The sequence below is a fragment of the Streptomyces sp. NPDC041122 genome (assembly GCF_055592445.1).
In genome coordinates this window covers 1-113,897 of sequence record NZ_JBVIYQ010000003.1, presented here as the reverse complement: position 1 = coordinate 113,897, position 113,897 = coordinate 1, and the positions used below count along the sequence as shown (strand labels likewise).

The following is a 113,897-nucleotide window of genomic DNA, read 5'->3' as shown; positions in this document are numbered from 1 at the left end:
CGCCGTCGGAGTCCGTGTCGGACTCCTCGGGTTCACCGTCCTCCGTACCGTCGAGGTCGAGGGCGTCGAGGTCGACCGCCCCGTCGTCGTCCGGGTCGCGGCCCAGCATCTCGTCGGTGAGCAGGATCTCCCCGTACGAGCTGCGGGCGGCCGCGGCAGCGTCCGAGACATAGATACGAGGGTCCTCCTCACCGTCCACGCGGACGACGCCGAACCACGCGTCTTCCTGTTCGATGAAGACGAGCACTGTGTCGTCGTCGTAGTCAGCCGTGGCTTCACGGGCCAGATCGGCCAGATCCGCCAGGGTCTCCACATCGTCGAGCTCCGTGTCGCTCGCTTCCCACCCGTCTTCGGTGCGCGCGAGCAGTGCGGCGAAGTACACCGTGACTCTCCCACTGGTCATAGGCAGTGCCGGTTGGCGGTTTGGGGTCCCCCCGGCGAGGTCGGGGAGCGGGGAGCACTGCGTTCGAGCCCCGCCCATTCGGAATCGTGGCAGAAACGGCGCCGTCAGGAGAGGTCTTCCGCTCGCTGTGTTCCGCGTCGCGTTGTCCGGGAGGCCTCGCCGAAGGCTCCGACGGAGCTCCGGCAGGGGCCCGCGGGCGGGAGCCGGCCGCCGGTGACTACCAGCGGAACGTACGCATGCGCATCTGCTGACGCATGCGTGCCGCCCGGGCGCGGCGCGGCTTCACGCGGTCGCGGAGCTCGATGGCCTCGGTGCGTTCTCGCAGGAACTGGGCGCGGCGCCTGCGGCGCTCGGCGTCGTTCTCGTCGTCCGGTTTGCGCTCCGCCATGGGCCACACCACCTCAGTTCGTACGTCCCCACCTTCCCTCGGACGGCGGTGTTGATGCCAGCGAGAGGCGTGGGGTCCGGGCCCGGTTACTGTTGATGTCATGCGGATCCACGTCGTCGACCACCCGCTGGTGGCGCACAAACTCACCACGCTGCGCGACAAGCGCACCGACTCCCCGACCTTCCGGCGCCTCGCCGACGAGCTGGTCACCCTGCTCGCGTACGAGGCCACCAGGGACGTGCGCACCGAGCAGGTCGACATCGACACCCCGGTCTCGCGGACCACGGGCGTCAAGCTCTCCCACCCGCGGCCGCTGGTCGTGCCGATCCTGCGCGCCGGTCTCGGCATGCTCGACGGCATGGTGCGGCTGCTGCCGACCGCCGAGGTGGGCTTCCTCGGCATGGTGCGCAACGAGGAGACGCTGCAGGCGTCCACCTACGCGACGCGCATGCCGGACGACCTCTCCGGCCGCCAGGTGTACGTGCTGGACCCGATGCTGGCCACGGGCGGCACGCTGGTCGCCGCGATCCAGGAGCTCATCAAGCGCGGCGCGGACGACGTGACCGCCGTGGTGCTGCTCGCCGCCCCCGAGGGCGTCGAGATCATGGAGCGGGAGCTGGCGGGGACGCCGGTGACGGTCGTGACGGCCTCGGTCGACGAGCGCCTCAACGAGCAGGGCTACATCGTGCCCGGGCTCGGGGACGCGGGCGACCGGATGTACGGCGCGGCGGAGTGACGCGGCAGGCGTTCTAGCAGTTCTTCTTGCCTGAGGGCACGGACGTCGGCTCGGGCTTGGCCAGTGCGGCCAGGGCCTTGTCGGCGTCCTCCTTTTTGGCCAGGTTCTTGAACCGGTCGCCGATGATCAGGTCGACATCGCCGGTCTTGCGGACGTCGGACGTGAGCTCGGCGCCCGCGAGCTGGGTGCCGAGGACGGGGAGCGAGGTGTCGGCGGCTGTCTTGGCGCCGACCAGCAGCCCGGTGCCCTTGACCTTCTTGTCGAACTCCTTGGTGGCGTTGCCGACCTTGCCGATGGCGAAGCCGCGCTTCTTGAGTTCGTCGGCGGTGGTCTTGGCCAGGCCGCCGCGGGGCGTGGCGTTGAAGACGTTGACGGTGATCTGCTTCGGCTTCGGCAGCGGCTTGCCCTTCGCCGCGGCGGCGGGGTCGCCGGCGGTGTCGTGGCCGCCGCCGTCCGGGTCACGGTCGCAGTCGCCGGCCGCGGAGCTCGCCGCCGACGCCTTGTGGCCCCCCGTGAAGACATCGATGAGCTGCAGCGTGCCCCAGCCGATGAGGCCGAGGGCGGCGGCGGACGCGATGACCGCGAGTACGAGCCTGCGGTGGCCGTTGGGGCGGCGCATCCGTGGGTATTTGTCCCCCGTGATGCGGTATTCGCCGCCCATGCCGGGGGGAGTGAGCATGCTCATGGGCGCAGCGTAGTGCGGTGCGAGAGCGATGCCTACTAAATGATCATTACTTGAGGGGCAGTCCAACCCGAAAGGGCGAATGCGGGGTCGGGGGCCGCCTCGGCGGGGCTCCATCGGGGCGGTCGGACCCTGGTCGGGGTCGGCCCGAATCGAGTACGTCAGCCCGGCTCGGGTGCGTCAGCCCGAATCGGGTGCGTCAGCCCAGCTCGAGTACGCGCGCGTGGAGCACCTGGCGCTGCTGGAGCGCGGCGCGGACCGCGCGGTGCAGGCCGTCCTCCAGATAGAGGTCGCCCTGCCACTTCACGACGTGCGCGAAGAGGTCGCCGTAGAACGTGGAGTCCTCGGCGAGCAGGGTCTCGAGGTCCAGCTGGCCCTTGGTCGTCACGAGCTGATCGAGGCGGACCGGGCGCGGTGCGACGTCCGCCCACTGGCGGGTGCTTTCCCGGCCGTGGTCGGGGTACGGCCGGCCGTTTCCGATGCGCTTGAAGATCACACGGAAAGCCTACCGGGCAAGGCTCTCCGGGCGCAGCCATGGTGACGGAGTGCGAGCCTGGGAAATGACGCCGTAAAGCGGGGCAAACCGGAAACGCGCCGGCCGGGAACAGCCGGGAACAGGGGCCGAAGTGAGCGATAGCCAGCCGATGCCGTCCACTTCGAGCCGGGCGAATCCCCCGAACGAGGCCGCACCGGCGGCGGAGCCGGGCGCGGCAGGCCCGGGTGGCGGGGCGGGCGGAAGCAGGGGCGACGGGACAGGTGGCGGGGCGGAGGGAAGCGGTCTGCCGCGGGAGGCCGCGGAGATCGCCGCCGGGTACGCCTTCGCCGGGCCGGCCCTCGACCTGGGCGCACTGCTCTGGGACGGACGGTGTCTGCCCGACGCGCCGGTCCGCATCCCGCTGCCCATGCTCAACCGGCACGGGCTCGTCGCCGGCGCCACCGGCACGGGCAAGACCAAGACGCTGCAGCTCATCGCCGAACAGCTCGCCGCGCAGGGCGTCCCCGTCTTCCTCGCGGACATCAAGGGCGACGTGTCGGGGATCTCGGCGCCCGGCGCAGCGAACGACAAGGTCACCGAGCGGGCCCGGGACGTCGGACAGGAGTGGGCGGCGACCGGGTTCCCGTGCGAGTTCTACGCGCTCGGCGGCATCGGTACGGGGATTCCGGTACGGGCCACGGTCACCAGCTTCGGTCCCGTGCTCCTCTCGAAGGTGCTGCAGCTCAACCAGACCCAGGAGCAGTCGCTCGGACTGGTCTTCCACTACGCCGACCGGAAAGGGCTGGAACTGGTCGACCTGAAGGACCTGCGGGCGGTCGTCACCTTCCTCACCTCCGACGAGGGCAAGCCGGAGCTGAAGGGCATCGGGGGGCTGTCGTCCGTGACCGCGGGCGTCATCCTGCGGGCGCTCACCACGTTCGAGGCGCAGGGCATGGCGGACTTCTTCGGGGAGCCGGAGTTCGACACGAGTGAGTTCCTGCGGCTCGCGCCGGACGGGCAGGGGCAGGGGGAGGGACAGGGACAGGGGGAGGGGCGGGGGCTGGTGTCGGTCCTGGAGCTGGCCGGCGTCCAGGACAAGCCGCGGCTCTTCTCGACGTTCCTGATGTGGCTGCTCGCGGATCTCTACCACGACCTGCCGGAGGTGGGCGATGTGGAGAAGCCGAAGCTCGTCTTCTTCTTCGACGAGGCGCATCTGCTCTTCAACGGGGCGTCGAAGGCGTTCCTGGAGTCGATCACGCAGACGGTCCGGCTGATCCGCTCGAAGGGGGTCGGCGTCTTCTTCGTGACGCAGACGCCGAAGGACGTGCCCGCGGATGTGCTGGGGCAGCTCGGCAACCGGGTCCAGCACGCGCTGCGGGCGTTCACGCCGGACGACCAGAAGGCGCTGAAGGCGACGGTACGGACGTTTCCCGACTCGGCGTACGACCTGGAGGAGGTCCTCACCGGGCTCGGCACGGGCGAGGCCGTGGTGACCGTGCTCAGCGAACGGGGCGCGCCGACGCCGGTCGCGGCGACGCGGCTGCGGGCGCCCGAGTCGCTGATGGGGCCGGTGGAGGCGGGGGCGCTGGAGGGGGCGGTGCGGTCGTCGCCGCTGTACGCGCGGTACGCGGAGGTGGTGGACCGCGAGTCGGCGTACGAGAGGCTGGCGGCGAGGGAGACGGGGACGGCGGGGGAGAAGGCGGGTGAGGCGGGGACGGGGACGGCGAAGCCGCGGGGGCCGGAAAGGTCGCCCGGCCCGGGGTCCGTCGTGGAGCAGGTGGTGGGGAGCGGGATGTTCAAGTCGCTGATACGGTCCATGGGGACGCAGATCGGGCGGGAGATCTCGCGGTCGGTCTTCGGGACGGCCCGGCGCCGCCGCTGACCCCGGCGGGGCGCCCTGAGCGGGCTGCCTGGTGCGGGGCTGCCTGGTGCGGGACTGCGCCGGGCCGTCCGTCGGGTCAGGCGTCCTCGGGTCGCTGCTCGGGTTCGGTGGGGTCGGTCCCGCGGGGCGTCTTCTCCGGTGAGGTGACCGGTTGCGGGGGTGTCGACTGCGGGGGTGCCGACGGCGGCGGTGTCGACTGCGGCGGTGCCGTACGGACGGCCTCCGCGCGCAGGAGCGCTTGCAGGGCCGCGTGGGGGTCGATGGGCATGAAGGTGTCCTTGATCTGCGCGCTGGGACGGCTGACGGGGGACGGGGCGGGGGCGGCCGGTGAGGGCCTGCTCCCTGTCCCAGTCCTGGTCCCTGTCAGCAGCGCAGGACCACCGAACGGGGGGTCGGGACGCGGGGGTGCGGAAGGGCGGGGCGCGGGGCCGGGCCGGCGGCGGGGTGCCGGGGCGGCGCCGGATCGGGGGTGCGGGGGGTGGGGACGCGGGTGGCGTGGCCGGTCGGGAGGCGCAGCGCCGTGTCGGTGGCGTCCTCCTGGATCTCGCTGCCGCCGGATTCCGTGGAGACGGCGGCCGGCGGGGGCGGGCCCGCCGCGGCGGTGGGGGCGGCGGTCAGGGCGCCGAGCAGGAGCGCGAGGAGCGTGAGCAGCACCCGGGGCCACGTGAGGTGGCGGCGGTACGGGGGCGGGGCGCTCATGGAGGGCATGTCCCCCGTACGAACGGTTCGTCGACCACCGCACGCCGAGATCCGCCCTCATGGGCTAGGGGCCGACCCGCCCCCGTCCGGCCTTGGCCTCCGCCTTCAGCTGCTGTTTGTGCGCCCGGACCTTGAGGAGGGACTCCGGACCCGTGATGTCCGCGACGGACCGGTACGCCTCGGTGGCGCCGTAGTCCCCGGCGGCCTCGCGCCAGCCCTGGGGGCGGACGCCCAGCTGCTTGCCGAGGAGGGCGAGGAAGATCTGGGACTTCTGCTTGCCGAAGCCGGGCAGGTCGTTGAGGCGCCCGAGGAGTTCCTCGCCGGTGGCGGCGTCCTGCCACAGCGCCGTCGGGTCACCGTCGTAGTGGTCCATCAGGTACTGGCAGAGCTGCTGGATCCGCCGGGCCATCGAGCCCGGGTACCGGTGCACCGCCGGCTTCGTGGAGAGCAGCGCGGCGAAGTCCTCGGGGTCGTACGCCGCGATCTCCCGCGCGTCGAGATCGTCCGCGCCCAGCCGCGTGGCGATCGTGTACGGGCCCGCGAACGCCCACTCCATGGGGACCTGCTGGTCGAGGAGCATGCCGACCAGCGCGGCCAGCGGGCTGCGGCCGAGGAGCTCGTCGGCCGCCTCGTCCTGTGCGAGGTGAAGGGTCACGTCCATGCGCCGATGATCCCCCGTGGACGGCCCCGCCGCCCGTCGCACGGCCCGTCGCGCCGCCCGCCGGGCCGGAGGCGAACGGTGAACGGCCGCGGGGCGCGGAAATCCGGGTGCGTCCCGCCCGGCCTGCGCGTTAGCCTCGGACACATGTCTACGCCCCGCATCTCCTAGCCAGGACACACGCCTCCACGTCACCCGTGTGTCCATTCGCTATTGCGGAGCGTTACCTCATGATCACCGTACGAGGTGCCGACGTGCGCGTCGGTGCCCGCCTCCTGCTGTCCGACGTCTCCTTCCACATCGCCCCCGGCGACCGCGTCGGCCTGGTCGGGCGCAACGGCGCCGGCAAGACCAGCCTCCTGAAGATCCTCGCGGGGCAAGCCACCCCCGCCGCCGGCACCGTCACCCGCACCGGCTCCGTCGGCCACCTCGCCCAGGACCCGGGCGCCGCCGACCCCGCCGTCACCGTCACCGACCGCATCCTGTCCGCCCGCGGCCTGGACGAGGCGGTCGCGGCCCTGCGCACCGCCGAGGCCGCCATGGCGGCGGCGGTGAGCCCGGCCGCGCAGGAGCGGGCCATGGCCGCCTACGCCCGCGCGGACGACCGTTTCCAGGCCCGCGGCGGATACGCGGCCGAGGCCGAGGCCGCCCGCGTGGCCGGCGGACTCGGGCTGCCCGAACGCGCCCTCCACCAGCCCGTGGGCGACCTGTCGGGCGGCCAGCGGCGCCGCGTGGAGCTGGCCAGGATCCTGTTCTCGCGGCACGACACGCTGCTCCTGGACGAGCCGACCAACCACCTCGACGCCGACTCGGTGGCCTGGCTGCGCGGCTACCTGGCGGGGTACCCGGGCGGCCTGGTGCTCATCAGCCATGACACCGCGCTCCTCGCCGACGTGGTCAACCGCGTCCTCCACCTCGACCCGCGCCGCGCGGCCATCGACGTGCACAACACCGGCTGGCACGCCTACCTGGCCCAGCGCGCGGCGGACGAGCGCCGCCGTACCCGGGAGCGCGCCAACGCCGAGCGCAAGGCCGCCTCCCTGCGCGCCCAGGCCGACAGGATGCGCTCCCGCGTCGCCACCGCCACCGCCGCCAAGAACATGGACCGGCGGGCCGGCCGGCTGCTCGCGGACGCGGAGCCGGTCCGGCGCGCCGAGAAGGTCGCCCGCATCCGGCTGCCCGAGCCCGCCCCGTGCGGCCGGACGCCGCTCGGCGCGGTCGGCCTCACCAAGGCGTACGGCTCCCATCGCGTCCTCACGGGCGTCGACCTCGCCGTCGACCGGGGCAGCCGGCTGGTCGTCCTCGGGTTCAACGGAGCGGGGAAGACGACGCTGCTCCGGCTCCTGGCGGGACGTGAACTCCCGGACGACGGCAGGGTGGTTGAGGGGCCGGGGCTGCGGCTCGGGTACTTCGCGCAGGAGCACGACACCCTGACGGCGGACAGGACCGTACGGGAGAACCTCGCGGCCGCGGCCCCGCACCTGACCGACGGCGAGGTGCGCCGGGTGCTCGGCTCGTTCCTGTTCGGCGGGGACGACGCGGACAAGCCCGCTGCCGTGCTCTCGGGCGGCGAGAAGACGCGGCTCGCCCTCGCGGGGCTCGTGCACTCGGGCGCGAACGTCCTGCTCCTGGACGAGCCCACCAACAACCTGGATCCGGCGTCCAGGGACGAGGTGCTCGCGGCCGTGGGGACGTACCCGGGCGCGATCGTGATGGTCACGCACGACGAGGGCGCGATCGACGCGCTGCGCCCGGACCGGGTCCTGCTGCTCCCCGACGGGACGGAGGACCTGTGGAGCGCCGACTACCGGGGGCTGGTCACGCTCGCGTGAGTCCGGGGGAGGGAGGGGGCGGTCAACTCCCCTTTGGATGAGGCGCGTTCGGCCCGGTGGCCCCGCACCCTCCTCCGGCCACCTGATCACCGCCCGTTCACCGCACGATCACCACCCGATCCCCGCCCGGTCGCCGTCGGGGCCGCTCCCGGCGGCGGGGTGGTGACTTGGGCGGGAAGCGGGCGTGCCGCTCCCGCGGCTGTGATTCGATGCTGCGATGAGACGAGACCGTGCCGCCGACGCGGCTGACGGGCACCCCGTCCTCCGGTTGCGGGAACGTTCCGGTCAGCGTGACCTGGAAGCCTGTATCGGGGTGCTGGCCGGCGTCCACAAGGTCGACGGCTACCCCGTCAACTGGCCGGACCGGCCCGCCGAATGGCTGGAAGGCGAGGGCGGACTCGGTGCCTGGGTCGCCGAGCTCGACGGCCGGGTCGTCGGACACGTGGGCCTCGCCCGCCCCGGCCGGGGGGACGAGGCGCCGGCCCTGTGGGGCGAGCGGGCGGGACCGGAGGCGGTCGCGGCCGGCGTCGTCAGCCGCCTCTTCGTCGCGCCGGACGCCCGGGGCCACGGCATCGGCGCCCTGCTGATGGGGCGGGTCGTACGGGAGGCGCGGGCGCGCGGGCTGCACGCGGTCCTGGACGTCGTGTCCTCCGACACCGCGGCCGCCGCGCTCTACGCACGCCTGGGCTGGCAGCTGCTGGCCGTCGTGGAACAGCAATGGCGACCCGGCCAGCGGGTCGCCCTGCACTGCTACGCCGCCCCGCCGGTGGGCGCCCCCTCTCACTGAGGCGCCACGCGCGACGGGCCCGGCCCCCGGCCCTCAGCCCAGCAGCGAGCGGACCGCTGCGCGGTCGACGCTCGTCAGGGCGCGGACCAGCTTCGGGGTGAGGAGGACCAGCACGGCGCCGACACCGGCGACCGCCGCGATCTGGGCGGGCGAGGTGATGTAGTACGCGTGGTGCTGCCCGCCCGACGTGAAGTCGTAGACGCGGTAGCCGGGCCAGCCCACGTACCGGTGGAAGACCCAGGAGTACGTGGGGAAGAGCGCGACCACCCAGCCCGTGACGAAGAACGTCACCGTCAGGACGAAGCTGAGGACGCGCCAGGGGAACATGACCACCTGGAACAGCAGCGCCTTCCAGCCCGCGGCGTCCGCGAGCCGGGCCCTGGTCCTGGCCCAGAACCCCTTCCTCCGCATCCCGTCGGTCTCCGCGCCGAACGCCCCCGCGCCGAACGCTCCCGGGCCGTCGACGGTGAGCCCGAGACCCACCCGGGCCCGGAGCCGTTCCGCACTGCCCAGCCCGCGCGCCCCGGCGAGCGCCAGGGCGAGGACGGGCAGCCCGAACAGGGTGACGAGCAGCCCCGCGCCGAGGCAGAACGTGGTCACGGCGAAGACGAACCCGGCGATGGCGACGGGGAACGAGGTCAGCACGTACCCGATCTCGCGGAAGGTGACCGCGGCGAACGGCGCCCGCAAGAACCCGGGCCTGCGCGGACCGGCCGTCGGACCAGTCACCGGACCGGCTGTCGGACCGGTCGCCGGAGCCGTCTCCGGGGCGGCCGAAGAGGTCGAAGTGGCGTACGGCAGGGTGCTGGTGCTCATGGCGGGCCCTCGAATCGTCGTGGAGCGTGGGGAGCGGGGACGTGTCGTGCTGACGTGCTCCACGCTCCCGTATCCGCGGGCCCGGCGGCATCCGGTGCTCCGGTGTCTACGGGGTGGTGCTAGACCCCCTGTGCCCCTACGGCCCCCTAGGGCGGAGGGAGTCGCCGGTGCGCCAACTCCGCCCGGCGGCGGGCGCCTTGCTCGCGCAACCACCGGACGACGTCATCGGCGACGTCATCGGCGGCGGCGTCGATGGCGACGTCCAGCGGAGTCATGTCGTCGTACCCGACCCAGTCGAGCTCGGCGCCGCGCTCCAACAGATAACGGGCGGTGGCCAGTTGGCCGCCTTGGCAGGCGCCCCAGAAGGCACTGGAGATGTCGACGGGGTCCGGCGGGTGGGGTGGCGGTGTCCCGGCCGGACGGGGGCTCTCGACGAGAGCCGTGACCCGGTCGAGCAGCCCCAGTGTCGCCGCGTCCTGCAACGTGGTGCGGGCCCCGTGCTCCAGCAGCCGCCGCGCCGCGCGCCACTGTCCGAACCCGCGCGCGTCGGCGAGCGGGGTGCCGCCCGCGATGACGCCACCGGTCGCCTCGATGTCCGCGCCGGCCGCGATGAGGGCGTCGAGCGCGGGGACGTCGTCGTTGCTCGCGGCCCAGTGCAGGGGAGTCTCGGAGTGCGCCCCGACGAACGGCGTGCCGGGATCGGCGCCGGCCGCGACCAGGACGGCGATGACCTCCGGGCCCGCGGGGATGTGCCCGGGCCAGTCCGTGGCGATGTGCAGCAGGCTGCGCGTGCCGGCCGCCTCGCCGACCCGTCTGATCCCGGTGGCCGCGAGGGCGGGATGCGTGACGAGCAGCTGCCGCAGACCGGCCACGTCGCCGGAGCGGATCGCCCCGGTCACCGCGACGGCCAGAGGGTCCCTCGCGTCGAGAACTGCCATGCCCGACCTCCTCACGCTTGCCGCGATTGTGTCAGGGCCCACTGACAACGGCCGCCGGCTCCGCGCCGGCCTGCCCGCTCCTGCGGTGCAGGACCGCGCCGATGGCCACCGCGACGGCCACGGCGAGCAAGTGCTCGCGCCCCGCCAGGTCGAGGTCCCTGAGCGAACCGGTCACCGTAGGGACGACCGCGGCGAGGAAGAGGAGAGGCGCGCGGAGCGCCACGGAGGTGTAGGCGAAGAGGCCGACGATCGCGGCGGAGGTACCGGTGTCGACCGCGTGCGCGGCTTCGGCGGGCAGTCCGCCGAGCCGGTCGGGCCCGAGAGCGACCATGAGGCGCGCCCCGAGCGTCCCGGCGAGCGTGACGGTGTACGCCACCGCCAGCGTGCGTATGCGACCGAAGGCGAGCTCGGCCAGCGCGAACGCCAGGAACAGCCGGGGCAGCCCGCCCCAGACGGGCAGGTCCACGGCGGGCACGAACATCGACACGGGCGTCCGCAGCAGGCTCACCCAGAGCGGCTGATCGGCCCGCACCTCACTGACGAGGCGCACCACGTCACCACCGACCGCGGTCTGCTGGAACGTGTGCAGCCCGATTACGGCGAGAGCCCCGAGAACGGCGAGCGAGACCCCCCGGATCCCACGCTCCCGCACCCGTCCCACACACCTGACGACCACGGCCCGCCACTCGTGCACCAGGACCTGTCCACCCCGTCGGGCCAGGCGTGACACCACCGGGACCAACGACACCTGTGACACCAGCAGCCCATCCTCTTCGCGCTCCGTCGCCCGGACGGGCGATTGCGGAGGATACGTGACGTGCGGGGGCGGTGCGGGGGTGCGAGGGCGAGTCAGTCGTCCGTCCCCGGGTGGCCCTGCGGCGGGTCCTCCCGGCGCCTGCGTGGCCGGTGCGCCATCAAGTCCCGTGTGCCGCGGGCCTCGTCCCTGCCCACGATCGGGAGCGGGTGCGCTCCTCGGGGCGGCCCCGAGGGAAAGTGGAACAGCCGGGCGGAGGAGCCGGGCGACGCGGACTGCGGCTCCGCTTCCGCATGGCTCGCGGGCCCCGCCGCGGCGGACTCATGGTCGCTCGCGCGGGCGTGGTCGGCCGCACCCGCGGTCTCCGTCGCGCGGGCGTGTTCGGCCCAGCCCTCGCGGAACCAGCGCAGCTGACTCTGCTGCGTCTCCTCCTCGGTGAGTATCCGGACGCCGTCGACACCGGCTTGCCGGATCTTCGTTCCGAGTTCGATCAGTAACCCGCCGACGAGGAGGGCGAGCTCATCCGTCGCGTCTGTCTCCCCCTCGACGCCATGCCGTCCCGTACCGCGTCGCGCGCCTCCGGACGGCCCCTCCGCTTCGTCAGTCGGCATGTTCGCACTCCCTCTGTGCCCCCGGGGCTGCGTAAGGCCCCCTGCTATTCGACCTGCGGCAGGAACGCCTTCGTGACCCTCACGAAGACCGCCTGCAGCTCTGGAGGCACCCCCATTCTCCGGGCCGCTTCCTCGGGGCTCAGCAGTCGGGGGGCGTCACTCTCACCGCCGCGTGCGGCCACGATCGGCAGATCGTTCTCCGACAGCCGCCCGGACCGGATCAGCATGTCGCGCAGCGGGACGCCGAGCACGGCCGCCAGCCGCCGCATCGTCTCCAGGTCGGGCATGCTCTGCCGCTGGATCAGCCGGCTGACCGCGGCCCGGTGCACGCCCGCGTCGTCCGCGAGCTTGGACTTGCCGCCGCCGCGCGGGCTGTCGATGTCGTAGCCGCGCTCGCGCATCACGCCCTCGATCCATTCGGCGAACTCCTCCAACTCGTCCGCCCGATTCCGGCCACTCTCCCGACTCTGGTCATGGCCGAACCCGGGCCTGTACGCCTGATCGATGCGGGCGCTGGCCCGCTGGCTGGACACCATGTCGTCGCTCTCCCCTCGTCGCAGGGCGAGCGTACCGATCGCGCGCGCACTGAAATATGTGCGCGCTCGCACGTTGTCGTGAAGATCCGGCGCAGGCGCCCCCTGCAACGCAGATTTCCAGCCACCCCTTACTCCTCTCTGCTCACTCGCCCCTCCGATTTTAGTTGCGCGTGCGCACGCAGCGTGGAACTCTGATCACGCATCGACGTTCTCGAACGTATGTTCGCACACCTGCGGAGGGGTTGCGCATGCCAAATCCAACGCTTGTTGCCGCACCTACTCTGAACAGCGCTTTCCCTCCCACGCGAGGTCTCTCCGACGAAGCCCCCGACTGGCGCGGAGACGCCGCCTGCGCGGATCTCCCCCAGCAGTACGTGTTCACCCGGAGCCCCGCCGAGGCGGCGCCGGTATTGCGCGCCTGCAATCAGTGCCCGATCCGACGTGAATGCGAAGCCATCGTCGACCCCTCGCACACCTGGTTCGACGGGGTCAGCGGGGGACGCCTGTGGCGCAACGGCCGCGAGGTCAAGCCGCGCAAGAAGGCCGGGAGGCCGTGATGAACGACCAGGAATGCCCGACGAACGGCACGGCACGCGCGGCGCTCTGGATCGACTCGCTCCGGCGCCGGTACCCCCTGCTCCTGGCCGAGCTCGCGCCCAGCGCGGGCCGCACCCTGCGCGAGGTCCGGGGCGGCGGCCCCGGCCCGGCCACCGGAGCCCCCGTCCGCCTCTACGTATCCGACGCCCTCCGCGACATCGGCGACGGAGTGGTCGAACTGGAGGAGGCCGTACGCGACCGGCTCGGCCTGCGCCGCATTTCCGCGGCGCCGGTGCCGGTCCGCCTGCGCCGCCTCGCGGAACTGCTCGACGCGGTCGCGGGACTGCCCGACCTGGCCGCCCACGTCGAGGCCGAGACCCGCCGCATGTCCCGGCGCTGCGCCCGCGCCCTGGGCGACCCCGAACAGCTGGTGCGGCTCCCGGGCCGCTGCCCGGCCTGCGACTCCGTGTCGCTGCGGGCCTTTCCCGAGCGGGGCGTCGCGATGTGCGTGAACCCTCCCTGCCGGCACGTGCTCGACGAGCCGGACGGGGAGGGGGCGGCGTGACCGCACAGCTGACCGCACCGCTGATCACGGGGGAGCTCGCCGCCACCGAGGCCGACGTCTCGCCCGCCACCATCCGCAAGTGGGTGCAGCTTGGCCACCTCAAGGCGGCCGGGCGGCAGGGCCGGCGGTCCATGTACCGGCTGGAGGACGTGTTCGCCGCGGAGCGCGCTGTACGAAGGGCGCGGGCTCGGACGTAGACCGTAGACGTGGAAGAGAACGAAGAGGGCCCCGCACCAGGGTGGTGCGGGGCCCTTCCCGCGTATGCGTACGGACCCCGACCGGCCGTCCGCCGAACTCAGTTGCGGGAATCGGCACCCGGGATCACACTTGGAGCAGCGGCAGAGCTGCGCCCCCGGTGAGGGGCGGCGGACCTGCCGCTTTGTGTTGCCCCCGCTCGATCGGATCCCTTCTGATCCTTCTGATGACAGGGAGTGTCCATGTGTCCATCCTGACCTTTCCCGACGCGGAACGGCTCGTCGTCGACTTCCTCAAGAACCGGGCGGAACTGGCCGGTTCGGTCGTCGACAACAGACCGCCCGCCGGGTTCGACGGCACCCAGAAGGCCGTCCTCGTCTCCCGCGTCGGTGGCGCGTGGGTGGACGACCGGCATCTCGACCAGCCGCTGATCGACTTCGAGGTCTACGGCCCGGACAAGTCCACCGCGCACGGCATCTCCCTCGCCGCCCGTGCCTGTGTCCTCGAACTGGCCGGCACCTCGTACGGCGGGGCCGTCGTCACCGACGTCACCGAGACGGACGGGCCGCGCTGGCTGCCCGACTACAACCGTCCGGCCGGCAGTCGGTACCTCTCGACGGCGCGGATCTCGATCCGCCCCGAGTGAGCAGATCCCGGACATCCCCGCATTCCCCGCATTCCCCGTCTCCCGTTCCCGGGCCCTGCCGATCCGGCGGGGCCTTCGTCGTACCCGGGACCGACTCCCGGTCGCGGACCAACCGATTCTGAGGAGTACGCATGGCAGGCAACAACGGCAAGGAAATCCGCGTCGCCGGTAGCGGACGCGTCCTGATCGCGCCCATCGACACCGAGCCGCCGGCCACCATCGCCACCGAGTGGGACAAGGCGAAGTGGACCGACCTCGGTTACACCACGACCGACGGCATCAAGTTCAACAAGAAGGACAAGATCGACCCGGTCGACACCTGGCAGTCGGTGAGCCCGGCGCGGTTCATCTACTCCGACCGTGACCTCACGGTGAAGTTCCAGCTGCTGCAGCTGAACAAGGCGACCCTGGCCTTCTTCATGGGCGGCGGCGCGGTCAAGCCGGTGACCACCCCGGCGGCGGGGCTCGCGGACCCCGACCTCAAGGAGTTCACGTACGACCTCGCCAACTCCCCGCTGCCGGACGAGCGGGCGCTGGGGATCGAGTTCGTCGACGGCGCGTCGATCTACCGGTTCGTCGTGCCGCGCGGGCAGGTCACCGAGACCGAGGAGATCGGTCTGACCCGGACCGGTGCGGTGAAGCTGGGCGTGACGTTCACGGCGCTCGCCAAGAACGACAGCGCGCCGCTGGCCAGCTTCCGCATCAAGGAACTGACCTCGTCGTACTCGTGAGCGAGGGCGCGCACGGCGAAGGGTTCCGGGGTGCCGACTGAAGAGCTCCACCCCCAACACCCCCTGTCTGCCGCCTAATTGATTGCGCGAAATCGCCGCTTGCTTTTGCGCGCGACCGCATAGGATCCCGGCGACGCCCGGCCCGCGCCCCCAGCGCGGCCGGGCGTCGCCCTGCCGAAGGAGAGACCCTTGTCCGGCTTCAACGTCAACGCGGCCCGAGCCCAGCGCCTCGAAGCGCTCGGCCGCGCCTGGACCTTCGAGCTCGACGCGGACAGCTTCGAGCTGCCGACCGAGCTGACCCGCACCACCGCGCGCAAGCTGCGCGATCTCGACGACAACGACGTGGACGGACTTCTGGAACTCCTCCTCGGAGAGCAGCAGTTCGCCCGCTTCGAGCGGCACGACGTCACGATGCAGGACATCGCGGCGATCCTGGAGGCGTACGGCAAGGAGACCGGGCTCGGCCTGGGGGAAGGCTGAGCCTCGGCGTGTTCGTCGACGAACACGCCGAGGCTCTGGAGGCCGACCTGCTCCGCTTCTACGGCCTCGACCTCCTGGACTGGCACCGCGGCCGCCTCTCCTCCCGCCGCCTCGCCGTCCTGATCCGGCATCTGCCGCGGGAGGGGGCGGTGGCTCGGGAGAGCGAGGGGGAGGCGGCGGAGTGGTCGGTGGGGGATTACCTGCTGGCCCACGCCGTGGACCAACTGGCGCAGGCGAACTGGATGTTCGCCACGGTCAACCAGGACGAGGACGCGGATCCCCTGGAGCCGCCACAACCCCTCCCGCGCCCGGGTGCGGACCTTCTCCCGGACGATACCGGGGACGAACGGTCCCCGACCCCTGCCGCCCCCAAGCCGACGGCCGTGGAACTGGCGTCCTTCTTCTCCTGATCTTCCCTCCTCCTGTCCTTCCCACCGCGACACCGGGCGGGCGATGATCTGCCGGACAGGGTGGATCAGGGGAGGGGACCTCATGAACGATCCGAAACAGCGGTGGTCATCCTGGCGCAGCCGCGAAATCCTCATCCGGGAGGACGGAGACACCGCGCCCATAGCGTTGGAGATTCGAGGAGTCTTTGGAGCGCAACTCGACGCATACGTCGTCCAGCGCACGGAGAGCACGCACAAAGCGGGGTACGGCTCCACGTTGTGGAACCTGAGCCGCCAGCGGTTCGTGCTGCCTTCGGACTTCAATTCCCTCAGGCTCTTCCGGCATGGCGGCAAGGCCACTTTCACAGGGGTGGGCGGGTGGAAGGTCAGACGGCTGGCCGATGAGGAAGTCGAGCTCGTCGCCGGCGAGATGTCCGGTGAAGGGCCGTGGGTACTACGAGTGACCGATGGCACGAAAAAGCGCCTGCGCATCACGTGGAACAAGGGGCAGTACGCGGGGACCTTGACGCACTTCGGCCCCGCCTTCGGTGCCGGCAAGGAGTTGTCCGCGCCGAACCACACGCACGAGACCATCAGTGTCTCCGGCCCCGGATACCTCCTGTTGAACGCCCAGCACTGGAGTCTCACCACCGACTGAGCACACAAACCCCAATTGGCGGCCTCTCATGCCTGACCCATGGCATGCGGGGCCGTCATCTGTTTGAGGAGTTGATCATGGCAGATGACGACAGTTCCCTGGTAGACAGCACGGTCAAGCGGATCAAGGACATCACGGAACGCGAATACGTCAAGAAAGCCGAACTCACGGCATTCAAAAGCGAGTTCAACGGCGGCGCCTTCGCCTTCAACGCCGCTGGTGGTGGGGTCACTGGGATCAAGCTGGAGCACACCTTCTTTGACCCCATAGGCGACATGATGAAGAAGCGGGAGAAGGCCAAGGAGGCGGCCGAGGCGCGTGCGCGCAACGAGCACCCGGAGCAGCTGAAAAGCGCGGCTGCCAAGGCACAGACGACCGCCGACAAGGCGGTCACCAAGGCCAACGGTGCCAACCGGCGCATCAACGCCCTGTCCCGCGACGTCAATCAGAAGCTCCGGCGCAAGGCCGACAAGTCCGCCGTTTCCCTGGCCAACAACCGGCAGAACAGTCAGCTGTCCGCGCTGCGGAGCACCCAGGTCGCCGCACTGCGCCGCGAGGCCGACCAGGCCAACCTCAGCGTGCAGCAGCTGAACAACCAGATCGCTCGGCTCAATTCCCGCTTCTGACGCGGTGAGCGAGGAGTGGAAGACCTAGGGAGCAGAACCCCATGGCACTGAACCAATCCATCAGCACCGCCGCCACCCAACTCGGCCGCATGCGCAGCGCAGCGAGTCAGGCCGCCACCCAAGTCGGGAAGTTGGGCAAGTCCACCGGGTCCGCCGCGGGCTCCGTCAACCAGCTCGGCAAACCCACCGGTTCCGCCGCCACCGCCGTCGGCAAGCTCGGCAAGTCCACCACGTCCGCCGCCACCGCCGTCGGCAAGCTGCGGACGTCCGCCAACAGCGGCAGCAGCGCGGTGAAGAAGCTGCACTCCGGGCTCCGGACCGCCGACGGGTCCCTCGGGAAGGCGAAGCAGGGGTCCGACAAGTTCAAGAGTTCGCTCGACAAGCTGCGGAGTTCGGCCGACAAGGCCAAGACCGCCCTGCGTGACGTGAAGCGCCAGGCCGACGCCGTCGACAAGTCCGTCGGGAAGGCCGGCAAGAACGCCGACAAGGGCGGCAAGTCCATGGGCAATCTCGGCAAGGGGCTCAAGGGGGCGAGCACCGCGCAGAAGGGGCTCAACCTCGCCATGGCGTCCAGCCCCTTCGGGCTGATCATGACGCTCGCCGCCCCGCTGATCGCCCAGTTCGTGAACATGGACAAGGTCACCGCCGCCCTCAAGCGCGGGATGAACGCCGCCTGGAAGGGCATCAAGTCCGGTACGCGTGCGGCCGTCGACTTCATCAAGCCGCTGGTCAAGGGGCTCGGAAACGTCATCCTCACCCCGATCAAGGGACTCGCGTCCGCGCTGAACGGAGTGTTCGGCGTCCTCGCGGGGATCAAGATCTCCATCCCCAGCTGGGTGCCCAAGTGGGGCGGGAAGTCCTTCGGATTCCCGCGTCTGCACGTACCCGTACCCCACCTCGCCCAGGGCGGCATCGTGCAGGCCCGCAACGGCGGCACGCTCGCGCTCGTCGGCGAGGCGGGCGAGAGCGAAGCGGTCATCCCGCTCTCCCGGCTGGAACGGATGATCGGCAACGGCGGCGCCAACGCCGTCGCCCTGCGCCGCCTCGCCGAGGCCATGGAGCGCCTCGCCGACCGCCCCGTACACGTCGACGTCGACTCGCAGACCATCGCCCGCGCCGTCTTCGCGGGACAGCGCGCCCTCGCCCGCAGGTAGCCGCGGCCGCACCATCCGCGATTCACAACAGAACAGGAGGAGTCCATGGCCAGGAACCTGTGGATCGGAGCCCCGGGCCGGCTCCGCGAAATCCGTCAGGCGGCGAAGAGCTGGGACCGCACCGCCGAGCTCGACGTCACCGAGTTCAAGGCGCTCGAAGGCCGCGTCACCACCTTCGCGCCCACCCGCACCACCCGCCGCCTCAAGCTCTCTTTCGAGTGGCTGGAGCCCGCGGACGCCCAGCACCTCGTGCAGCTCGCCCGCCGCGTCGGCACCGGCCGCGGCCCTCTCGTCGTCCTCGACCCCGCCTCCGTCAACCTGCTCGACCCGTACCAGGCGGCCGGGCAGTCGGAGCTTCCCGGCGGCTGGGACCACTGGTTCACCATGGACGGCGACATCGCGCTCGCCCGCGCCGCCGACGGCATCACCACCGTCGACTGCCGGGACGGGGCCGCCGCCGTCGGCTGGATCCACGGGGTCTGGGCCGGCTGGCCGGTCGAGCCGGGCATGGGAGTCTCCTGGCTGCTGCCGGCCGGCTGGGACCCGGCCACCGCCACCGCCCAGCTGGACTGGAAGGCGGCGGACGGAAAGTACCTCGGCACCAGCCAGGCCACGGGCGCCTCCGTCACCGCCACCGCTCCGGCGGGCGCCGCCTTCGCCACGCCCGTCGGACGGCCCGGGGCCGTCGGCCTGTTCGGGCTCGCGGGCGGCTGCCTCACCCTCGACGAGGAGCCGGTCGCGCACGTCCTCGGTGACGGCTGCCCGGCCATGGTCGTCACCGCGTACACCGACGTCCCGTCGGCCAGGCTGCCGTACCGCAACGTCGGCATCGACCTCGTGGAGGTCCGTGATGCAGCGCTCTGACGAGGCACTCAACCAGGCCCTGACCGCCCCCGAGCGCGTGCCGTCCCACTCCACCCGCCTCGGCGGCAAGGAGGTCGGCCCGCAGGTCCAGTCGTGGAAGGTCGAGCGGGCGTACGCCACGGACCTGCCCGAGGCGATGCGCGCCGTCTCCGGCAGCGCGTCGGCCCAGCTGGAGCTGCTGCTCGGCGGCGCGGAGGGCGCCCCCGCCCCGCAGCTGTACTCGGCGTGGGCGGATCGCCTCACGGGCGACCTCGTACGCCCCGGGCAGTCCGTCGTCCACGCGGCGGGAGCGGCCGGCCGCACCGTGCCCGCCTTCCGCGGCACCGTCCGCTCCCGCACCGCCGCGTCCGGCAGCGACACCGTCACCGTGCAGGCCCTGGACGGCGCCGAGCGGCTGCGCGGCCCGGCCACGCTCCCCAGGCCGTACCACGGCTACTACTACGGCCGCCCGGTCGCCACCGCTACCTGGTGCGTCGACGAGCTGCTGCGCCAGGGCGGCATCCACAGCTGTCCGCCGCCGCGCGCCCCGGCCGTCGACCCGACCGACACGAAGCCGTTCACCGCGCTCTACGCCTCGCTGCACGGCGGCTTCAACGCGACACACGGGCAGCCGGAGCTCGTACCGAGCCCCTCGACGTACGACTGGATCCGTGAGGGCGCGCCCTTCGAAATGGCCCTCATGCCGAAGGAGGCCGGGCTGACCGCCTCCTGGATGCCGCGGTCGCGGTTCGTCGTGCCGGGCAAGGTCTTCCAGGTGGAGTGCTGGGTCAATACGGCGATGGCACGCGGCAACATGATCGAGATGTCGGCCGTGTTCGACCAGAACGGCACGCGGACCGGCTACGTCAAGGTCTCCTTCGACATCGCCACCGGCAAGGTGCACACCACGTCCGGAACCGTGGGTGTCGGCGAGCAGACCCTGAACCCCTGGCCCTTCGACACGCTGGCCTCCTTGCGAGGGGTCTGGCACCTCGGCTTCATGGTGGAGACGTCCTCGACCGGCTCGGTCGTCGCTCCGAGCGTGCAGCCCCGCCTCACTCAGCCCGATGGCAGGAACCTGTGGGGTGCGAAGGTCACCTTCGACAAGGAGATCGCCTGGCAGCCGGTCTCGGAGCTGCAGCAGATCGACCTGAAGACCGACATGGCCGTCGAGTGCCTCCAGGTGACCGACCGGGTGTGGACGGACTCCGCCTCCTACCCGTGGGCGGAGTGGGAGCAGCGGGGGCAGTGGACCAAGGGCGCCGTCCTCGACACTCCCGAACTGCCGCTCTTCGACGTCCCGCGGGTGTCCGGCTCCCAGTGGGACGTGATCACCGAGATCGCGCGGGCCAGCATGTCCACCGCCGAATTCGACGAGCAGGGCGTCTTCCGCTGGCGCGGCCCCTCGCGGTTCACCAAGGTGCCGAGCGCCCCCGACCTCACCGTCACCACGCGCCGGGACATCTCCTCGCTCACCGTCACCGAGGAGATCGACGCGTGCCGCAACTACTGCGAGCAGCCGTACCAGGACTGGAACGGCGTCTACGCGGTGGTCGGTGAACCGATCGAGGACACGGTGATACGGGAGATCAAGCCGAACTCGGCGATCGTCGTGCAGTACGCCATGGCCGAGGACGACACCGAGGTCGGTCCGCCCGTCGTCCTGGACGACACCGTCGTCGGCAAGGGGCACCAGGTGCGCTTCGGCAGCGCCAAGACCGGTGGTGTGTCGGTCAAGGGCGATGTCACGGTGGGATGTTGGCGGGACGGGCCGACGTACTACGTGCGGTTCGCCAACCACAGCGCGTCCAGCGTGTGGACGGTGACGAAGGACGGCAAGCCCTCCGTGCGGCTGCAACCGCTCAAACGCTCGGCCGACCCGAAGCAGCGCATGTACGCGTTGACGAACTCGACCAGTCAGAAGTACTACGGCAAGCAGCAGTACACGGCGTCCTCCGACGAGTGGGTGCAGACGGCCGAGACCGCGGTGGCCCTGACGAAGGCCATGAGCAACGCCGGCCGCTATCCCGTGCCGCTCCTCGGCGACGTCGAGGTCCTGCACGATCCCCGCATCCAGCTCGGCGACGTGGTCCGGGTGGTGGACACCGCGGGCGCCGAACTCGACACGCTCGCCTGGGTGGTGGGCATCCGCACCACGCACGCGGCGGGCAGCACGCCGCAGCAGACCCTCACCCTGCGCGGTACCTCCTTCAACGGCGTGCCCGCCGACGCCGGGCTCGCCCCCGACGCGCCGGTCGACCCCGCCTTCGGCCGGCAGCGGCAGTACCAGCGGCTCACCGCGCAGTACGCGACGCTCGACGCCCTCACGAAGCAGGCGGTCACCTACCGAACGCTCCTCGAGACACCGGGAGCCACGGCATGAACCGGGAGTCCGGCATGAACGAGGAGGAGCCGGCTGCGGACGGCCACGACCCGGCTGCCGACGGCCACCAGCCGCCCGTGGACGGTTATGAGCCGCCGTCGGGGCCCACCCAGATCGACGACCCCCTCGTGGCGGCGGGCGACGAAGGGCCCGATCCGAGCCAGATGCTCCCGCTGCCGGTGGACCGCTGACCCACGGCTCCGGCCGCCCCCAACCACGCTCATACCAGGAGGACTTGTCCCATGGTCGCTCTCACCCCGCTCGGCAGCCTGCCCTACCCGCAGCCCGCCGACAACGCCGACATCCCCGTCCACCTGCAGTCCCTCGCCGAGGCCGTCGACGGCCGCACCGTGCTGCGGTTCGCCGACGCCGCGGCCCGCGACGCGAAGGTGACCGACCCGATTCCGGGCATGATCGCCTGGCTCAACAACCCGGGCCGGCACTACTACTTCACCACCGGCAAACTGTGGGCCCCGCTCTCCCTCGGCCCGGCGCACTGGTCGAGCACGCTGAGCGGTACGACGACATCGACGGCCTACGTCGAGACGCTCACCGGCGCCACCGAGCCCTTCGCCATGACGTTCCTCGCCCCGCCGTACGGTGCCGCGGTCCTCACGGTCGGTGCCCGCTTCAACAACAGCGCGGCCGGCCTCGCGTACTTCTCGGCCTCCGTGAAGCAGGGCACCAGGGTCGTGAGCGCCGCGGCCGACACCCGCGCGGCCGTCGTCGGCGGCACGAACCAGGTCACGGCGAGCATGCAGATCCCCCTCACCGGTCTCACCCCGGGCGCCGCCTACACCGTGACCGGCGCCTACCGCACCACCACGGGCACCCTCACCCTCAGCAACCGCTACCTGACCATCACATCCCTGATCTGACCCGGTCCGACGCACACCGAGGAGGCCCGATGGCCACACCTCTGACCCCCGACGCCCTCGTCCGCGCTCTGCGCGGCGAGGGCGTCCGCATGAGAGAACACGGCAACTGGAGGACGCACAACCGCAATCACAAGGGCGCCTGGGGCCCGGTGCACGGCGTCATGCTGCACCACACCGCCGGCCGCGACAGCCTCGCGCTCTGCCGCCGCGGCACCCCCGACCTGCCCGGCCCGCTGTGCATCGGCCTGATCACCAAGGACGGCACGCTCCACCTCGTCGGGTACGGCCGCACCAACCACGCGGGCAGCGGCTCGATCGCGGTGCTCGACGCGGTCCGCACGTCGAGGCTGCCGCCGTCCCGGCCCGGCCCCGACGCCGTGGACGGCAACGCCCGCTTCTACGGCTTCGAGATCGAGAACCTCGGCAACGGCAGCGACCCCTACCCGGCCGCCCAGCTCGACACGGTGGAGCGCCTCTCGGCGGCCCTGTGCCGGGCCCACGGCTGGTCGGGCGGGAGCGTCATCGGCCATCGGGAGTGGACCCGCCGCAAGATCGACCCGACGTTCTCGATGCCGGTGATGCGCGGCCGCGTGGCGAAGCGGCTCGGCACCGAGGAGCCGGGCGGCGGGGGCACCGACCACGCGCCGTTCCCCGGTGCGGCGTTCTTCGCGATCGGGCGCCGCGACGCGCTCTGCACGGCCGTGGGCCGCCGCCTGGTCAAGGAGGGCTGCGGCCGTTACGAGGTCGGCCCCGGCCCGGTCTGGACCGAGGCCGACCGCGCCTCGTACGCCGCCTGGCAGCACAAGCTCGGCTACCGGGGCGCGGACGCGGACGGGATTCCGGGCCGGACCAGCTGGGACCGCCTGCGCGTCCCACGCCCCTGACCCCGCCCCGTCCCCTTCCCCCTGCCCGGGCGGCCGTCCCGACCATCGAGTCCTGGGGAGGACGATCATGAACGATGCCACGCGCAGAGGCCTGCGCACCGCCGTACAAACGCTGTTCACCCTCATCGCCGCCCTGCCGCTCCTCGCCGCCGACCCGGGCGTCTCCGACGTCCCGGCACTCGCGGGCCTCGTGGCCTTCGTCACGGCCCTGAGCCGGCTGATGGCCGTACCGGCCGTCGAGGCGCTGCTGCCCTCGTGGCTGCGGAGGAAGGGCCGGACCGAGGGGGTGGACGATGGCGGGAGCTGAGACCGGGAGCGTCCCCCTGGAGTTGGAGCGACTGCGCCGCTCCGTAGACGTCGGTTTCGCCACCACCCGGGGCGACCTCGCCCTTCTGCTGCAGCGCGCCGACCAGACCGACAAGACCCTCTCGGAACACGAGGACCGCCTGGACACCCTGGAACGCAGCCGCTGGCCCCTGCCCTCCCTGGCAGCCGTCACCTCCTGCACGGCCCTGGCGGTCACGCTCTGGCAGGCGGGCGGAAAGTAAGCAGGAAAGCAAGCAAGAGGGAGCGGGCTCGCGGGCCCGGCCCCCGAAAACGACGAAGGTCCCGGCCGGCGAACCGGTCGGGACCTTCGTCTGCCCTCTCGGGCGGGTGCGGAGGATACGAGATTCGAACTCGTGAGGGGTTGCCCCCAACACGCTTTCCAAGCGTGCGCCCTAGGCCACTAGGCGAATCCTCCGCCGCAAACAATACAAGACGTTGAGGGGTGCTCGCGAACACGATCCGGAGGTCGCCGTCGTGATCGTCGGGGCTCGTCCTCGGGGAGGAGAGCGGGTGGGACCGGGCGTCGCTTCCGGGGCCGGGGATCCGCTACTGTGGGGGTCAGCCCCTCACGTGGCGCTATCTGACTGAACTCCCCCAGGGCCGGAAGGCAGCAAGGGTAGGTCGGCTCTGGCGGGTGCGTGAGGGGCGCTTTGCGTTGGGGCGGTCCGGGTTGTCGGTGGTCGCCTATAACCTCGTATGCGTGTCGTCTCTCGCGTTGTACCGCCGTTATCGCCCGGAGTCGTTCGCCGAGGTCATCGGGCAGGAGCATGTGACAGACCCGCTGCAGCAGGCGCTGCGGAACAACCGGGTCAATCACGCCTACCTGTTCAGTGGCCCGCGCGGCTGCGGCAAGACGACGAGCGCGCGCATCCTGGCCCGCTGCCTGAACTGTGAGCAAGGTCCCACTCCCACGCCCTGCGGTGAGTGCCAGTCCTGCCGCGACCTGGCGCGGAACGGCCCGGGTTCGATCGACGTCATCGAGATCGACGCCGCGTCGCACGGTGGCGTGGACGACGCGCGCGACCTGCGCGAGAAGGCCTTCTTCGGCCCCGCGTCCAGCCGGTACAAGATCTACATCATCGACGAGGCCCACATGGTCACCTCGGCGGGCTTCAACGCCCTCCTGAAGGTGGTCGAGGAGCCCCCGGAGCACCTCAAGTTCATCTTCGCGACGACCGAGCCCGAGAAGGTCATCGGCACGATCCGTTCGCGTACGCACCACTACCCCTTCCGGCTGGTGCCGCCCGGCACCCTGCGGGACTACCTCGCCCAGGTCTGCGCCCAGGAGGAGATGACCGTCGAGGACGGCGTCTTCCCGCTCGTCGTGCGGGCCGGCGCCGGGTCCGTGCGTGACTCCATGTCCGTCATGGACCAGCTCCTCGCCGGCGCGGCCGACGACGGTGTGACGTATGCCATGGCGACCTCCCTCCTCGGATACACGGACGGCTCGCTCCTCGACTCCGTCATCGAGGCCTTCGCCTCCGGGGACGGCGCCGCCGCCTTCGAGGTCGTCGACCGCGTCATCGAGGGCGGCAACGACCCGCGCCGCTTCGTCGCCGACCTCCTGGAGCGGCTGCGGGACCTCGTGATCCTCGCCGCCGTGCCGGACGCCGCCGAGAAGGGCCTCATCGACGCCCCCGCCGACGTCGTCGAGCGCATGCAGGCACAGGCCTCCGTCTTCGGCGGCGCCGAGCTGAGCCGCGCCGCCGACATCGTCAACGAAGGCCTCACGGAGATGCGCGGCGCCACCTCGCCGCGGCTCCAGCTGGAGCTGATCTGCGCGCGCGTGCTGCTCCCCGCCGCCTACGACGACGCGCGCTCCGTCATGGCCCGCCTCGACCGCCTGGAGCGCGGCGGGAACTTCGTCCCGGGAGGCCAGGGCGCCGGCCCCGCCATGGGGTACGTCCCCGGGCCCGAGGCCCACGCGGGCGTCCAGCAGCCCGGTGTCGGCATGCCCCCGGGAGGCCCGGCACCGGCCCAGCCGCCCGTCCCGCCCGTCCCGTCCGGGCCGCCCGTTCCGCCCGGCGGCGGACCGGCCGCCGCGCGCGCAGCGGTACGGGGGGCCGCCCCCGGAGCGCCGCAGGGTGCCGGTGATGCCGGGGGTGGTGCCGGTAGCGCTGGTGGTGCCGGGGGTGTCGGTGGTGCTGACGGTGGTGGGCAGGCGGCTGCCGCGGCGCCCGAGGCCGCCGCGGCAGCTCAGGCTCCTGAGGCGCCTCAGGCTCCGCCCGCCGCTGCCCCGTCCGCTCCTCCCACCCCGTCCGCCCCTCCCGCTTCAGCCGCTGACTCCAGCGAGCGGCGGCCCGGTGGGTGGCCCACGGCCTCCGCGCCAGGCGGCGGCCCCGCGTCCGCGCCCGCCGCCGCCTCCACGTCGTCCGCCGCCCCGGAGGCGGCCCCCCGGCCGGGCGGCTGGCCCACGGCCGCCCCGCAGCCCACCCCCACCCCCGCCCCGGCTCAGGCCCCGGCCGCCCCGCAGGCGCCCGCCCCGATGGCCGCCCAGGCCCCCGTCGGCGGACCCGACCCGCGCAGCCTGTGGCCGAACATCCTGGAGGCGGTCAAGAACCGTCGCCGCTTCACCTGGATCCTGCTCAGCCAGAACGCCCAGGTGGCCGGGTTCGACGGGACGACCCTGCAGCTCGGCTTCGTCAACGCGGGCGCGCGGGACAACTTCGCGAGCAGCGGCAGCGAGGACGTGCTGCGGGCCGCGCTGTCCGAGCAGTTCGGTGTGCAGTGGAAGGTCGAGGCGATCGTCGACCCGTCCGGCGGTTCCGCGCCCCCGCCGGCCGCGGGGAACTTCGGCGGTGGTTCCGGCGGCGGATTCGGTGGTGGTTACGGGGGTGGCGCTCCGGCAGCCCCGGCCGCGCCGCGCCCCGCCGCGCCCCCGCAGCAGTCGTCGCCGGCCCCGGCGGCACCCGCCCCGCAGTCTCCGCCGCCCGCCCCGGACCCGGGCCCCGCCCCGGCCCCCCGGGCTGCCGCCCCCGCCCCGGAGCACGTGTCCCCCGAGGACGACACCCCCGAGGACGACGACCCCGACCTGGTGGAGTCGGCCCTCTCCGGCCACGACCTCATCGTCCGCGAGCTGGGCGCGACGGTGGTCGACGAGTATCCGAACGAGTAGGGCCCCGAACGAGTAGGGCCCCGGCGGAGTGAGCCACAGGTAGCGCTTCAGGACCCGCCCCTACCTGGCCGGGCGTCGCGGGGCGAACGGGTGGGTGGGTGGGAGTGATCCGCCGCGGAGCGGCGGTGTAGGGGGCCTCAGTAGCGAATCCGCTGCGGCCAAAAGGCGGTCCGGCCCCGCAAGGGCCCCCGCGAGCTGGAGGAACGTACAACCGTCTCAGGCGCCCGCCCTGGCGGCCCGTACAAAGACGCTCCGCCCGGGCGGGCTAGGCTGACCACCGTGAAGGTCCTCGTCATCGGCAGTGGTGCCCGCGAACACGCCCTGTGCCGCTCTCTGTCCCTCGACCCCGACGTCTCCGAGCTGCACTGCGCCCCCGGCAACGCCGGCATCGCAGAAGTGGCCGAGCTGCACCCGGTCGACGCCCTCGACGGCGCCGCCGTGACCGCCCTCGCCCGGGAGCTGGGCGCCGGCCTCGTCGTCGTGGGCCCGGAGGCCCCCCTCGTCGCGGGCGTCGCCGACGCCGTGCGGGAGGCCGGGATCCCCGCGTTCGGGCCCTCCAAGGAGGCCGCGCGTCTCGAAGGTTCCAAGGCCTTCGCCAAGGACGTGATGGCCGGTGCGAGCGTGCCGACCGCGCGGTCGTACGTCTGCACGACCCCCGCCGAGATCGACGAGGCCCTCGACGCCTTCGGCGCGCCGTACGTCGTCAAGGACGACGGTCTCGCCGCCGGCAAGGGCGTCGTCGTCACCGACGACGTCGAGGCGGCCCGCGCGCACGCCCTCGCCTGCGACCGCGTCGTCATCGAGGAGTTCCTGGACGGCCCCGAGGTCTCCCTCTTCGCGGTCACCGACGGCGAGAGCGTCGTCCCGCTCCAGCCCGCCCAGGACTTCAAGCGCGCGCTCGACGGCGACGAGGGCCCGAACACCGGCGGCATGGGCGCCTACTCGCCGCTCCCGTGGGCCGACCCGAAGCTGGTCGACGAGGTCATGCAGAGCGTGCTCCAGCCCACCGTGGACGAGCTGCGGCGCCGGGGCACGCCCTTCGCGGGGCTGCTGTACGCGGGCCTCGCGATCACGAGCCGCGGCGTACGGGTCATCGAGTTCAACGCCCGCTTCGGCGATCCGGAGACCCAGGTCGTCCTCGCCCGCCTGCGGACCCCGCTCGCCGGGCTCCTGATGGCCGCGGCCACCGGCAACCTCGCCGACCTGCCCCCGCTGCGCTGGAGCGACGACGCCGCGGTGACCGTGGTCGTCGCCTCGCACAACTACCCCGGCACGCCGCGCACCGGCGACCCCATCGAGGGGCTCGACGACGTCGCGGCGCAGGATGCCCCGGATGCGTACGTCCTGCACGCCGGGACGAAGCGGGACGGTGACTCCGTCGTCAGCGCGGGCGGCCGGGTGCTGTCCGTGACGGCGACCGGCGCCGGGCTCACCGAGGCCCGCGAACGCGCGTACGCCGCGCTGTCCCGCATCCGCCTCGACGGCTCGCAGCACCGCACGGACATCGCGGCGAAGGCGGCCGCGGAGGCCTGACCGGGCCGGCGGAGAGCCCACCGGGCTGGTGGGAAGCCCACCGGGCTGGTGGGTGAGCCCCTCCGCACGGCCCGTCCGTGTGACTTTCGGCCAACTTCAGGCCCCGGATCTGACACTGGATCCGGGGCCTTTTCGGCATCCACCTTTAGCCAAAGCCATTCCATCGAGTGACCGGTGGCCCATCCGGCTGACGGGGCCGGACGCCCCAACTAGGGTGCGGCGCAAGCGTTCAAGGCCCCCAGAGCCAAACAGACCACCGGCATTGCGATGTCGGTGGCGGGTGCCACAGTGGGGGAGTGAGCAACGCCAACGCCATTGATGTGCGCCGCCGGCCCAGGCCGGCGGCCGAACAGTAAGGCAGCAGGGGGTGCCATCGGTCGTGTCAGGTACGGGTGTGGAGGTGGGCGCGCAGGCCGCGCGCTCCCGGGCCCTCGCCGTGCTGCGCCTGCGCAGCCGGGCGCTGGCCATCGCCCTGCTGCCCGCGGCCGTGGCCGTCGTGCTGCTCGCGGCCGGGGCCACGGGCCACGCCGGCGGCGGGAGTTGGGACGCCGCCCGCTGGGCGGTGACGGCCGTCGCCGTGCTCGTCCTGCTCGGGGCGGCCGGTGTCGCGCTGGTCGTCGCGCGGGCCAGGCCCGCGCTGAGCCCCACCGTCCCGATCGCCGAGGAGTCCGCCCCCGACCTGTACCGCCTGGTGCGCGACCTCGCCGACCGCCTCGACGTGCCCGCGCCCTCGGCCATAGCGCTCACCCCGGACTGCGACAGCTGGCTGGAGGACCGCACCCACCCCGCGCACGGGCCGCCCGCCGTCTCCTCCGCCGCCCCCGCGGGGGCCGGCTCCCCGGCCGCCCCGCCCTCCACCGCTCCCGTCCTCGTCATCGGCTCCCCGTTCCTGTGGTGGATGCGGGTCGGTGAGCTGCGCGCCGTGCTCGCCCCGGTCGTCGCCGGTACGGGGCCCTCGGCGCACCCCGACATAGCCGCCGCCCGGCGCTTCGTGCGCGGGCTCGACGCCGCCGTCGCGGTCGCCGCGGCCCCCGGCCGCGGTGCCATCCCGCGCGTGGTGCTCGGTGGCATCGGCAGGGTCGCCCGGCTCCTCCTGCGGCACTGCCGGGTGCACGCCGCCGAGATGGAGCGCGGCGTCGCCGCGGCCGCCGCCGAGCGCGCCCAGGCCGTGGACTACGGGGTGCGGATCGTCGCCCAGGAGCAGGTCGGCCTCGCGTACGCGGGGTGGGACCGCCTGCTCACCCGGGTCGCGCTGCCCGCCTGGCGCATGGGCCGCTGGCCCTCCCGGCTCGACGCGGGTGTGGTCTCCGCGCTCACCGAGCTCTCCCGCAGGGACCGCCTCGCCGAGGGCTTCACCTCGCGCCTGGGCGAGCGCCCCGCCTGCGACCTCCTGGAGGAGCCCGGTTCGGTGGACGAGGCGGCGTCCCTGCTGGCCGCCCGCCTCTTCCACGGCGGCCCCGCGGAGTCGGGCCCGGACTGGGCGCCGGTGGCCTGGCAGGACTATCCGGACGAGGTCGTCGACCGGAAATGGCGCATGGACGCCGCCCGGCTGCACCGCGTCCTGGACTCCCTGGGCGTCAGCCACTCCGCCGACCCGACGGCCCCCGACCCGGACGGCCCGACCCTCGGCCGCGTCCTGGACCACCTCGCGACGGCTCCCGTGGGCGATACGGAGAGTGACGGGGTGGGGAGTGCCGGCCCGGCGGGCGAGACCCATGCCTCACGGCCGTCCGTCACCGCCGAACCCCTCCCGCCGGGCTCGGACGGGAGCGAGGCCCATGAGGGCGGCGGGACGCGTGAGGGCGACGGTCCCTACGGGGCTGACGCCGACGAGGCCCACCACACCGCTGACACAGCTGACACCGCTGCCGTCCACGCCGAAGGCGCCGCAGCCGAAGGCATCCCGTACGAAGGCACCGCGGACGACTCCGACGATGACGACGACACCGACGACACCGACGAAGAGAGCCGTGGCGGACGGCTCGCCGCCGGCCTGACCGCCGAGCTGGCCCGCGAGGAGGCCGCCGTCCCGCCCCGCCCCGCGCCCACCGGCCAGGGCCCGGACGAGGCCCTCTGGGACGACGGCGCGCTGCCCCTCTTCCCGCTCCAGCCGCCCCGTACCGGCCGTGAGCTGCTGGCCGACCACGTCACGGCGATGGTGTGCTGCGCCGCCGTGGACACCGCCGGAGCCACTCCGGGCCTCGACTGGCTCGACGGCCCCGCCCTGCTGGTCGGCGGCGAGCGCGCGGCCGACCTCGCGCCGCGCGTCCTGAGCCTCGTCGAGGACGGCGACCCCTCCCCGCTGCGGGACTGGCTCACCCGCCTGGGCATCCGCCCCGAGAAGCCGGTCCGCCTCGTCTGACCCCGGGGGTCCCCCGGCGCCGCACCGGCTCCGGACACCCGCCCCCGGGGACCGCCCCGACCCCCACCCCGCCCGGCCCACACCGACGCGCCCCACCCCACGCCCCTCACGCCCCCCACCCCGCGCACGCCCGTATCCGCAGGCCGGGAACGCTCACCCGCCACCCTGTCGCCACCCGCGCGCCACCCTTCCGCCAGGGCGTCCGGAATGTCACTCTCCGTTCACAACAATTCGCGACGAACGGTGACGGCATGCCTGCGTAATGTGATGTGCTGGGAGTCGGCCGCCGGACCAGACGCACCACCGGGCGGCGCAGGCTCGGGGGAGCGAGGGAGGGGCAGAGATGAGGTCGGAGCCGATCCGCCGCTGGGAATCGGGCGCGCTCGCCCACGCCGTGTCGGACCCTTTCGGCCAGGGCCCGCTGCCCTGGCTGCGCGGAGCCGAGCACTACTTCGACGACACCGGGCACGTCGTGCCCTGGTACGTCGACCACGCCCCGGCGCCCGGCGCGAACATCCCGGCGCCCCGCACCGGCGGCCCCCTCAACGCCGACGACGTGCACCGCCAGATCAAGGGGTTCACCTCCACCGGCGCCGCGGCCCCCGGCGAGGCGATCGACTTCCACGTCACGGTCGACCCGCCCCAGCAGTTCAGCGTCGACATCTACCGCATCGGGCACTACGGCGGCGACGGCGCGTCGAAGATCACCACGAGCCCCCGTCTCTCCGGCATCGTCCAGCCGCCCCCGCTCACCGCCGACCGCACCGTCTCCTGCCACCACTGGTGGCTCTCCTGGCGGCTGCAGATCCCCGCCTACTGGAGCATCGGGGCGTACGTGGCGGTCCTCACCACCGCCGACGGATACCGCTCGCACGTCCCCTTCACCGTCCGCGACGACCGCCGCGCCGACCTCCTGCTGCTCCTGCCGGACGTCACCTGGCAGGCGTACAACCTCTACCCCGAGGACGGCCGCACCGGCGCCAGCCTCTACCACGCCTGGGACGAGGAGGGCGGTCTCCTCGGCGAGAGCGAGGCCGCCGTCACGGTCTCCTTCGACCGCCCGTACGCGGGCGCGGGCCTCCCGCTGCACGTGGGCCACGCCTACGACTTCATCCGCTGGGCCGAGCGGTACGGCTACGACCTCGCCTACGCGGACGCCCGCGACCTGCACGCCGGCCGCATCGACCCCACCCGCTACCGCGGCCTGGTCTTCCCCGGCCACGACGAGTACTGGTCGGCGAACATGCGCCGCACCACCGAGCAGGCCCGCGAACACGGCACCTCGCTGGTCTTCCTCTCCGCCAACACCATGTACTGGCAGGTGGAGTTGGGCCCCTCCCCGTCCGGCGTCGCCGACCGGCTGCTCACCTGCCGCAAGCGGCGCGGCCCCGGCCGCCCGGCCCTCTGGCGCGAGCAGGACAAGGCCGAACAGCAGCTGCTCGGCATCCAGTACGCGGGACGCGTCCCCGAGCCGCGCCCCCTCATCGTCCGCAACGCCGACCACTGGCTGTGGGAGGCCACCGGGGCGCACGACGGCGACGAGATCGACGGCCTGGTCGCGGGCGAGGCCGACCGCTACTTCCCGCGGACCGCGCTCCCCGAGCACCAGGGCCGCATCCTCCTCGCCCACTCCCCGTACGAGGACACCGAGGGCGTCACCCGCCACCAGGAGTCCTCCCTCTACCGCGCCCCGTCCGGCGCCCTCGTCTTCGCGTCCGGCACCTTCGCCTGGTCCCCCGCGCTGGACCGCCCCGGCCACATCGACCCCCGTATCCAGCGGGCCACGGCCAACCTCCTCGACCGCATCTGCAAGCGCGACTGACCCCCGTCCGCACCCGGCGCCCGGCGCCTCCCCCGGCCGCGCGCCCGACCACTGGCCAAAACCGCACGTCCCATGCGGGAGAATCGATCCGACTTGGCCAGAACCACGGGAGGGAACCGTGTCCGGATTCGTAGAAAAGCCCGAGCCTCTTGAGGTACCGGGGCTGGTCCACCTCCACACCGGCAAGGTGCGCGAGCTGTACCGGAACGAGGCGGGCGAGCTCGTCATGGTCGCCAGCGACCGCATGTCCGCCTACGACTGGGTGCTCCCCACGGAGATCCCCGACAAGGGGCGCGTCCTCACCCAGCTCTCCCTGTGGTGGTTCGACCAGCTCGCGGACCTCGTGCCCAACCACGTCGTCTCCGCGGAGCTGCCGCAGGGCGCGCCCGCCGACTGGGAGGGCCGCACCCTCATCTGCAAGCCCCTCCAGATGGTCCCGGTCGAGTGCGTGGCCCGCGGCTACCTGACCGGTTCGGGCCTCCTGGAGTACGACGAGTCCCGCACCGTCTGCGGCCTCGCCCTGCCCGAGGGTCTGGTCGACGGCTCGGAGCTGCCCGCGCCGATCTTCACCCCCGCCACGAAGGCCGCCGTCGGCGAGCACGACGAGAACGTGTCGTACGAGGAGGTCGCCCGCCAGGTCGGCGCGGAGACCGCGGCGCAGCTGCGCCAGGCGACCCTCGCCGTCTACGGCCGGGCCAGGGACATCGCGCGCGAGCGGGGCCTGGTCCTCGCGGACACCAAGTTCGAGTTCGGCTTCGAGGGCGAGACGCTGATCCTCGCCGACGAGGTCCTCACCCCGGACTCGTCGCGCTTCTGGCCGGCCGACCAGTGGGAGCCGGGCCGCGCCCAGCCGTCGTTCGACAAGCAGTTCGTACGGAACTGGCTGACCTCGCCGGCCTCGGGCTGGGACCGCAGGAGCGAGCAGCCGCCGCCGCCCCTGCCGCAGGACGTGGTGGACGCCACCCGCGCCAAGTACATCGAGGCCTACGAGCGGCTCACCGGCACGCCCTGGTAGCCACCGGCCCGCAAAGGCGGAGGGGGCACGAGAAAGGCCCCGGTCCACTGGACCGGGGCCTTTCTCATCGGAGCGGACGACCAGGTTCGAACTGGCGACCTCAACCTTGGCAAGGTTGCGCTCTACCAACTGAGCTACGTCCGCGCTGCGCCGAAGCGCGAGGACAACTATACCCAACCTCGCTCGCGGGCGAGACGCACCGCCGCGTGCCGGTTCTCCGCCCCGATCTTGGTGGCCGCCGAGGAGAGGTAGTTGCGGACCGTCCCCTGCGACAGGGCGGCGCGCTCCGCGATCTCCGCGACGGGTGCGCCGTCGGCGGCGAGTTCGAGGACCTCGGCCTCGCGGGCGGTCAGCGGGGAGTCCCCCGCGGAGATCGCGTCGGCGGCCAACTCCGGGTCCACGTAACGGTTTCCGGCGTGCACGGTGCGGATGATCTCGGCGAGCCGCTGGGCGCTCACGGTCTTCGGGACGAAGCCGCGCACCCCGACCGCGAGGGCCCGCTTGAGATGTCCCGGTCTGCCGTGACTCGTCACGATCATGGTCCGGCAGTGCGGCAGTTCGTCCCGCAGGGTTGTGGCGACACTCACACCGTCGGCGCCCGGCATCTGCAGATCGAGCACGGCGACGTCGGGCCGGTGGGCCCGCGCCATGGCCAGCGCCTCAGGACCCGACGCGGCCTCGGCGACGACGACCAGGTCGTCCTCCAGGGCGAGCAGGGCGGCGAGCGCGCCCCGGATGAGGTGCTCGTCGTCGGCGAGCAGCACGCGAAGGCTCACAGCAGGGCTTCTTCCTCGGCAGGGCTTGCGGGTTCGAGGCGGGCGGCGCGGTCGGAGCGCTGCGGCGGCACCTCGGCGCGGAGCCGGAACACGCCGTCGGCGGACGTCCACTCCAGCGTCCCGCCGACCGCGGCGAGGCGTTCCCGGAGTCCCGCGAGGCCGCTGCCGCGGTGCCGGGGCGGATCCCCGGCCGGACCGGCACCGGCCGGCTCCTCGCCCACCCCGTCGTTCTCGACGACCAGCGTCGTGTGCCCGTCGGCGGCGGCGAGGGTGATGTCGCACCGCCGGGCGTCGCCGTGGCGCAGCACGTTGGTGGCCGCCTCGCGCACGACCCAGCCGAGGGCCGACTGGACGGCGGCGGGCAGCCCGGCCGCCGAGCCGGTCACCCGGCAGCGGATCCCGGCCGCCTCCAGGACGCCCTGCGCGCCGGTGAGTTCCACGCCGAGGTCGATCTCGCGGTAGCCGCGCACCACTTCCCGTACCTCCCGCTGCGACTCCTGGGCGATGCGCTGCACCTCGACCATCTGGTCCACCGCCTCGTCCCTGCCGCGCCGGGCGAGCTGCACGGCGAGCTCGCTCTTGAGGGCGATGACGGCGAGGTTGCGTCCCATCACGTCGTGCAGGTCCCGGCCGAACCGCAGCCGCTCCTCGGCGACCGCGAGCCGCGCCTCGACCTCGCGGGCCCGGTCGGCCTCCCACATCACGGAGAGCGTCCAGGCACCGCAGCGCGAGGCGACCAGGGTGAGGAGTCCGCCGAAGACGATGAAGCCGGCGAGCCCGAGGAGCCGGCCGCCGCGCATGCCCGCCGCGGTGAACCCGGTGACGATCAGCACGTCGAGGACGGCGACGCGGATCAGATACGTGCGGATCGGCACGGCGAAGGCCAGCGCCTGGCCGAACGGGATCATCAAGTACATGGCGGTGAGGGAGAGCAGGCCCTCCTTGACGCTGTCGGTGGCCTGCAGGCCGATCGCCACGGCGTAGGCGACGGCCATCAGGGCGACCGCCACCCCCAGGTCGCGGCGCGGCATCTCGCGCCGCTTCAGGAAGTGGTCGAGCGAGCGGCGCATCGAGCGGTTGGCGTGCACGCACTGGGCCGCGCCGAGGGCGATCAGCGTCCAGCCGAGGGCGTGTGCCGTGGGCCCGGGTCGCAGGCTCAGGCCGAGCGGCAGCGAGCTCCAGCTGACGTAGAAGATCCAGGGCAGGGCGTGCCAGCTGGCGAGGCTCTGGAACTCGACCTTCTCGATCTTGCTGCGGCCGTGCCAGTCACGCTGCCAGGCCCGTACGCGGCCGAGTAGCACCCGGTACCTCCCTCAGTGGCGCGGTTCCCAGCGGAACCATCGGCGTACAGCAAACACCGCGAGCAGGGTCCAGGCCACCGCCGTGCCGAGGGCGCCGACCGCGTCCCCGGCGGAGAGGTTCCCGGCCCAGCCGCCCCGGATGAGTTCGATGACGGAGGAGAGCGGGAGCAGCTCGCAGACGGAGGCCAGCTTGTCGGGCATGACCTCGAGCGGGACGAAGAGCCCGGACCCGAGCATCGACACGAAGATCAGCGGCAGGCTCATGACCTGCGCGGACTCGGTCGACCGGCTGAAGCCGGCGGTGACGGCGGCCAGCGCGGAGAACATGACGAGGCCCATGAGGACGCCGAGGACGACGAGATGGGGCGCGCCGGGGGCACCGGTGTCCAGGAGGACGGCGCAGCCCACGGCGAGGACCAGGCTCTGCACGACGCCGATGGAGACCGACGGCAGCGCGGCGCCCGCGAGGATCTCCGGGTCGCGCAGCTCGCCGGTGCGCAGCCGCTTCAGGACGAGCTCCTCGCGCCGCGCGGTGTAGACGGCGGTCAGCGCGGAGTAGACGGCGAAGAGCAGGGAGAAGCCGAGGGCGGCCGGCAGGACGACGGTCCCGACGTCGAGCCCGGTGCCTGCCAGGTCCATGTCCGCGGCGGTCTGCTTCATGGAGACGGGGACGACGAACGGCACGAACAGCGCCGCGAACAGCGTCCCCTTGCTGCGCAGCAGCAGCGTGAGTTCGGCCCGGGCCAGCGCCCGCATCCGCCGCGCCGGGGTGGTCACGGCCGGGGTGGTCGCCGTGAGGGTGCTCATACCGCCATCTCCTTCTCGTCGGGGCGTGTGCCCGGGGCCGCGCCGGCGCTGTCCTCCACGTCGCGGGCGATCCGCAGGAACGCCTCTTCCAGGGAGGCCGCCCGGATGTCGAGCCCGGCCAGTTCGACGCGCGCGTCCCTGGCCCACAGCAGCAGTTCCGTGGCGGTGCGCTGCAGTGTGTCGGTGCGCAGCCGGATCCGGCTGCCGGTGACCTCGTGTCCGCTCACGCCGAGTGCGGCGAGCGGCGGCAGGTCGCCGGGGAGGTACCCCTCGGGCAGTTCGAAGGAGACGTGCGAGGGCTGTGCGGCGACGACGTCGGTGACGCGTCCTTCGGCGGCGATGCGGCCCTCGTGCAGGATCGCGAGCCGGTCGGCGAGCTCCTCGGCCTCTTCGAGGTAGTGCGTGGTGAGCAGGACGGTCGTGCCGTTGTCGCGCAGCTCCCTGACCAACTCCCAGGTCGCGCGGCGGCCTTCGGCGTCGAGTCCGGTGGTGGGTTCGTCGAGGAAGAGCACCTCGGGGCGTCCGATGAGGGCGAGCGCGAGGTCGAGGCGCCGCTTCTCGCCGCCGGAGAGCTGTTTGACGCGGACGCCGGACCGCCTGCCCATCCCGACGGCCTCCAGGGCCTCGGCGGCGGGCCGGGCCCCGCTGGTGCAGCCCGCCCACATCCGTACGGTCTCCGCCACGGTCAACTCGGCCGGAAAGCCGCCGTCTTGGAGCATGACGCCGATGCGCGGGCGCACCGCGGCCCGTTCGGTGTACGGGTCGTGTCCGAGCACCCGCACCCGTCCTGCCGCGGGTGCCGCGAGCCCTTCGAGGAGCTCCACGGTGGACGTCTTGCCGGCTCCGTTGGTGCCGAGCAGCGCGAACAGCTCGCCCTGGGCCACGGAGAAGGTGACTCCTCGTACCGCCTCGAAACCGCCCCCGTACACGCGCCGGAGGTCGGTCACGTCGATCACTTGGTCCGTCATGTCTCCAGCGTCGCCGGGCCGCGGGGCGCTCGGCAGTGCGCGGTGTCACCGGCCCGCATGACAAATGTCAGAACGCCGCAGGCCTACGGATCCACGGGGTACGGGCACATGAAGAAGGCCCCGGTCGAATCGACCGGGGCCTCTCATCTGGAGCGAACGACGAGGTTCGAACTCGCGACCTCAACCTTGGCAAGGTTGCGCTCTACCAACTGAGCTACGTTCGCATTGCCTCCGACCAGCTCTCACTGATCGGCGCGTGCATCAGCTTACCGCAACCGGGAGACCGGTCCGTGAGCGATGCAGAGCGGGTGACAGGAATTGCACACTGCGCCTTCCCCCTGGAAGGGGGATGTTCTACTACTGAACTACACCCGCAAGACTCCGTGAGGTCCGGCCCTGCGGCCTCGCCCCTCGGCGTGCTCCAGACTTTAGCCGACCGGGAGGGGTGCAGCGCAAGTCGGTTGCCGCGAGGGGCGCGGGCGGTGCGGTCCGCGGGGTCAGTTGGCGGCCTCGAAGGCCTCGTAGACCTTCTTCGGGATGCGGCCGCGGGGCGGCACGTTCATCTGGTGCGACCTGGCCCAGGCGCGGACCGCCGAGGGGTCGGGGGAGATCGCCGTGTGCCGGAACGCGATCCCGGACCTGGACTGCTTGCGGGCCGCCTCCAGGTACGGGGCGAGGGCCGTGCGCAGTTTCTTGGCATTGGTTTGACTGAGGTCGATCTCGTACGACGTGCCGTCCAGACCGAACGCGACCGTTTCCGCCGCTTCCCCGCCGTCGATGTCGTCAAAGAGAGTGACCACGACACGTTGCGCCACGAATATCGGTCCCTTCGCGCGGCTCTACCGCCTTGACATGCGGTGATGCCGACTGCACGGATGTTTTGGGCAAAGTATCGACTATTGCCATTTCCTTTGTACAGTGCCCGGCAATGCATTGTGAAGCCTGTCCTAATACCTCCGCGTGTCAGGCTCCAATGACGATGCGTGATCTTTCATGGATTCATCGTGAAGGTTCTCGCCCGGAAACCGGTTCGGATGCCGGAACGTGACCGTCATCTCGTAGGTTGCTACGAATCTACGCGAGTAGAAATTTTGTGCCGGTAGTCTGAAGGAACCTGCTCAGCGCCTCGCAAGCAGCACACGCCAGCACCACACACCGGGAGTGCCAGTGGCACGCGTCGTAGTCGACGTCATGCTCAAGCCGGAGATCCTCGACCCCCAGGGCCAGGCGGTGCAGCGTGCACTGCCGCGCCTCGGTTTCCAGGGCATCTCCGACGTACGTCAGGGAAAGCGCTTCGAACTCGAGGTGGCGGGGCCGGTCGACGCCCCCGCCCTCGCCCGTATCCACGAGTTGGCGGAAACCTTCCTCGCCAACACCGTGATCGAGGACTTCGTCGTAAAGGTCGAAGAAGCGGAGAAGGCCGAGGAGACCGCGAAGTGACTGCTCGAATTGGAGTCGTCACTTTCCCCGGAACCCTCGACGACCGCGACACCCAGCGCGCCGTCCGCGTCGCCGGCGCCGAAGCCGTGCCGCTGTGGCACAAGGACAAGGACCTGAAGCAGGTCGACGCCGTGGTCCTGCCCGGCGGGTTCAGTTACGGCGACTATCTGCGGGCCGGCGCCATCTCGCGTTTCTCCCCGGTGATGGAGTCCGTCATCGAGCAGGCGAAGGCCGGAATGCCGGTGCTCGGCATCTGCAACGGCTTCCAGGTGCTCACCGAGACGCACCTGCTGCCCGGTGCGATGCTGCGCAACAACCACCTGCACTTCATCTGCCGCGAGCAGAAGCTGCGGGTGGAGAACGGATCGACCGCCTGGACCGCCGACTACACGGCCGGTCAGGAGATCCTCATCCCGCTCAAGAACATCGACGGCCAGTACACGGCCGACGAGCGGACGCTGGACATGCTGGAGGCCGAGGGCCGCGTCGCCTTCCGCTACCTCGACGGCAACCCCAACGGCTCGCTCCGTGACATCGCCGGCATCACCAACGAGGCGGGCAACGTCGTCGGCCTCATGCCGCACCCCGAGCACGCGGTCGAGCCGCTGATCGGGACCGGCCGCACCGACGGCCTGGGATTCTTCACCTCGATCCTGAAGAAGCTGGTCAACGCATGACTCTGGACACCGTCAAGCACGCGGCCGAGACGCCCGACGTCAAGCTCCCCTGGGCCGAACTGGGCCTGAAGGAGGACGAGTACGAGCGCGTCCGCGAGATCCTCGGCCGCCGCCCGACCGGCGCCGAGCTCGCGATGTACTCCGTCATGTGGTCCGAGCACTGCTCGTACAAGAGCAGCAAGGTCCACCTGCGCCAGTTCGGCGAGAAGGTCCCCGAGAACGACGCGATGCTCGTCGGCATCGGCGAGAACGCCGGCGTCGTCGACGTCGGCCAGGGCTACGCCGTCACCTTCAAGGTCGAGTCGCACAACCACCCCTCGTACGTCGAGCCCTACCAGGGCGCGGCCACCGGCGTCGGCGGCATCGTCCGCGACATCATCGCGATGGGCGCCCGCCCGGTCGCGGTCGTGGACCCGCTGCGGATGGGCGACGCCCACCACCCCGACACCAAGCGCGTCCTGCCGGGCGTCGTCGCGGGTATCGGCGGCTACGGCAACTGCCTCGGCCTGCCGAACATCGGCGGCGAGCTCGTCTTCGACGCCTGCTACCAGGGCAACCCGCTGGTCAACGCCGGTGCCATCGGCGTCATGCGGCACGAGGACATCCACCTCGCGAAGGCCTCGGGCCCCGGCAACAAGGTCATCCTGTACGGCGCCCGCACGGGCGGCGACGGCATCGGCGGCGCCTCGATCCTCGCGAGCGAGACCTTCGACGACAGCAAGCCCTCGAAGCGTCCCGCCGTCCAGGTCGGCGACCCCTTCCAGGAGAAGCTCCTCATCGAGTGCACCCTGGAGGCCTTCGCCGAGAAGCTCGTCGTCGGCATCCAGGACCTCGGCGCGGCCGGACTCTCCTGCGCCACCAGCGAGTTGGCGTCCAACGGCTCCGGCGGCATGCGCGTCGAGCTGGACGACGTGCCGCTGCGCGACTCCACGCTCACCCCTGAGGAGATCCTCATGAGTGAGTCGCAGGAGCGCATGTGCGCCGTCGTCGAGCCGGAGAAGGTCGAGCGCTTCCTCGCGATCTGCGAGAAGTGGGACGTCATCGCCACCGTCGTCGGCGAGGTCACCGACGGCGACCGCCTGGAGATCTTCTGGCACGGCGAGAAGATCGTCGACGTCGACCCGCGCACGGTCGCGCACGACGGCCCGGTCTACGAGCGCCCGTACGCCCGTCCGTCCTGGCAGGACGCCCTCCAGGCCGACGACGCGAACAAGCTGGCCCGCCCGGCGAACGCCGAGGAGCTGCGCGAGCAGGTCCTGAAGCTGGTCGCCGCGCCGAACCAGGCCGCCAAGTCCTGGGTCACCGACCAGTACGACCGTTTCGTGCAGGGCAACACCGTGCTCGCCCAGCCCGAGGACTCCGGCATGATCCGGATCAACGAGGAGACGGGCCTCGGCGTCGCCATCGCCACCGACGGCAACGGCCGGTTCGCGAAGCTCGACCCGTACAAGGGCGCGCAGCTCGCGCTCGCCGAGTCGTACCGCAACGTCGCCGCGTCCGGCGCCAAGCCGCTCGCGATCTCGGACTGCCTGAACTTCGGTTCGCCCGAGGACCCGGACGTCATGTGGCAGTTCGCCGAGGCCATCCGCGGTCTCGCGGACGGCTGTCTGGAGCTCGGCACCCCGGTCACCGGCGGCAACGTCTCGCTCTACAACCAGACCGGCGAGGCGGCGATCCACCCGACGCCGGTCGTCGCCGTGCTCGGCGTGATCGACGACGTCGCGCGGCGCACGCCGATGGCGTTCAGGGAAGAGGGCCAGCTCCTCTACCTGCTCGGCGACACCCGCGAGGAGTTCGGCGGTTCGGCCTGGTCGCAGGTGATCCACGGACACCTCGGCGGGCTGCCGCCCGAGGTCGACCTGGCGCGCGAGAAGCTGCTCGCCGAGATCCTCATCTCGGCCTCGCGCGACGGCATGATCGACGCCGCGCACGACCTGTCCGACGGCGGTCTGGTGCAGGCCGTCACCGAGTCCTGCCTGCGCGGCGGGAAGGGCGCGCGCCTCGTCGTGCCGGACGGTCTGGACGCGTTCACCTTCCTCTTCTCCGAGTCGGCGGGGCGCGCGGTCGTCGCCGTGCCGCGGAGCGAGGAGCTGCGCTTCACCGACATGTGCGGGGCGCGGGGCCTGCCCGTGCGGCGCATCGGTGTGGTCGACGGCGCCGAGTCCGACGGGAACGCGGTGGTCGACGTGCAGGGCGAGTTCACGCTGCCGCTGAGCGAGCTGCGGGCCGCCCACGAGGAGACGATCCCGGGCCTCTTCGCCTGACCGTCCCGCTCCACGAGCCCCCGCCAGGACCCGGTCCCGGCGGGGGCTTCGTCGTATGCCACTTGATCGGCATTACGTAATTACGTAATATCATCGTCATGAATCTGGAAGAGCGCGTCGCCGAGCTCGAACGGCGCATGGCGGAGCTGGAGGGCGCGGACCCGGCCGCTCCCGCCGTGGGCGAGGGCGATTTCTGGGCCCTCGACGCCCTGAAGGCGCGGCACCCGGTGACCGAGGACGCGGACGGCGCCGTCCTGTTCACCGGCTCGGTGCGGGTGCCGACGGGGCATCGCTACGACTGGCAGTACGGGCAGCTCACCGAGGCCCTGTTCGAGGGCGAGTGGTCGGATGCCGCCGAGTCGTTCGCCGCGCTCGGCCACCCCGTACGGCTGCGGCTGCTGCGGGAGATCCTCGGCGGTCTGCGCACCGCCGCCGAGCTGGCCGCGCTCGACGACGTCGGCACGACCGGCCAGATCTACCACCACCTGCGCCAGTTGACCGCCGCCGGCTGGCTGCACACCACCGAGCGCGGGCGGCACGAGGTCCCGGCAGGCCGGGTGGTCCCGCTGCTCGTGGTGCTCACGGCCGCGCGCCCCGTCACCTGATCACCGTCGTACCAACCGTCGTACCAGGGGGAAGTCATGTCAGAGGGACGCCGCAAGGTCGCCGCCGTGGCCCAGCACGCGCTGTGGGTCGTCTTCTTCGTCCAGATCGTCGTCGGGTTCGTCACGGACCTGCCCTACGGCTACTGGGCGAGCTGGCTGCCCGCGATCGGCGCGATCGCCCTCGGCCTCGTGAACTCCCGCGCCGCCAAGCGCCGCATCGAGCTGGCGCCCCGGACCCCCGTCGAGGTCGACCCCCCGGTCACCGGCCGCTGGTCCGCGCTCAACAGCCCCGCCGACAAGGTGCCGAGCCACGGCACGCACACCCTCGGGCAGAGCTACGCCATCGACATCACGGCCGAGCCCGCGGAGGGGCCCGCCCGGCCCGCCCCCGTCTGGTTCTGGCCCGTCGCCCGGCGCGGTGCGGCGTACCCGGCCTTCGGGGCGCCGCTGTACGCGGTCGCCGACGCCACGGTCGTGCACGCCGAGGACCGCCAGCGCGACCATCTCAGCCGCAGCTCCCTCGCCGGGGTGCTGTACTTCTCGCTGGTCGAGAGCATCGGGCGGACCGTCGGCGGGTCCCGTCGCATCGTCGGCAACCACATCGTGCTCGACCTCGGCGGCGGGACGCACGCCGTGTACGCCCACGTCCGGCAGGGCTCGCTCGCGGTGCGGGCGGGGGAGCGGGTCGTCGCCGGCCAGCAGATCGGCCGCTGCGGCAACTCCGGCAACTCCACCGAACCGCACCTGCACTTCCAGCTGATGGACGGGCCCGACCTGGACACCGCGCGGGGGGTGCCGTTCCGCTGGCGCGGGGTCGGGGTGCCCGCGGGCGGCGAGGTGTTCACCGTCGCCGGGGAAGCCGCAGCGCGAGGGCGGTCCCGAGCAGCATGACCCCGGCGCCGCACAGGAACACGGTGTCGGTCGCGTCGACGTAGGCGCGGACGGCGGCGGCGTGGGCGCTCCCGGTCAGGCCGGGCAGCGCGCCGATGTCGCCGCCGGGTCCGTTCGCCGCGTACAGGCGGAGCAGGACGGTGCCGAACAGGGCGGTGCCGATCGCGTTGCCGAGGGTCTGGAAGAAGCGGATGCCCGTCGTCGCGACGCCCAGCTGGTGGGGCGGCGCGGAGTCCTGGGCGAGCTGGATGAGCTGTCCGATCAGCTGGCCGAACCCGGCCCCGGCCAGCAGGAGTTCGGCGCGGATCAGCCAGAGCGAGGTGTCCGGGCCCACGGTCGCGAGGAGCGCGAAGGCCACGGCGGCGGTCGCCGTGCCGCTGACGGTGAACGTCCGCGCGGACCAGCCGCGCGCGGCGAGCCGGCCCGAGAGGAGGCCGACGGCGGTCATGCCGGCGGCCATCGGCAGCAGATAGAGCCCGGCCGACGAGCTGGAGACGCCCCGAGCGAGCTGCAGATAGACCAGCACGTAATAGATCACGCACATCATGGCGGCGCCGGTCAGGCCCTGGATGGCGAAGCCGCGGCGCAGCTGCGGGATGCGGAACAGCGAGAGCGGCAGCACCGGTTCGGCGGCCCTGGCCTGCCGCCACAGGAACAGCGCGAGGGTGGCCGCGGTCGCGCCGAGCAGGCCCACGACGACGGGCGAGGACCAGGCGTACTCCTTGCCGCCCCAGTCGGTGACCAGGAGCAGCGCCACGGAGAAGGCGGCGGCGAGCGCGGCGCCCGGGTAGTCGACGGCGCGGCGCGCGGCGGGGCGGCGCGGCAGCCGCAGGACGACGGCGGAGGCGGCGAGGACCGCGATGCCGACGGGCAGGTTGACGTAGAAGATCCAGCGCCAGTTCGCGTGGTCGGCGAGGAGGCCGCCGAGCCACGGGCCGAGCGCCATGCCGCCGCCCGCGACGACGCCGCCGAAGCCGCCGCTCTTCGTGGACTTGCCGTCGGGGCCCTTGAGCTGGGCGAGCACCACCATCGTGACGCTCATCAGGCCGCCGCCCCCGACGCCCTGCGCGGCGCGGGCCGCGATGAGCTGGGGCATCGACTGGGCGGTGCCGCAGAGCGCGGAACCGATCAGGAAGACGGTGACGGCGGCGACGAAGATCCGTTCGGCGCCGAGTACGTCGCAGAGCTTGCCGTAGAGCGGGAGCATCGCGGCGCCGGCGAGGGCGTAGGCGCTGACCAGCCAGGGGATCGAGTCGACGCCGTGGACGGGGTCGAGGTCGCGGACGATCGGCACGGTCGCGGCGGAGACGATCTGCAGGTCGAGGACGGCGAGCACGATCGTGGCGAGGCAGACGACGAGGGCGACCTTGCGCCGCCCCTCGGTCAGGAGCGGGGCGGCGGGCGCGTCGGGCGCGGCGGCGGGGGTCACGGTCATGGCGCCACCCTGCCCATAAAAATGTACCGAGTCAATATTTAAGCTCGGACAAAACTTCATCCTGGTACAGTACGGCCATGGCTGAGGAAACCCTGGGGCTGCGCGAGCGCAAGAAGCGGCAGACCGCGATGCGGATCTGGCGGACCGCGCTCGACCTCTTCCTGGAGCGGGGATACGACAAGGTCTCCGTCGCGGAGATCGCCGCCGCCGCCGAGGTCTCGAAGATGACCGTCTTCAACTACTTCGGCACCAAGGAGGACGTGCTCCTCGGCCCCATGGAGGACCACGTCGGGGACCCCGCCGACGCCGTGCGCCACCGTGCGCCCGGCGAGTCCGCGGTCGCGGCGGTCCGCCGCCAGTTCCTGGCCAAGATCGCCGAACGCGACCCCTCCATCGGACTCTCCGGCGACCCGCGCCTGCTCCAGCTGCGCCAGCTCATCAGCGACACCCCGGCATTGGCCCGCCGCGCGATGATCTTCCAGATGCGCAGCACCGGTCTCCTCGCCGACGCGCTCGCCGAGGAGACCGGCGACCGGCTGATGGCGGGCATCGCCGCCCACCAGCTCACCGCGGCACGGGACGCGGTCATCCTGGAGAACCACCGCAGGCTCGTCGCGGGCGACAGCGTCGACGCCATGGCCGAGGACTGCGCGGCGCTGGCGGCCCGCGCCTTCGACCTGGTCGAAAAGGGACTTCAGGGATACCCCGGCAACGCTTAGGGTCGGCCCCATGCCACCGGCCAAAAAGCGCACGCGCGCGTACGACTCCACCAAGATCCGCACCGCCGTGCTCGCCCAGTTCGGCGCCGTACGGGAAGCGGTCGCCGGCCTCACGCCCGAGCAGCTCGCCCGGCCGACCCGGCTCGGCGACTGGACGGTCCGCGAACTGGCCGCGCACCTCGCGATGGTGCTCGGCACCGTCCACCGCTACCTCGCCCTGCCGGAGCCGGCCCGGCACGAAGTCCCGCTCATGGACTGGCCGTTCGCCACGGTCACCGCGGCCGGACAGGTCGACCGGGACACCCGGGAGACCGCCGAGGCCGCCGGCGCCGACCTCGACGCGCTCTTCACCCGCACCCTCGCCGGCATCGAGGAGTCGCTGCCCGGGGCGCCCGACGCGCGCCTGGTGCCGTCCCGCTTCGGCGCCATGACCCTGGCCGACTTCATGGTCACCCGCACGGTCGAACTCATCGTGCACACCGACGACTTGAACGACGCGGTGCCGGGCCTCGACGTCCCGTACGACCCCCGCGCCCTGGCCGCCTGCGCCCGGCTGCTCGCGGACGCCCTCGCCGTGAAGGCGCCCGGCGCCTCGACCGAGGTGCGCGTCCCGCCCTACGCGGTCGTGCAGTGCGTCGAGGGCCCCCGGCACACCCGCGGCACCCCGCCCAACGTCGTCGAGACCGATCCGCTCACCTGGATCCGCCTCGCGACCGGGCGTACGGACTGGGCGACGGCGCGCGAGACGGCGAAGGTGAGCGCGAGCGGGGAACGGGCGGACCTCTCGGGGCTGCTGCCGATCATGGGCTGACCCATGTCCTTCCGGCGAGCCCGAGGGAACCGGATCCCCCACGTGTCCCGTCACATCGTCATGCACACGCAACGTCTGACCCTCACCCTGACCGCGCTGGCCTCCGCCGGACTGCTGCTCACCGCATGCGGCACCGAGTCCGGGGCCGGCTCCGACGGCGACTCCGGCGGCCGTTCCGTGCAGAGCGAGCCGGACCTCACCGGCGTGCGCTGGCACGTCGACAGCCTGACCCTCGGCGGCAAGGAACAGGACGCCCCGGCCGGCGCCTACCTCAAGATCGGCAAGGACGGGAAGGCCGGCGGCAGCTACGGCTGCAACGCGTTCGGCTCCGACGTGTCCGTCAAGGGCGACACCCTCCACTTCGGCACGCCCCGGACGACGAAGCGGGCCTGCATGGACGACGGCCGCATGAACTTCGAGAAGGACCTCGTACGCGCCCTCGGCGAGGGCACGTTCACCGCGAAGGTCGACGACGGCAGGATGACGCTCACCACCCCCGAGGGAGACCGCGTGAACTTCACCGCACGGCCCGAGGAGCCCGACGCCCCGCTCACCGGCACCCGGTGGCAGGTGAGCGCCGTCGACGACGGCGGCACGGCCGCCGCCCTGCCGAAGGAGATGGACGGCAAGGTCCATCTGACCTTCGGCGAGGACGGCAAGGTGCGCGGCAGCCTCGGCTGCAACACCGTCACCGCCAAGGCCGAGGTCGAGAACGGCCGCATCACCTTCGGACCGCCGACGACCACCCGCAAGATGTGCCCCGGCGAGCCGATGAAGACCGAGCGCAGGCTGCTGAAGCTCTTCGACGGCAAGGCGCGGTACGAGGTGAAGCAGGACACCCTGCGGCTGACCGCCGCCGACGGCACGGTGATCAGCGCGAATGCGGCCACCAAGGACGCGAAGAAGTAGCCGCGGGAGGGGGCGCCCCGCCCGCGCCCCGTCTCATCCCTCCGGACCCGTCTCACCCCTTCGGATAGGGCAACAGCTCCCCCTCCGTCCGCTCCCACGCCGTCCTCAGCTCGGCGAGGAGCGCCGGCTCGCCCGCGGCCCGGTCGGCCTGTTCGCGCCGGTCGGCCGTGAGGTCGAACAGCTGGTCCTGGCCGCCCTTGCCGCGGTAGTACTTCCACTTCCCGCGCCGCAGCGCCCGCTCCCCGCGCACCCGCCAGAAGAGCTGACGCTCGGCGAGCTCCTCGCCCCGCAGCAGATACGGGGCGAGGCTCGTGCCGTCCAGCGGGTGCGCGGGATCCGGCCGGGCCCCGGCGATCTCCAGGAGGGTCGCCGTCCAGTCGGGCGTGTAGACCGGTTCGTGGCTGACCTGCCCGCCGTCGATCCGCGCCGGCCACCGCACGAGGGTCGGCACCCGGATGCCGCCCTCCTTCAGCGACCCCTTGTTGCCGGACAGCGGCCAGTTGTACGAGAACCGCTCGCCGCCGTTGTCCGAGGCGAAGAAGACCAGGGTGTCCCGCTCCTGACCGGACCGCTTCAGCGCGCCCAGCACCTGCCCGACCGAGCGGTCCAGGTCCTCGACCATCTCCGTGTACTTCGCCACCGAGCCGCCGTCCTGGTGCCACAGCGCGCCCTCCTGCCCGGCCTTGATCCTGCGGACGATCTCGGCGCTCTCCTCCGTGTCGCCGTCCGCGATCCACGGCCAGTGCGGGGTGGTGAAGTTGAGGTTGAGCAGCCACGGCCGGTCGTGCGCGCGCCGGATGTAGTCACCGGCGCGCTCGGTGAGGATCCGCGTGTAGTACCGCAGGTCTTTGTACTCGGCGTCGCCCTCCCTGACCGCGCCCTGGAAGAGGTCGTACTCCCCGCCGAGCCCCAGCTTCGAGTAGTACTCCAGGGCCCCGCCGAAGTTGCCGAAGAACTCGTCCCAGCCGGACTTCGTGGGGGAGTGGTCGGGCAGGTAACCGCAGTGCCACTTGCCGATCAGGGCGGTCGCGTACCCGGCGTCGCGCAGCAGCGAGGCGAGCGTGGGGTGGTCCGGGTCGAGCCCCACGGAGCGGTCGGCGATCGGCTCGGCGAGCCCGCCCTCCGTCCGCCCGGGGAAGCGGCCGGTGTACAGGCTGAAGCGGGTGGGCGAGCAGGTCGACGAGCCGGCGTAGGCGTCCGTGAACCGCACGCCCTGCCGGGCGAGCCGGTCCAGGTTCGGGGTCCTGATGTGCGGCGCCCCGTACGAGGAGAGGTCGGCCCAGCCGAGGTCGTCGCCGAGGATGAAGAGGATGTTGGGGCGCTTGGCCCGCCGGGGCGCGGCGGCCCGGAACGGCCGCTCCTCCTCGGCGGCGCGCGCCTCGGCGGCGGGCAGCCCGACGGCGGCGGCGGTCGCCGACGCTCCGACGACGCCGCCGAAGGCGCGCCGGGACAGCTGGGATCCGTACGAAGACACAGTGCGCTCCTGAACGGGGCGCGGCGGCACGGCAGGCGGCGGCCCGCACCCGGGGAAAGACGGAAAGACGGAAAGTCGGAAAGGGGGAAAACAGGGGAGAAGGGCGGAAGAGAGGGGAGAAAAGGGGGCGTTCAGGCAGCGCGGCGACAGATGGCGCTCGCGACACGGACCAGGTCGACGTGGCGGCGCTCCACGAGCGGGACCGCGAGGTCACCGGGGGGCGGCTGCATGGGCCAGGAGCCTGGCGGGGCACCGCACCGGGTGTCAACGGAGGGGCCCGCCTGTTCACGAGGGCTTAGCACTCGGGCGTCCGACCGGCGGTTCGTCACCGTCCGTGCAAGGGCCGTATCCCCAATTCGGACCAGTGGTCGATCTCGCCTACACTCGAAGACGTGCCACGTGGTGACGGTCGACTCAATCACGATCTGCTCCCCGGCGAGAAAGGCCCCCAGGACGCTTGTGGCGTCTTCGGTGTCTGGGCTCCGGGCGAAGAGGTCGCAAAGCTCACGTACTTCGGGCTCTACGCCCTCCAGCATCGGGGCCAGGAATCCGCGGGAATCGCGGTCAGCAACGGCTCCCAGATCCTCGTCTTCAAGGACATGGGCCTCGTGTCCCAGGTCTTCGACGAAACCTCTCTCGGCTCGCTCCAGGGTCACATCGCGGTCGGTCACGCCCGCTACTCGACCACCGGAGCCTCCGTCTGGGAGAACGCCCAGCCGACGTTCCGTGCCACCGCGCACGGCTCCATCGCGCTCGGGCACAACGGCAACCTCGTCAACACGGCCCAGCTCGCCGAGCTGGTCGCCGAACTCCCCAAGGAGAACGGCCGCGCGACCCAGGTCGCCGCGACCAACGACACCGACCTGGTGACGGCTCTCCTCGCGGGCCAGGTGGACGACGACGGCAAGCCGCTGACCATCGAAGACGCCGCCATGAAGATCCTCCCGCAGGTTCAGGGCGCCTTCTCCCTCGTCTTCATGGACGAGCACACGCTGTACGCGGGCCGCGACCCGCAGGGCATCCGCCCGCTGGTCCTCGGCCGCCTGGAGCGCGGCTGGGTCGTGGCGTCGGAGTCCGCGGCGCTCGACATCTGCGGCGCCAGCTTCGTCCGCGAGATCGAGCCCGGCGAGTTCGTCGCGATCGACGAGAACGGACTGCGAACCTCCCGATTCGCGGAAGCGAAGCCCAAGGGCTGTGTCTTCGAGTACGTCTACCTGGCGCGCCCCGACACCGACATCGCCGGCCGGAACGTCTACCTCTCGCGCGTCGAGATGGGCCGGAAACTCGCCGAGGAAGCTCCCGTCGAGGCCGACCTCGTCATAGCGACCCCGGAATCCGGCACCCCCGCCGCGATCGGGTACGCGGAGGCGTCCGGCATTCCGTTCGGCGCGGGCCTGGTCAAGAACGCCTATGTGGGCCGGACCTTCATCCAGCCCTCGCAGACGATCCGCCAGCTCGGCATCCGCCTCAAGCTCAACCCGCTCAAGGAAGTCATCAAGGGCAAGCGCCTGGTGGTCGTCGACGACTCGATCGTCCGCGGCAACACCCAGCGCGCCCTGGTCAAGATGCTCCGCGAGGCCGGCGCCGCCGAGATCCACATCCGGATCTCGTCCCCGCCCGTGAAGTGGCCGTGCTTCTTCGGCATCGACTTCGCGACCCGCGCCGAGCTCATCGCCAACGGCATGACCATCGAGGAGATCGGCACCTCCATGGGCGCCGACTCCCTCTCGTACATCTCCATCGACGGCATGATCGAGGCCACGACCATCGACAAGCCGAACCTCTGCCGCGCCTGCTTCGACGGCGAGTACCCGATGGAGCTGCCCGACCCCGAGCTGCTCGGCAAGCAGCTCCTGGAGACCGAGCTGGCCGCAGGCCCGGCGTCCACGGCTGCGGCCGACGCGATCCGTCGCCCGTAAGCCCCACGTAGTCACGACACGAAAGCTCTCACTCACCATGCCCGAGACCACTGGTGCCAGCTACGCAGCCGCCGGCGTAGACATCGAGGCCGGCGACCGTGCCGTCGAGCTCATGAAGGAATGGGTCAAGAAGACCCAGCGCCCGGAGGTCGCGGGCCTCGGCGGCCTCGGCGGTTTCGCCGGGCTCTTCGACGCCTCGGCCCTCAAGCGCTTCGAGCGCCCGCTGCTCGCCTCCGCGACCGACGGGGTCGGCACGAAGGTCGACATCGCCCGGCAGCTGGGCGTGTACGACACCATCGGCCACGACCTCGTCGCCATGGTCATGGACGACATCGTCGTCTGCGGCGCCGAGCCGCTCTTCATGACCGACTACATCTGCGTCGGCAAGGTCCACCCCGAGCGGGTCGCCGCCATCGTCAAGGGCATCGCCGAGGGCTGCGTCCTCGCCGGCTGCTCCCTCGTCGGCGGCGAGACCGCGGAGCACCCGGGCCTGCTCGGTCCGGACGACTTCGACGTCGCGGGCGCCGGCACGGGCGCGGTCGAGGCCGACCGCCTCCTCGGCCCCGATCGCATCCGTAAGGGTGACGCGGTGATCGCCATGGCGTCCTCCGGTCTTCACTCGAACGGGTACTCGCTCGTCCGGCATGTGGTCTTCGACCGCGCCGGCTGGTCCCTGGACCGCCGCGTCGAGGAGTTCGGTCGCACGCTCGGCGAGGAGCTCCTGGAGCCCACCAAGATCTACTCCCTGGACTGCCTGGCGCTCACCCGCACCACGGACGTCCACGCCTTCAGCCACATCACCGGCGGCGGCCTCGCGGCCAACCTCGCCCGGGTCATCCCGGACGGGCTGCACGCGATCGTGGACCGCGGGACCTGGGCGCCCGGCGCGGTCTTCGACGTGGTCGGCAAGGCCGGTCAGGTCGAGCGCCTGGAGCTGGAGAAGACGCTGAACATGGGCGTCGGCATGATGGCGATCGTCCCCGAGGAGTCGGCGGACGCGGCGCTCACCACCCTCGCGGACCGCGGCGTCGACGCCTGGGTCGCGGGCGAGATCACCGACCGCGGCGACCACGAGAGCGGCGCCGCCCTGATCGGTGACTACGCGAAGTAGGCCGGTGGGGCGGCCGGTGACGGCAGCCCCGAGGCAGCACAAAACCCGGTCCGGTGTGGTGACCACCCCGGACCGGGTGAAGTGCGGTTGTCACGAGAAGTGCGAAGACTCCGTGGACAACGAATGCTGCGTTTGCAACGAGGTCAAGCGCCGCGGCGCTGCGACGACGGACCGGACTCGTCGTCCTCGTCCTCGTCGTCGTTATACAGATCCGCGTACTGGGCGTACGGGTCGTCTTCCTCGTCGTCGTCCTCGAACGGCTCGCCATTCGGCGGCTGTTGCGAAGTCGAAGCGCCCAGCTCATTGGCCAGACGCGACAGGTCAGTCCCGCCGCTGCTGTACTTCAGCTGGCGGGCGACCTTCGTCTGCTTGGCCTTTGCCCGGCCGCGCCCCATGGCTCGACCCCCTCGGATACGGGGCTCGACGGCCCCAGAGTCTTGACACGCGTTCATGATCTGGAACGGACTCTCCTCGGAGAGACCGGTCCGTAGGGCTTCCACGGTACCTGCTCCTGCGGCCATACGGTACGTCGCCCGCAGGACGCGCCTCGGCGCACAACCCGCGAGGAGCCCCGTCCTCGCTGGTCAACTGCGATTTTAACCTCTTCTTGTCGGGCGACCCGCCGACGGGGGTGAGTCTTGTCTCCCCGGGGCGCCGGCGGGGGCCCCGAACGGCGTCCCGGGGAGACCGGAATGTCAGGTTCCGGCTCTTTTCAGCGCGCGTCCGCCATCCGCTGCTCGGCGATCCTGTCGGCCGCCGCGGCCGGCGGAATGCCGTCTTCCTTTGCGCGAGCGAATATGGCCAGGGTGGTGTCGAAGATCTTCGACGCCTTGGCCTTGCAGCGGTCGAAGTCGAAGCCGTGCAGCTCGTCGGCGACCTGGATCACGCCGCCCGCGTTCACCACGTAGTCCGGCGCGTAGAGGATCGACCGGTCGGCCAGGTCCTTCTCCACGCCCGGGTGCGCGAGCTGGTTGTTGGCCGCGCCGCACACCACCTTCGCGGTGAGCACCGGCACCGAGTCGTCGTCGAGCGCGCCACCGAGCGCGCAGGGCGCGTAGATGTCGAGGCCCTCGGTGCGGATCAGCGCGTCGGTGTCGGCGACCGCCGTCACCGACGGGTGCTGGTGGACGATGTGGGCCACCGACTCCTCGCGCACATCGGTGATCACGACCTCGGCGCCGTCCGCCAGGAGGTGCTCGACGAGGTGGTGGCCGACCTTGCCGACGCCGGCGACGCCGACCTTGCGGCCGCGCAGCGTCGGGTCGCCCCACAGGTGCTGGGCGCTGGCCCGCATGCCCTGGAAGACGCCGTAGGCGGTGAGCACGGAGGAGTCGCCCGCGCCCCCGTTCTCGGGCGAGCGCCCGGTGGTCCAGCGGCACTCGCGCGCCACCACGTCCATGTCGGCGACATAGGTGCCGACGTCGCAGGCCGTCACGTACCGGCCGCCGAGCGAGGCGACGCACCGGCCGAAGGCGAGCAGCAGCTCCTCGCTCTTGATCCGGAACGGGTCCCCGATGATCACGGCCTTGCCGCCGCCGTGGTCGAGGCCGGCCATGGCGTTCTTGTACGACATCCCGCGCGAGAGGTTCAGGACGTCGGCGACGGCCTCTTCCTCGGTGGCGTACGGATAGAAGCGGGTGCCGCCGAGGGCGGGGCCCAGGGCGGTGCTGTGGATGGCGATGACGGCCTTGAGGCCGCTGGCACGGTCCTGGCAGAGCACTACTTGCTCGTGGCCTCCCTGCTCCGAGTGGAACAGGGTGTGCAGGACGCCGTTGTCTGCTTCGGTCACTGTGGTGACTCCCGGTCGAATGGCGGCGGATGGCCGGGCTCCCGTACGGGTGGCGGGGGCCCGTTGGGCATGAGACTAAGGGCTGTCGGGCGTGACGTGGCGAAAGTCCGGTCATGGCAACCTGTGCAGTGTTTTCCAGCCGGTACGTGGGGGAGAGAGCAGCCGTGCCCAAGGTGTCATCGGTGACCGTTCCGTACGCGGCCTACCTGCGTGTGTACGAGCCGCTGGCCGCCTTCCCCGAGCCGGAGCGCGGCCACTGGGCGCGCTACGCCCGCCGCCCAGAGCTGCCCACCTGCCAGGACGAACTCCGCCGTTCGCTCGCCGACTTGCTGCCCACGCCACCGGTGCCGGTGCCGGTGCACGAGAGCGGCGAGGCCTTCGTGGCCGAGGTCGACGGGGTGCTGTGCGTCTGTCCGTGGCGGACCCGGCTGCGCGGCTGGCAGGCCATGGGGGAGCTGGCCGGGCAGCTGCCCGGGCCGGTCCTGGACGCCGTGCTCCCCCCGGTGCTGCGCCGGCAGACGGCCGCGGACTACGAGCAGTGGCTCGCCCGCAACCCCGACGCGCGCCCCTGGATCCGTACCTCGACGTGGCAGGTGCCGCTGCACTGGTTCGTCCTCGTCGACGACGAGGAGCGGACGTACGAGGAGGGGGAGAAGGACGGGGCGGACGGAGCGGACGGGGTGGACGGTTCGCGCGGCACCCCGCGGCTGCTGCGCTACCGCACTCCGATGGTGCAGGCCCGGCGCCGGGTCGCCCGGGGCCTGAAGGCGCTGCGGGAGGCGCTGGACGAGGGGCCGCTCATCGACGGGCTCGTGGACGTCGGCCGGTGGCTGGAGGAGTTCCACCCGCGCTCCCTGGTCGAGCTCGACTACGGCGGGCTCGTGCACGCGGTCTCCGCCCAGGAGCTGGAGGAGGACCACTCGGCGGCGGACGTGGCCGAGGGGATCGAGGCGCTGCGCGACGGTGACGGCGCGGCGGCCGGCGAGGCGTATGCGAGGCTCGTGGAGCGGTGGCGGGCGGTCCGGGACCTGCAGTTCGCGAACTGAGCGCCGCGGCCCGCGCCGGCCTCGGGACGTAGGTCCCGATCCGGGCTTTTGTCCCAAGCGTGACGGACCGCACTTTAGGGGCCCTTGCGCCCATCACCCCTCCTCGTGCCAAAATAGGACAAGGAGTCCGGGGAGGGCTCCTTCCGCCCAAGTACGGGCGGAATGCTCAGCATTGCACTCTATGGGGGGTCTGTTGACTCCTGATCGCTCTGTGACTGATCGTCACTGTGGCGTGACTGTCCGCTATGGCATGGTCCATCGGCTTCCGTCGGTGATGAACACCTGGGAGGGCAATTCCATCGGTTTGGCCGACGCGGCTGGACGGATGGTGTAGTTGTAGTGCCGAGGACAAGCCGTTCGTCCTATAACCGACTCGACTCGCGTCCGCCATTTCGGGCAACGCGGGTCAAGGTGCAGAATTTAGAGGAATGAACCGAGAAGGTTCGGTTCTCCCGAGGAGGCCGCTCATGACCGCTCGCACCCCTGATGCCGAGCCGCTGCTGACCCCGGCTGAGGTCGCCACGATGTTCCGCGTCGACCCCAAGACGGTCACGCGCTGGGCGAAGGCTGGCAAGCTCACGTCGATCCGCACGCTCGGCGGACACCGCCGTTACCGCGAGGCTGAGGTCCGCGCACTGCTCGCGGGTATTCCGCAGCAGCGCAGCGAGGCCTGAAGTACCGCGTAAGCAGCAGTAACTCGCACAACCCGGGCGAAGAGCACCACTACTGCCAGGTCCCCCAACCTGGCCGTACGTCCGACATATGGCTGTACGCGACGCGGATCCTGCCCCAACGGGAGCCACGCCCGAGACACATGGGTGAGTCGTTCGATCGCGCTGGACTCCGCCGGGTCCAGCGCGATCTTTTTTGTGCGCCGAGGACGCGCTGGTGAGCGGGTCCTCGTGCGCCCTTGTCGGACTCCGGGGGGTCCTCGGAGGGGGGTGGGGGCGCAGTCCGGGGGGTGGTGCAATTGCACATATTAAATTGGCCTGTTGTAGGGAGGGTGTAAGTTCCGGGGTTCCCAAAACTTGTTCGGTGACACCCGTCACACGTCGTGGTGCTTGTTGCGCACGACACCCCTGCGCTAGAGGGGTCGTGGCCGTGGATGAAGGCCCTCGGCTCTCAGCCTGCCACCGCGGGGGCGGGCCGCGCGTCGGCTTTGGTCATGGGTTGGGGGGACTTTCGTCCTCGCCCGGTGCGCCGCCGGCGGCGCCCTCCGTGACGAAGGCGCCCCCGGGGGCCTCCCGTTCGCCCTGGGCGGGCTGAGAGGGCTCCAGGGCGAGCCTGAGCAGTCGATGGCAGATCGGACAGTGCCGGGTCACGTGGCGGTAGCTGGTGGCCGCGGCGAGGTGCGCGCGCAGCAGGGCACGTGTCTCGTGCCGCGCGGACGGCGAGGGAGCCGGAGAAGCGGACATGCGTCACCTCCAGGGGAGCCTTCCCGCCGGCTCCCTGTTCCGGGGTACCGGTGGAATGTGACGCAGTCAAGCTTGCGGGCACGGCATCGCGCCGCGACCGGGGGCGGCGCGCGGGCGCCCGAACGCGAAGAAGGGCCGCAACCCGGGGGGTTGCGGCCCTTGCTCGTTACTGCGGTCCTGACGGGATTTGCTGTGTCTGATGGCGGCTCCGCCGCGGGCGCGGCCTCCGCCGGGCACGAAGAAGGGCCGCACCCCGGGAGGTGCGGCCCTTCTTCTCATGCGGTCCTGACGGGATTTGAACCCGCGGCCTCCACCTTGACAGGGTGGCGAGCACTCCAAACTGCTCCACAGGACCTTGCTCGCTGCGCTTGTTGGTGCGTTGCGCTGCGAGACAGGACTCTACAGCAGTGCAGGCCCGGCGGTCGAACTCACGCTGCGCTGCCGGGCGATCACGGTGCGGCCGCGTCGATCGCCTTCACGATGCGCTTGTCGGAGACCGGGTACGCCGTGCCGAGCGCGTGCGCGAAGTAGCTGACCCGGAGCTCCTCGATCATCCAGCGGATGTCCAGGACCTCCTGCGGGACGGGCCGGCCCCGCGGCATCTGTTCGAGCAGCCACAGGTACTCGTCGCGCATCTCGCGGACCTTCTCCATGCGCGCGGTGTCCCGCTGGACGTTCGTCGGCGTCTGCTGCAGGCGCCGGTCCGCCGCCACCATGTACCGCATCAGGTCGGCGAGCCGCCGCAGGCCCGTCTCCGTCACGAAGCCCGGCTTGACCAGCGAGTTCAGCTGCTCCCGCACGTCCGCGAGGTTGGCGAGCAGCGCCGGGCTCCTCGCCGACTTCAGGCGGCGCTCGCACGCCTGCCAGGCGGCGAGGACCTGCTGCACCTGCCCGACCGCCCGCACCGTGGTGTCGACGATCTCCGCGCGCACCTTGTCGAAGAGCTTGCGGTACGACTCCTCGTCCCAGACGGGGCCGCCGAAGTCCGCGATCAGCTGGTCCGCCGCGGCCATCGCGCAGTCGTCGAAGAGGGCCTGCATGGAGCCGTGCGGGTTCGCCGACAGGGCGAGCTTCTGCTGGTTGCTGAGCTTGTCCGAGGCGAACTTGGCCGGATTCACCGGGATGTTGCGCAGGATGAGGCGACGGGTGCCGCGCCACATCGCCTGCTGCTGCTCCGCCTCGGTGTCGAAGAGCCGTACGGAGACCGTGTCGCCGTCGTCCACGAGCGCGGGGTACGCCTTCACGGGCTGGCCGGCCCGGCGGGTCTCGAAGACGCGCGAGAGCGTGCCGATCGTCCAGTCGTCAAGGCCGGACCGCTCGACCGCCGCGCCGCCCGACCGCTCCGCCGTCGCGGCGGCGGCCTGCGAGAGCGCCTGGCGGGCCTTCGGCTTCAGCCGCAGCTTCAGCGCCTCCAGGTCCTTGTCCTCGGCGAGCTTCTTGCGTCGCTCGTCGATGATCCGGAACGTGATCTTCAAATGGTCCGGTACGCGGGTCAGGTCGAAGTCGTCCGGCGAGACCGGAACCCCGACCATCCGCTGCAGCTCGCGCGCCAGCGTCACATGCAGCGGCTCCTGAAGGGGCACGGCCCGCTCCAGGAACGCCTTCGCGAAGTTCGGCGCCGGCACGTAGTTGCGGCGGACCGGCTTCGGCAGGGAGCGGATCAGCTCGACGACCACGTCCTCGCGCAGCCCCGGGATCTGCCAGTCGAAGCCCTCGTCGGTGACCTGGTTCAGGACCTGGAGCGGGATGTGGACCGTCACGCCGTCCGCGTCCGCGCCCGGCTCGAACTGGTACGTCACCCGGAACGTGAGCTGCCCCTGGCGCCACGCGTCGGGATAGTCCGCCTTGGAGACGCCCTGCGCCTTCTCGTTGATGAGCATCGACCGCTCGAAGTCGAGCAGTTCGGGCTCTTCACGCTGCCGCTTCTTCCACCAGGAGTCGAAGTGGGCGCCCGAGACGACGTCCGCGGGGACCCGCTGGTCGTAGAAGTCGAAGAGGGTCTCGTCGTCGACGAGGATGTCGCGGCGCCGCGCCCGGTGCTCCAGCTCCTCGACCTCGGTGAGGAGCTTGCGGTTGGCGGCGAAGAACTTGTGGTGCGTGCGCCAGTCGCCCTCGACCAGGGCGTTGCGGATGAACAGGTCGCGGGAGACCTCGGGGTCGATGCGGCCGTAGTTCACCTTGCGGTCGGTGACGATCGGCACGCCGTACAGCGTGACCTTCTCGACCGCCATCACCGCCGCCTGGTCCTTCTCCCAGTGCGGCTCGCTGTACGTGCGCTTCAGCAGATGCTGGGCGAGCGGCTCGACCCACTCGGGCTCGATGCGCGCGTTGACCCGCGCCCACAGGCGGGAGGTCTCCACCAGCTCGGCCGACATGATGAAGCGCGGCGGCTTCTTGAAGAGCGCCGAGCCGGGGAAGACCGCGAACTTCGCGCCCCGCGCGCCGATGTATTCGTTCCGCCCGCCGCGCTGCCGCGGGTCCTTGTCCTTGCTCTCCTTCGACTCCTTCACGTCCTTCATCCCGATGTGGGAGAGCAGGCCGGACAGGAGGGAGATGTGGACGTGCTGCTCGGGGGCGTCGTCCTCGTTGAGGTGGATGCCCATCTGCTTGGCGACCGTGCGCAGCTGCGTGTAGATGTCCTGCCACTCGCGGATGCGCAGGAAGTTCAGGTACTCCGCCTTGCACATCCGGCGGAAGGACGACGAGCCGCGCTCCTTCTGCTGCTCCCGCACGTACCGCCACAGGTTGAGGAAGGCGAGGAAGTCGCTCGTCTCGTCCTTGAAGCGGGCGTGCTGCTGGTCGGCCTGCGCCTGCTTCTCCGCCGGGCGCTCGCGCGGGTCCTGGATGGAGAGCGCGGCCGCGATCACCATGACCTCGCGCACACAGCCGTTCTTGTCGGCCTCCAGGACCATCCGGGCAAGGCGGGGGTCCACGGGCAGCTGGCTGAGCTTGCGGCCCTGCTGGGTGAGCCGCTTCTTCGGGTCCTTCTGGGCGGGGTCCAACGCGCCCAGTTCCTGGAGGAGTTGGACGCCGTCGCGGATGTTGCGATGGTCCGGCGGGTCGATGAAGGGGAACTTCTCGATGTCGCCGAGACCCGCGGCGGTCATCTGCAGGATGACGGAGGCGAGGTTCGTACGGAGGATCTCCGCGTCCGTGAACTCGGGCCGCGAGAGGAAGTCGTCCTCGCTGTAGAGGCGGATGCAGATACCGTCCGACGTACGCCCGCAGCGGCCCTTGCGCTGGTTGGCGCTGGCCTGGCTGATCGCCTCGATGGGCAGCCGCTGCACCTTCGTGCGGTGGCTGTAGCGGGAGATGCGGGCGGTGCCCGGGTCGATCACGTACTTGATGCCGGGGACCGTCAGCGAGGTCTCGGCGACGTTGGTCGCGAGCACGATGCGGCGTCCCGTGTGCTGCTGGAAGACGCGGTGCTGCTCGGCGTGCGAGAGCCGGGCGTAGAGCGGCAGGACTTCCGTGAACCTGAAGTTCTTCTTGTTCAGCGCGTCCGCCGTGTCGCGGATCTCGCGCTCCCCGGAGAGGAAGACGAGGATGTCGCCCTTGCCCTCGCCCTGCAGCTCCTCGACGGCGTCCGTGATCGCGGTGATCTGGTCGCGGTCGGAGTCGTCGCCGTCCTCTTCGAGGAGCGGACGGTAACGGACCTCGACGGGGAACGTGCGCCCGCTGACCTCGACGATCGGGGCGTCCCCGAAGTGCCGCGAGAACCGCTCGGGGTCGATGGTCGCGGAGGTGATCACGACCTTCAGGTCCGGCCGCTTCGGCAGCAGCTGGGCGAGGTAGCCGAGCAGGAAGTCGATGTTGAGGGACCGCTCGTGGGCCTCGTCGATGATGATCGTGTCGTACGCGCGCAGCTCGCGGTCGGTCTGGATCTCGGCCAGCAGGATGCCGTCCGTCATCAGCTTCACGTAGGTGTCCGCGCCGACCTGGTCGGTGAAGCGGACCTTCCAGCCGACGGCCTCGCCCAGCGGGGTGTCCAGCTCCTCGGCGACGCGCTCGGCGACCGTGCGGGCCGCGATGCGGCGGGGCTGGGTGTGCCCGATCATGCCGCGCACGCCCCGGCCGAGCTCCATGCAGATCTTGGGGATCTGCGTGGTCTTGCCCGAGCCGGTCTCGCCCGCGACGATCACGACCTGGTGGTCGCGTATCGCCTCGGCGATGTCGTCCTTCTTCTGGCTGACCGGCAGCTGCTCCGGATACGTGATCACGGGCAGCCGCGAGCCGCGCTCGGCCATCCGCGCCCCGGCTTTCTCCACGTCCGCCGCGATCTCGGCGAGGACGGCGGCGCGGGCCTCGGGCTTGCGGATCCGGCGGGCGCCCTCCAGCCGCCGGCCGATCCGGTGCTCGTCGCGCAGCGAGAGCTCGGACAGACGGGAGGCGAGGGCGTCGAGGGTGAGGGCGGGCTGCGTAGACATACGGGTTCCAGGATCTCACCCGCGGCTCGAGGCTGGCGAACCGATTTCTCTGCCGGGGCGCCCCGGCACGTACGATTTCGCGCATGCTGTCCCGTGCGCGTGCTTCGTGGCCCCCTCTGCTGGGGGTGCTGCTCGTCGTGCTCGTGCTCGGGGTGTTCTGCGGAGGCCGAGGGTCCGCTTCGTCGCCGGCTTCGTCGGCGGCCACCTCCACGACAGCCTCCACGACTGTGTCCACGGCTGCGTCCACGGCTCCCGTGGTGACCGGAGCGACGCCGGCGACGGCCTCGGCAGCGGCGACCGGGGCGCCCCGCCCCGGCTGCGGCAAGGGCAGCCCGCAGGACGCGGACCACGTGCCGGGGACACCGGCGCGGACCGGTGCGGCGCAGGAGCTGCTGCCCGCGCTGTACGACGCGCACGCCGCGACCGGCGCGTGCGGCGTCGTCCGGACCGTCCCGTCGATGGCGCCCGGCCGCGCGCCGCCCGCCCTCGACCCGCCCTCCCCGATCGATCTCTCGGTCCTGCGCGTGTAGGAGGCCCCTGACCTCAGGGGCCCCTTCATCGACGTACAACAGGACAAGAGAGATCGCTCTGATGCCCAAGAACGACACCAAGAGCAACAAGAGCAGGAACGTCGCCATCGGCGCGGGCGTCGCCGTGGCCGCGCTGCTGCTCGGCGTCGCCTCGTACACGGCGACCAAGCCGGAGGACTCCGGCGACCGCACCGTGAAGGAGGAGGCCGCCGGCGCCTCCCCCGAGGCCGGCTCGCGGGAAGGCGTCCACCCCGAGCTGGAGGCGCTCGCGCGGCGCGACGCGAAGGACCCGCTCGCGCGCGGCCGCGCGGACGCGCCCGTCGTGATGATCGAGTACGCCGACTTCAAGTGCGGCTTCTGCGGGAAGTTCGCCCGCGACACCGAGCCGGGCCTCGTGAAGAAGTACGTGGCCGACGGCACCCTGCGCATCGAATGGCGCAACTTCCCGATCTTCGGCAAGGACTCCGAGCGGGCCGCGCGCGGCGCGTGGGCGGCGGGGCGCCAGGGCCGCTTCTGGCAGTTCCACGAGGCGGCGTACGCCGAAGACTCCAAGGAGAAGGGGTTCGGCGACGACCGTCTGAAGGAGCTCGCGAAGGAGGCCGGGGTCAAGGACGTCGGCCGGTTCGTCGCGGACGCGGGGAGCGACGCGGCGGGGGACGCGGTGCGCAAGGACCAGGAGGAGGCCTACGGGCTCGGCGCCGCGTCGACGCCCTCTTTCCTGGTCAACGGCCGGCCGATCTCGGGCGCGCAGCCGGACCAGGTCTTCCGCCAGGCCATCGAGACGGCGGCGCTCGACGCGAAGCCCTCGGGGAGGGACGAGAAACAGCGTCAGGGCGCTGAGGGCGCTGAGGGCGCTGAGGGCGCTCAGGACGACCAGGACGGCAAGGACGGCAAGGACGGTCAGGATCGACAGGGCGGTCGGGGCGGTCAGGGCATGGGTGGTGCGGAGTGACCGCCGATGTCGGGTACTTCGCCGCGTTCCTGGGCGGTCTGCTCGCCCTCGTCAGCCCGTGCAGCGCCCTGCTCCTGCCGGCCTTCTTCGCCTACTCGATCGACTCCGCCTCGCGTCTCGTCGCACGGACCGGCATCTTCTACGCCGGGCTCGCGACCACGCTGGTGCCGCTCGGCGCCGCCGGGTCCTACGCCGGGCGGTTCTTCTTCGGCCACCGCGACCAGCTGGTGCTCGTCGCCGGGTGGCTGATCATCGGGCTCGGGGTGCTGCAGATCCTCGGCATGGGGTTCGCCTCGCGGAAGATGGCGGAGCTCTCGGGCCGGATCCGTCCGACGACGGCCTTCTCGGTCTACGCGCTGGGGGCGGTGTACGGGCTCGCCGGGTTCTGCGCCGGCCCGATCCTCGGCAGCGTCCTGACGGTGGCGGCGGTGAGCGGCAGCCCGGTCTACGGCGGGCTGTTGCTCGCCGTGTACGCGCTGGGCATGGCCGTGCCGCTCTTCCTGCTCGCGCTGCTCTGGGAGCGGTTCGACCTGGGGCGGCGCGGGTGGCTGCGGGGGCGGACGTTCCGGCTCGGCCGGTCGGGGTGGCCCGGCCGGGTCGAGCTGCACACGACGTCGTTGCTGTCCGGGCTGTTCTTCGTCGGGCTCGGGGTGCTGTTCCTGGCCTACGACGGGACGACGGCGCTGCCGGGACTGCTGGACGTGGACGACTCGTTCGCCGTGGAGCAGTGGGCCGGGGGCGTGGGCCGCGCGGTGCCGGACTCGGTGCTCCTGGTCGGTGTCGTGGTGCTGGTGGGGGTGGCGCTGGCGGCGCGGGGGTGGCGGCGGAGGAGGTCGGAGTCCGTTTCGTCAGCTGGTGAGTGATCTGGCCGGGTAGTGGGTGTACTGAGTGCTTAGTGGGCGTACTGGGTGCTTAGTGGGCGTACTGGGTAGGTCGGATACTTTTACGTGGTTTAGCGTATTCGTATGCCTGATGAGGAGATGGAGCGAGGGCCGGAGCGGGAACGGGAGCAGGAGCAGGAGCAGGAACGGGAGCGGGAGCCGTCTGGGGCGGATGTGCGTGGAGCGCATCCCGCGCACGGGGCGCACGGGCGGGTGCCCACCCGGAGCGAGCGGTGGGACGCGTTCAAGCAGTCGCCGTTCCTGCCCGCGACCGTGCTGGTGTTCATCCTGGCGGCCGCGGCGGGGCTCTTCGCGGGCTCGTACACGTACTCCATGGCGAAGCCGACCCCCCATCACATCCCCACCGCGGTGGTGAACTCCTCGGACTCGGCGCGCGGCAAGGCGTTCCTGGAGGGCATGGAGAAGGCGCTGAACGCGTCGCTGGAGGTGCGGCGGTACGAGAGCCGGGCGGCGGCGCGCGAGGACATGGAGGAGCAGAAGGTCTTCGCGATCCTGGACGTGCCGTCGGGCAAGGCTTCCGACAGGGTGACGCTGGACGTGTCCGGGGCGTCCGGTGCCTCCGTGGCGCAGGTGCTCGCCGAGACCGCGCCGAAGGTGGGGGAGAAGGCCGGGGTCACGGTGGCGGTGAAGGACGTGAACCCGCTGCAGGAGGGGGACCCGCGCGGGCTCGCCATCTTCTACATCTCGCTGGCGGCCGTGATCATCGGCTTCGTCGGGGCGATCCAGCTGAGCGTGCACGCGCGCGGGCTGAATCCGGCGGAACGGATCGGGTTCACGGTGCTGTACGCGCTGCTCGGCGCGTTCGTCATCGCGGCGGTGGTGGACTGGTGGCTGGGGGCGCTGGACCTGCCGTTCGTGGAGTCCTGGCTGATCCTCGCGCTGACGATGTTCACGTCGGGGATGGTCTTCACGATGTTCAACACGCTGTTCGGGCGGTGGGCGATGATTCCGACGTGGGGGCTGATGGTGCTCCTCGGGAACCCGTCGTCGGGCGGCGCGGTGTCGTGGCCGCTGCTGCCGTCGGTGCTGGGCCATATCGGGCAGTGGCTGCCGCCGGGGGCGTCGGTGAACGCGCAGCACACGGCGGTGTACTTCGGCGGCCACCAGCATGCGTTCCCGTTCCTGGTGCTGGCGGGGTGGGCGCTGCTGTCCAGCACGGTGTTCTGGGTCTGGCGCCACCGGCATCCCGGGGGGCGGGTGAGTGTGCCGGCTCATGCGGGGGCGTAGGCGGCTGCGCTTGGGGTCGTCTTGAGGTGTGGGCGTGGGTGTGCTTTGGGCTGGGGTTTGCGCCTGGGGGCCGCGCCTTGGGTCCGTCTGTGGGTGCGGGGCCGCGGGGGTATGTGCGTACTCGCCATCCCTGCGCCACTGCCTCGCGGACAATGTTGCTATTGCGGGCTCGGTGCTCCGTGCGCACATACCCCCACGTCCCCTCCCGTCTCGTACGCGGGTGCCGGCCGGTGGCGCCGCCCAAGCCTCCGGCCAGTGAGCCGACCCCACACGCCATGCCCCCTCATTCCTCCGCCGCACCTGGCCGGTAAGCCCACCACCCCCGCGGACCGGGCGGAGCGAGCCCCGACCCACCCGCTCCCACTCCAACCCTGCGTCGCGGGGTGAACGGGTGGGTGGGAGACATCCGCCGCGGAGCGGCGGGACTGTTTGGGCTGGCAGCGGAGAGCCGGCGAGAGCCGGGGAGAAGCCCCTTGCCCACCCGCGAGGGGGACCTCAAGAGGGCCGTGCCGGGTAGGGGGAAAACGCAGAAGCCCCGCCGGGATCGGCGGGGCTTCTGGAAGAGGTGGCTGGGGCCGGGATCGAACCGGCGACCTATCGCTTTTCAGGCGATCGCTCGTACCAACTGAGCTACCCAGCCACGCGATCCGCGAGGAATCGCAAGCGGTCCTGACGGGATTTGAACCCGCGGCCTCCACCTTGACAGGGTGGCGAGCACTCCAAACTGCTCCACAGGACCAAGCTTTGTGCGAGCACCAGTCTCGCACAGGTGTTGCGTGCCCCCAACGGGATTCGAACCCGTGCTACCGCCTTGAAAGGGCGGCGTCCTGGGCCACTAGACGATGAGGGCTAAGAGGCCCGCCGTGTGCGCCTTGCAGCGCGTCGGGGACGTGAGAAGCATATGGGATGCGGGGAGCTATCGCCAAAACGGTTTACGGGGAGGGGGTGGAGGGTGGCGGCGAGGTGGGCGCCCCGGGGCGGTTCTCCTTGGGGAGATGGCGGCTGACCTCCGCCTTCGTGAGGCCGAGTCCGCCCAGTTCGATCTCGTCCCAGGCCTGCAGCCGCTTGCTCGTACGGTCCAGGTAGAGCACGGACGCCTCGACCGGGTCGGGGTACTTCCCCTCCACCGCGCGCAGCCCGCTGCCGCCCGTCGACCCCTCGACGCGCAGCCGCGTGCCGCCCTCCAGGACGTCCATGTCCCGGTGGTGCACGTGGCCCGCGAGGGCGAGCGGCACCTCGCCGTCCGTCTCCCGCGCCGCCGTGGGGTTGTGCGCGATCGCCACGTCGACGGGGGTCCCGGCCGCCCGCTCGGCGCGCAGCGCGGAGGCCAGCCGTATCCCCGCCATGTGTTCGACCGCGTCGCCCTCGGCCCGTACCGAGCGGTCGGGGGTGTACTGCGGGTCGCCGATCCCGGCGAAGCGCAGGCCGGCGATCGACACGGCCTTGCCGTCGTCCAGGACGTGCGCGTTCTTCAGGCGCTCCAGATAGCGCTGGGTGGTCCGCGAGTCGTGGTTGCCGCGCACCCACACATAGGGCGCGTCGAGGTCCTCGATCGGGTCGAGGAAGCCGTTCTCGGTGGCCGAGCCGTGGTCCATGGTGTCGCCCGAGTCGACGATGACGTCGATGTCGTACTGCTCGACGAGGGACGAGATGATCTTCCAGCTGGCCGGGTTGAGATGGATGTCGGAGACGTGCAGGACCCGCATCGTGGTGGGGTCCGGCCGGTAGGCGGGGAGCGTGGACGTCACGTCGTACAGCTTGGTCACGTTGGTCACGAGGCGCGCCAACTCCTGCTGGTAGACGTCGAATTCGCTGACGATGCTGCGGGCGTTGCCGACCACCGAGGGGGCGCTGCTGAGCAGGCCGGAGAACTTCGGTTCGAGGACGGACTTGGGGTTCCAGGTGGCGTACGCGACCGTGCCGGACGCCGCGAGCAGGGCGAGGGCCAGGCCGCCGGCGGCCAGGGCGCGGCGCGGGCGGCGGTAGACGGCGAGGCCGAGCGCCGTGGCGCCGGAGACGACGGCGACGCAGGAGCGCACGGCGAGGTCGAGCGTGCCGTGGCCGACGTCGTCCGCGACCTCCTCCTGAAGGCCGGAGAGGCGCTCGGGGTGGTCGACCAGGGCCTGCGCGCGCACCGGGTCGAGGCGGTCCACGTCGACGTCGAGGCGGAGCGGGGCGACGTGCGAGCGGAGTTCCAGGGCGCCCAGCGGCGAGACGTTGATCTTCGTGCCGCCGGACACGGACGGGCGCAGGGTCATGCGGGTGTCCATGGGGCCGACCGGGGCGCGGACGCTGCCGACGACGAGGAGGCCCAGCCAGGCGCCGAGGACGACGACCAGGATCAGGCCGAGGGCGCGGGCGTAGGGGTGCGGGGGGCTGGTCAGCTCGCTGGTGGGGTGGGCGCGGCGAGCGCGGTAGTGGCCTACGAGGGCGGTGCCCGCCCTGCGCACGCCCTGGGGGACGACGGTGAAGTCGCGGGCCATTGGTCCCGTATGCCCAATTGGCGCGTCAGGTATGCCGGGACGGCAGCGGCGGCGTGGCCGACAATGGGGGAGTGCTGGAGATGACGCGCGAGGAGTTCGAGGAACTGGTCGGCGAGGCGCTCGACCGGATTCCGCCGGAATTGACGCGGCTGATGGACAACGTCGCCGTCTTCGTCGAGGACGAGCCGCCCTCCGACGACCCCGAGCTGCTCGGGCTCTACGAAGGGACTCCGCTGACCGACCGCGGCGAGTGGTACGCGGGCGTGCTGCCGGACCGGATCACCGTCTACCGCGGCCCGACGCTGCGGATGTGCGGCTCGCGCGAGGAGGCCGTCGCCGAGACGGAGATCACGGTGGTGCACGAGGTGGCGCACCACTTCGGGATCGACGACGCGCGGCTGCACGCGCTCGGGTACGGCTGAGTCGGGCGGGGCGCGGCGGCCGGGTGGGGTGGCTGGGCGCGGTGGGCCGGGTGGGTCAGGTGGGTCAGGTGGGGCGGATGGGTGCGGCTGCCGGGCGCGGCGGGCCGGGGCCGAGCGGGGTCCGGGCGTACGTGCGTCCGCCCTGATGTGCGGGCCCCGCGGCGGGCCCTCGGGGGGTTGCCCTCCGTGTCCTCTTGCGGGCCGCGGGAGTTGGGCAGGGCGTCTCGATTCTCAGCGCCTCAGGAGGTGCTCGGCCGTGCGCCAGTTCTACGTTTCCGTCCGTTGGGCCGCGGTCGCGGTGGCCGTGGCGGCGACCGCGGGCTGCATGAGCGTCAGTGACGACGGAGCCACCCCGGGCCCCGGCCGGTCCGCCGGGCACCGCGGCGGTGCGGCCGCGCCCGACGGCGGTCCCGTGACGCAGGGCGGTGACGTCGAGGGCGGGGACGAGCTCGGCAAGGACGGCGCGAAGGGCGACGGCAAGGGCAAGGGGAAGGGCAAGGGCAAGCGGCGCGGGAAGGGCCACGCGGCCGGCGGGGGCGAGTCGGAGCAGGGCGGCGCCAGGCCCGCGGAGTCGTCCGGCACGTCGGCCTCCGCGAAGCCGCCGAAGCCGGGCGGGCCGGGGCGGCCCACGCCCACCCGGCCGCGGCCGACGCCGACCCGGACGACCCCGGCGCCCGATCCGCCGAAGCCCACCCCGACCCCGACGCCGGACCCGACCACCCCCGAGCCGTCCTCCTCGGCGCACGAGGGGTCCGGGCAGAACGCCCAGCTGCAGCGGCGGAACGCCGAGATCGTGGGGCGGGAGCCGTCGCCCGAGGCCGGGCCGAGGTAGTTCCGGATGGGCATGGGCGGTCCGTGCGGTCCCGGGGGCGGTCCCAGGCCGTCCCGGGCGGTCCCTGGCGGGCCCAGGTCGTCCCCGGCGGTCCCCGGCGGTCCCAGGTCGTCTCTGGCGGTCCCGGCGGGAGGGCGGTTCGAGGCACGGTGAGGTGGCCGCGGACACGGGGGTGGCCGGCCCCGGAAAGGGGGCGGTTTGCCATCCGGGGTGGGGGGTGCGTATGGTGGTAGATCGTTTGATCCCATTTGCCCGGCGCCGACACAGAAGAGCGCCGCGTGGCGCGTACTCTCCCTTGCCGTGGCTGACCGCATAGAGGCGGTCCATTGCGAAATCACGGAGTTGACGGGCGCGTGCCGAGACTCCGGAAGGTTTCGCATTTCGCATGTCCATTTCCAGTTCTGACAACGCCGTTCTGTCCGAGAACGAGATCACCGAGATCGTCGAGGCTGTCGAGGCCCCCGCGACCGTCGAGACCGTCGAGACCGTAGAGGTCGCCCAGGCCGCCGAGACCGTCGAGTCCCCGGCCGTCGAGGCGCAGGACGACACCGAGGCCCCCGCCGACGCGGAGGCCGTCCCCGCCGACGCCGAGCCCGAGACCACCTTCGCGGACCTCGGTCTGCCCGAGGGCGTCGTCCGCAAGCTCGCGCAGAACGGCGTGACCACCCCCTTCCCGATCCAGGCCGCGACCATCCCGGACGCCCTGGCCGGCAAGGACATCCTCGGCCGTGGCCGCACCGGCTCCGGCAAGACCCTCTCCTTCGGTCTGCCGATGCTGGCGACGCTGGCCGCCGAGGGCCGCACCGAGAAGAAGAAGCCCCGCGGCGTCATCCTCACGCCGACGCGTGAGCTCGCGATGCAGGTCGCGGACGCCCTCCAGCCGTACGGCGACGTGCTCGGCCTGAAGATGAAGGTCGTCTGCGGCGGTACGTCGATGGGCAACCAGATCTACGCCCTGGAGCGCGGCGTCGACATCCTCGTCGCCACCCCGGGCCGGCTGCGCGACATCATCAGCCGCGGCGCCTGCTCGCTGGAGAACACCCAGATCGCCGTCCTCGACGAGGCCGACCAGATGTCGGACCTGGGCTTCCTGCCCGAGGTCACCGAGCTGCTCGACCAGGTCCCGTCCGGCGGCCAGCGCATGCTGTTCTCGGCCACGATGGAGAACGAGATCTCCACGCTGGTCAAGCGCTACCTGAACAACCCGGTCACGCACGAGGTCGACAGCGCCCAGGGCAACGTCACGACCATGACCCACCACATCCTGATCGTGAAGCCGCGCGACAAGGCGCCGGTCACGGCCGCTATCGCCGCCCGCAAGGGCCGCACGATCATCTTCGTCCGCACCCAGCTGGGTGCCGACCGCATCGCCGAGCAGCTCTGCGACTCCGGCGTGAAGGCCGACGCGCTGCACGGCGGCATGACGCAGGGCGCCCGTACGCGCGTCCTGGAGGACTTCAAGAAGGGCTACGTCAACGCCCTCGTCGCCACCGACGTCGCCGCCCGCGGCATCCACGTCGACGGCATCGACCTGGTCCTGAACGTGGACCCGGCCGGCGACCACAAGGACTACCTGCACCGCTCCGGCCGTACGGCCCGCGCGGGCCGCAGCGGCACGGTCGTCTCGCTGTCCCTCCCGCACCAGCGCCGCCAGATCTTCCGCCTCATGGAGGACGCCGGCGTCGACGCCAGCCGCCACATCATCAACGGCGGCGGCACCTTCGACCCGGAGGTCGCCGAGATCACCGGCGCCCGCTCCATGACCGAGGTGCAGGCCGACTCCGCGGGCAACGCCGCGACCCAGGCCGAGCGTGAGGTCAAGGACCTCACCAAGGAGCTGGAGCGCGCGCAGCGCCGCGCCGCCGAGCTGCGCGAGGAGGCCGACCGCCTCACCGCGCGTGCCGCCCGCGAGCGCGGCGACGACCCGGAGGCCGCGGTCGCCGAGGCCGCTGCCGCCGCCGAGGCGGTCGTCGAGGCCGCCGCCGTGTCGGTGCCGGAGCAGCCGGCCCCCGTGGCCGAGCGTTCCTCCTCGTACGACAACCGCCGTCCGCAGCGCGACGAGCGCGGCAACTACGAGCGTCGCGGCGACAACCGCGGCGGTGGCTTCAGCCGCGACCGCCGTGACGACAACCGTGGTGGCGGCTTCAACCGCGACCGCCGTGACGACCGTCGTGACGACAACCGTGGTGGCCGTTCTTTCGAGCGTCGTGACGACAACCGTGGTGGCGGCTTCAGCCGTGACCGTCGTGACGACAACCGTGGTGGCCGTTCTTTCGAGCGTCGTGACGACAACCGTGGTGGCGGCTTCAGCCGTGACCGTCGTGACGACAACCGTGGTGGCCGTTCTTTCGAGCGTCGTGACGACAACCGTGGCGGTGGCTTCAACCGTGACCGCCGTGACGACAACCGCGGCGGCGGCTTCCGCCGGGACGACAACCGCAGTGGCGGCTTCCGTCGCGACGACCGCCCCTCCGGCGGCCACCGCGGCAGCGACCGTCCGTTCAACCGTGACCGCCGCGACGACCGCCCCTCCGGCGGCGCCCGCTCCGGCGGCCACGACCGCCCGTCGTTCAACCGCGACCGTGACCGCTCCGGCACCGGCACCGGTTCCTTCGGCCGCCGCGACGACAAGCCGCGCTGGAAGCGCAACGGCTGACGGCATTGAGCCATGAACAGTGGCCCCCACCCGGATCGGGTGGGGGCCACTGCTGTGTCCGGCGGTACGATCGGGCGACTTTGGGGGAGGACGCGTCGGCCGGGGGGTCGGTCGCAGCCCGTGACGGGCGCTCCCCCACCCTGGGGAGGGACTTCTGTGCGTGCTGTGATGCGCCATGCCCGTGTGAACCACCGCCGCGCGAGACGACTCGGCGTCGCCGTGACCGTCGCGGCGGCCGTCGCGACGGGACTTGGGCCGCTCCAGCTCTCGGCCTCCGCCGCGGAAGACGTGCCCGAGGCGGTGGTCCCGGCGGCCGCGCGTGCCAGTGATCTCGGGGTGTCCCTGATCGCCAACCAGGTCACGGGAGCGGACGGGGCGGGCACCAAGGGGGTCTTCCACCGGTTGGAGGGGTTCAAGGGCCTCGTATGGACGCGTTACGCGGACGGCGAGACCTTCCCGGTGGGCGAGAACATGCCGCCCGAGCTGGCATGGACCACCGGCGGCGATGTGCTGGCCGCCAAACCCGTCGACGGCGTGGTGAAGCTGTGGAACGCCGTGGACCGTACGACGAGCGAGCTGCGCGTTCCCGAAGGCCAGCGCTACGTGGCGACCTACGATTCCACCGTCGTCACCCACACCGGGACGGACGCCGACGACCGGTCGACCGTCGACACCCTGCACCTGCTGACCGGGGAAGCGGACGGGACGACGCGCGACGTGACCGTGGCGGGCCTTCCCGCGGGCAGTACGGTCGGCCAGCCGGCAGGCGGTGACGCGACCTCCGTGTTCTTCCTCGCCGAGATCGAGGGAACCAAACGGATCATCGACGTCGACACGCGTACCGGCCAGGTCAGGAGCTGGACGGCCGCCCTGCCCGCCGGATACATGGGTGTCACCTTCTCGACCGGCCGTGTCGCCGTGTACAACGCCAATCTCCGGACGGTCCTGGTGTTCGACCGCTCCGACCTGTCCCGTGCACCCCGGAGCGTTCCGCTCGGCGGCAGCACCTACAAGCCGGGCAACACCCTGGCGATGGTCGGTGACTGGTTGGTCTACAAGCCGCGCACCAGCGTGTCCGACACATCGGTGATGGCCGCGCCGGTCGAGGGCGGCGACCCCGTCACGCTCCTCGCGAAGAGCGGCGGCAACGGGATCTCCACCGGGCCCGGCGGCACCGCTGTCGTCGTCGGCAGAAGCGGCGACGAGCAGTCCCTGCAGCGCATCGCCGTGGACGGCACGGGCCGGCCGACCGCCACGGTGTTCAAGCCGCTGCCCCGGCCGAAGGCCGCGGTCCGCGGCCTGGCCCTCGCCCAGGGCAGGCTGCTGGTCACCGACACGTCGAACGGGCACCGCGACGACTACGTCCGTGAAGTGGACCCCCACCCGTCGTCCGGCATACCGGCCTTCGGCGAGCGCCGCTCGTTCACGCCGGACTCGAACGTGCTGATGAGCAGCGGCTGCCCGGCGGCCGACGTCGGGTGTGCGCAGGTCCACGGCACCACCGACGGCCGGATCGCATGGCTCGAACGTCAGCAGGGCCACGACCTGATCCAGGTGCACGGACCGGGCGCGACCGACCACTTCAGGAAATCCGTGCCGAGCGGTGGAAGCATCACCGACGTGTCCGGCGCCTACGTGCTCTACACGACGGCCACCGAACAGTACGTCTACCGACTCGACAACTACGCCTCCCCCACGGTGACCAGGGAGGCGGGCGCAGCCGCTCTCTGGGGCAGTGTGCTGTGGACACCCGGGACCACCCCGGGCTCGGTCACCGGATACGACCTGGACACCAAGGAAACGGTGGCCGAACTCGCCATCGGTTCTTCCTGCGCCCCCACGGAGCTCCAGGCGCTCGGCCGCTGGCTGTACTGGAGCTGCGGCCCCGAGGGCCCGGCGGGCGTGTACGACCGTACGGAGAAGAGGACGGTGCCTGTCCGCGCGGGTGAATCGCTGCTCGGTGACGGTTATGTGGTCACGCACGACAAGAGGGCCGGAAAGCTGACCCGGACCGCGGTCGGGAGCGGCCGGGCCGTCACCCAGGACATCGGGGAGTTGCCCGACACCGGTGTCTCACAGCGCCATGTGCGCTGGACCGTCGACAAGTCCGGCAGCAACACCGCCTACGTCGACGCGCAGGAGCGCGTGCACCTCGTGCCGTCCGAAGGGCCCGTGCAGCCGCTGTCGTCGATGGGCCGGGAGCAGAACGCCGCGTCGGTCCGTGCCACCGGTCGGGACGACGCGCCGGACATCCTGACGCGGCTGCTCCTCTCCAAGCCCGCGGCAGGCTGGAATCTGACCGTCCGCGCCCGGAACACCGGCCGGACCGTGGCGACGGAGGAAGGCGGGGTCGCACACGGCGAAGTGGAGGTGGGCTGGCACGGCGCCGACCCCGCGGCCACGGGCGGCACGTTCCTCCCCAACGGCGCCTACGACTGGGAGCTCTCCGTCCGGCCGCAGGACGGGGCGGGCCCGCCGTTGGAGACCCACGGGACCGTCATGCTGCGTGAGGGAGACGCCGTACGGCATGACCATGCGGGCCCGGACATCGCCGCCCACCCGGACGGGACGGGGGACCTGCTCACCCTCAACTCCTCGGGCGGCCTGACCTTCCAGCTGGGTGACGGCAAGGGCGCCTTCTCGGGGAAGTCGTCCGCGAGCGGCTGGTCCACCAAGGTGCTCGCGGTGCCCTTCGGGGACCTGAACAAGGACCGTTGCAACGACGTCCTCGTCCGCATGGCCGACGGTGCCCTGCGCGGCTACCAGCCGGGATGCGGGCAGGCGGTGTCCCCGTCCGCCCCGTACCGGGCACTCGGCACCGGCTGGAACGCGTACGACGTCCTCACCTCGCCCGGTGACCTGACCCGGGACGGCCGTGCCGACCTCCTCGCCCGCAAGGCGACGACCGGCGACATCTACCTCTTCGCGGCCAAGAGCGACGGCACGCTCGCGGCGGGCAAGAAGATCCGCTCCGCGTGGAAGACGTATACGCAGCTCGTCGGGGCCGGTGACCTCGACGGTGACGGGATCGGGGACGTTCTCGCCCGGCACCAGGACGGCACGCTGTACCGGTACGAGGGCAAGGGGGACGGAACGCTGCAGGACCGGGTGAAGGTCTTCAGCGCCTGGGGCGCCACCTACAACGCGCTCGTCGGAGTCGGCGACATCACCGGGGACGGCAAGGCCGACCTGGTCGCGCGCGACACCTCGGGGAACCTCTACCGCAACGACGGCAAGGGGAACGGCTCGTTCACCGGGCGTACGAAGATCGCCAGCGGATGGGGCGTCTACAAGGGCCTCTTCTGAACGTCGGGTCGGGCCATCTCTTGGCCGGCCCCGGGCGCATGTCACGCCCCCGGCGAGGGAATCGCTGGGGGCATGACAAAAGACTCGGTCGGGGAGGTCGACTCCCCGCCACCACCACCCGGCGCCGGTTCCGACGAGGAACGTCTCGCCCAGCTCGGCTACACCCAGGTCCTCGCGCGGCGCATGTCCGCGTTCTCCAACTACGCCGTCTCGTTCACGATCATCTCGGTGCTGTCCGGGTGCCTGACCATGTATCTGTTCGGGATGAACACCGGCGGGCCCGCGCTCATCACCTGGGGGTGGGTCGGGGTCGGGCTGATGACCCTCTTCGTGGGGCTCGCCATGGCGGAGATCTGTTCCGCGTACCCGACCTCCGCCGGGCTCTACTTCTGGGCGCACCGGCTGGCGCCGGCGCGGTCCGCCGCCGCGTGGGCGTGGTTCACGGGGTGGTTCAACGTGCTCGGGCAGGTCGCCGTGACCGCCGGGATCGACTTCGGGGCGGCGTCCTTCCTCGGCGCGTACCTCAACCTCCAGTTCGACTTCACCGTCACCGAGGAGCGCACGATCCTGCTCTTCGCCGCGATCCTCGTGCTGCACGGGCTGCTCAACACCTTCGGGGTGGGCATCGTCGGGCTGCTCAACAGCATCAGCGTCTGGTGGCACGTGGGCGGCGTCGCCGTCATCGTCGGCGCGCTCGCCCTCTCGCCGGACTCGCACCAGTCGGCGTCCTTCGTCTTCACCGAATTCGTGAACAACACGGGCTGGGGCAGCGGCCTGTACGTCACCCTCATCGGCCTGCTGATGGCGCAGTACACCTTCACCGGCTACGACGCCTCCGCGCACATGACCGAGGAGACCCACGACGCCTCGACCGCCGGCCCCAAGGGCATCGTCCGCGCCATCTGGACCTCCTGGATCGCGGGCTTCGTGCTGCTGCTCGGCTTCACCTTCGCCATCCAGTCGTACGAGGGGGCCCGCGGCTCGGCGACGGGTGCGCCGCCCGCCCAGATCCTCCTCGACGCGCTCGGGGCGACCGCCGGCAAACTGCTGCTGCTCGTCGTGATCGGCGCGCAGCTCTTCTGCGGCATGGCGTCGGTGACCGCCAACTCCCGCATGATCTACGCCTTCTCGCGCGACGGCGCGCTGCCGTTCTCACACCTGTGGCACACCGTCAGCCCGCGCACCCGTACCCCGGTCGCGGCGGTCTGGCTGGCCGCGCTCGGCGCGCTGGTCCTCGGGCTGCCGTACCTGATCAACGTCACGGCGTACGCGGCGGTGACCTCGATCGCGGTCATCGGGCTCTACATCGCGTACGTCGTGCCGACGCTGCTGCGGCTGCGCAAGGGCGACGCCTTCGAGCGCGGGCCGTGGCACCTGGGGCGCTGGTCCCGGCCGGTGGGCGTGGTCGCGGTGGCCTGGGTCGGGGTGATCACCGTCCTGTTCATGCTGCCGCAGGTCTCGCCGGTCACCTGGGAGACGTTCAACTACGCCCCGATCGCCGTCCTCGTCGTCCTCGGCTTCGCGGCGGTGTGGTGGCTGGCGTCGGCCAGGCACTGGTTCCTCAACCCCGACCACGCCCGCACCCGGGCCCGTGACGCGGCCCGCGCGGGCCTTCCGGAACCCCTGGATCCGTAACCGGCACGGCCCTCGACGGCGATACCCGATCGGATGGCGCGGCCCGTCCCGCTATGCTCGGGGGTGCACCGACGAGGACCGTTAGCTCAATTGGCAGAGCAGTGGACTTTTAATCCATTGGTTGTGGGTTCGAGTCCCACACGGTCTACGGCTCAGGCCCAGGTCAGATGACGTCTGATCTGGGCCTGCGTGCATATCTGCGGTGAAGGGGCGGACATCATGGACTGGCGTCGATTCGCGCTGCAGATGGCGTCGATGGCGCGCGACCTCCTGGCGCAGGAGTCGGTCGGTGCCACGCTGCGCCAGATCAGCGGGTCCGCCGTCGACCTGGTGGACGGCTGCGACGCGGCGGGGATCCTCGTCGTACGCGGCAAGAAGGTGGAGACGCTGGCCGCCACCGAGCAGCTCGTCGTCGACAGCGACCGGCTGCAGGAGGAGCTCGGCGAGGGGCCCTGCCTCGACGCCGCGCGCAAGGACGTGGGGGACCGGGTCTTCCGTGTCACCGACTTCACCCGGGAGCAGCCCCGCTGGCCCGCCTACGCCCCGCGCGCCCGCGAGCTCGGGGTGGGCAGCATGATGGGGTTCCTGCTCTTCACCGAGGACGAGAACCTCGGTGCCCTCAACCTCTACTCCTGCCGTACCGGCGCGTTCACCGAGGCCAGCGAGGTGGCCGGCTGGCTGCTGGCCTCGCACGCCGCCGTCGCCTTCTCCAGCGCCCGCGGCCACGCCCAGCTGGAAGAGGCGGTGGCCACCCGGCACACCATCGGCGAGGCCATGGGCATCCTCATGGGGCGCCACCACATCACCGAGGACGCCGCGTTCGACGTACTGCGCCGTTTCTCGCAGGAGCACAACATAAAGCTGCGTGACGTGGCGCGGCGGGTGTGCGAGCACGGCGGAGTGGAGTGACCGCACGCCGGTCTCCCCGGTCTCCCCGGCCTCCCCGGTCTACGCCGTGGTCTAGGCGGCCTCCCGGGCCTCCCCGACCTCCCGGCCCCGTACGCGCGGCTCCCCCGGCTCTTTGCTGAACCGGAGGAACCTGGCCGGGAGAGCCCTCTAGAGGAACGCCGCTGCATCCGGGCCTGCTCCCCAGGTCCCCCTCTCCGCGCACCTCACACTTACGAGGACGTGCGGACCGCCGTGACCTCGAACTCCACCGTCACCTTCGAGCTGACGACGAGCGTGTCCACGGGGTTGGCGCTCGCGCCCCAGTCCTTGCGGTTGATGGTGGCGCTGCCCCGGAAGCCGGCGCGGAGCCCGCCCTGCGCGTCGCGCTCGCCGCCGGTCGACTCGACGTCCAGGGTGAGCGGCCGGGTCGTGCCGCGCAGCGTCAGGTCACCGGTGACGCGGAACCGAGTGCCGTCCACCTGCTCCACCCGGGTCGAGGTGAAGGTGATGTCGGGGTGGTGGGCGGCGTCCAGGAACTTCTTGCGCAGCGGGTCGTCGCGCATCTTGTTGCGGGTCTGCAGGCTCTTCGCCCGGATGGTGAGCCGGACGGCGGACTTCGCGGGATCGCCGCCGTCCAGGTGCGCGGTGCCCTCGAACTCCTCGAACTCGCCGCGCACTTGGGGCCCCACGGAGTGCTTGCCGATGAACCCGAGCCGGGTGCGGTCGGTGTCGAGGACGTACTCGCCGCTCAGCTCACTGAGCTCGGTGATGGTTGACATGCTTGGTCACTCCTGGAAGGGAAGAGGCGGTAAGCGTGCGGTGCAACCGGTCACGGGAGAAGGCGTCGCGGCCCGCCCCGACGATACCGCCGGTGACCACCCCTCTCCGGGCCCCTCGAGCGGCGGCCCACCCGGGGTCGAGTGGGGGCGCCCTGCCGCTCCCGCTGATCCCCGTCCACCTCGGCGTCTGGACGCTTCTCACGGTGGCCCGCACGCGCTCGGTGGCCGGGCTGCGGGCCTGGGCCGGTGGTTTCGTCGAGGGGCTGCGGACGCCGTGCGGCGGGCGCAGGCCGATGCGGTGGCGCACGGTGTGGCGGCTGACGCGACTGGGGCGGCCGCCGGTGATCTGAGTGGTGGCACGCGTCCGGACGGTCCGAGCGGCGGCGCGCGCCCGAACGGAGCAGTCCGGTCGGCGGGGGCGGCCGGGGCGGGACACGCTGGACTGCCGGGGCGGTGGGACCGACCCCGGGTGGATCCGGAGGTGCAGCAATGGCCGCAGCCGTACGTGGCACGGGGCGGCGGGCGCTCTGTCTGCTCGTCGTGCCCCTTCTCGTCCTCGCCGCGGCCTGCGGGAGTGGTCAAGGGGGCGGCTCGGGCACGCGTACGGCCGCCGCGCGCCCCCTCGACCTGCCCTTCACGCACCCCGGCGTCCTCGTCGGCAAGGAGCAGCTCGACCGGGTGCGCGCCCACGTCAGGGCGGGGGAGCAGCCCTGGGCGAAGGCCTTCGAGCAGATGCGGGGCAGCAGGTTCGCGGCGGACGACTACCGGCCGACCCCGTACCCCGTCGTGGAGTGCCCGCCCGACACCCGCCCCGGACGGGGCTGCGTCGAGGAGCGTGAGGACGCCCTCGCCGCGTACACCCAGGCGCTGCTCTGGAACATCACCGGCGACCGCGCGCACGCCAAGAAGGCGGTGCAGATCATGGACGCGTGGTCGAAGGTGATCACCGGGCACACGGAGGCCAACGCCGGGCTGCAGACCGCGTGGGCCGCCACCTCCTGGGCCCGCGCCGCCGAGGCCGTGCGCTACACCTACGACGGCTGGAACGACGGCTCGCTGCTGCGCTTCGAGCGGATGCTGCGCAACGCCTACCTGCCCCAGGTCAGGGACGGTTCCGCCGACTTCAACGGCAACTGGGACCTGGTGATGGCCGACGCCACCATGGCGATGGCCGTCTTCCTCGACGACCACGCCGCGTTCGAGAAGGCCGTGCACCACTTCCGCACCCGCGTGCCCGCGTACTTCTATCTGGAGTCCGACGGGAAGCTGCCCGTCTCCCCGGCGGGCAGCGGCATCGACACCGCCCCCGAGCTGCGGAAGTACTGGTTCGGGCAGGGCACCTTCGTCGACGGCATCGCGCAGGAGACCTGCCGCAACCTCAAGCACGCCAGTTACTCGCTGGCCGCCACCGCGCACATGGCGGAGACCGCCCGCCACCAGGGCGTCGACCTGTACGGGGAGGTCAAGGAGCGGATGCGGGCCGCCTTCGAGTTCCACTCCCGGTACCAGCTGGGCGAGAAGGCACCGGGCTGGCTCTGCGGCGGCCGGGTGCAGCGCGACATGGGGCCCGACACGGAGGTCGGCCTCAACCACCTGCGGGGGCGGCTGCACCTGGACATGCCGCTGACCGAGCGGTTCACCGAGCAGCGGCGCCCCGAGGGCACGGACGGGCTCTTCGTGGCGTGGGAGACGCTCACGCACGCGGACAACCCGTGAACGGCGGTGTGCGGGGCGGTGGCGGGGAAGTGGTTCGACGCACCCCTCCGCATGGCGTAGTGTTGTGTTCACCGACGCGGGGTGGAGCAGCTCGGTAGCTCGCTGGGCTCATAACCCAGAGGTCGCAGGTTCAAATCCTGTCCCCGCTACTGAAGGCCCAGGGCCGGAAGCATCAGCTTCCGGCCCTGGGTTTTTTTCCGGTCCCCCACGGGTTTCGCCGCCCCCGTAACCCGGTCGGCCCGCACCGGCTCGCCTCCGCTCCCCACCGGGGGAACCCTGGGTGGAGCGCGGTGATGGGCGCGGAGTCGGCGGGAGACAAGCGGTGGGGCAGCGAGGCGGAACCGGCGACAGGGGTGCCACCGCGCACGAGCGGACGTTCGTCCGCGCGCTCCCCCTCCTGCTGCTCCTCGTCGGGGTCGTGTACGACGTCTCGACCCCGCCCGAGTTCACCGCGGCGCCCCTCTTCACGGCCGCCCCGCTGATCGCCGCCCCCTTCTACTCGCTCCTGAGCACCGTCCTGACCGGCGCCGCCGCCACCGCCGCCGTCCTCGTCCTGCACTTCGGGAACGTGGGCAGCAGCCATGTCGAGGCCGTCACCGAGGTGCTCACCGTGGTCACCGTCGCGGCCCTCGCGATCGTCATCAACCGCGTCGTGCGCCGCGGCAACGACCGGCTCGCCAACGCCCGTTCCATCGCCGAGACGACCCAGCGCGCCGTGCTGCCCGAGCCGGACCCGCGGATCGGCGGGCTCGACATCGCGGCACGGTACGAGGCGGCGCAGGCCGACGCCTTCATCGGGGGCGACCTGTACGCGGTGCAGGACACCCCGTACGGGGTCCGGCTCATCGTCGGCGACGTACGCGGCAAGGGCATGGGCGCCGTCGCCGCGGTCGCCGTCGTCATCGGGGCCTTCCGGGAGGCCGCCGAGCAGGAGACCACGCTGGAGGCCGTGGCGCAGCGCCTGGAGCGGGCCCTCGCCCGGGAGGGCACCCGGCGCGACGGCCTGGACGCCTTCGAGGGGTTCACCACCGCCGTCCTCGCCGAGATCCGGCATGCCGACGGCCGGGTGCGGCTGATCAACCGGGGTCACCCGTCCCCGCTGCTGCTGCGCGGCGACGGGCGGCTGTGCGTCATGTCGGCGAGCGAGCCCGCGCTGCCGCTCGGCATGGGTGAGCTGGGGATCTGGCCGGACCGGGCCGACGAGACCGACTTCCCGCCCGGCGCGACGCTGCTGTTCTACACGGACGGGCTGTCGGAGGCGCGGGACGCGGCGGGGGAGTTCTACGATCCGGCGACCCGGCTCGGCGGGCGGATCTTCCCGGGGCGCGGGGGCCCGCGGGCGCTGCTCGCCGCGCTCGCGGAGGAGGTGCGACGGCACACCGGGGGCGGGATGACGGACGACATGGCGCTCCTCGCGGTGCGCCGGCCGGTCGCCGGGGATCCGGATGTCACCACTGGTGACTGAAGTGCGCCGCTCCGCATGACATCTGACGTACTGTCAAGGGAATGTGAAATTCCGGTGCGGACCGAGGTGGGGTCGACTCGCCCCGTTCCGCCCCCGTGCGTCCCGGTACGTACAGCCGGTCGGCGTTAACGATCAACCGGAACAGCTTGGAATACCGACCCGCTGTCTATTAACGTTCGATAACGCAGCGCGGTCGTCCCAGCCGTCACTAGAGGCGGCTCCGCGCGCACGCGCCTAATCCCGCAAGGGAGCCGGGGAACCACTAACTTGGGGTGAATCGGACCTCTGCCGCCCATGCACGCATGCCTCGATCCCGTCATGCGCGCACGCGCCGGCAGATGCCCGTAGGAGACCTTCCTGCTCCGAACCCGTCAGCTAACCCGGTAGGCGAGAAGGAAGGAAAGGAGTGCGCCCCCGTGGCGTCCAACCGGCCTGCCCCCCAAGCCGTGTACCTACCGAATGACGACGACTTCGGCGTGTACGACGAGGACCAGTTCGAGGAGTGGAACCCCACCGAGGATTCCGTCCGGCCCGTCCGCGGCAGGCACCGTGTGCACAAGAAGGGCGGCGGCGGGCTCGCCCGCAGCTCCACCGTCCTCGGCGTGGGCGTCATCGCCGCCGTCGGCGCGGGCGGCATCGCCACCGCGCAGGACGGCAAGCCGCCGGTCTCCATATCGATGCCCGACCTGCCGGGCGTGGCCGCCGTCGCCGACTCGCTCCCCGAGGCCAAGTCCCTGCCGGGCGTGGGCTCGTTGCTGGCCGACGACTCCTCCGACACCACGACGGCCGCCGCCGCGTCCGCCCCGCTCACCGCCGCCGGCGTCAGTCCCGTCGACGCCGAGCAGGGCACCACCGACGCGGGCGAGGCGCTGCGCGCCCGCATCATGCGGCAGGCCGAGAACCAGCAGCACCAGGCGGACGCCGCCGTACGGACCGCGGCCGAGGACGCCGCCGTCAAGAAGGCCGCCGAAGAGGCCGCCGCGCAGCAGAAGGCCGCCGAGAAGAAGGCGGACGCCGAGGCCGCCGCCAAGAAGAAGAAGGCGGAGGAGGCCCGCAAGGCCAAGGCCGAGGCCGCGCGCCTGGCCAAGCTCGCCAAGAGCTACGCCATCCCGACCTCCTCGTACACCCTCACCTCGCACTTCGGCGACGCCGGCGCCATGTGGTCCTCCGGCCACCACACCGGCCTCGACTTCGCCGCGCCCACGGGCACCCCGCTCAAGGCCGTGCACACCGGCACCGTCAAGGAGGCCGGCTGGGCGGGCGCGTACGGGTACCGCACCGTGCTCGAACTCGAGGACGGTACGGAGATCTGGTACTGCCACCAGTCCTCGCTCAATGTCAGCGCGGGCCAGAAGGTCACCACCGGCGAGGTCATCGGCCGCGTCGGCGCGACCGGCAACGTCACCGGGCCGCACCTCCACCTGGAGGTCCACACGCCCGAAGGCACCGGGATCGACCCGCTCGGCTGGCTGCAGGGCAAGGGCCTGAACCCCTGAGGTCCGCGCCCGCGCGGTGCTGAGTTCCCTCCGCACTCCGGCGGTCCTGGCGGCATCCCCCCCGACGCCAGGGCCGCCGGTCCGGTGGTGCGTGCACGGAATTCCGCATCCGGTGGCCTTGTTGAGGAACACATGACTCATCTGCGTACGCTCGGCTCCTCCGACCTCGAGGTCTTCCCGCTCTCCCTGGGCGGCAACGTCTTCGGCTGGACCGCCGACCGGGCCGCCTCCTTCGCCGTCCTCGACGCCTACACCGCCGCGGGCGGCAACTTCATCGACACCGCCGACGTCTACTCGGCCTGGGTGGAGGGCAACAAGGGCGGTGAGTCCGAGACCCTCGTCGGCGAATGGCTGGCCGGACGCGGCAACCGCTCCGACGTCGTCATCGCCACCAAGGTCGGCGCCCACCCCGAGTTCAAGGGCCTCTCCCCGGCCACCGTCAAGGCCGGCATCGACGCCTCCCTGCGCCGCCTCGGCACCGACTACATCGACCTCTACTACACGCACTACGACGACCCGTCGGTCCCCGTGGAGGAGATCATCGGGACGCTCGACGGACTGGTGCGGGACGGCAAGGTGCGCGCCATCGCCGCCTCCAACATCACCCCCGAGCGGCTCCAGGAATCCCTCGACCTCTCCGACCGCGAGGGCCTCGCGCGCTACGTCGCGCTCCAGCCGCACTACAACCTCGTCTCCCGCGACACCTACGAGGGCCCGCTCCAGGAGGTCGCCTCGCGCTCCGGCCTCGCGGCCGTCCCCTACTACGCGCTCGCGTCCGGCTTCCTCACCGGCAAGTACCGTCCGGGCACGAAGGTGGAGAGCGCCCGCAGCGGCGGGGTCGCGCAGTACGTGGGCAGCGAGCGGGGCGAGCGCGTCCTGACCGCGCTCGACGAGATCGCCGAGGCGCACGGCGCGCAGGTCGCGACCGTGGCGCTCGCCTGGCTGGCCGCGCAGCCCACGGTGGCGGCGCCGATCGCCTCCGCGCGCACGGTCGAACAGCTGCCGGCGCTGCTCGCGGTGGCGGACCTGGAGCTGACGCCGGCGGAGATCGCGCGGCTGACGGCAGCGTCCGCCTAGGAGCGGTGGGCCTAGGAGCGGTAGGGGTTGTAGGGGCCGTACGTGGATCCCGCGTCGTACGTGGGGTGGCCGCTCGCCGCCGGCTGGGGCCGGGGGAGCGGCTGCCCGTACGGGGGGAATCCGTAGGGGGCGGGGCCGGGCGCCCCGTAGTGCGGGTGGCCGTACCCGCCGGAGGCCCCGTACGACCCGTACGACCCGTAGGGGCCGGGGGGCAGCGGACGGACCACCGGTGCCGTCGCCTGCGCCGCGTACGCGAGCGCGGGGCGGGCCGGCTCGCGCCGCTCCCAGAGCCTTTCGAGGAGTTCCCGCTCGCGCGCCACGAAGTCGGCCCCGGCCCGGCCGCGCCGGCCGCGGTGGCGCAGGAACGCCAGCGACGTCGCGTACATCTGGTACTCGGCGACCGTGCGGGCCGCCGCCTTCCCCCAGGTGTACGAGGCGTAGTCGCGGGCCAGCGCGCGGGCCCGCATCGAGCCCAGCGCGTACGGCTCGGGCGGGGTGAGCCAGCCCGCCGCCACATACGCGGGCAGCTCCGCGCGGATCGTGCGCAGCTCGCGCTGCCGGGTCCAGACGGCCAGCCACGTCAGCAGGCCGAACGCCGGGAGCATGAACGCCGCGTACACGGTGAAGAAGCCGTACTGCCCGAAGACCGCCGAGCCGTTCCACAGGGCGTGCATGCCCATCGCCAGCAGCAGTCCGGTGAGCGGGAGCAGCACGCGGCGCAGGTGGTGGCGGTCGGCGGCGAACGCGGCGAAGCCGAAGCCGATGCCGGTCAGGACCGTGAACAGCGGGTGCGCGAACGGGGACATGACGACCCGTACGAAGAAGGTCGCGGCCGTCACGGAGGCGAGGCCGCTGTCGCGGCTGAGCTGGTCGGTGACGAAGGCGTTGCCCAGATAGAGGATGTTCTCGGTGAACGCGAAGCCGGTCGCGGTCACCCCGGCTATGACGACGCCGTCGACGAGGCCCGTGAAGTCGCGTCTGCGGAAGAGGAAGACGAGCAGGATCGCGGCGGCCTTCGCGCTCTCCTCGACGATCGGCGCGATGACGGTGGCGCCGAGGGTGTCGGCGCCGGTGGGGTCGGCGGTGGCGGTGGCTATCCAGCGGATCGCGAAGCTGTTCGCCACGATCGCGACGAGGGCGGCCGCGCAGGCGCCCCAGGAGAAGGAGAAGAGGAGGTTCCGCCAGGGCCCCGGCTGCACCCGGTCCAGCCAGCGGAACGCGGCGACGAGCAGCGGGACGGGCACGACCGCGAGGCCGAGCCCGACCAGGAACCCCTCGGTGCCCGTCTGCTCCCGCACCAGGGCGAGGATCACCAGGCCGGAGAGGGCGAGCAGGGTGACGAGCGCGCCTCCGCGTATCGCGCGCCGCTGCCACCAGCGGACGCGGCGCAGCTCCCTCGGGGCGGGCGCCTCGGGGGGTATCGGATACGGGGAACTGGTGGCCACGTCGTTGACCCTAACGAGGGATGGGGGTGGCCGCGACGGTGCCTCAGTTCTCCGGGGCGGACTCGGTGATTCCGCTCGGCGGGTTCGCGGTCCGGCGGAACAGCAGGTCGTGGACGACGTGGCCCTTGCCGAGGCCCTGGCCCTCGAAGCGGGTGAGGGGGCGGAACTCGGGGCGCGGGGCATATCCGCCGTCGGCCCGGGTGTTCTCGAAGTCGGGGTGCGCGGTGAGCACCTCCAGCATCTGCTCGGCGTACGGCTCCCAGTCGGTCGCGCAGTGCAGGATCGCGCCGGGCTTGAGGGAGGGCGCGGCCAGGGTCAGGAACTCCGGCTGGATCAGGCGGCGCTTGTGGTGGCGGGCCTTGGGCCAGGGGTCGGGGAAGTAGACGCGCAGGCCGTCGAGGGAGGCGGGCGCGAGCATCTCGCGGAGCAGGATGATCGCGTCGCCGTTGGCCACCCGGACGTTGGTGAGGCCGCCGCGCTCCGCGAGGCCGAGGAGGTTGCCCTGGCCGGGGGTGTGCACGTCGACGGCGAGGATGCCGGTGTCCGGGTCGGCGGCGGCCATCCGCGCGGTGGCCTCGCCCATGCCGAAGCCGATCTCCAGGACGACGGGCTTGTCGGAGGGCTTCTCGCCGTCCCCGAAGAGCTCGGCGAGGTCCAGCGTGCGCAGCCCGTCGATGTCGAGGCCCCACACGGGCCAGAGCCGGCGCAGCGCGTCGCCCTGGCTGGTGGTCACCCGGCTGCGCCGGGGCTGGAAGCTGCGGATCCGCCGCTCGTGGTGCGACCCGGCCGGGTCGGGCGAGGGCCCGCCGGGAAACCGGGGCGCGGCCTGCGGGCGGCCACCGGGCCGGGGCGCGCCGGCTTCGCTCGGCGACGGGGCTTCGGGGGTCGGCGAGGGGGCTTCGGGGGTGTGGGGTGAGTCAGACACAGTGCGGCAATTTTACGGGGCGGCGGGGGGTGGGGTGCGGCGAGCGGGCAGGGGCGGTCCGCGGCGCGGTGGCATCGGCCCGGCCCGGGGGCTGAGCGGGCGGGGCCGCCTTTCCGCGGTGTGCCGGTCCCGGCCTGGCCACGGGGGCATGGAGCGGGCGGGGGCGGCCTTCGGCTGGGCTGTTGGGCTGTGGCGTCGGACGGCTCTGCTCCCGGCGTACGGCCTCCGTGGACCGGGGCGCTTACGGGGTGGGGCGCGGTCGTACGTTCTCGGGCGCGCTCTCACCGTCCGGGAGCGCGGATCCCACGGTCGGTGCACGGCTCCTTCGGTTCCGAGCGCGGGCCCCGCCGCGGTCCAGGGTGCGGGGTTGCGGGGTGCGGGGTGCGGGGCGCGGGGTGCGGGGTGCGGGCCCGTGGTCCCTGGAGTGCGGCCCCGGCCGCTACGCCGCCACCGTCTCCTGCAGCGCCGCCAGGGCGCGGCGGGCGACCTCCCTGCCGATCGGCAGGGACGCCGTCGCCGCGGGGGACGGGGCGTTCAGGACGTGGACCGTGCGGGCGCCCTCCCGTATCAGGAAGTCGTCGACCAGCGTGCCGTCGCGCAGGACCGCCTGGGCGCGGACGCCGGCGGGGGCGGGGATCAGGTCGTCCGGGCGGACCGCGGGCAGCAGCCTGCGCACCGCCGTGGTGAACGCGGCCTTGGAGGCGGAGCGGCGCAGCTCGCCCGCCCCGTACCGCCAGTGGCGGCGGGCTATGTGCCAGGAGCCGGGCCAGCCGAGGGTCCCGGCGAGCTCGCGGGGGCGCACGACCGACCAGCTGTATCCCTCGCGGGCCAGCGCGGGGACCGCGTTCGGCCCCACGTGGACGCCGCCGCCGACGCCGCGGGTGAGGTGGACGCCGAGGAACGGGAAGGCCGGGTCCGGCACCGGATAGACGAGGCCGCGCACCAGCTCGGGGCGGGCCAGGTCGAAGTACTCCCCGCGGAACGGCACGATCCGCATGCCCGGGTCGTCGCCGGTGCGCCGCGCGACCTCGTCGCAGTGCAGCCCCGCGCAGTTCACCAGGACCCGGCCGCGGACGATCGCGCCGTCGGCGGTGCGCACGGCCACGCCGCGGTCGGGGCGGCGGTCGATGCGGACGGCGTCGCCCGCCGCGCCGTAGCGGATCTCGGCGCCGGACGCCTCGGCCAGGCGGGCCGCCACCGCGCCGTAGTCACAGATGCCCGTCGTGCCGACGTGGATGGCGGCGAGGCCGCGGACCTCCGGCTCGTGCTCGGTGATCTGCGCGGGGCCCAGCTCGCGGACCGGGATGCCGTTCTCCCTGCCGCGCTGGACCAGGGCGTGCAGGCGGGGGAGCTCCTCGCGCTCGGTGGCGACGATCAGCTTGCCGGTGACCTCGTGCGCGATGTCGTACTCCGCGCAGAACTTGACCATCTCGGCGGCGCCGCGGACCGCGAACCTCGCCTTGAGCGAGCCGGGGCGGTAGTAGATCCCGCTGTGGATCACCCCGCTGTTGCGGCCCGTCTGGTGGCGGGCCGGGCCCGGCTCCTTCTCCAGGACGGTGATCCGGGTGCCGGGCGCCGTGCGCGACAGGGCATACGCCGTCGCCAGACCGACGATCCCGCCGCCGATCACCAGCACGTCGCAGTCGTACGTCACCATCGTCACCGCGCCTCACCTCCCACCACAGATAGTGCCCTGCGCCACTGACAACGCCGCCAAACCTCGGGCGCCGGATCCTTCCGCACCGCTCCGCGACGGTTCACGTGGGCCCGGCCCCCCGTTAACCCGGCGGCGGGCGCGGGCGCGGGCGCGGGCGGGGGTGGAGGCGGAGCGGTGGTGGTGAAGGTCACGGGCCCCGGTCCTACGCCGGGGCGACCAGCAGCGGCCGGGCCCGCTCGCGGAGCTCCACCACCCGCGGCTCGTCCCCGTACGGCTCCAGGCGGTGCAGCAGGTCCTTCACGTACTCGGTGGTCCGCGCGGACGAGATGCGCCCGGCGACCTCCAGGGCCCGCGTGCCCTGCTCGCACGCCGCGTCGAGGTTCCCGGACTCCAGCTCGGCGACGGCCGACACCACCAGGCGCAGGCCGTGCGAGCGCACGAACTCCTCGGTGGGGCGGGACAGCGCCTGCTCGGTGAAGCGGCGCACCTGGCGGGGCGCCTTCAGGTCGCGGTAGCACTCGGCGGCGTCCGCCGCGAAGCGGTCGTATCCGTAGAAGCCGAGCCAGGACGGGTCGTTGTCGCCCTCCCTGGCGCGCTCCAGCCACCCCTCGGCGGCCCGCAGCGCCGCGCCCGCCGCCGGCGCGTCGTTGGCCCGCGCGTGGGCGCGCGCCTCGACGAGCCGGAAGAAGCTCATGGTGCGGGCGGTGGCCAGCCCCCTGTTCCGCTCCAGGGCGGCCTGGGCGAGGTCGACGCCCTCGTCCCCGAAGCCGCGGTACGTCGCCTGGAGGGACATGGAGGCCAGCACGTACCCCCCGAGGGGGACGTCGGCCGCCGCGCGCGCGAGGCGCAGCGCCTGGATGTAGTACCGCTGGGCTGCCTCCTGCTGTCCCGTGTCGAAGGCCATCCAGCCGGCGAGCCGGGTCAGTTCGGCGGACGCGCCGAAGAGGGCGCGGCCGACCTCGTCGGAGTACGAGCCGAGCAGCAGCGGCGCCGCCTCGACCCGCAGGCACTCCGGGACCATGGAGGAACGCCAGTCGCCGCCACCGTACTTGGAGTCCCAGCGGCGGGCGTCCTCGGCGGCCTCCCGCAGCTTCAGGACGTCGCTGTGGCCGACCTTCATGGGCGCGCCGTCCTCGGCGGCCGCGAGCTCGCGCGCCGCCTCCCGGGAGACGTCGCGGGCCACGGAGCTGTCGGCCGGGGTTATCAGCCAGCGCGAGGCGGGCGTGGCGTAGGCGCTCACCGCGAAGGAGCCGGCCAGCGACTGCCAGATGCCGCCGGTGCCCGCGCGGCGGCCCGCCAGGTCGAGGCGGTACAGCTCGGTCGCGGACTTCACCGCGGCCCCCACGTCGCGCGGGAAGGCGAGGCCCACCTCGGGCGCGGGGTCGGCGTCGGCGAGGCCGATCTCGTGCAGCGGGACCGGGCGGCCGAGCTTCTGCCCGATGGCCGCCGCGATCAGATGGGGCGCGGCGCCCTGGGGCACCATGCCCTTGGAGACCCAGCGGGCCACCGATGTCTTGTCGTAACGGAGCGTCAACCCGCGTTGTGAGCCCAGGTCGTTGACCCGGCGGGCGAGTCCCGCATTGCTGATTCCCGCGAGGGCGAGAACGGTGCCGAGCTTTTCGTTCGGCCCGCGTTGCTCCCTGGACATGCGCCACCCCTCGACACAGACGGCTGCCGGGCGGTGGCTGGACCGCACGGCATTCGTGCTGCGTTCCCGCAGGGGCGAACGAAACCCTCGGCCGGGACCCGTGGCGTGTGCCACGGCACCCTGGCCGGACCTCTGTGCACCGCGGTCCGGGCGTGCTGCCCGGGCCCCCGCGCGCAGTGGCCGGAATAGCGGCCGCAAGAGCGTTTGGCCGATCCTCCAGGTATATGCCTCCGCGAAAACATCAGCACACACAGCGTAGTTCGCCGCATCCCAAGCGTTAAGAGGCGCAGTTCCGGATGGCGGGATTGTTGCCCGTGCGGAGGCGCGGCGATGCCTCGGCGTGCTCCCGCCGTGTGGCCGTGCGCCCGTCCGTGCGCTCTTCTCCGGCCATGACGGGAGCGCTTCCATGGACGATGCGTGGGTCGGCCCGCTGCGCTGGAGTCAGTGGGCTGGGGGACACCGCCGCCTCCATCCCCGCGGGCGGCGGACCGGTCCGGGAGGCGAACACCGCCTCCCGGGCTGTGGGTTGCCGTCGAACGGTTCCGGCCTGGGCGCATCCCAGGCCGATTTGGCCGAAAAGCACCCAAGCGCAGAAGGGGACAATTCGCCCGTCACCCCGGTGTGTGCGCCGGGGCGCGCGTGCCGCGTGCGCCGTCGGCACGGGGCCTTCGCGCGGCGCCTTCCCGTAGCGGGCCTTCATTGTGCCCTTCAACCACCGCTCCCTCCAGGCGCATTCGCCGGTGTGCGAGCGGCTCCGTAGGCGTTCCCGCGCGCCTCCTTCGTGGCAGCATGGGACCCCAGTTCTTCGGTGCACTGGTCGGCCGGCCCCGCGGCGCTTCGCCCGCGGGCCGTCCACAGCCTGTGGAGGCGGCGATGCGGTGGTTGGTGGGGTGGAGCAGTACCACCGCGAGATCCTCGGTCCTGGGCTCGGCCGGAGCCACCGGTGACGACGGCGAGACCGTGCACCCGGTGGGCTCCCAACTCCTGTGGGGCGACCCGGATCCGCTCTGGGCGGTGGGCGACTGGCGCGCCGACGAAGTACGGACAGTGACGGCCGACGAGCAGACCCGCATCGCGGTGCTCGGCACCTGCGGCGCCTCCGACGAGCAACTCCGCGTCGGTCTCGTCGCCGCCCGCGGCGGCGCCCTGCGCCATCTCACCGCCTGGTCCGGGAGTTATACGGCAGTGGTCCAGGTCGGCCGCCGCGTCATGATCGCCGGCGATCTCGCGGGCGCCCGCCCCGTCTTCCACACCGCCTGGGCCGGCGGCACGGCCTACGCGACCGCCGCCCTCCCGCTGGCCGACCTCATCGAGGCCCACCTCGACATCGGCCACCTCGCCGCGCTGCTCGCCGCCCCCGACGTCCCCGAGGCGCTGCACGACTCGACCCCCTACCAGGGCGTGCGGCGCGTGCCACCGGGGCACGCGCTCATCCTGCGCGCGGGCGCACGGGAGATCGCCGGGTACGAACCGGTGGCCTCGCTGGCCGTGGCGGCGCCTCCGGGCGACGCCGACAGCGCCGTGGACGGCGTGCGGGACGCGCTCGTCGAGGCGGTACGCGCCCGCCTCACCGCCCCCCGCCACGTGCCCGGCACGGACATCGACCCCGGCCCGGTGCCCGGCATGGGCCCCGCCGAACGGCGCGCGGCCCGCGGCATGCCGGTGCCCGGCATCGGGGCCGACCTCTCCGGAGGCCCCGCGTCGGGCACCCTCGCCCTCCTCGCGGCCGGCCTGCCCGGCATGCCCGGCACCGTCCTCGGCCACGGCACGGGCGCGGGCGAGCGGCTCCTCGCCGTCACCTTCAACGACCTGGCCGTCGACGGCCGCGAGGGCGAACTGGAGCGGGCCGGCGCCATCGCCGCCAACCCCCGCCTGCACCACGTGGTCGTCGCCGCGGGCGAGGACGCCCTGCCCTACGCCGACCTGGACGGGCCCCTGACGGACGAGCCCAGCGCCGTCCTGGTCTCCGCCCAGCGCCACCGCGCCCGGCTCTCCTCGGGCAGCGCCGACCACTTCACCGGCTACGGCGCCCGGCAGGTCCTGGACGCCCACCCGGCCCGCCTCGCCGACCTCCTGATGGACCGCAAACGCCGCCACCTGGTGCGCCCCGTCGCGGCGCTGACGAAGGCCGACGGCTCGGTACTGGTCCCCGCGCGCGTGTACGGCGCCGCGCGCAAGCTGGCCCGTATGCCGCACCGCGCGGGCGTCGACTCACTCGCCGACCGGCTGCTGCACCGCCGCTTCGACGAACCGGGCGGAGCCGTCGGGGCGTCGCTCGCCGCCCTCACGTGGGCCAGACCCGGCCCGGCCGCGCGCTGGCTGACCGGTGAGGCCCTCGCTGAAGTATCGGTTCGTCTCCAGGACCGGACGATGCGTCCGGGCGGGCCCGGCCAGCGCCCCGGCGAGTTCCGCGCGCGGGCGGCCCTCGCCCGGCACGCCGCCGACCTGCGCGTCCTCGAGCAGGCGGCCGAGGTGCGCTTCCAGCGCCTGCACGCGCCGTTCCTGGACAACCAGGTCGTCCGCGCCTGCCGCGCGCTCCCCGAGGCGCTGCGGGTCCGGCCCGGGGCGCGGGCCGCGATCCTGCGCACGGTCCTGGAGGGCGCCGGGGTCACCGAACTGCCGTCCGGGTGGGGTGCGCCCTCCGACGCGTCGCACACGGCCGTCGCCCGCACCGGCATCCGCGTGGCCGTCGACGACCTGATCGACCTCTTCGACACGCCTCTGCTGGCCCAGGCGGGCCTGGTCGAGGCCCGCGTCGTCCGCAAGGCGCTGCGCTCGGCCGCCGAGGGCGAACCGCTCCCCCTGGACGGCCTGGCCGACCTGGTCTCCACCGAACTGTGGCTGCGGCGACTGCTGTCGCGGAGAGGAACGTGCTGGACGGGCACTCCGGCTCGCCAACGAGCGGTCCCTACGGGGAGCGTGGTTCCGCAACGGGGCGCCCTGGGGGCGGGGCGCCGGCCCTCCAGTGGGGCGCCGGCGGTTTGAGGGGCGCAGGTCCAGGGGTGTGCGGGGTGTGGGCCTCCAGGGAGCCGTGCGTCTGACGGGGCGAGGTCTCCCTGAGGGCGGGGCCTGAGGTGTCGTCGCGCGGCCGTCGTCCAGTGGCCGTCGTTCCGTGCGCCACGCTCCGGAAAAGAAAGCAGGCGCCCCGGCGCGCTCCTCCGGAGAGAATGACGTGGTGCGGTACAGAATCCTGGGCGCCACCGAGGCGTACGACGACCAAGGCGCGCCCCTGCCCGTAGGGGGCCAGCGGCTGCGGGCCCTGCTCGCCGCCCTCGCGCTGCACGCGAACCGCACGGTCACCGTCACCGCCCTCATCGACGAGGTCTGGACGGACGATCCGCCGGCCGACGCGACCGCCGCTCTCCAGGCCCTCGTCGGCCGCCTGCGCCGCGTCCTGGGCAGGGACGCCGTCGTCTCGGCTCCCGGCGGCTACCGCCTCGCGGTCGCCCCGGACGACGTCGACCTGCACCGCTTCGAGCGTCTCGCGCGCGAGGGCCGGGCGTACCTGGACCGCGACGACCCGGCCGCCGCCGCCCAGACCCTGCGGGACGCGCTCGCCCTGTGGCGCGGCCCTGCCCTCGCCGACCTGCCCGACGCAAGCGCCGCGGCGCGCCCCGACGCCCTGCGCGCCGAGGCCGTCCGCTCGCGGATCGAGACGGACCTGCTGCTGGGCCGCGCCCCCGATGTCGTACCGGAACTGCGCGCGCTCACCGCCACCCACCCGTACGACGAGACACTGCGGGCCCTGCTGATCCGCGCCCTGCGCGACGCCGGGCGCGGGGCCGACGCCCTCGCCGCGTACGAGGAGGCGCGCCGCGCCCTCGCCGACGGGCTCGGCACCGATCCGGGCCCGGAACTGCGGTCCCTGCACGCGCAGTTGCTCGCAGGCTCGGAGGGGACTGCGGGGGCCGATACGGGGGCGTGGCGCGAGACGCGGGGCGGCGGGGCGGCCCGGCGCGGGGGCGGTGGGACCGGTCAACAGGCGGCCCTCGTGGGCGAGGTGGGCGGACCCACCGGTCCCACCGGTCCCACCAGCACCGCCGGTCCCGCCAGCCCTACAGGCCCCACCAGCCCCATCGAAGACTCCACCCCCTCCTCTCCTCACGCACCCCGCCCCACCCTCACTCCCACCCCCACTCCCACCGAGCGGAACGGGAACATCCGCGGCCGTCTGACGTCTTTCGTCGGGCGGGAACCAGAACTCGCCGCCATCCGTTCGGACTTGCACAGGGCCCGCCTCGTCACTCTCACCGGACCGGGCGGCTCCGGCAAGACCCGCCTCGCCGAGGAAGCCGCCGCCGGGCATCCGCAGGCATGGCTGGCCGAGCTCGCCCCGCTCGACCATCCGAAGGCGGTGCCCGGTGCTGTCGTCAGCGCGCTCGGCCTGCGCGAGACCGTCCTGATGACCAGCGAGCTGACCGCGCCGCAGGACGACCCGGTCACCCTGCTCGTCGAGCACTGCGCCCAGCGCAGCCTGCTCCTGCTCCTTGACAACTGCGAACATGTGATCGACGCCGCCGCCGAACTCGCCGAGACCCTCCTCACCCGCTGCCCGGGTCTCACCATCCTCGCCACCAGTCGCGAACCCCTGGGCGTGCCCGGCGAGTCGGTGCGCCCGGTGGAGCCGCTCCCGCCCGACCCGGCGCACCGCCTCTTCACCGAGCGGGCCACGGCGGTGCGGCCCGGCTTCGACGCCGGGGAGGACGCGGCGGCCGTCGCCGAGATCTGCCGCCGTCTCGACGGCCTGCCGCTCGCCATCGAGCTGGCCGCGGCCCGCCTGCGGCTGCTCACCCCGCGCCAGATCGCCGACCGCCTCGACGACCGCTTCCGCCTCCTGACCAGCGGGAGCCGCACGGTCCTGCCCCGCCAGCAGACCCTGCGTGCCGTCGTCGACTGGTCCTGGGAGCTGCTGGACGAGGCCGAGCGGACCGTGCTCCGCGAGGTGTCGGTCTTCGCCGGCAGCTGGGACCTCCCGGCGGCGGAGGCCGTCTGCACCGCCCACGCCACGGACCTGATCGGCGCGCTGGTCGACAAGTCCCTCGTCGTGACCGTCCCGGCGGCCGGCCCCGAGGACACCGGCATGCGCTACCGGCTCCTGGAGACCATCCACGAGTACGCGACCGAGCGCGCCGCCGAGACCCCGGAGCTGCTCGCCGCCGCCGGGGCGCGGCACGCCGCGTACTTCGCGGAGCTCGTCGCGCGGGCCGAGCCGCTGCTGCGCTCCGCGGAACAACTCCCCTGGATCACCCGCCTGGAGACCGAGCTCGACAACATCCGGGCGGCCCTTCAGCGCGCCATCGACTCCGGTGACGCGGCGGCCGCGATCGCGATCGTGCTCAACACGGGCTGGTTCTGGTGGCTGCGGAACTACCGCAGGGAGGGCACCGACTGGATGGGCCGCGTCGTGGCGCTCGCTCCGGAGGGCCTGCCCGACGAGGACGACCCGCTCTACTGGCCGTGGATGAACCTCCGGCTGCTGCACCTGTTCCTGATGTCCGAGTCCAGGGGCCTCGGCGGAAACAGCGAGGAGAGAGGCGGCGGCGCCGACGGGGACGGGGGGAGCGGTGGCGGTGACGGCGGCTGGTTCGCCCCGCCGTACGTGGAGTCGCTGCGCACGGCGTTCATGCGGTCGGGGCCCGAGGCCGCCCGCTTCCCCGGGCTGATCTGGCCGTTCACCATCTTCTTCACCGGTGGCACGCACGTGGACGCCCTGGCGCCGCTGAACAGCTCGGTCGAGAACTGCCGCAGGTACGGGAGCGACTGGGACCTCGGCGTCATCCTCATGTTCCGCACCCACATGGCCGTCGACATGCCGGGTCATCTCTCGGGCGTGGACGAGGACTTGAGGGAGCTGCGGGCGCTGAGCCGGCGCGTGGGCGACCGCTGGATGCGCGCCCAGGTGTGCAGCGCGGCGGGCGAGGCGGCGATGGCCCGCAGCCATCACGAGGAGGCCCGCGCCGAGTACGAGGAGGCGCTGCGCCTCGCGTACGAGGTGGGGGCCTACGCCGAGGCGCCGTTCCTGCTCGCCCGGCTCGCCGAGATCTCCTACCGCGAGGGTGAGCGGGCCGTGGCGGCCAAGGCGCTCGACGAGGCGACGCGGGAGGCCGACCGGTCCGGGGTGACGGACTCGCGTGCCTTCGTACGACTGCTGAGGGCGCTGCTGCTGCTCGACGAGGGGGACGCCGCCGGGGCCCGCAGGCTCTGCGACGAGTCCCGTCTGGAGACGGCGGGCGGCACACCGCCCCCGCAGTTCGAGGCGGTCCTCGGCGGGGTGGAGGCGCGCGTCGTCGCGATCGAGTCGGGCCCGGCCGCGGCGCTGCCCCTGATCGTCGACGGGCTGCGCGGCGCGCGGGCGACCGCGTGTTCGGAGGTGATCCAGGCGGGTCTGGTGGACACCGGCGCCGCGTTCTTGAGCGACCTGGGCGACCACCCGCGCGCGGTCCGCGTGCTCGCCGCCGGCACGGCCCTGCGCGGCGGCAACGCCCGCCCCATGCCGGAGGCCGCGGCGGCGGAGCGCGTGGAGCGGACGGGCCGCACCGCGCTCGGCCCGGACGGTTACGAACGGGAGCGCGCGGCGGGCACCGCGCTGACCACCGACGAGGTCCTCGCGGAGCTGACCGCGGGGGCGGGAGCGGTTCCGGGGGCGCGTCCGGGGACGGGGACCGAGACGGGGTCCTAGCGGACCGGTCGGCTTTGGCGGCGCCCGGTTCTGTCGGCATCCTCCGCCGTCACCACCCCGTCGCCAGCAAGTGGTTGATCAGGAGTGCGAGGGTCGCCTGGGCGGTGAGCCAGGGCCGGGGCCGGGGGAGGAAGGCGCCCGCCGGGAGGAGCCAGAGGGCGAACGGGAGCCAGATGCGCTCCGTCTCCGCCTTGCTCATGCCGGACAGATCGGCGACGAGAAGGGCGAGCAGCGCGGTGAGGACGAGCAGGGCCAGTCCGGGTGCGGCGGCGGGGTCCGGTCCGTCCGGCCGGGCCAGGATGTCGCGGCGCCGCCCGACGAGTGTGACCGTCGCCCGGCGCAGGCCCGCCACCGTCGCGAGGCCCACCACGAGGACCGTGCACGCGAGGTTCGCCCACACCCAGTATCCGTAGGGCCGGATGCCGCCCGCGCCCTGGTAGTAGCGCTCGACGAGCAGCCGGTACGCCTCCCACCAGTTGAAGCCGGCGAGCGTGAACAGCAGAGGCACGACGACGAACCCGGCCAGCACCAGGGGCAGCACCGCCGGTCGCGCCCTGCCCCGGGTGCGGCCCAGGAGGAGTACGCCCGCGCCGATGAGCGCGAACAGCGTGAGCCCGTACGAGAGGTAGCAGGTCAGCCCGAAGAGCAGCCCCGCGGCCCAAGCCGAGATCCGGGGCCTGCACCCCGTCACCGCCAGCGCGAACAGCGCGAGGGACCAGGCGGCGACCGCCGCGAAGTAGCCGTCCGCCGACGTGCCCATCCACACAGCGGCGGGCGCGAGGACCAGGAACGGCGCCGCCCGCCGCGCGAGGGCCTCACCGGCGAGCGCCCGCACCGCCACCAGCACGGCGACGCCCGCCGTGGCGCCGACGACGACGCACCAGACCCCGGCCCAGGCCCCGCCGCCCAGCCCCACCCGGTCGAGCAGCACGAAGGTGAGGGTGGCGCCCGGCGGATGACCGGCGACATGCGCGGGCCAGTGGCCGGGGGAGTCGATCAGGATGTGCCCGGTGAAGTCCCGCAGGGTGCCGTGGATGTCGTCGAAGCGGTCGATGACCTGCAGATACTCGTACTTGGTGGTGAGCCGTCCCGCGACACCGCGCCGCCATCCGTCGATCAGCGCGAGCGCGAACGTCCAGGCCGCGGTCGTCCCCCACACCGCGCCGAGCAGCGCCCGCCACGGCAGCCGGCCGGCCAGCGCGGGACCGTACGCGACGACGGCGGCCGCGACGGCGCACGCGGCCGGGGTGCCGGGGCCGATGTGCGGGTCCCAGTGCGCGTACAGCGGGGGCCAGCGGACGTGCAGGGTGCCGTCCGCGCGCTCGATGGCGGTACCGACCAGGACAGCCGTCCCGACGAGCAGGGCGGCGACCAGGGCGACGCCCAGATCACGGCGGCCGGAGCGGTCGGGGCGGTCGCGGCGGAGATCACGGTTCACGTCAGGAACGCTAGGGCGGCACCGGCCGTACGGGGCCGATCACGGCCCTGACGTCAGCGTTTCGTCATGAGTCGTACGCCCCTTCGCGGCCCGGTCCCGGCCTAACGTCGGAGCATGCGCGATCCACGCGATCCACGGCTCCCCACCTCGCCCGGCTTCTGGCGCAGCCCCGTGCGCGGCCCCTGGTTCACCTCCGTGCTCGGCGTCGTCCTGCTCGTCGGGATCACCCTGCTGTTCGTGACGGGACTGCTCTCGTACGCCGCGTACAACCCGGACCTGGCGCCGGTGAACGACAAGACCCCGGACAAGGGGCTGCTCGGCTTCTACCTCTTCGCCTGGCCCACCGGCCCGCCCTGGCTCTACCGGCTCACCCAGGGCGTGCACGTCACGCTCGGCGTCACCCTGATCCCCGTACTGCTCGCGAAGTTGTGGTCGGTGGTGCCCAAGCTGTTCGCGCTGCCGCCCGCCCGTTCCTTCGCGCACGCGCTGGAACGGCTCTCGCTGCTGCTCCTGGTGGGTGGGGCGCTCTTCGAGTTCGTGACGGGTGTCCTGAACGTCCAGCTCGACTACCTCTTCCCCGGCTCCTTCTACCCGCTGCACTTCTACGGGGCGTGGGTGTTCATCGCCGCGTTCGTCACGCACGCGGTGCTGCGGGTGCCCGTCGCCCTGCGCAACCTGCACGTGCTGCGCTCGTCACGGCCGGCGGGGGACGGACGGGAGACGGGGGAGAGGGCGCGGGGGCCGGGGCAGAGGGCGCGGGAGAGGGAGGCGTCCGCGGAGGAGCTGGTGTCGCCGCGGCCGGCCGAGCCGACCGTGTCCCGGCGCGGCGCGCTCGGCCTGGTGGGCGGCGGCTCGCTGCTGCTCTTCGGGACGACGGCCGGCCACAGTTTCGACGGCCCGCTCCGCGAGACAGCACTGCTCGCCCCGCACGGCGGCCCCGAGCCGGGCACGGGCCCCGGTGCCTTCCAGATCAACAAGACGGCCTCGTACGCGGGGATCCAGGAGCGCGAGACGGGCGAGGACGCGTGGCGGCTCGTGGTCGCCGGGCGCGCCGGCACGGTCCGGCTGAGCCGCGCCGACCTCCTCGAACTGCCCCTGCACGACGCCGCGTTGCCCATCGCCTGTGTGGAGGGGTGGTCGACGTCCGACCAGCGGTGGTGGGGCGTACGGCTGCGGGACCTCGCGGAGCTGGTCGGGTACGGCGATCCGCCGGATGTGCTGGTGGAGTCACTCCAGCGGCGCGGCGCGTTCCGCCGCGCGGCTCTGCGCGCCAACCAGGTCGCCGACGCCCGTTCGTTGCTGGCTCTCCAGGTCAACGGCGCGGACCTGACCCCGGATCACGGCTATCCGGCGCGAGTGATCGTGCCCGCCGCGCCGGGCGTGCTCAACACCAAGTGGGTGGCTCGTATGACGTTCGGGGAGCTGTGATGGGGCGTAAGGGGCGGTCGGGAAGCCTTCCGTCGAGGGGTCTTCCGTTGAGGGGTCTTCCGATGGGGAGCCCGTTGCAACTCCTGCTCCTTGGCTGCTCGTTCGCCCTGGCGGGGTACGCGGGGGTGCGGCTGCTCGCGGGTGACTGGCTCGGTGTGTCCGCGTGGTTCGTGGGGGCGGCGCTCGTACACGACCTGGTGCTGCTGCCCGTGTACGCGGGGCTCGACCGTTTCCTCGTGCGCACGGTGGCGTCGCGGCGGCGGGAGCGGGCCGGTTACGTCCGAGTGCCGGTCGCGCTCTCCGGTCTGCTCCTGCTCGTATGGTTTCCGCTGATCAGCGGGCAGGCGTCCGAGCGTTACGCGTCCGCCACCGGGCTTTCGGGGGACGGTTTCGCGGCACGCTGGTTGCTGATCACGGCCGCACTGTTCGGCGGCTCGGCGCTGCTGTTGGTGGTACGGCCGGCGCGGTCGCGTCCGGGGCCGGGTTCGGGGCGGCGCTGGGGGCTCCGCAGGGCGACGAAGGAGCGGTCGCCCGAGGGCCACTGACCATCGGCCCGCCAGCCGGCCCGGCGCGCGTGCCGCAGCAGGGCGGGAGTGCCGAGACGGGCCCAGGGGAAGGTACCGCCCGGCGTCGTGGAGGTGCCGTGGGCGTCGACGGCGCCGTGCGTTCCGCCGTCGGCGGGTACGAGGTGGACATCGACGCGCTCGTCGATGTCCACCGGCGCCGTCTCGGCCAGCAAAAGGCCGCCGGGGACGAGGAGTTGGGCGACTCGTTCGAGGAGCGCGGCCGGGTCGCCGCCGATGCCGAGGTTGCCGTCCATCAGGAGGGCGGTGCCCCACCGCCCCTCACCGGGCAGCGGCGCGAAGACGGAGCGGTGCAGGGCCTGCCCGCCGAGCCCCACGGTGTGGGCGACGGCGGCCTCGCTGACGTCGATGCCGAGGGCGCGGCGGCCTCCGGCAGCGAGAGCCGCGACCAGCCGGCCGGGCCCGCACCCGATGTCGAGCACGGCTCCCTCGCACCGTTCGATCACACCCAGGTCCGCCTCGTCGGCCTGCGCGCACCAGCGCTCCACCTCCAGCGGAAGCAGCCAGCCGTCGGCGCGGCGCAGGAAGAGGGGGCCGCGGCCGGCGCGGAGGGCGTCGGCGTACGGGTCGGAGGACGGCACGCCCGGGTGCGGCCCCGCACCCCAGGAGGCCGGCGGGCCGTCGTGCGGCTTCGGTGCTCGGGGGGTCCGCGAGGGGGCGACGTCGTGTGCGGTGCTCATCGGGGGGTGACCGCCCCGGGCTCGGCCACGGTCCCGCGCTGCCCGGTGTCGTACCGCCCTGCCCCGCCGCCTCCCCCGCCCCCGCCCTCTTCCCCGACTGCCGTCAACCGCCCCAGCTCCGCGGCGAATCGGCCGCCCGGTGCCGAAGCGGCGACCGCGACCGCGTCCGCCGCCGTGTCCACGTCCCGCAGCCGCTGCAGATCGCGTACGCGCAGTCCCGCGGCGGTCAGCCGTGCCCGCTGGGCGGCACCTGTCGTGGGCGTCGACATCGGCACGCCCCGCAGCAGCCGGGGGTCGGGCTCGGCGAGTCCGAGCGCCCAGAAACCGCCGTCCTCCGCCGGGCCGAAGAGCGCGTCGTCGTCGCCGAGGTCCACGGTGAGCAGCTCCGGTGTGACCTGGGGGGTGTCCATGCCGATGAGCAGGGTGGGCCCGGTACAGGCGGCGAAGGCGGCGGCGAGGCGTTCGTCCAGGCCGCCCGCGCACTGCGGTACGACGTCGAAGCCGGCCGGCAGCCAGGGCCCGGGCGTGCCGTCGAGGGCCAGGACCCGGCGCCGGGCGGGCGCGGCCGCCACCGCGTGCAGCGTGTCCGCGAGGGACGCCTCAGCGAGGAGGGCGGCCTCACGGGCCGTGAAGGGCGGGGTGAGCCGCGTCTTCACCCGTCCCGGCAACGGTTCCTTGGCGATGACGAGAAGCGTGGTCATGGGATGTGCCTCCTGGCGGAGAGGACGGAGAGGGCGGAGGGGATGGGTGGGGCGAAGGGGAGGACGGGGCTCATTCCGCCAGGACGCGTCTCATGTCGCGTACGGCCTGCCACGTACCGCGCCATGTGCCGGTCACCTTCGAGGCGCCGGAGCGCGGCAGATAGGGGACGTCGTGCTCGGTGACGCGCCACCCGGCGTCGGCCGCGCGGACCACCATCTGGAGGGGATAGCCGCTGCGGCGGTCGGTGAGCGCGAGCCCGAGCAGCGCGTCCCGGCGAGCGGCGCGCAGGGGGCCGAGGTCGTGCAGGCGCAGGCCGGTGCGGCGGCGCAGCATCCGGGCGAGCGCGAGGTTGCCCGCGCGGGCGTGCGGGGGCCAGGCGCCGAGGCTTCGCGGGCGCCGTCGGCCGAGGACGAGGTCGGCCTCTCCGTCGCGTACTTCCCGTACGAAGGGGACGAGCCCGGACGGGTCGAGCGAGGCGTCGCAGTCGCAGAAGCAGACGAAGTCGGCGGTCGCGGCAGTCAGCCCGGCGTGACAGGCGGCCCCGAATCCGCGGCGTGCCTCGTGGACGACGGTCGCACCGAGTCCGCGGGCGATCTCGGCGGAGCCGTCCGTGGAACCGTTGTCCACGACGAGGGCGCGCCAGCCCGCAGGGATGCGGGCCAGCACCCAGGGCAGGGCCTCCGCTTCGTCGAGGCAGGGGAGGACCACGTCGACTTCCGGCGGGGTGGCCGGGGCGCCCGCCGGGGACGGGGCGCCCGCCCGGGGTGAGGTAGCCGTCGAGGGTGGGGCGGCGTCCATCGGGGTCGGGGGATCCGCGGGATCGGGAGAGGGGCCGTCCGGGTCCGGGGGAGGGGTCGTCGTCACGGGTTTCACCCTACGAGCGCGAAAGCCGCATTTCGGGCGGAGGATCCTTACGAAACAGGGACGTCGACGGTGAGGGCCCGCTCGGGTGCGGCGCGGACCGGACGACGGTGCGAGGCTGGCGACATGGAACGACGACCGCAGGACTGGACCGGGGGTGAAGAGGAGGGGGGCGGGGCCGCGGGGGCGTGGACGTCCCCGCGCACCGGGGCTGACGCGGCCCGTGCCGCCGGGGCTGACGCGGCCCGTGCCGCCGGGGCTGACGCGGCCCGTGCCTCCGGGGGTGGTGCACCCCGCTGCGGTGCGGGTGGGGCTGATGCGTCCCGCGCAGGTGGGGGCGGTGCGCCTCTGCCTGGCGGGGCGGGTGTGCCTTCGCCCGATGGGGGCGGTGCGCCTTCGCCTGTTGGGACCGGTACGCCTTCGCCCGATGGGACCGGTACGCCTTCGCCCGATGGGGGCGGTGCGCCTTCGCCTGGCGGGACCGGTACGCCTTCGCCTGTTGGGACCGGTGCGCCTTCGCCTGGCGGGACCGGTGCATCCCGGGCTGCCGGGGCCGGTGCACATCGGTCCGGTGAGGCCGAGGCCGGCACACTCCGCCCCGGCGGGGGCTCCGCGCCCCGGTCCGGCGGGGCTGACGCAGCCGCGCCCGTCAGGGCTGACGCACCTCACCCCGGCGGGCCCGACGCCCCCCGGCCCGGCCGGGCCGACGCCCCCCGCCGAACCGCTGCCGGAACAGACCGCGTGCTCGTCGTGGACGACGACCCGACCGTCGCCGAGGTCGTCTCCGGGTACCTCGACCGCGCCGGGTACGTCGTGGACCGCGCCGGAGACGGCCCCTCCGCCCTCGCCGGTGCCGCCGCGCACCGCCCCGACCTCGTGGTTCTCGACCTGATGCTGCCCGGCATGGACGGCCTGGAGGTCTGCCGCAGACTGCGCGAGCAGGGCCCCGTACCCGTCATCATGCTCACCGCCCGCGGGGACGAGGACGACCGCATCCTGGGCCTGGAGGTGGGGGCGGACGACTACGTCACGAAGCCGTTCAGCCCCCGGGAACTGGTGCTCCGCGTGGAGTCGGTGCTGCGCCGCGCCCGGCCCGGCACGGGCGCGCGCCGGCTGAGCGCGGCCGGCCTGACCGCCGACCCCGCGGCCCGCCGCGCCACCAAGGACGGCGTCGAACTCGCCTTGACCCTGCGCGAGTTCGACCTCCTCGCGTTCTTTCTCGCCCGACCCGGCCACGCGTACGGCCGCGAGGACCTGATGCGCGAGGTGTGGGGCTGGGACTTCGGCGACCTGTCGACCGTCACGGTCCACGTGCGACGGCTGCGGGGCAAGATCGAGGACGACCCGGCGCGCCCCCGGCTGATCCAGACGGTCTGGGGCGTCGGCTACCGCTTCGACCCCACGGGTACGCCCACGCCACCCGTACCGCCGAACGCACGTCCAGCGCCGACCTCACCCGCAGCGCCGACCTCACCCGTAGCGCCGACCTCACCCGCAGCGTCGACCCCACTAGTAGCGCCCACCTCACCCGTAGCGCCCACCTCACCCGTAGCGTCGACCCCACCCGCAGCGTCGCCCCCACCCGTACCGGCTGACCTCCACAACGCACCCCCCGCCGCCCCGCCCACCACGCCCGACCGCACCACCCCCGGCGAGGCACCCCCACCCGCCCCCACCGACGACCACCCCTCCACCCCCGCCGCCCGCCGGAGCTGACGTGCGCGACACCCTCCTCATCGCCCTCTTCGCCTTTCTCGGCGCCATCGGGGCCGGGCTCCTCGGCGCGGTCGCGCTTCGGCTGCTCCGGCGACGTTCGCTCATCGCGTCACTGGCCGTCGTGGCCTCCGTGGCCGTGGGCGCGATGCTCGCGGGAACGCTGGCCGTGGCCTGGGCGATGTTCCTCTCCCCGCACGACCTGAGCGTCGTCACCACCGTCGTCGCGATGGCGGCGGTCGTCTCCCTCGCCACCGCACTCCTGCTCGGCCGCTGGGTCGTGGCCCGCAGCCGCGAACTGGCCGTCGCGGCCCGCTCCTTCGGCGACGGCGGCGACTTCGCCGCCCCGGCCGCGCCCGCCACCGCCGAACTGGAGGCGCTGAGCCGCGAACTGGCGGCGACCAGCGCCCGGCTCGCCGAGTCCAGGGACCGGGAACGCGCCCTGGAGACCTCACGGCGTGAGCTCGTCGCCTGGATCTCGCACGACCTGCGTACGCCACTCGCGGGCCTGCGCGCGATGTCCGAGGCGCTGGAGGACGGCGTGGCCGCGGACCCCGACCGCTATCTGCGCCAGATCCGCACCGAGGTCGAACGCCTCAACGACATGGTGGGCGACCTCTTCGAACTCTCCCGCATCCACGTCGGCGCGCTCACCCTCTCGCCGGCCCGGATGTCGCTGTACGACCTGGTCGGCGACGCGCTCGCGGGGGCCGACCCGCTCGCCCGCGAACACGGCGTACGGCTGGTGGGCGAGGGAGTGGAGCCGGTGCCGGTCGAGGTGGACGGCAAGGAGATGAGCCGGGTCCTCGGCAACCTCCTGGTCAACGCGATCCGCCGGACACCGGCCGACGGCACGGTCGCGGTGGCGGCCGAACGCTCGCCCGACGGCGTGGTGCTGTCCGTCACCGACGGCTGCGGCGGTATCCCCGAGGAAGATCTGCCGCGCGTCTTCGACACGGGCTGGCGCGGCACGCACGCGCGCACGCCGCCCGCGGGGGCGGGCCTCGGCCTGGCGATCGTGCGCGGCATCGTGGAGGCCCACCAGGGCCGCGCCGCCGTACGCAACATCCCCGGTGGCTGCCGCTTCGAGGTGACCCTCCCCACGGCAGAGGCCTGACCACCGAGCCGCCCCCCCCGGGGGGAGCCTCAGCCGGCACGGACTCCCTTCCCCGCGCCCTCGGAACCGCGCCCCGGAACCGCGTGCCCGGCCCGGTCTACTCCCCCCGAAGCCGCGCCCCCGCGAACTCCACCATCCCCTCCTCGAAGGGCACTTCTGCCTTGCAGCCCAGTTCGGTGTGGAGGCGGGAGGAGTCGGCGGTGATGTGGCGTACGTCGCCGAGACGGTACTCGCCGGTGACGACGGGGACCGGGCCCCCGTACGCCGCCGCCAGCGCCCGAGCCATCTCGCCGACCGTGTGCGGCTCCCCGCTGCCGCAGTTGTAGACCCTGAGCGCACCCCGCCCCGGCCCCCGCCCCCGCCCTCGTTCCCGCCCCTCTTCCTCGCCCGAACCGGCCTCCAGCGCCGCCACATTCGCGGCCGCGACATCCCGTACGTGGACGAAGTCCCGCCGCTGTCCGCCGTCCTCGAAGACCCGCGGCGCCTCGCCGCGGGCGAGTGCGGAGCGGAAGAAGGAGGCGACCCCCGCGTACGGGGTGTCGCGGGGCATGCGGGGCCCGTACACGTTGTGGTAGCGCAGCGACACCGCCGAGCCGCCCGTCACCCGGGCCCACGCGGCGGCGAGGTGCTCCTGGGCGAGCTTGGTCGTCGCGTACACGTTCCGCGGGTCCAACGGCGCGTCCTCACCGACGAGACCGGGCTCCAGAGCCGCCCCGCACGCCGGGCAGCGCGGCTCGAAACGCCCGCCGTCGAGATCCGCGACGTCGCGCGGCCCCGGCCGTACCGTCCCGTGCCGAGCGCACGCGTACCGCCCCTCCCCGTACACGACCATCGACCCGGCGAGGACCAGCCGCCGCACCCCCGCCTCGGCCATCGCCTCCAGCAGCACGGCGGTACCGAGGTCGTTGTGGGAGACGTACTGGGCCGCGTCCGAGAAACCCGAGCCAAGACCCACCATCGCCGCCTGATGGCACACCGCGTCGACGCCGACGAGCGCACGGGCGACCGCCTCCCGGTCCCGGACGTCCATGGCCGCGTCCTCACCCACGTCGAACACGACGGCGTCGTGCCCGCCCGCGGCGAGCGCCTCGACGACGTGGGACCCGATGAAACCGGCACCGCCGGTGACCAATACACGCATACGCCGCACGCTAGGCGCGCCACCCCGCCCGGCACAGAGCCGCGCCGGGCACGTCACCGCTCCGTAAGACCTCGCCGGGAGCAAGCACCGGCCGGCCGCTCCCCACCCGGCCCCACCCGCTGTCCACAGGCCATCCCCCTACGTCATCCGCCGCAGGTCATCCGCGACTGCGCCCAGTCCGCCAGCGCCACCGTGTCGAACGACGTGTGCGGCTCGACGACGAGCCGGACCGTCTTGCGTCCGCTCAGGTTCACATGCACCGGCACCGCCGCGTCACCGCCCTTCACCACCGCCGACCGCCACAACCGCACCCCGTCCCCGTACACGGAGAACCGCACCCTGCCGAGGCCCATCGTCATGTCGTCGACCCCGACCACCGCGTCATACGTCGAGCAGCGGCGGTTGAGGTCGATCGTGACGGAGGACTTGCCGTGCACGGTCACGCCGTGGGCGTACCGCTTGTCGCCGACCGACAGGCCCCACCGCTGCCACACCCAACTGCTCTCGGAGAGCCGCATCTCGGGCTTGGTGCCGTCGCCCGTGAGGCCGTAGTCCAACTCGTTCCACTGGTAGACCCGCGGGGCCGGCGGCGGAGGCGGCGGCTTCGGGGTCGGCCGGGGCGGCTTGGGCCTGGGCTTGGGGGCGGGTGGGGGCGGTGGCTTCGGCTTGGGCTTCTCCTTCGCGGGCGGCTTCGGCGCCGGGGCGGGCGTGGACTTGTGCGCGGGCGACGGCTTCGGTTTCGGTTTTGGTTTCGGTGCGGGCGGTGGAGCGGGCTTGGGCTTCTCCTTCGGAGGCGGCGGCTTCTGCGGCACGATCGACTCGGACACCGCGGGCTCCTTGGCCTTCGGCGGCGGATCGGCCTTCGGCTTGCCGCCCCCTCCGGTCAGCGCGATCGCCGCGGCGACACCGGCCGCCACGACGACGCTCGCCGCGATCGCGGCCTTCGCCGGCGCGCCGAGCCCCTCGGAGGCGGCGGCCGAACCTCCCGCCGCCGAGCCGCCGGACGACCCGCCCACGGCAGCCGCACCGGCGGCCCCGGCCGCGCCCGCTCCCGCGGTGCCGCCGCCGATGAGCGCGAGCGCCTTCGCATACCCGGCGGCGCCGAACCAGCCGATGACCGCGACCGGAACGACCGCCGGGATGCCGCTCGCCACGTCCTTGATCTGGCCCGCGGCCAGCCGGCACTTGGCGCACTCCTCCAGATGCTTGCGCAGCCCCCGCTCGGCGCGCGTGCGCAGACCGCCGCGTGCGTACGCGCCGAGCCGGTCGGCGTAGCGCGCGCACTCCTCGCTCTCGGTGAGGGTCGCGCTCACGTGCGCCTGCAGATAGGCCTGTTTCAACCCCTCGCGGGCCCGGCTCGCCAGGACCCGCGTGCCGTTCGCGTCGAGGCCGAAGAGCGTCGCGACCTCGCTCGGGGACTCCTCCTCCACCTCCGTGTGCCACAGCACGGCCTGCCAGCGCTCCGGCAGACTCCGGAAGGCCTGCATGGCCATGGACTGCTCGGCCTCGTGCATCGCGCGGACGTCCGCGCCCAGGTCCAGGCCCGCCCCGAACGACCCGACCGCCCCGGTGTCGTCGGAGAGGTCCGTGCCACGCGCGGCTTGCGCCGCGAACACCGCGAAGTCGTCGACGAGTTGCTCCCGCCTCGCCGACTTAGTCCACCCGGCGGCGACCCGGCGCACGGTGGTCAGCAGATACGCGCGCACGGCGTGCTCGGGTCCGCTGCCGCCGCGCACCGCCTGCAGCATGCGGGCGAACACCTCGGCGGTGAGGTCGTCGGCCGTGTGCGCGTCGCGGCAGCAGGTGCGCGCGTAGCGCCGTACGGCCTCGGCGTGGCGGCGGTAGAGCTCGGCGTACGCGGAGTCGTCGCCCCCGCGCATCCGCGAGATCAAGTCGGCGTCGGACACCGGCCCTTCGACACCGGTGGGCGCGGTGGCACCCGCCCCGCCCGCACGCTGCGACGGCACACTCGGCGACTCGGCAACCGGCTGGGCCAAGGGGTCGGCCACCGGCTCGGCCACGGGCTCGGCGGGGGACGCCGCAGTGCCGGACCCCGTCCCCGAGGCCCCCGCCTCAGCGGCCCCTGTTCCCGCGAAGTCCGCCGAAGCGTCACCCGGCCCGCCTTGCGGCGGCACCTGCCGGGAGTGCGGCGTGCCGGTGTCCGCACCGGCGCTGCCCGAGGAGACCTCCTCGCCCAGGCCGCCGGACGCCTCGTCCCGACCGTCAACACTCATCGCGGAACGCCCCCGGTTGCACACTCAGACCCGACCACCGGGAAAGCGTGCCACACGGTCGCCTCAGGGCAGATGGCCACGACGGTCAACCACCCGTCCGGGGCGACTTCCCGCAGAAGAGCACTACCGTTCACCCATTCGGGGAAGGCTCAATAGTCGTACACACGCACGGTGTTGAACCTTCCACGAATGCGAGCCATGGAAGCTCCGCGCGGCCACGGAAGCACCGCGCGAAGCCGTGGAAGAACCACGGAAAGCCCCCGAGGCACCCCGGAAGGGCGACCGGTCACGCGGGGCGGGACCGCAGCCCCTCGAGCAGGATGTCGAGCAGGCGCGAAGAGGCCGCCGCCTGCTGCGCCGCGTCCGGCAGCGAGGGCGCCGCCGTCGCTATCACCAGCAGGACGTCCGCCACCGTCACGTCCGGGCGCAGCTCACCCGCCGCGCGGGCCCGGTCCACGAGCCGCCCGACGACGTCGAGGAGCGTCGCCGCCCCCGTGTCGTCGACCGGCGACGTCGACTCCTCGGCCGGCGCCCGGCGCTGCTCGACGAGCCGCAGCTCGGGAGCGTCCGACGCCGACTGCCGCTGCTGCGGCACCCGCGCCGCGTCCTCGTCGGCGGGGCCGTCCTCCACGCTCACCCGCAGCACCTGCGGCGGCAGCAGCCGGCCCGCGCCCGACGCCACGGACGTCCGCAGGAAGCGCGAGAGCGCGGACCACGGCTCGTCCTCCTGCCCGAGCGCCGCACGCGCCTGGTCGGTGAGCCGGGAGGTCTCCTCCTCGGCTATCCGCCTGACCAGCACGTCCTTGCTCGGGAAGCGTCGGTAGACGGTGCCGACACCGACCCGCGCGCGGCGCGCCACGTCTTCCATGGGCGCGCCGTAACCCAGCTCGCCGAAGACCTCGCGTGCCGCCCTGAGCACATGTTCGAGGTTGCGCTGTGCGTCGACACGCAGCGGTGTCGTGCGCGCTCCTTCCGCCATGTCGCGTCCGATTCCGCCCGGCCCGACGGCTGATGCCGACATCGCAGCGGAAGTCCAGTGAGTCTCCTGAATGTGCATACACGTTCCCCCGGTAATGACGTCTCCCCCCGGAGACACTCCCCGCCATTGACTACCGGCGTGTGAGGAGCGAGCCCTGCCGCGAACCGGAATCTCGGCTCGACGAGCGCATCCCCCGACACCCCGACGTCCCACGAACATAGTTGAGCGGGGGTCAATTCAGAAGGGGTGGGTTCCGCACAGCGCGCCCCCCGATCGGAGTACCTGCCTTTTCCGGCCTGGCCCGACCCCGCCCCCGTACCCCTCTCACCCCCGCTGACCTGCACCCCTTTCCCGCCACGCAACCCGCGCCCGGGCCTCTCGCACACACTGTGCCCGGTCACACAAATTGCCGGGCCTGTGGACAAACTCCGGAGCCGGGTGCGTCATGGGATGGTGAAGGCTGCGATCTCCCGCGGGACCACCCCCGCATCCCCGGACTGTGTACGCATTCTCGTCGTCGGCGGCGGCTACGTCGGCATGTACACCGCGCTGAGACTCCAGCGGAAGCTGAAGCACGAGCTCAGGCGGGGCGAGGTCGAGATCGTCGTGATCACGCCCGACCCGTACATGACGTACCAGCCGTTCCTGCCCGAAGCGGCGGCCGGCTCCATCTCGCCGCGCCACGTCGTCGTCCCGCTCCGGCGCGTCCTCGACAAGTGCCGCATCGTCATCGGCGAGGTCGAGTCCGTCGCCCACGCCAAGCGCACCGCGACCTTCAGCACCCTCGCCACCGAGGAAGAGGGTGCCGGACCCGTCCAGATCACCTACGACGAACTCGTCCTGGCCCCCGGCTCCATCGCGCGCACCCTGCCCATCCCCGGCCTCGCCGACCACGCCATCGGCTTCAAGACCGTCGAAGAGGCCATCGGACTGCGCAACCACGTCATCGAACAGATGGACATCGCCTCCTCCACCCGCGACCCCGCGATCCGCGACGCCGCCCTCACCTTCGTCTTCGTCGGCGGCGGCTACGCGGGCGTCGAGGCGCTCGGCGAGCTGGAGGACATGGCGCGCTACGCCACCCGCTACTACCACAACGTCAAGCCACAGGACATGAAGTGGATCCTCGTCGAGGCGGCGGACCGGATCCTGCCCGAGGTCGGCGAGGAGATGGGCAAGTACACGGTGCGTGAGCTGCGCAGGCGCAACATCGACGTACGCCTGGAGACCCGGCTCGACTCCTGCGAGGACCGCGTGGCCGTCCTCAGCGACGGCTCCCGCTTCCCCACCCGCACCGTGGTGTGGACGGCCGGCGTCAAACCCCACCCTGTCCTCGCCGCGTCGGACCTGCCGCTCAACGAACGCGGCCGCCTCATCTGCACCGCACGGCTGACCGTCGACGGCACCACGCACGCGTGGGCCGCGGGAGACGCGGCCGCCGTCCCCGACGTCACCGCCGACAAGCCCGGCACGGAGTGCGCCCCCAACGCCCAGCACGCGGTACGCCAGGCCAAGGTGCTCGGCGACAACATCGTCGCCGCCCTGCGCGGGCAGCCGCTCCAGGAGTACACGCACAAGTACGTGGGCTCCGTGGCCTCCCTGGGACTGCACAAAGGTGTCGCGTACGTCTACGGACGCAAGCTGAAGGGCTACCCTGCCTGGTTCATGCACCGCGTCTACCACCTGAGCAGAGTGCCGACCGTCAACCGCAAGTCCCGCGTGCTCGCCGAATGGACCCTGTCCGGCCTGTTCAAACGCGAGGTCGTCTCCCTCGGTTCACTCGAACATCCCCGCGCGGAGTTCGAACTCGCGGCCGGAGGAGAACGCCCGAAGGAGTCCCCCTGAGCCGCGCCAGGAACTCCCCGCCCCAGACCGGCGTCTGACGGATGTCAGTCCGGTCGGTCAGACTGTTCGTGTGACCATGGGCAGGCCGCCAGGCCGACACCAGGGACGTCCGCTCTCGACATGCTGTGTTCCCGATCCAGAAGCGACACCACGAGGCCTACCGCAGTGAACTTCACGCGCTGGAGCGCCCGGCTCCCCGGAACGCAGCGCCGCGCAGCAGCGCGGACCGAACAAGCGGTGTCCACGGCACCGCGCGGGGACGGCTCCGTCCCCGCGGCCCGCGCCGAGCGGCTCTCCGACGGAGCGGACCCCGCTCCCCCCGACGGCACCGGCGACACCAAGGCCCTCGCGGGCCTCGACGAACTGCCCGCCCGCGAGGTGCTCGACCGCATCCCCGCCCTCGTCGCCCTGGTGCACGGCGCCGACCACCGCATCGCGTACGTCAACGACGCGTACGTCACCGCCTTCGGCCCCCGGCCCATCGGCGAACCCGCGCGCGTGGCGCTGCCCGAACTGCAGGAGCTGAGCCTGCTGCCGCTCCTCGACCAGGTCCTGCGCTCCGCCAAACCGCGCACCGTCAAGTCCCGCAAGGCCGCCTCCGGCCGCTCCTACACCTTCACGTGCACCCCCGTGACGCTGCCGCTCGGCGGCTCCGCGGCCGGCCCCGAAGAGGGCGGCGGCGTCCTGGTGTTCGCCGCCGACGTCACCGACCACGCCGAGGCCGCCGAGCGGCTGCGCACCAGCGAGCGCGCCCAGCGCGAGACGGCCGTCACCCTCCAGAAGTCCCTGCTGCCCCAGGAACTGGAGCAGCCCGACGACCTGCGCATCGCCGCCACCTACCAGCCGGGCGGCACCGAGGCCGCGGTCGGCGGCGACTGGTACGACGTGATCACCCTCGGCGGTGGCCGCACCGCCCTCGTCATCGGCGACGTGATGGGCCGCGGCGTGCGCGCGGCCGCCGTCATGGGCCAGCTCCGCACCGCCGTGCGCGCCTACGCCCGCCTCGACCTGCCGCCGCACGAGGTCCTGCAGCTCCTGGACGGCCTGGCCGCCGAGATCGACGCCAGCCAGATCGCCACCTGTGTCTACGCGGTGCACGACCCGAACGAAGGAAGCCTGGTCTACGCCTCGGCCGGCCACCTCCCCATCCTCGTACGCGACGAGAACGGCACGATCCACCGCGCGGAGGAGCCCACCGGCCCCCCGCTCGGCACCGGCGGCTGGCTGCACACCTCCGGCTCCGTCCCGCTCGGCCCCGGCTCCACCGCCGTCCTCTACACGGACGGCCTGGTCGAGCGGCGCAGCGAGGACATCGACGAAGGAGTGGCCTCCCTGGAGCGCGCCCTGGCCGGCGCCACCGGCACCCCCCAGGTGGTGTGCAACCGCCTGATCCGCGCCCTGGGAGTCGCCGCCGACCACGACGACGACGTCGCCGTCATGGTCGTCCAGCACCCCGCCCGCGCCGGCACGGACGCCGAACTGTTCCGGAACGCGGCCCTGGAGCTGCTCGGCGGCGTGGAAGCGGCGCCACGCGCGCGTGCCTTCGCCACCGGTGTCCTCGCCAGCTGGCGCTTCTCCCCGGAACTGCACGACCTGGGCGTCCTCGCGGCCAGCGAACTGGTCGCCAACTCCCTCCAGCACGGCACGCCGCCGATGCGGCTGCGCCTGCGCCGCACCGACCGCCGGCTGATCATCGAGGTTACCGACGGCGACGACCACCTGCCGCGCCGCCGCCGCGCCGAACCGGCCGACGAGGCGGGACGCGGCATCGCCATCGTCGCCACGATCGCGTCGAACTGGGGCTCGCGCCGCACCCCGGGCGGCGGCAAGGCCGTCTGGTGCGAGTTCGCGCTCCCCAAGTAGGCCGCGCGTGACCGCGGTGGACACGCGCGGACGGGCAGGAGGCGTTACGCGTCGGCTTTGGCGGGCTCGGCGGGGGCCGGGCCGCCCTGCGCGACGACCGGGCTCTTGGCGAGCGACGGCTGGTTCTGCAGCGGGGTGAGCCGCCGCCCAAGACGCACCGCGAGCACCGTGATGCCCAGCGAGAACAGAACGAACGTCACGATGTACGGCACGTGCAGCGCGGCCCCCATCGGACCGCCCACCGCCGGACCGACCGCGAGGGCCAGCTGCTTCACCAGGGCGAAGGCCGAGTTGTACTGACCGACCATGCCGCCCGGCGCCAGATCCGCGACCAGCGGCGCGACGGTCGGCGACAGCATCGCCTCACCGAGCCCGAAGAGCGCGTACGTCGAGATGAACGCGGCGGTCGCCATCTCCTGGCTGCCGTGCCCGAGACCCGCGTACCCGGCGAGGACCCAGGCGAAGGCCCAGATCAGACCGACGGCCGCGATCACCCGCGAGCGCTTGCGCCGCTCGACGAACTTCAGGACCGCGAACTGCGCGACCACGATCATCGCCGTGTTGGCGGCCAGCGCGATGCCGAGCGTCGACGGCGAGATCCCCGCGGCCTCCACGCCGTACGCGGAGAGCCCCGACTCGAACTGCCCGTAGCAGGCGAAGAAGATCACGAAGCCGAGCACGCACAGCTGCACCATGGCCTTGTGCCGAAGGAGCGCGCGCATGCCGCTCCGCGGCGCGCCCGCGTCCTTGGGCATCGCGTCGTGGATGGACGGCGCGTGCGGCAGCCGCACGGTCAGCGCGATGGCCGCGAGCACCAGGAACATCACGGACTCGATGGAGAACAGCAGCGTGAAGCTGCCCGGCCGGTCCTCGTCGACGATCTGACCGCCGATGAGGCCACCGATGCCGAGCCCCAGGTTCTGCAGGAAGAACTGCATCGCGAAGGAGCGCGTACGGGTGGCGGGCGTCGACGACCAGACGATCATCGTGGCGAGCGCCGGCTGCATGACGGCCGTGCCCGCGCCGAGCAGCGCCGCGGCCAGGATCGCCGTCACCTCACTGTTCGCGACGCCGAGAGCGACCGCGCCCACGGAGGCCACGACCGCCGCTCCCACGAGCACCGGCAGCGGGCCGCGACGGTCGATGACGCGGCCGGTGACGGGCAGGACGATCAGAGCGGCCATGGCGAAGGCGGCCAGCACGATGCCCGCCGTACTGGCTCCCAGATCCCGCACCTGCGCCACATAGACGTAGAGGAACGGAACCGTGAAACCGATGCCGAACGCGCTCAGCGCGCTGCCTGCCTGAATACGACGCATCGCTGCGCCCATCGCCCTGGTCACTTTCACCTGCCTTGAGTGAGTCATCGAGTAGTTAGACGTGAAGACTTCGAAGCTAAAGTTCGAGTCTAAACTGTACACACTGAAGGACTTCAATGCCAAGCGGCGCCGTGCCATACTCGGCCCATGGGTGACACCCCCGGACCGAGTGAGCCGACACTTGACGAGCAGATCGCCGCGTACCAGCGGGAGTTCCAGGACCTCGACCCCCAGGTCGAGGAGATCGTCTCGGCCCTCGGCCGCCTGAACCGCCGCATGAACGTCGCCTACGGGCGGCAGACCGCCACCCTCGGGATCAGCAACGCCGAGTGGGAGGTCCTCAAGGCCCTCGTCCTCTCCGGGGACCCGTACCAAATGGGCCCCGGCGAGCTCGCCAAGCGCCTCGGCCTGACCCCGGCCGCCATGACCCACCGGATCGACCGCATGGTGGCGGAGGGCCTGGTCACCCGTGACCGCGACGAGACGAACCGGGTCCGCGTGATCGTCGAGCTCACCGCGGAGGGCCGCGAGAAGTGGCTGGAGGCCATGCGCCTGGCCACGGTCTTCGAGGAGGACCTCCTCCAGGACCTGTCCCAGGAGGAGCGGGGCGCGCTGGGCGAGGTGCTGACCCGCCTCCTGCGCCGGGTGGAGCACGCCCAGCCGGACGCCGGCGGCCGTCTCACGGACCTGGACTGAGAGCCGGATCGCTGGGTACCCGGCGGAGGTTGACAGTCGCCCGGGGGATCCGTAGAGTCCTTCGGGTTGCCACGGAGCCGTAACGGTTCTTCGGTAGCACCTCCCGCCGCCTCGAGCGGCAAATCAAACTCTGCACAACCTCCCAACGGAACGCATTCGGCATGCCCGAATTCAATTCCGAGACCCGATTATGAGTCGCTGGGAAAACCCGCTAGAGTTTGAGACGTCGGAACGGCCCAACAGCCGCGAAGACAACCCACTCTGACTGGGAGTCAGGCCCGAAAGGATCTGATAGAGTCGGAACCGCCGGAAAGGGAAACGCGAAAGCCGTAAGGCCGGAGCGGGAACCGGAAAGGCGCCGAGGAAATCGGACACGAAAGAGTCTGATAGAGTCGGAAACGCAAGAACGAAGAACAAAAAGAAACACCGAAGGGAAGCGCCCGGAGGAAAGCC

Annotated in this window: 97 protein-coding genes, 10 tRNA genes, 1 other RNA gene, 2 pseudogenes and 1 riboswitch (1 of these 111 running past the window's edge); of the genes and pseudogenes, 64 read left to right on the top strand and 46 right to left on the bottom strand. The window is 72.5% G+C overall.

The genetic code is table 11. The features are described from left to right. Together ACZ6B8_RS12825 and ACZ6B8_RS12820 are read right to left on the bottom strand one after the other, a co-directional pair. A protein-coding gene (locus ACZ6B8_RS12825) for a tRNA adenosine deaminase-associated protein (protein ID WP_471090091.1) crosses the window boundary here: on the bottom strand, nt 1-382 show its 5' portion. It extends 176 nt beyond the left edge of the window; the window shows 382 of its 558 coding nt (coding positions 1-382); the start codon lies at nt 380-382; the stop codon falls past the left edge of the window. 238 nt (nt 383-620) lie between these two features. Continuing rightward, nucleotides 621-791, bottom strand: a complete 171-nt coding sequence (locus ACZ6B8_RS12820; RefSeq protein ID WP_471090024.1) for a hypothetical protein — start codon at nt 789-791, stop codon at nt 621-623. A 100-nt stretch (nt 792-891) separates the two neighbouring features. Between ACZ6B8_RS12820 and upp the strand changes: the two genes are divergently transcribed. Further along, entirely contained in the window at nt 892-1,527 is a 636-nt protein-coding gene (upp, locus tag ACZ6B8_RS12815; RefSeq protein WP_362375107.1) for a uracil phosphoribosyltransferase, read from the top strand. A 13-nt stretch (nt 1,528-1,540) separates the two neighbouring features. On the opposite strand, the gene ACZ6B8_RS12810 is transcribed toward upp, so the two are convergent. Then, a complete protein-coding gene (locus tag ACZ6B8_RS12810; RefSeq protein WP_471607257.1) occupies nt 1,541-2,212 on the bottom strand; it encodes a LytR C-terminal domain-containing protein in 672 nt (223 codons plus the stop codon). Nucleotides 2,213-2,408: 196 nt separating this feature from the next. Then, on the bottom strand, nt 2,409-2,705 hold the full coding sequence (locus ACZ6B8_RS12805; protein ID WP_003955420.1) for a type II toxin-antitoxin system VapB family antitoxin: 297 nt from the start codon (nt 2,703-2,705) through the stop codon (nt 2,409-2,411). Between the two features lie 148 nt (nt 2,706-2,853). Here ACZ6B8_RS12805 and ACZ6B8_RS12800 point away from each other — a divergent pair, with 148 nt between their 5' ends. Further along, on the top strand, nt 2,854-4,566 hold the full coding sequence (locus ACZ6B8_RS12800) for a helicase HerA-like domain-containing protein (protein ID WP_471607553.1): 1,713 nt from the start codon (nt 2,854-2,856) through the stop codon (nt 4,564-4,566). A gap of 76 nt (nt 4,567-4,642) precedes the next feature. Here the strand turns inward: ACZ6B8_RS12800 and ACZ6B8_RS12795 are convergent, their stop codons facing one another. The 3 genes from ACZ6B8_RS12795 to ACZ6B8_RS12785 all read right to left on the bottom strand — a co-directional run bounded on the left by ACZ6B8_RS12795 (nt 4,643) and on the right by ACZ6B8_RS12785 (nt 5,926). After that, a complete protein-coding gene (locus ACZ6B8_RS12795) occupies nt 4,643-4,834 on the bottom strand; it encodes a hypothetical protein (RefSeq protein ID WP_471090020.1) in 192 nt (63 codons plus the stop codon). 95 nt (nt 4,835-4,929) lie between these two features. After that, nucleotides 4,930-5,265, bottom strand: coding sequence for a hypothetical protein (locus tag ACZ6B8_RS12790; protein ID WP_471607256.1), 336 nt, complete (start codon nt 5,263-5,265; stop codon nt 4,930-4,932). Between the two features lie 64 nt (nt 5,266-5,329). Continuing rightward, nucleotides 5,330-5,926 (bottom strand): HhH-GPD-type base excision DNA repair protein, encoded by a 597-nt coding sequence (locus ACZ6B8_RS12785; RefSeq protein ID WP_471607255.1) that lies wholly within the window; start codon nt 5,924-5,926, stop codon nt 5,330-5,332. Nucleotides 5,927-6,153: 227 nt separating this feature from the next. Between ACZ6B8_RS12785 and ACZ6B8_RS12780 the strand changes: the two genes are divergently transcribed. Together ACZ6B8_RS12780 and ACZ6B8_RS12775 are read left to right on the top strand one after the other, a co-directional pair. Then, a complete protein-coding gene (locus ACZ6B8_RS12780) occupies nt 6,154-7,755 on the top strand; it encodes an ABC-F family ATP-binding cassette domain-containing protein (protein ID WP_471090015.1) in 1,602 nt (533 codons plus the stop codon). A 217-nt stretch (nt 7,756-7,972) separates the two neighbouring features. After that, on the top strand, nt 7,973-8,542 hold the full coding sequence (locus tag ACZ6B8_RS12775; protein ID WP_471090013.1) for a GNAT family N-acetyltransferase: 570 nt from the start codon (nt 7,973-7,975) through the stop codon (nt 8,540-8,542). Between the two features lie 33 nt (nt 8,543-8,575). Here ACZ6B8_RS12775 and ACZ6B8_RS12770 read toward each other — a convergent pair whose 3' ends face one another. From ACZ6B8_RS12770 to ACZ6B8_RS12750, 5 genes are all read right to left on the bottom strand, one after another. Then, complete coding sequence (locus tag ACZ6B8_RS12770; protein WP_471607254.1) at nt 8,576-9,358, bottom strand: sensor domain-containing protein; 783 nt, start codon at nt 9,356-9,358, stop codon at nt 8,576-8,578. A 146-nt stretch (nt 9,359-9,504) separates the two neighbouring features. Then, nucleotides 9,505-10,296 carry an ankyrin repeat domain-containing protein gene (locus tag ACZ6B8_RS12765; RefSeq protein WP_471607253.1) on the bottom strand — a complete coding sequence of 264 codons (792 nt, stop codon included), beginning with the start codon at nt 10,294-10,296 and terminating at the stop codon, nt 9,505-9,507. Nucleotides 10,297-10,327: 31 nt separating this feature from the next. Further along, the gene (locus tag ACZ6B8_RS12760; protein ID WP_471607252.1) at nt 10,328-10,948 is read right to left on the bottom strand and encodes a hypothetical protein; all 621 of its coding nucleotides are present in this window, start codon (nt 10,946-10,948) and stop codon (nt 10,328-10,330) included. 197 nt (nt 10,949-11,145) lie between these two features. After that, entirely contained in the window at nt 11,146-11,661 is a 516-nt protein-coding gene (locus ACZ6B8_RS12755) for a hypothetical protein (RefSeq protein WP_471090005.1), read from the bottom strand. A 44-nt stretch (nt 11,662-11,705) separates the two neighbouring features. Then, nucleotides 11,706-12,062 (bottom strand): transcriptional regulator, encoded by a 357-nt coding sequence (locus tag ACZ6B8_RS12750; protein WP_362375528.1) that lies wholly within the window; start codon nt 12,060-12,062, stop codon nt 11,706-11,708. 383 nt (nt 12,063-12,445) lie between these two features. Here ACZ6B8_RS12750 and ACZ6B8_RS12745 point away from each other — a divergent pair, with 383 nt between their 5' ends. The 17 genes from ACZ6B8_RS12745 to ACZ6B8_RS12665 all read left to right on the top strand — a co-directional run bounded on the left by ACZ6B8_RS12745 (nt 12,446) and on the right by ACZ6B8_RS12665 (nt 23,714). Beyond that, nucleotides 12,446-12,754: a WhiB family transcriptional regulator gene (locus tag ACZ6B8_RS12745; protein WP_471090003.1), complete on the top strand. Its 309-nt coding sequence runs from the start codon at nt 12,446-12,448 to the stop codon at nt 12,752-12,754. Next, nucleotides 12,754-13,299, top strand: a complete 546-nt coding sequence (locus tag ACZ6B8_RS12740; RefSeq protein WP_471090001.1) for a hypothetical protein — start codon at nt 12,754-12,756, stop codon at nt 13,297-13,299. The genes ACZ6B8_RS12745 and ACZ6B8_RS12740 overlap by 1 nt, the downstream gene beginning before the upstream one ends. Beyond that, nucleotides 13,296-13,496: a helix-turn-helix domain-containing protein gene (locus ACZ6B8_RS12735; protein ID WP_471607251.1), complete on the top strand. Its 201-nt coding sequence runs from the start codon at nt 13,296-13,298 to the stop codon at nt 13,494-13,496. Before ACZ6B8_RS12740 ends, ACZ6B8_RS12735 begins: the two co-directional genes overlap by 4 nt. 242 nt (nt 13,497-13,738) lie before the next feature. Next, nucleotides 13,739-14,140, top strand: a complete 402-nt coding sequence (locus ACZ6B8_RS12730) for a hypothetical protein (protein WP_471607250.1) — start codon at nt 13,739-13,741, stop codon at nt 14,138-14,140. Nucleotides 14,141-14,271: 131 nt separating this feature from the next. Continuing rightward, nucleotides 14,272-14,871 (top strand): phage tail tube protein, encoded by a 600-nt coding sequence (locus ACZ6B8_RS12725; RefSeq protein ID WP_471089995.1) that lies wholly within the window; start codon nt 14,272-14,274, stop codon nt 14,869-14,871. 189 nt (nt 14,872-15,060) lie between these two features. Further along, a complete protein-coding gene (locus ACZ6B8_RS12720) occupies nt 15,061-15,351 on the top strand; it encodes a hypothetical protein (protein WP_471089993.1) in 291 nt (96 codons plus the stop codon). Between the two features lie 8 nt (nt 15,352-15,359). Continuing rightward, the gene (locus ACZ6B8_RS12715) at nt 15,360-15,761 is read left to right on the top strand and encodes a hypothetical protein (protein WP_471089992.1); all 402 of its coding nucleotides are present in this window, start codon (nt 15,360-15,362) and stop codon (nt 15,759-15,761) included. An 82-nt stretch (nt 15,762-15,843) separates the two neighbouring features. Then, a complete protein-coding gene (locus ACZ6B8_RS12710; RefSeq protein WP_471607249.1) occupies nt 15,844-16,398 on the top strand; it encodes a hypothetical protein in 555 nt (184 codons plus the stop codon). Between the two features lie 77 nt (nt 16,399-16,475). Further along, on the top strand, nt 16,476-17,024 hold the full coding sequence (locus tag ACZ6B8_RS12705; RefSeq protein WP_471089986.1) for a hypothetical protein: 549 nt from the start codon (nt 16,476-16,478) through the stop codon (nt 17,022-17,024). Nucleotides 17,025-17,065: 41 nt separating this feature from the next. Next, complete coding sequence (locus ACZ6B8_RS12700) at nt 17,066-18,178, top strand: hypothetical protein (protein WP_471607248.1); 1,113 nt, start codon at nt 17,066-17,068, stop codon at nt 18,176-18,178. Nucleotides 18,179-18,223: 45 nt separating this feature from the next. Beyond that, nucleotides 18,224-19,042: a hypothetical protein gene (locus ACZ6B8_RS12695; protein ID WP_471089980.1), complete on the top strand. Its 819-nt coding sequence runs from the start codon at nt 18,224-18,226 to the stop codon at nt 19,040-19,042. Next, nucleotides 19,029-21,404 carry a hypothetical protein gene (locus ACZ6B8_RS12690; RefSeq protein ID WP_471607247.1) on the top strand — a complete coding sequence of 792 codons (2,376 nt, stop codon included), beginning with the start codon at nt 19,029-19,031 and terminating at the stop codon, nt 21,402-21,404. Before ACZ6B8_RS12695 ends, ACZ6B8_RS12690 begins: the two co-directional genes overlap by 14 nt. Beyond that, on the top strand, nt 21,401-21,595 hold the full coding sequence (locus ACZ6B8_RS12685) for a hypothetical protein (protein ID WP_471089974.1): 195 nt from the start codon (nt 21,401-21,403) through the stop codon (nt 21,593-21,595). Before ACZ6B8_RS12690 ends, ACZ6B8_RS12685 begins: the two co-directional genes overlap by 4 nt. Nucleotides 21,596-21,646: 51 nt before the next feature. Further along, on the top strand, nt 21,647-22,282 hold the full coding sequence (locus ACZ6B8_RS12680) for a hypothetical protein (protein ID WP_471089971.1): 636 nt from the start codon (nt 21,647-21,649) through the stop codon (nt 22,280-22,282). 29 nt (nt 22,283-22,311) lie between these two features. Further along, nucleotides 22,312-23,166 carry a peptidoglycan-binding protein gene (locus ACZ6B8_RS12675; protein WP_471607246.1) on the top strand — a complete coding sequence of 285 codons (855 nt, stop codon included), beginning with the start codon at nt 22,312-22,314 and terminating at the stop codon, nt 23,164-23,166. A gap of 67 nt (nt 23,167-23,233) precedes the next feature. After that, entirely contained in the window at nt 23,234-23,473 is a 240-nt protein-coding gene (locus tag ACZ6B8_RS12670) for a hypothetical protein (protein ID WP_471607245.1), read from the top strand. Further along, a complete protein-coding gene (locus ACZ6B8_RS12665; protein ID WP_471089965.1) occupies nt 23,460-23,714 on the top strand; it encodes a hypothetical protein in 255 nt (84 codons plus the stop codon). Before ACZ6B8_RS12670 ends, ACZ6B8_RS12665 begins: the two co-directional genes overlap by 14 nt. Nucleotides 23,715-23,823: 109 nt before the next feature. On the opposite strand, the gene ACZ6B8_RS12660 is transcribed toward ACZ6B8_RS12665, so the two are convergent. Next, a tRNA-Ser gene (locus ACZ6B8_RS12660) sits at nt 23,824-23,908 on the bottom strand. A gap of 142 nt (nt 23,909-24,050) precedes the next feature. On the opposite strand from ACZ6B8_RS12660, the gene ffs reads away from it, so the two are divergent. The 6 genes from ffs (at nt 24,051) to ACZ6B8_RS12630 (ending at nt 33,340) form a co-directional block, all read left to right on the top strand. Continuing rightward, an RNA gene (ffs, locus tag ACZ6B8_RS12655) (signal recognition particle sRNA small type) lies at nt 24,051-24,149 on the top strand. A 44-nt stretch (nt 24,150-24,193) separates the two neighbouring features. Next, nucleotides 24,194-26,608 carry a DNA polymerase III subunit gamma and tau gene (locus ACZ6B8_RS12650; protein ID WP_471607244.1) on the top strand — a complete coding sequence of 805 codons (2,415 nt, stop codon included), beginning with the start codon at nt 24,194-24,196 and terminating at the stop codon, nt 26,606-26,608. A gap of 279 nt (nt 26,609-26,887) precedes the next feature. Further along, nucleotides 26,888-28,141, top strand: a complete 1,254-nt coding sequence (gene purD / locus ACZ6B8_RS12645) for a phosphoribosylamine--glycine ligase (RefSeq protein WP_471089959.1) — start codon at nt 26,888-26,890, stop codon at nt 28,139-28,141. Between the two features lie 379 nt (nt 28,142-28,520). Beyond that, a complete protein-coding gene (locus ACZ6B8_RS12640) occupies nt 28,521-30,503 on the top strand; it encodes a M48 family metalloprotease (RefSeq protein WP_471607243.1) in 1,983 nt (660 codons plus the stop codon). Nucleotides 30,504-30,846: 343 nt separating this feature from the next. After that, entirely contained in the window at nt 30,847-32,325 is a 1,479-nt protein-coding gene (locus ACZ6B8_RS12635) for a N,N-dimethylformamidase beta subunit family domain-containing protein (RefSeq protein ID WP_471607242.1), read from the top strand. 118 nt (nt 32,326-32,443) lie between these two features. Further along, nucleotides 32,444-33,340, top strand: coding sequence for a phosphoribosylaminoimidazolesuccinocarboxamide synthase (locus ACZ6B8_RS12630; protein ID WP_471607241.1), 897 nt, complete (start codon nt 32,444-32,446; stop codon nt 33,338-33,340). A gap of 71 nt (nt 33,341-33,411) precedes the next feature. Here the strand turns inward: ACZ6B8_RS12630 and ACZ6B8_RS12625 are convergent. The 8 genes from ACZ6B8_RS12625 to ACZ6B8_RS12590 all read right to left on the bottom strand — a co-directional run bounded on the left by ACZ6B8_RS12625 (nt 33,412) and on the right by ACZ6B8_RS12590 (nt 38,007). Further along, a tRNA-Gly gene (locus ACZ6B8_RS12625) sits at nt 33,412-33,484 on the bottom strand. A gap of 23 nt (nt 33,485-33,507) precedes the next feature. Further along, nucleotides 33,508-34,116, bottom strand: a complete 609-nt coding sequence (locus ACZ6B8_RS12620; protein WP_471089947.1) for a response regulator — start codon at nt 34,114-34,116, stop codon at nt 33,508-33,510. Next, the gene (locus ACZ6B8_RS12615; protein ID WP_471607240.1) at nt 34,113-35,417 is read right to left on the bottom strand and encodes a sensor histidine kinase; all 1,305 of its coding nucleotides are present in this window, start codon (nt 35,415-35,417) and stop codon (nt 34,113-34,115) included. Before ACZ6B8_RS12615 ends, ACZ6B8_RS12620 begins: the two co-directional genes overlap by 4 nt. Nucleotides 35,418-35,429: 12 nt before the next feature. After that, a complete protein-coding gene (locus ACZ6B8_RS12610) occupies nt 35,430-36,224 on the bottom strand; it encodes an ABC transporter permease (protein WP_471089941.1) in 795 nt (264 codons plus the stop codon). Next, complete coding sequence (locus ACZ6B8_RS12605; RefSeq protein WP_471089938.1) at nt 36,221-37,192, bottom strand: ABC transporter ATP-binding protein; 972 nt, start codon at nt 37,190-37,192, stop codon at nt 36,221-36,223. Before ACZ6B8_RS12605 ends, ACZ6B8_RS12610 begins: the two co-directional genes overlap by 4 nt. Before the next feature lie 148 nt (nt 37,193-37,340). Then, nucleotides 37,341-37,416, bottom strand: a tRNA-Gly gene (locus ACZ6B8_RS12600). Nucleotides 37,417-37,495: 79 nt separating this feature from the next. Further along, nucleotides 37,496-37,567, bottom strand: a tRNA-Gly gene (locus ACZ6B8_RS12595). Nucleotides 37,568-37,689: 122 nt separating this feature from the next. Beyond that, nucleotides 37,690-38,007 (bottom strand): histone-like nucleoid-structuring protein Lsr2, encoded by a 318-nt coding sequence (locus ACZ6B8_RS12590; RefSeq protein WP_362375026.1) that lies wholly within the window; start codon nt 38,005-38,007, stop codon nt 37,690-37,692. A 346-nt stretch (nt 38,008-38,353) separates the two neighbouring features. Between ACZ6B8_RS12590 and purS the strand changes: the two genes are divergently transcribed. From purS to ACZ6B8_RS12565, 5 genes are all read left to right on the top strand, one after another. Further along, entirely contained in the window at nt 38,354-38,632 is a 279-nt protein-coding gene (gene purS, locus ACZ6B8_RS12585; protein ID WP_471607239.1) for a phosphoribosylformylglycinamidine synthase subunit PurS, read from the top strand. Beyond that, on the top strand, nt 38,629-39,309 hold the full coding sequence (purQ, locus tag ACZ6B8_RS12580) for a phosphoribosylformylglycinamidine synthase subunit PurQ (protein ID WP_358710115.1): 681 nt from the start codon (nt 38,629-38,631) through the stop codon (nt 39,307-39,309). The genes purS and purQ overlap by 4 nt, the downstream gene beginning before the upstream one ends. Further along, nucleotides 39,306-41,573, top strand: a complete 2,268-nt coding sequence (purL, locus tag ACZ6B8_RS12575) for a phosphoribosylformylglycinamidine synthase subunit PurL (RefSeq protein WP_471607238.1) — start codon at nt 39,306-39,308, stop codon at nt 41,571-41,573. Before purQ ends, purL begins: the two co-directional genes overlap by 4 nt. 98 nt (nt 41,574-41,671) lie before the next feature. Beyond that, nucleotides 41,672-42,178 carry an ArsR/SmtB family transcription factor gene (locus tag ACZ6B8_RS12570; RefSeq protein WP_471089928.1) on the top strand — a complete coding sequence of 169 codons (507 nt, stop codon included), beginning with the start codon at nt 41,672-41,674 and terminating at the stop codon, nt 42,176-42,178. Nucleotides 42,179-42,214: 36 nt separating this feature from the next. Continuing rightward, nucleotides 42,215-43,069 carry a M23 family metallopeptidase gene (locus tag ACZ6B8_RS12565; RefSeq protein WP_471607237.1) on the top strand — a complete coding sequence of 285 codons (855 nt, stop codon included), beginning with the start codon at nt 42,215-42,217 and terminating at the stop codon, nt 43,067-43,069. On the opposite strand, the gene ACZ6B8_RS12560 is transcribed toward ACZ6B8_RS12565, so the two are convergent. Next, entirely contained in the window at nt 43,020-44,504 is a 1,485-nt protein-coding gene (locus ACZ6B8_RS12560) for an MFS transporter (protein ID WP_471607236.1), read from the bottom strand. The two genes, ACZ6B8_RS12565 and ACZ6B8_RS12560, sit on opposite strands and share 50 nt — an antisense overlap. Before the next feature lie 77 nt (nt 44,505-44,581). Here ACZ6B8_RS12560 and ACZ6B8_RS12555 point away from each other — a divergent pair, with 77 nt between their 5' ends. Genes ACZ6B8_RS12555 through ACZ6B8_RS12545 form a run of 3 tightly spaced genes read left to right on the top strand, consistent with a single transcriptional unit; the run spans nt 44,582 to nt 46,943 of the window. Continuing rightward, nucleotides 44,582-45,223, top strand: coding sequence for a TetR/AcrR family transcriptional regulator (locus ACZ6B8_RS12555; RefSeq protein ID WP_471089919.1), 642 nt, complete (start codon nt 44,582-44,584; stop codon nt 45,221-45,223). A gap of 10 nt (nt 45,224-45,233) precedes the next feature. Further along, entirely contained in the window at nt 45,234-46,034 is an 801-nt protein-coding gene (locus ACZ6B8_RS12550) for a maleylpyruvate isomerase family mycothiol-dependent enzyme (RefSeq protein WP_471607235.1), read from the top strand. Nucleotides 46,035-46,094: 60 nt separating this feature from the next. Then, nucleotides 46,095-46,943, top strand: a complete 849-nt coding sequence (locus tag ACZ6B8_RS12545; protein ID WP_471607234.1) for an META domain-containing protein — start codon at nt 46,095-46,097, stop codon at nt 46,941-46,943. Nucleotides 46,944-46,995: 52 nt separating this feature from the next. On the opposite strand, the gene ACZ6B8_RS12540 is transcribed toward ACZ6B8_RS12545, so the two are convergent. Then, the gene (locus ACZ6B8_RS12540) at nt 46,996-48,417 is read right to left on the bottom strand and encodes a sulfatase-like hydrolase/transferase (protein ID WP_471607233.1); all 1,422 of its coding nucleotides are present in this window, start codon (nt 48,415-48,417) and stop codon (nt 46,996-46,998) included. A gap of 131 nt (nt 48,418-48,548) precedes the next feature. Continuing rightward, complete coding sequence (locus ACZ6B8_RS12535; RefSeq protein ID WP_355814676.1) at nt 48,549-48,647, bottom strand: putative leader peptide; 99 nt, start codon at nt 48,645-48,647, stop codon at nt 48,549-48,551. A gap of 162 nt (nt 48,648-48,809) precedes the next feature. Here ACZ6B8_RS12535 and purF point away from each other — a divergent pair, with 162 nt between their 5' ends. Next, a complete protein-coding gene (gene purF, locus ACZ6B8_RS12530; protein ID WP_471089906.1) occupies nt 48,810-50,336 on the top strand; it encodes an amidophosphoribosyltransferase in 1,527 nt (508 codons plus the stop codon). Between the two features lie 37 nt (nt 50,337-50,373). Beyond that, the gene (purM, locus tag ACZ6B8_RS12525; RefSeq protein ID WP_471089903.1) at nt 50,374-51,447 is read left to right on the top strand and encodes a phosphoribosylformylglycinamidine cyclo-ligase; all 1,074 of its coding nucleotides are present in this window, start codon (nt 50,374-50,376) and stop codon (nt 51,445-51,447) included. A gap of 143 nt (nt 51,448-51,590) precedes the next feature. Here purM and ACZ6B8_RS12520 read toward each other — a convergent pair whose 3' ends face one another. Together ACZ6B8_RS12520 and ACZ6B8_RS12515 are read right to left on the bottom strand one after the other, a co-directional pair. Beyond that, nucleotides 51,591-51,842: a DUF3073 domain-containing protein gene (locus tag ACZ6B8_RS12520; RefSeq protein WP_361172967.1), complete on the bottom strand. Its 252-nt coding sequence runs from the start codon at nt 51,840-51,842 to the stop codon at nt 51,591-51,593. Nucleotides 51,843-52,159: 317 nt separating this feature from the next. After that, the gene (locus ACZ6B8_RS12515) at nt 52,160-53,236 is read right to left on the bottom strand and encodes a Leu/Phe/Val dehydrogenase (protein WP_471089899.1); all 1,077 of its coding nucleotides are present in this window, start codon (nt 53,234-53,236) and stop codon (nt 52,160-52,162) included. Nucleotides 53,237-53,400: 164 nt separating this feature from the next. Between ACZ6B8_RS12515 and ACZ6B8_RS12510 the strand changes: the two genes are divergently transcribed. Further along, entirely contained in the window at nt 53,401-54,282 is an 882-nt protein-coding gene (locus ACZ6B8_RS12510; protein ID WP_471607232.1) for a DUF8083 family protein, read from the top strand. Nucleotides 54,283-54,749: 467 nt separating this feature from the next. Further along, nucleotides 54,750-54,956 (top strand): developmental transcriptional regulator BldC, encoded by a 207-nt coding sequence (bldC, locus tag ACZ6B8_RS12505; RefSeq protein WP_003949541.1) that lies wholly within the window; start codon nt 54,750-54,752, stop codon nt 54,954-54,956. Between the two features lie 489 nt (nt 54,957-55,445). Here the strand turns inward: bldC and ACZ6B8_RS12500 are convergent, their stop codons facing one another. From ACZ6B8_RS12500 to hrpA, 3 genes are all read right to left on the bottom strand, one after another. Then, nucleotides 55,446-55,697 carry a DUF6274 family protein gene (locus tag ACZ6B8_RS12500; RefSeq protein WP_471089893.1) on the bottom strand — a complete coding sequence of 84 codons (252 nt, stop codon included), beginning with the start codon at nt 55,695-55,697 and terminating at the stop codon, nt 55,446-55,448. A gap of 280 nt (nt 55,698-55,977) precedes the next feature. Beyond that, a tRNA-Asp gene (locus ACZ6B8_RS12495) sits at nt 55,978-56,052 on the bottom strand. A 94-nt stretch (nt 56,053-56,146) separates the two neighbouring features. Then, on the bottom strand, nt 56,147-60,124 hold the full coding sequence (gene hrpA, locus ACZ6B8_RS12490) for an ATP-dependent RNA helicase HrpA (RefSeq protein WP_471607231.1): 3,978 nt from the start codon (nt 60,122-60,124) through the stop codon (nt 56,147-56,149). A 227-nt stretch (nt 60,125-60,351) separates the two neighbouring features. Between hrpA and ACZ6B8_RS12485 the strand changes: the two genes are divergently transcribed. The 4 genes from ACZ6B8_RS12485 to ACZ6B8_RS12470 all read left to right on the top strand — a co-directional run bounded on the left by ACZ6B8_RS12485 (nt 60,352) and on the right by ACZ6B8_RS12470 (nt 63,735). Further along, nucleotides 60,352-60,654 carry a hypothetical protein gene (locus ACZ6B8_RS12485; RefSeq protein ID WP_471607230.1) on the top strand — a complete coding sequence of 101 codons (303 nt, stop codon included), beginning with the start codon at nt 60,352-60,354 and terminating at the stop codon, nt 60,652-60,654. 61 nt (nt 60,655-60,715) lie between these two features. Beyond that, a complete protein-coding gene (locus ACZ6B8_RS12480; protein WP_471607229.1) occupies nt 60,716-61,606 on the top strand; it encodes a DsbA family protein in 891 nt (296 codons plus the stop codon). Next, a complete protein-coding gene (locus ACZ6B8_RS12475; protein ID WP_471607228.1) occupies nt 61,603-62,469 on the top strand; it encodes a cytochrome c biogenesis CcdA family protein in 867 nt (288 codons plus the stop codon). Before ACZ6B8_RS12480 ends, ACZ6B8_RS12475 begins: the two co-directional genes overlap by 4 nt. Before the next feature lie 102 nt (nt 62,470-62,571). Beyond that, a complete protein-coding gene (locus ACZ6B8_RS12470) occupies nt 62,572-63,735 on the top strand; it encodes an ABC transporter permease (RefSeq protein WP_471607227.1) in 1,164 nt (387 codons plus the stop codon). A gap of 566 nt (nt 63,736-64,301) precedes the next feature. Here ACZ6B8_RS12470 and ACZ6B8_RS12465 read toward each other — a convergent pair. The 4 genes from ACZ6B8_RS12465 to ACZ6B8_RS12450 all read right to left on the bottom strand — a co-directional run bounded on the left by ACZ6B8_RS12465 (nt 64,302) and on the right by ACZ6B8_RS12450 (nt 66,218). After that, nucleotides 64,302-64,375: transfer RNA gene (locus tag ACZ6B8_RS12465), tRNA-Phe, on the bottom strand. A gap of 24 nt (nt 64,376-64,399) precedes the next feature. Then, nucleotides 64,400-64,474: transfer RNA gene (locus ACZ6B8_RS12460), tRNA-Asp, on the bottom strand. Between the two features lie 38 nt (nt 64,475-64,512). Beyond that, nucleotides 64,513-64,585 (bottom strand) — tRNA-Glu (locus tag ACZ6B8_RS12455). A gap of 82 nt (nt 64,586-64,667) precedes the next feature. Beyond that, complete coding sequence (locus ACZ6B8_RS12450; protein WP_471607226.1) at nt 64,668-66,218, bottom strand: metallophosphoesterase family protein; 1,551 nt, start codon at nt 66,216-66,218, stop codon at nt 64,668-64,670. Between the two features lie 71 nt (nt 66,219-66,289). Here ACZ6B8_RS12450 and ACZ6B8_RS12445 point away from each other — a divergent pair, with 71 nt between their 5' ends. The 7 genes from ACZ6B8_RS12445 to ACZ6B8_RS12415 all read left to right on the top strand — a co-directional run bounded on the left by ACZ6B8_RS12445 (nt 66,290) and on the right by ACZ6B8_RS12415 (nt 75,978). Next, nucleotides 66,290-66,640 carry a metallopeptidase family protein gene (locus ACZ6B8_RS12445; RefSeq protein ID WP_355814710.1) on the top strand — a complete coding sequence of 117 codons (351 nt, stop codon included), beginning with the start codon at nt 66,290-66,292 and terminating at the stop codon, nt 66,638-66,640. A 256-nt stretch (nt 66,641-66,896) separates the two neighbouring features. Beyond that, a complete protein-coding gene (locus ACZ6B8_RS12440; protein ID WP_471607225.1) occupies nt 66,897-67,472 on the top strand; it encodes a hypothetical protein in 576 nt (191 codons plus the stop codon). A 385-nt stretch (nt 67,473-67,857) separates the two neighbouring features. After that, a complete protein-coding gene (locus ACZ6B8_RS12435) occupies nt 67,858-70,128 on the top strand; it encodes a DEAD/DEAH box helicase (protein ID WP_471607224.1) in 2,271 nt (756 codons plus the stop codon). 183 nt (nt 70,129-70,311) lie between these two features. After that, complete coding sequence (locus ACZ6B8_RS12430) at nt 70,312-73,434, top strand: FG-GAP repeat domain-containing protein (protein ID WP_471607223.1); 3,123 nt, start codon at nt 70,312-70,314, stop codon at nt 73,432-73,434. Nucleotides 73,435-73,506: 72 nt separating this feature from the next. Further along, nucleotides 73,507-75,069, top strand: coding sequence for an amino acid permease (locus ACZ6B8_RS12425; RefSeq protein WP_471089863.1), 1,563 nt, complete (start codon nt 73,507-73,509; stop codon nt 75,067-75,069). Nucleotides 75,070-75,144: 75 nt separating this feature from the next. Then, a tRNA-Lys gene (locus ACZ6B8_RS12420) sits at nt 75,145-75,217 on the top strand. A gap of 71 nt (nt 75,218-75,288) precedes the next feature. After that, nucleotides 75,289-75,978, top strand: a complete 690-nt coding sequence (locus ACZ6B8_RS12415; protein ID WP_471089860.1) for a GAF and ANTAR domain-containing protein — start codon at nt 75,289-75,291, stop codon at nt 75,976-75,978. A 209-nt stretch (nt 75,979-76,187) separates the two neighbouring features. On the opposite strand, the gene ACZ6B8_RS12410 is transcribed toward ACZ6B8_RS12415, so the two are convergent. Then, nucleotides 76,188-76,736, bottom strand: coding sequence for a YceI family protein (locus ACZ6B8_RS12410; RefSeq protein ID WP_471607222.1), 549 nt, complete (start codon nt 76,734-76,736; stop codon nt 76,188-76,190). 152 nt (nt 76,737-76,888) lie between these two features. Between ACZ6B8_RS12410 and ACZ6B8_RS12405 the strand changes: the two are divergent. From ACZ6B8_RS12405 to ACZ6B8_RS12380, 6 genes and pseudogenes are all read left to right on the top strand, one after another. After that, nucleotides 76,889-77,086: pseudogene (locus tag ACZ6B8_RS12405) on the top strand (glycosyltransferase family 2 protein); the annotation flags it as partial. Nucleotides 77,087-77,225: 139 nt separating this feature from the next. Then, on the top strand, nt 77,226-78,452 hold the full coding sequence (locus tag ACZ6B8_RS12400) for an alginate lyase family protein (RefSeq protein ID WP_471607221.1): 1,227 nt from the start codon (nt 77,226-77,228) through the stop codon (nt 78,450-78,452). A gap of 75 nt (nt 78,453-78,527) precedes the next feature. Next, nucleotides 78,528-78,601: transfer RNA gene (locus tag ACZ6B8_RS12395), tRNA-Met, on the top strand. A gap of 173 nt (nt 78,602-78,774) precedes the next feature. After that, the gene (locus ACZ6B8_RS12390) at nt 78,775-79,917 is read left to right on the top strand and encodes a PP2C family protein-serine/threonine phosphatase (protein ID WP_471089851.1); all 1,143 of its coding nucleotides are present in this window, start codon (nt 78,775-78,777) and stop codon (nt 79,915-79,917) included. A 221-nt stretch (nt 79,918-80,138) separates the two neighbouring features. After that, nucleotides 80,139-80,322: riboswitch (cyclic di-AMP (ydaO/yuaA leader) on the top strand. An 11-nt stretch (nt 80,323-80,333) separates the two neighbouring features. Then, nucleotides 80,334-81,413, top strand: coding sequence for a M23 family metallopeptidase (locus tag ACZ6B8_RS12385; RefSeq protein WP_471089848.1), 1,080 nt, complete (start codon nt 80,334-80,336; stop codon nt 81,411-81,413). A 132-nt stretch (nt 81,414-81,545) separates the two neighbouring features. Beyond that, a complete protein-coding gene (locus ACZ6B8_RS12380) occupies nt 81,546-82,490 on the top strand; it encodes an aldo/keto reductase (RefSeq protein WP_471607220.1) in 945 nt (314 codons plus the stop codon). Nucleotides 82,491-82,501: 11 nt separating this feature from the next. Here the strand turns inward: ACZ6B8_RS12380 and ACZ6B8_RS12375 are convergent, their stop codons facing one another. The 4 genes from ACZ6B8_RS12375 to ACZ6B8_RS12360 all read right to left on the bottom strand — a co-directional run bounded on the left by ACZ6B8_RS12375 (nt 82,502) and on the right by ACZ6B8_RS12360 (nt 88,165). Continuing rightward, nucleotides 82,502-83,935 (bottom strand): PrsW family intramembrane metalloprotease, encoded by a 1,434-nt coding sequence (locus ACZ6B8_RS12375; RefSeq protein WP_471607219.1) that lies wholly within the window; start codon nt 83,933-83,935, stop codon nt 82,502-82,504. A gap of 43 nt (nt 83,936-83,978) precedes the next feature. Further along, complete coding sequence (trmB, locus tag ACZ6B8_RS12370) at nt 83,979-84,860, bottom strand: tRNA (guanosine(46)-N7)-methyltransferase TrmB (protein WP_471089839.1); 882 nt, start codon at nt 84,858-84,860, stop codon at nt 83,979-83,981. A gap of 439 nt (nt 84,861-85,299) precedes the next feature. Further along, nucleotides 85,300-86,517 carry an L-2-hydroxyglutarate oxidase gene (gene lhgO / locus ACZ6B8_RS12365; protein WP_471090087.1) on the bottom strand — a complete coding sequence of 406 codons (1,218 nt, stop codon included), beginning with the start codon at nt 86,515-86,517 and terminating at the stop codon, nt 85,300-85,302. A 202-nt stretch (nt 86,518-86,719) separates the two neighbouring features. Further along, on the bottom strand, nt 86,720-88,165 hold the full coding sequence (locus ACZ6B8_RS12360; protein WP_471089836.1) for an MFS transporter: 1,446 nt from the start codon (nt 88,163-88,165) through the stop codon (nt 86,720-86,722). Between the two features lie 873 nt (nt 88,166-89,038). Between ACZ6B8_RS12360 and ACZ6B8_RS12355 the strand changes: the two genes are divergently transcribed. Together ACZ6B8_RS12355 and ACZ6B8_RS12350 are read left to right on the top strand one after the other, a co-directional pair. After that, complete coding sequence (locus ACZ6B8_RS12355) at nt 89,039-91,150, top strand: asparagine synthase-related protein (protein WP_471607218.1); 2,112 nt, start codon at nt 89,039-89,041, stop codon at nt 91,148-91,150. Between the two features lie 190 nt (nt 91,151-91,340). Next, complete coding sequence (locus ACZ6B8_RS12350; RefSeq protein WP_471607217.1) at nt 91,341-94,844, top strand: AfsR/SARP family transcriptional regulator; 3,504 nt, start codon at nt 91,341-91,343, stop codon at nt 94,842-94,844. 49 nt (nt 94,845-94,893) lie between these two features. Here the strand turns inward: ACZ6B8_RS12350 and ACZ6B8_RS12345 are convergent, their stop codons facing one another. Next, nucleotides 94,894-96,282: a hypothetical protein gene (locus ACZ6B8_RS12345; RefSeq protein WP_471607216.1), complete on the bottom strand. Its 1,389-nt coding sequence runs from the start codon at nt 96,280-96,282 to the stop codon at nt 94,894-94,896. A 114-nt stretch (nt 96,283-96,396) separates the two neighbouring features. Here ACZ6B8_RS12345 and ACZ6B8_RS12340 point away from each other — a divergent pair, with 114 nt between their 5' ends. Continuing rightward, complete coding sequence (locus ACZ6B8_RS12340; protein ID WP_471607215.1) at nt 96,397-97,710, top strand: molybdopterin-dependent oxidoreductase; 1,314 nt, start codon at nt 96,397-96,399, stop codon at nt 97,708-97,710. A 355-nt stretch (nt 97,711-98,065) separates the two neighbouring features. On the opposite strand, the gene ACZ6B8_RS12335 is transcribed toward ACZ6B8_RS12340, so the two are convergent. From ACZ6B8_RS12335 to ACZ6B8_RS12325, 3 genes are all read right to left on the bottom strand, one after another. Next, nucleotides 98,066-98,974: a methyltransferase domain-containing protein gene (locus ACZ6B8_RS12335; RefSeq protein ID WP_471607214.1), complete on the bottom strand. Its 909-nt coding sequence runs from the start codon at nt 98,972-98,974 to the stop codon at nt 98,066-98,068. Then, nucleotides 98,971-99,675, bottom strand: coding sequence for a TIGR04282 family arsenosugar biosynthesis glycosyltransferase (locus ACZ6B8_RS12330; RefSeq protein WP_471607213.1), 705 nt, complete (start codon nt 99,673-99,675; stop codon nt 98,971-98,973). Before ACZ6B8_RS12330 ends, ACZ6B8_RS12335 begins: the two co-directional genes overlap by 4 nt. 70 nt (nt 99,676-99,745) lie before the next feature. Beyond that, nucleotides 99,746-100,549: a glycosyltransferase family 2 protein gene (locus tag ACZ6B8_RS12325; protein WP_471607212.1), complete on the bottom strand. Its 804-nt coding sequence runs from the start codon at nt 100,547-100,549 to the stop codon at nt 99,746-99,748. A 729-nt stretch (nt 100,550-101,278) separates the two neighbouring features. Between ACZ6B8_RS12325 and ACZ6B8_RS12320 the strand changes: the two are divergent. After that, nucleotides 101,279-101,944 (top strand): annotated as a pseudogene (locus ACZ6B8_RS12320) (response regulator transcription factor); the annotation flags it as partial. Between the two features lie 310 nt (nt 101,945-102,254). After that, nucleotides 102,255-103,367 (top strand): sensor histidine kinase, encoded by a 1,113-nt coding sequence (locus tag ACZ6B8_RS12315; RefSeq protein ID WP_471089812.1) that lies wholly within the window; start codon nt 102,255-102,257, stop codon nt 103,365-103,367. Nucleotides 103,368-103,464: 97 nt separating this feature from the next. On the opposite strand, the gene ACZ6B8_RS12310 is transcribed toward ACZ6B8_RS12315, so the two are convergent. From ACZ6B8_RS12310 to ACZ6B8_RS12300, 3 genes are all read right to left on the bottom strand, one after another. Next, nucleotides 103,465-104,508 carry an NAD-dependent epimerase/dehydratase family protein gene (locus ACZ6B8_RS12310; protein WP_471607211.1) on the bottom strand — a complete coding sequence of 348 codons (1,044 nt, stop codon included), beginning with the start codon at nt 104,506-104,508 and terminating at the stop codon, nt 103,465-103,467. A 143-nt stretch (nt 104,509-104,651) separates the two neighbouring features. Beyond that, nucleotides 104,652-106,742 carry a sigma-70 family RNA polymerase sigma factor gene (locus ACZ6B8_RS12305; protein WP_471607210.1) on the bottom strand — a complete coding sequence of 697 codons (2,091 nt, stop codon included), beginning with the start codon at nt 106,740-106,742 and terminating at the stop codon, nt 104,652-104,654. 286 nt (nt 106,743-107,028) lie between these two features. Further along, nucleotides 107,029-107,799, bottom strand: a complete 771-nt coding sequence (locus tag ACZ6B8_RS12300; RefSeq protein WP_471607209.1) for a TetR/AcrR family transcriptional regulator — start codon at nt 107,797-107,799, stop codon at nt 107,029-107,031. 372 nt (nt 107,800-108,171) lie between these two features. Here ACZ6B8_RS12300 and ACZ6B8_RS12295 point away from each other — a divergent pair, with 372 nt between their 5' ends. Continuing rightward, the gene (locus tag ACZ6B8_RS12295) at nt 108,172-109,566 is read left to right on the top strand and encodes an NAD(P)/FAD-dependent oxidoreductase (protein WP_471607208.1); all 1,395 of its coding nucleotides are present in this window, start codon (nt 108,172-108,174) and stop codon (nt 109,564-109,566) included. Nucleotides 109,567-109,731: 165 nt separating this feature from the next. Next, nucleotides 109,732-111,429 (top strand): ATP-binding SpoIIE family protein phosphatase, encoded by a 1,698-nt coding sequence (locus ACZ6B8_RS12290; protein WP_471607207.1) that lies wholly within the window; start codon nt 109,732-109,734, stop codon nt 111,427-111,429. Nucleotides 111,430-111,473: 44 nt separating this feature from the next. Here ACZ6B8_RS12290 and ACZ6B8_RS12285 read toward each other — a convergent pair whose 3' ends face one another. After that, entirely contained in the window at nt 111,474-112,760 is a 1,287-nt protein-coding gene (locus tag ACZ6B8_RS12285; protein ID WP_471607206.1) for an MFS transporter, read from the bottom strand. Nucleotides 112,761-112,895: 135 nt separating this feature from the next. Between ACZ6B8_RS12285 and ACZ6B8_RS12280 the strand changes: the two genes are divergently transcribed. Then, nucleotides 112,896-113,444 carry a MarR family winged helix-turn-helix transcriptional regulator gene (locus tag ACZ6B8_RS12280; protein ID WP_471089792.1) on the top strand — a complete coding sequence of 183 codons (549 nt, stop codon included), beginning with the start codon at nt 112,896-112,898 and terminating at the stop codon, nt 113,442-113,444. Nucleotides 113,445-113,897 lie beyond the last annotated feature (453 nt).

Bases quoted from the DNA above. Each gene is read 5' to 3' on its own strand.
- ACZ6B8_RS12820 (WP_471090024.1), bottom strand. From the start codon at position 791: ATGGCGGAGCGCAAACCGGACGACGAGAACGACGCCGAGCGCCGCAGG.
- upp (WP_362375107.1), top strand. From the start codon at position 892: ATGCGGATCCACGTCGTCGACCACCCGCTGGTGGCGCACAAACTCACC.
- ACZ6B8_RS12810 (WP_471607257.1), bottom strand. From the start codon at position 2,212: ATGAGCATGCTCACTCCCCCCGGCATGGGCGGCGAATACCGCATCACG.
- ACZ6B8_RS12800 (WP_471607553.1), top strand. From the start codon at position 2,854: ATGCCGTCCACTTCGAGCCGGGCGAATCCCCCGAACGAGGCCGCACCG.
- ACZ6B8_RS12795 (WP_471090020.1), bottom strand. From the start codon at position 4,834: ATGCCCATCGACCCCCACGCGGCCCTGCAAGCGCTCCTGCGCGCGGAG.
- ACZ6B8_RS12790 (WP_471607256.1), bottom strand. From the start codon at position 5,265: ATGAGCGCCCCGCCCCCGTACCGCCGCCACCTCACGTGGCCCCGGGTG.
- ACZ6B8_RS12785 (WP_471607255.1), bottom strand. From the start codon at position 5,926: ATGGACGTGACCCTTCACCTCGCACAGGACGAGGCGGCCGACGAGCTC.
- ACZ6B8_RS12780 (WP_471090015.1), top strand. From the start codon at position 6,154: ATGATCACCGTACGAGGTGCCGACGTGCGCGTCGGTGCCCGCCTCCTG.
- ACZ6B8_RS12775 (WP_471090013.1), top strand. From the start codon at position 7,973: ATGAGACGAGACCGTGCCGCCGACGCGGCTGACGGGCACCCCGTCCTC.
- ACZ6B8_RS12770 (WP_471607254.1), bottom strand. From the start codon at position 9,358: ATGAGCACCAGCACCCTGCCGTACGCCACTTCGACCTCTTCGGCCGCC.
- ACZ6B8_RS12765 (WP_471607253.1), bottom strand. From the start codon at position 10,296: ATGGCAGTTCTCGACGCGAGGGACCCTCTGGCCGTCGCGGTGACCGGG.
- ACZ6B8_RS12755 (WP_471090005.1), bottom strand. From the start codon at position 11,661: ATGCCGACTGACGAAGCGGAGGGGCCGTCCGGAGGCGCGCGACGCGGT.
- ACZ6B8_RS12750 (WP_362375528.1), bottom strand. From the start codon at position 12,062: ATGCGCGAGCGCGGCTACGACATCGACAGCCCGCGCGGCGGCGGCAAG.
- ACZ6B8_RS12745 (WP_471090003.1), top strand. From the start codon at position 12,446: ATGCCAAATCCAACGCTTGTTGCCGCACCTACTCTGAACAGCGCTTTC.
- ACZ6B8_RS12740 (WP_471090001.1), top strand. From the start codon at position 12,754: ATGAACGACCAGGAATGCCCGACGAACGGCACGGCACGCGCGGCGCTC.
- ACZ6B8_RS12725 (WP_471089995.1), top strand. From the start codon at position 14,272: ATGGCAGGCAACAACGGCAAGGAAATCCGCGTCGCCGGTAGCGGACGC.
- ACZ6B8_RS12710 (WP_471607249.1), top strand. From the start codon at position 15,844: ATGAACGATCCGAAACAGCGGTGGTCATCCTGGCGCAGCCGCGAAATC.
- ACZ6B8_RS12705 (WP_471089986.1), top strand. From the start codon at position 16,476: ATGGCAGATGACGACAGTTCCCTGGTAGACAGCACGGTCAAGCGGATC.
- ACZ6B8_RS12700 (WP_471607248.1), top strand. From the start codon at position 17,066: ATGGCACTGAACCAATCCATCAGCACCGCCGCCACCCAACTCGGCCGC.
- ACZ6B8_RS12695 (WP_471089980.1), top strand. From the start codon at position 18,224: ATGGCCAGGAACCTGTGGATCGGAGCCCCGGGCCGGCTCCGCGAAATC.
- ACZ6B8_RS12690 (WP_471607247.1), top strand. From the start codon at position 19,029: ATGCAGCGCTCTGACGAGGCACTCAACCAGGCCCTGACCGCCCCCGAG.
- ACZ6B8_RS12685 (WP_471089974.1), top strand. From the start codon at position 21,401: ATGAACCGGGAGTCCGGCATGAACGAGGAGGAGCCGGCTGCGGACGGC.
- ACZ6B8_RS12680 (WP_471089971.1), top strand. From the start codon at position 21,647: ATGGTCGCTCTCACCCCGCTCGGCAGCCTGCCCTACCCGCAGCCCGCC.
- ACZ6B8_RS12675 (WP_471607246.1), top strand. From the start codon at position 22,312: ATGGCCACACCTCTGACCCCCGACGCCCTCGTCCGCGCTCTGCGCGGC.
- ACZ6B8_RS12670 (WP_471607245.1), top strand. From the start codon at position 23,234: ATGAACGATGCCACGCGCAGAGGCCTGCGCACCGCCGTACAAACGCTG.
- ACZ6B8_RS12665 (WP_471089965.1), top strand. From the start codon at position 23,460: ATGGCGGGAGCTGAGACCGGGAGCGTCCCCCTGGAGTTGGAGCGACTG.
- ACZ6B8_RS12635 (WP_471607242.1), top strand. From the start codon at position 30,847: ATGAGGTCGGAGCCGATCCGCCGCTGGGAATCGGGCGCGCTCGCCCAC.
- ACZ6B8_RS12610 (WP_471089941.1), bottom strand. From the start codon at position 36,224: ATGAGCACCCTCACGGCGACCACCCCGGCCGTGACCACCCCGGCGCGG.
- ACZ6B8_RS12605 (WP_471089938.1), bottom strand. From the start codon at position 37,192: ATGACGGACCAAGTGATCGACGTGACCGACCTCCGGCGCGTGTACGGG.
- purL (WP_471607238.1), top strand. From the start codon at position 39,306: ATGACTCTGGACACCGTCAAGCACGCGGCCGAGACGCCCGACGTCAAG.
- ACZ6B8_RS12570 (WP_471089928.1), top strand. From the start codon at position 41,672: ATGAATCTGGAAGAGCGCGTCGCCGAGCTCGAACGGCGCATGGCGGAG.
- ACZ6B8_RS12565 (WP_471607237.1), top strand. From the start codon at position 42,215: ATGTCAGAGGGACGCCGCAAGGTCGCCGCCGTGGCCCAGCACGCGCTG.
- ACZ6B8_RS12560 (WP_471607236.1), bottom strand. From the start codon at position 44,504: ATGACCGTGACCCCCGCCGCCGCGCCCGACGCGCCCGCCGCCCCGCTC.
- ACZ6B8_RS12555 (WP_471089919.1), top strand. From the start codon at position 44,582: ATGGCTGAGGAAACCCTGGGGCTGCGCGAGCGCAAGAAGCGGCAGACC.
- ACZ6B8_RS12550 (WP_471607235.1), top strand. From the start codon at position 45,234: ATGCCACCGGCCAAAAAGCGCACGCGCGCGTACGACTCCACCAAGATC.
- ACZ6B8_RS12545 (WP_471607234.1), top strand. From the start codon at position 46,095: ATGCACACGCAACGTCTGACCCTCACCCTGACCGCGCTGGCCTCCGCC.
- ACZ6B8_RS12535 (WP_355814676.1), bottom strand. From the start codon at position 48,647: ATGCAGCCGCCCCCCGGTGACCTCGCGGTCCCGCTCGTGGAGCGCCGC.
- purM (WP_471089903.1), top strand. From the start codon at position 50,374: ATGCCCGAGACCACTGGTGCCAGCTACGCAGCCGCCGGCGTAGACATC.
- ACZ6B8_RS12520 (WP_361172967.1), bottom strand. From the start codon at position 51,842: ATGGGGCGCGGCCGGGCAAAGGCCAAGCAGACGAAGGTCGCCCGCCAG.
- bldC (WP_003949541.1), top strand. From the start codon at position 54,750: ATGACCGCTCGCACCCCTGATGCCGAGCCGCTGCTGACCCCGGCTGAG.
- ACZ6B8_RS12500 (WP_471089893.1), bottom strand. From the start codon at position 55,697: ATGTCCGCTTCTCCGGCTCCCTCGCCGTCCGCGCGGCACGAGACACGT.
- hrpA (WP_471607231.1), bottom strand. From the start codon at position 60,124: ATGTCTACGCAGCCCGCCCTCACCCTCGACGCCCTCGCCTCCCGTCTG.
- ACZ6B8_RS12480 (WP_471607229.1), top strand. From the start codon at position 60,716: ATGCCCAAGAACGACACCAAGAGCAACAAGAGCAGGAACGTCGCCATC.
- ACZ6B8_RS12470 (WP_471607227.1), top strand. From the start codon at position 62,572: ATGCCTGATGAGGAGATGGAGCGAGGGCCGGAGCGGGAACGGGAGCAG.
- ACZ6B8_RS12450 (WP_471607226.1), bottom strand. From the start codon at position 66,218: ATGGCCCGCGACTTCACCGTCGTCCCCCAGGGCGTGCGCAGGGCGGGC.
- ACZ6B8_RS12435 (WP_471607224.1), top strand. From the start codon at position 67,858: ATGTCCATTTCCAGTTCTGACAACGCCGTTCTGTCCGAGAACGAGATC.
- ACZ6B8_RS12425 (WP_471089863.1), top strand. From the start codon at position 73,507: ATGACAAAAGACTCGGTCGGGGAGGTCGACTCCCCGCCACCACCACCC.
- ACZ6B8_RS12415 (WP_471089860.1), top strand. From the start codon at position 75,289: ATGGACTGGCGTCGATTCGCGCTGCAGATGGCGTCGATGGCGCGCGAC.
- ACZ6B8_RS12410 (WP_471607222.1), bottom strand. From the start codon at position 76,736: ATGTCAACCATCACCGAGCTCAGTGAGCTGAGCGGCGAGTACGTCCTC.
- ACZ6B8_RS12400 (WP_471607221.1), top strand. From the start codon at position 77,226: ATGGCCGCAGCCGTACGTGGCACGGGGCGGCGGGCGCTCTGTCTGCTC.
- ACZ6B8_RS12380 (WP_471607220.1), top strand. From the start codon at position 81,546: ATGACTCATCTGCGTACGCTCGGCTCCTCCGACCTCGAGGTCTTCCCG.
- lhgO (WP_471090087.1), bottom strand. From the start codon at position 86,517: ATGGTGACGTACGACTGCGACGTGCTGGTGATCGGCGGCGGGATCGTC.
- ACZ6B8_RS12360 (WP_471089836.1), bottom strand. From the start codon at position 88,165: ATGTCCAGGGAGCAACGCGGGCCGAACGAAAAGCTCGGCACCGTTCTC.
- ACZ6B8_RS12355 (WP_471607218.1), top strand. From the start codon at position 89,039: ATGCGGTGGTTGGTGGGGTGGAGCAGTACCACCGCGAGATCCTCGGTC.
- ACZ6B8_RS12340 (WP_471607215.1), top strand. From the start codon at position 96,397: ATGCGCGATCCACGCGATCCACGGCTCCCCACCTCGCCCGGCTTCTGG.
- ACZ6B8_RS12335 (WP_471607214.1), bottom strand. From the start codon at position 98,974: ATGAGCACCGCACACGACGTCGCCCCCTCGCGGACCCCCCGAGCACCG.
- ACZ6B8_RS12330 (WP_471607213.1), bottom strand. From the start codon at position 99,675: ATGACCACGCTTCTCGTCATCGCCAAGGAACCGTTGCCGGGACGGGTG.
- ACZ6B8_RS12310 (WP_471607211.1), bottom strand. From the start codon at position 104,508: ATGCGTGTATTGGTCACCGGCGGTGCCGGTTTCATCGGGTCCCACGTC.
- ACZ6B8_RS12305 (WP_471607210.1), bottom strand. From the start codon at position 106,742: ATGAGTGTTGACGGTCGGGACGAGGCGTCCGGCGGCCTGGGCGAGGAG.
- ACZ6B8_RS12300 (WP_471607209.1), bottom strand. From the start codon at position 107,799: ATGCACATTCAGGAGACTCACTGGACTTCCGCTGCGATGTCGGCATCA.
- ACZ6B8_RS12295 (WP_471607208.1), top strand. From the start codon at position 108,172: ATGGTGAAGGCTGCGATCTCCCGCGGGACCACCCCCGCATCCCCGGAC.
- ACZ6B8_RS12285 (WP_471607206.1), bottom strand. From the start codon at position 112,760: ATGGGCGCAGCGATGCGTCGTATTCAGGCAGGCAGCGCGCTGAGCGCG.
- ACZ6B8_RS12280 (WP_471089792.1), top strand. From the start codon at position 112,896: ATGGGTGACACCCCCGGACCGAGTGAGCCGACACTTGACGAGCAGATC.